The organism is Acinetobacter sp. TG2027, assembly GCF_000302435.1.
Classification (GTDB): domain Bacteria; phylum Pseudomonadota; class Gammaproteobacteria; order Pseudomonadales; family Moraxellaceae; genus Acinetobacter; species Acinetobacter pittii.
Genome location: NZ_AMJN01000031.1, coordinates 1 through 115,343, shown reverse-complemented (window position 1 = coordinate 115,343; position 115,343 = coordinate 1). Strand labels below are relative to the sequence as shown.

The following is a 115,343-nucleotide window of genomic DNA, read 5'->3' as shown; positions in this document are numbered from 1 at the left end:
CGTGAGCTTGAAGGCGTAAATGTGGCGCGCCAAGCACCGTTTATCAACTATGTTGAAAATGGTAAATATGCGAACCAAGACGGTTTATATTGGGAAGTGACTGTACCAAAAGGGCATTACTTTGCAATGGGGGATAACCGCGATCAAAGTGCAGACAGTCGTTTCTGGGGGTTCGTTCCTGAAGAAAACTTAACAGGACGAGCATTCTACGTGTGGATGCATAAAGAACCGGGTTTACACCTTCCTAACTTTAGCCGAAATGGAAAAATAGATTAAAAACAACCATTAGGAAAAAAAGAAATGCGTAAGGCACAACAGGGTACTTCGTATTTAGCAATTTTATTTGGGGTGGTTATATTTGCAGTTGCAGTAAAAGCTGTACTTGCAGTTTGGCCAGCATATTGGGATGATCGGCTGATTAATAATCAGATAGAAGAGCTTTTACAAGAAAGCTCTTCTGAGATCACACCACAAAAGTTTGTAGCACAAATGGATCAGCGACTCGAAATGAACAATATTCGTGATCTCCATTTTAAAGAGATCGCTCAAGTGTTTAATCAGTCAGGTCTAACGGTCAAAAAGAAATATGAAGTAAGAAAACCTTTCTTATTCAATATTGATTTAGTTTTAACATTTGAGAAGAGTTTTGATAAAACATCAGTTCAAACTAAGTGATCCTCGCTTACTGAGTCGAATCGGATATCAATTTAAGCAGCTTGAATTGTTACAGTTAGCTTTGACTCATCGTTCGGTGAGTCACAAATACAATTACGAGCGCTTAGAGTTTCTCGGCGATTCATTATTAGGCATGATAATCGCCAATTATCTATATCATGCCTATCCAAATGAAAATGAAGGTCGTCTCACGCGTATGCGTGCGACCTTAGTTCGCCAAGAAGCATTAGGTAAGATTGCAACCGATTTGCAACTTAGTCGGTGTTTAATATTAAGTACAGGCGAGTTGAAATCTGGTGGTCATCATCGTGAGTCAATATTAGCAGATACGGTAGAAGCGATTATTGGTGCAATTTATCTTGATAGCGGTGATCTCAACTTACTTAAAGATATTGTGCTAAAATGGTACATACCCTATTTAGATCATATAGAACCTACGGATCAACTCAAAGATCCGAAATCACGTTTACAAGAGTATCTACAAGCACGTAAAAAACCTCTCCCTGTTTACGAGGTTGTAGATATTCAGGGTGATGCACCTCATCAGCACTTTAAAGTGGAATGTGTGGTAGATGGTTTACCGAAGATTTATGGTGAGGGTTCAAGTCGTCGTTTTGCCGAGCAGGCAGCAGCGGCGGAAATTTTAAAGTTATTGGAGCAATAACCTGCATGTCGATGCATTCTGATCAAATCAATCCAGATTCAAATGAAAACCAAGATCCTAATAATCTGATTGATCAATTTTTTAGTTCCAAAGGCGTAACAATCCCTTCGGATTTTAAGAGCGGATTTGTGGCGATTGTGGGACGTCCAAATGTGGGTAAATCTACCCTCATGAACCATTTATTGGGTCAAAAGCTCTCTATTACTTCGCGTAAACCTCAAACAACACGTCATAAAATTATTGGTATTGATTCGCGCGAAAAGATGCAGGCGGTATATGTAGATACCCCAGGTATGCATAAAAAAGAAGTGCGTGCTATTAATAAAATGATGAACCGTGCTGCTCATTCTGCATTACGTGACGTTAACTTGGTTTTATTCGTTATTGATGCTTATAAGTGGACTCAAAACGACGATTTAGTGCTTGAAAAACTCAAGAACGCTGAAATGCCGGTTATTTTAGTCATTAATAAGGCTGACACTTTTGAAGATAAAAGAGAGATTCTACCTCTCATTCAAGAACGTGCCAAACTTATGAATTTTGCTGAGATTGTTCCTGTTTCTGCTTTGCGTGGTGCAAACTTAGAACACTTGAGTGAAACGATTGAGAAATACCTTCCTTATCAACCACCATTGTATTCATTTGATCAGATTACTGACCGCTCTGAACGCTTCTTGGCAAGTGAAATTATTCGCGAAAAAATCATGCGTCAGTTGGGTGAAGAGCTTCCTTATGATTTAACAGTACAAATTGAATCTTTCAAAACAGAAGAAGCAACTGTTAATGAAAAAACTGGTCGTTTAAAACCAGCTTGTACCTATATCGATGCAACGATTTTTGTAGACCGCGCTGGTCAAAAAGCCATTGTGATTGGTGAAAAAGGTGCCAAGCTTAAAACGATTGGTATGGATGCTCGTAAAGACATGGAAAAAATGTTTGAGCAAAAAATTATGCTCACACTTTGGGTGAAAGTGAAGGGTGGCTGGTCTGATGATGAGCGTGCTCTCAAAAGCTTAGGATACAGTGATATCTAAAGGATAAGGATGCTGGTATGAAAACAATTACATCATTAATCGCTATAGTTGGATGTACATTGATGTTACAAGGTTGTGTATATAAGCTTGTAACCGTACCAGTAGGTATCGCCTATAAAACTACTAAAGGGGTAGTTAAAGGTACAGCAGCTGTTGTAGGTGCTGTTATTCCTGACGGTGATGATGAGGATGATAAAAAAGAAAAAGAATCTGAGGAATAGATTCTTTTTATGATGCGCAATGAAGTCCTCCATGGATATATGATTCATCACCGTAAGTACCGTGAAAAAAGTCATATTGTGCATCTTTTTACTCAGGAATATGGGCGAGTTGATGGTATTTTAAGACAGACTCCGCCCCCTCAATATCAACCTATTCGACTGCAAGCCACAGGTAAAAGTGAACTCAAAAATTTTACTAAGCTGGAAATATTAAATCAGCCTGTTTTCTTTTTTGGTGATGCTTTTTTTGCCGGATTTTATTTAAATGAAATTGTTCTTAGACTTTGCCCATTAGAAGAGGCAATGCCACAAACTTTTGAGCAATATCAATTAACTTTACTTCAATTGCAGCAATTATCTTCCCACGAAAATCCTGATCTTTTTCTGAGACAGATTTTGCGCCAGTTCGAACATGTTTTACTTCCTGAGCTGGGTTACGCGATTGATTTCTCAATTGATACTCAACAACAGCCAATACAGGCCCACCAGTTTTATCAATTTCAGGTGACTGAAGGTTTTGCACCCGTTGTTCAGGCAAGCCGTTCTTCATTGTCAGGTAAAGCGATTTTATCTATGTTGGATTATGAGCAAGGTCAGGATTTTTCTCACGAACAATTGCAATTATTAGGTAAACTATACCGTCAAATGATTACATCGCTTTTAGGAGATCGTCCCCTAAAAAGTCGACAATTGTGGATTCAAAATACTAAAACTCAATCGTAATTAGGATTTATTTATGGCTGCATTGCTTGGTGTAAACATAGACCATGTTGCTACTTTGAGACAGGCGCGCGGTACTACTTATCCAGACCCTGTGGAAGCTGCTCTTATTTGTGAACAAGCTGGTGCAGAGGGGATTACTTTGCATTTGCGTGAAGATCGTCGCCATATTCAAGATGACGATGTACGTCGCATGCGTCCATTATTAAAAACGCGTATGAACCTAGAGTTAGCTGTTACTGATGAAATGGTCGAGTTTGCGAAAGAAATTCAGCCGCAGCACGTATGTTTTGTTCCAGAAAGACGCCAAGAAGTAACAACTGAAGGTGGTTTGGATGTAGTGGGTAACTTTGAAAAAGTTAAAGCTGCAACTCAAACTTTAGCGGCCATTGGTTGCGACGTATCATTATTTATTGATGCTGATTTAGCCCAAATTGATGCAGCAGTTGCGTGTGGCGCACCTACGATTGAGTTGCACACGGGTGCATATGCAGATGCGGAAACGGAGCAAGATCAACAAGCCGAGTTAGAGCGCATTATCAAAGGTGTTGAGTATGCAGCTTCAAAAGGTTTGGTTGTAAATGCAGGTCATGGCCTTAACCTTAAAAATATTGCGCCAATTGCAGCTATTCCACAAATTCATGAATTAAACATTGGTCATTCAATTATTGCTGAAAGTGTTTTTGTAGGTCTGGTTCAAGCTGTTAAAGATATGAAAACAGCGATTCAGGCAGCAGGATAGTTGGTTATGTCGAGTATCAATTACGATGAATTAATGCAACCTGTGGTGGCCTTTTTAGGTTGTCAAACACCAAAAGCATGGTTGGATGAAGCAATCAATAATTTAGATATCTTGATGCAAGATCATGCTAATTGTGAAAAGAAAGCTGCTAGTACAGCAATGAACTTAATGTTCCGCTATAGCTTCTTTCCTGACTTACAAGTAAAACTTGCTCAACTTGTACGAGAAGAAATGCTTCACTACGAACAAGTGCTTGAGCTTATGGCTAAGCGTGGTCAAGAGTGGACTGGTTTAAGTGCCGGACGTTATGCAGGTGGGTTGCGTAAAGAAATTCGTACATATGAGCCTGAAGCTTTAATTGATGTGCTGGTGATTGGTGCATTCGTAGAGGCTCGTTCATGTGAGCGTTTTTATGCACTTGCACCGCGTGTAGATGATGAGTTAGGACGTTATTATCGATACTTGCTTAAGTCAGAGTCTCGTCATTTTGAAGACTATCTAGCTCTTGCGCTTGATGTGGCAACCACTGCAAAAATGAAAGATCCTAAAGAGGATATTCAACAGCGAATTGATCATATCCGTGAAGTTGAAAAGAATCTGATTTTAACACCAGATGATACTTTCCGTTTTCATAGTGGTATTCCTGCTTAGTCTTGGATGTCTCAAATAAAAAAGTTTACCTTTCACGGTAAACTTTTTTATTTGGTGAGTATTATCTCTTTGGCGGTAAGCATGCTCTGCTTTTAGTTTTTTAATACATATAATTATTTAATAAATATATTTTTTATAGATTTTAATTTCTCTTAAAATTTTTAAAAAAACTTTTATTTTTTAGGCTAATAATAAATATTGTGTAAATATAAAGGTTGATATGTTCATCATGAGTTCAACTGAAATAGTTGATCATTTCTAAGGATATAAGAATGTTAGCATTAGTTACAGGTGCATCGGCAGGTTTTGGTTATAGCATTTCAAAAAAGCTGATTGAGTTAGGATATAACGTTATTGGTTGCGGAAGACGAGCAGAAAAACTAGAAGAACTAAAACAAGAACTTGGTGAAAAATTCTACCCATTAGTATTTGACATGACGGATACGGCAGAAAATATAAATAAGGCATTGGTTGATTTACCAACTGAATTTCAAATCAATCAAATTGATTTATTGGTGAATAATGCTGGATTGGCATTAGGATTGGAACCCGCAGATAAAGCAGAATTAGATGATTGGTACACGATGATTGATACCAATGTTAAGGGGCTTGTTACGATTACCCGATTAATTTTGCCAAGTATGGTAAAGAAAAAATCAGGTTTGATTATTAATATGGGCTCTATTGCAGGTACATACCCATACCCAGGGGGCAATGTATATGGGGCAACCAAAGCTTTCGTGGAGCAATTTAGTCTAAATCTTCGTGCTGATTTGGCTGGTACTGGTGTGCGCGTAACTAACATTGAACCAGGCTTGTGTGGAGGTACTGAATTTTCTCTTGTGCGTTTTAAAGGTGATGAGGATAAAGTAAACAGTCTATATGATAAAAAGAATCCACTCTTGCCTGAAGATATTGCAAATACAGTAGCTTGGATTGCTTCACAACCTCCACACATTAATATTAATCGTATTGAAATGATGCCGACCACTCAATCTTTTAATCCTTTAAAAGTGGTTGAAGTGGAATAATAATTTGAGAAGAAAATATATTCTTTCGAGTTAGGTTAGAGCGTTAAACCTAATAAAGACTCTAATAAAAAAATTAAATCCTCTATCTGCTGATAGGGGATTTTTTATAATTATTGATAAATTTATGGCAAAAAAAAGCCCGCTTTAATGCTGCGGGCTTTTTAGTATTTGGCTCTCCCACCTGGGCTCGAACCAGGGACCTGCGGATTAACAGTCCGTCGCTCTACCGACTGAGCTATGGGAGAATCTGCATGCGATTATAAGGAGATTTTGAGAAGGGTCAAGTCTAAATTGTCATGTTTACTTCATTTTTGTGTCGTATGCTTTTTATTTGATCAGTTGAGTGATGAGTTAAGAAATTACTTGCACTTTAAAAAATCAATTGCTAGATTCAAAAAAGAACAAGCGTTTGGAGAAATCCAAACAGTGTGGATTTAAACCAACTTGCCAGCACTAAAATGGCTAAATCGGAGATAAGTATGAAAACGCTTACGATCGCTTCTATTTTTTCTAATTTTGATTTCTATCAACACAATTATCTCAATATCTTAAATCAATCAGAATCTTATTACACACTTGTAGAAGGTGCATGGATTAATGCTTATCCTTTCAAAAAGCAGGATTTATATTTAGGCGATTTATTGCAGCTTTGGTTTAGCGCTAAATGGAATGTGCATAATTCACTTAAGATTTTAAAAAGCTCGAAACTACTAAACTCTTCTGAATCTTTATATATTTTTCAATTAGAAGGGGAGTTATTGTTGGGTAAAAATAAAGTTTTAGCTTGGTCTGTAGAGCATCAAGAAATTATAGAACTCCAACTTAAAAATATTTGGGCGCCGTATGTGATTGCACAAACTTGTGAACGTCCAGATAATTCAGATGACTTAATAAAAAAGGCAGCGGTTTAAGGCTGCCTTTAATGATTATGGACGAATAATCATGCAGGTTGCTGTTGCATAGGCATACAGTTTACCTTCCTCATCAATAATCTTTCCTTCGGAAATACCTAAATTTTTACTTAAATTAATAACTTTGCCTGTTGCAATTAAAGCCTGATTTTGGGGAATAGGGCGGCACATTTTTACGTTAAGGTCGATTGTGCCGTAACCTACACCTGCAGGTAACATCGTATGTACTGCACAGCCAGTCACTGAATCTAGGACGGTGGCAGCAAAACCACCATGTACGCCACCGAGTGGATTTAAATGGTTATGATCTGCTTGGGCTTTAAAGGTAACAGATCCTTCTGAAATTTCAGTAGGTTGCATAGGTATTGTTTTACTAATGCTGGCAGGTGGAATATGGCCTTCAATCATTGCTTGTAAAAATTCAAGGCCAGTCATTTCCATCGGATTTTTCATTTTTTGGGTCCTTTAATTCTTTAAGTTCTAAAATGGAACTTGATATTAGCCTATTATTATGTCATCGATAAGTCAATTCTATAGTTAAAGATTGAACTGATAAGTTGAATTTTAAAAACTTGTCCATTTAATATAAAATTCCTTTATTATAAAAATTGAATTAAATGAGTTGCATAATGAATTAGATAGATAAGAAAGACTTCTTTTACACTATAAGAAATAACAGGAGCATAAGGACAATGCTTTTTAAAATTGCACTCGTAATGGTGGCTTTTGCAGCAAATTCTGTATTGTGTCGTTTGGCTTTGGCAGGCCAACATATTGACCCAATGACTTTTAGCCTCATACGAGTAGCAAGTGGTGCAGTTGTTTTATTAGGACTGTTTTTATATTCAAAATCGTCTCAAACCAAAGTCCAATGGAGTTTAAAAAACGCATTTTTTCTAGCGGTTTATATTTTGGCATTTTCGTATGCTTATCTTCAAATCGACGCTGGTATTGGTGCTTTGTTATTGTTTGGGGTTGTACAGCTGACTATGGTGCTTTACGGCTATTGGCAGGGTGAGCAGATTGGAATATACCGTGGTATAGGCTTATGCATTGCTTTGGCTGGAATCATTGTTTTGCTATTACCGGGTGCTCATACACCTGATTGGCAATATGCTCTAATTATGGTGATATCTGGTTTAGCATGGGCTGGATACAGCATTGCTGGTCGCAATATGACACAACCGATTGGTAGTACGTTGGCAAATTTTACGCTAGCTGTGCCAATGGTTTTGTTGGCGAATGTATTGGTTACCCAAGATAGATACATTGACGTGCAAGGATGGGTCTTAGCGATTTTGTCGGGTGGTGTCACTTCAAGCGGGGCTTATGTACTCTGGTATGCGATTTTGAAGCATATTGATAGAGTGACAGCGAGTACAGTACAGCTAAGTGTTCCATGTTTGGCAATTATAGGTGGAAGCCTATTTGTAAATGAGACTGTGACAGGGCGAGTGATTTTATCGAGTTTTATGGTTTTATTTGGAATTTTATTAGTTATTTATGTAAGACCTCAAAAGCCAAAAATGCATAAGTGAATTAAAAAAGGGTTCTCTCAAGAGAACCCTTTTTGTGCAAGATGCAGATTATTTCGCAGCTTTTTCAGCTTCAATTGAAGCGATAGCAGCGTCTACACCTTCAATTGAGTCAGCAGCTTTTTTGATACGAGCTAACGCATCAACGAGTACTTCGTCAGCTGTTGCATATGAAATACGCATAAAACCGCCTAAACCAAATGCGTCACCAGGAACAACTGCTACGCCAGTTTCTTCCAATAACCATTCAGAGAACTCTGTGCAAGATTTTAAGCCTTTTGCACGAATAAGAGGGCGAATGTTTGCATAGGCATAGAAAGCGCCATCAGCAGGTAAGCAAGAGATACCTTTAATATCATTTAAGCCATTTACAACTAAGTCATGACGGCGTTTAAACGCTTCAATCATAGGTTGTAAAACGTCTTGTGGACCATTCAATGCAGCTTCAGCAGCAACTTGCGAAATAGAAGTTGGGTTAGAAGTTGACTGTGATTGGATCTTTTTCATTGCACCAATGATTTTTGCTGGACCGGCTGCATAGCCAATACGCCAACCTGTCATTGCGTATGCTTTAGAAACACCGTTTAAAACGATTGTGCGGTCATATAAATCAGGAGCAACAGTTGCGATGTTGTAGAACTCATCTTCCCAACGAATCGGTTCATACATATCGTCAGATGCAACAAATACTTGTGGATGACGACGTAATACTTCAGCTAAAGCTTCTAATTCAGCTTTGCTATAAATCATACCTGTTGGGTTAGATGGGCTGTTTAATACAATTAAACGAGTGTTAGGTGTAATCGCAGCCTCTAATTGTTCAGGAGTGATTTTGAAGCGTTGGTCTTCGCCACATTTCACAATGACTGGAGTCCCTTCAGCAATAATGACCATATCTGGATAGCTTACCCAGAAAGGTGCTGGAATGATAACTTCATCGCCTTTGTTTAATAGAGCAAGTGCCAAGTTAAAGAAGCTTTGCTTACCACCACAAGAAACCAAAATCTGGTTCGCTTGATAATCAAGATTATTATCACGCTTAAACTTAGCAATAATTGCTTTTTTTAACCCAGGAGTACCATCTACAGCCGTATATTTGGTGAAACCATTATTAATCGCTTCAATTGCAGCATCTTTGATGTGTTGAGGGGTATCAAAATCTGGCTCGCCAGCACCTAAACCAATCACGTTCTTGCCAGCAGCTTTAAGTTCAGCAGCTTTGTTTGTTACAGCAAGTGTAGGGGACGGTTTGATAGCATTGACACGATCAGAAAGACGTACGTCCACGGCAATATTCCTCTTATGGGATTAAAAAATAAAAAGCATACTATCTTATCGCAAAAATTAAGCAATTTGCGGATACGGGTATTTTTAGATGTAAAAAAGTTTAATTTAAGAAGGTTCTTGTTGCTGTTTTACTCAATTGAAGCTTTTTTGAAAAGAAATGATAAAAATCATTTATAATAGGTCGCAATCGAAATTTCGAGAATGAATCATGACTGAGCAACAGCCAAAACAGAAAAAGGCTTTGGTGAAATTGCCATTCCCAATGCCGAATGAAAGCAATCAAGCAGATGATGCGGTACACAACCAAGTGCGTCCAAAACCAGAGCAATACGCGGATAGAACATGGATGCCTCCACGTGGTACGCGTCGTTCTATGGGAAAACGCTAATTTTGAAAAACAGGCAATATGCCTGTTTTTTATTGATTGAATAAAATTTCTTGATAATAACTTTTTTTCTTTTGGTACATGTGATGGTCTGCTCGTTTTAACATGTCCTCAATTTGTTCATTTGTTTGAGTGGTTGCATGTCCAATTGCAATACTTACTGGATGGCTTGAATAGTATTGATTGTCGATATTAAAAAGCTCCTGAATCGTTTGAAGCATAATTTGAACGTTCGCTTCATCTGCGCCTGGCATTAAGATCACGAATTCATCACCACCGATTCTGGATGCAGTATATGCTGTATTTGAAATAGCCTGACTTAAAATATTTCCAACACGGCGTAATAAACCATCTCCAATATCATGCCCAAACTGGTCATTTGTTTCTTTTAATCCATTCATATCTAAAAAAATTGAAGAAACTGGTCGAATAATACTTCGATTTAAACGATTAAGTTCCTCTGTAAAAAAAGCACGGTTATATAGTTTAGTAAGAACATCATGTTGCCCTAAATATTCAAGATAGTTTTCCGCTTTTTTCCGTGCAGTAATATCTGTCAGTGCAACTTGTACTAATCCCCAAGTCTCTTCATATCCCGGAAAAACGGTAAATTGAAGCAAGACATTTCTTATTTGGCCATCTAAAGCGTAGTTAACGGCTTCACGTTTATGATGGATATTACCTTGCCATAACTCGATGAGTTGTTCTCGAAAGGTTTCAACCATTTCTTCAGCAAAAATCTTGTGTGTATTTCTTAAAAGTGTCGACTTATCAGGAGCTTTAAATAAATCTATCGTGGCCTGATTAACATCTAAAATTAAAATATCCTCTACACACTGGCGGACAAACTCAGGATGAACATCTAGAAAAGTTCTAAAATCTTCAATTCCCAATAGCCTAAGCTGATCAATTCTATTCTTTATACGGCTGAAATCCTCGACCCACAACGAAGTAGGCGAGTAGATAAACATAGATTCAGCCAGTCGACGATTTTTTTCTTCCTGACGGAGTGCATTTTGATAGGGAGTAATATCTTCGGTAGTAATTAATACCCGCTCAAAAGTAGATTCAGAACCAGGTAAAATGGAACCTCTTAGCTGAACATCAATACGTTTGCCTGATAAAGTGTAATTCACAGTGGTGCTTGAAAAATGGGTTTTACCATTCCATAACGCTTCAAGCTCATAAATATGTGATTCGAACATTTCCTTTTTAAAAATGAGATTCAAATTTGAATATAGTTCTTCGTGTGTTGTTGCTTCAAAAAGTTCTAAAGTTTTTTGGTTAACACGAATAATTTTAATTTTATGAGCGCATTCGATAACTAAGTGTTTATTTTGATTTAAAAATTCATGGAGGTTTTCAATTCCTTGCTTTCTCCATAAATCAAATTGTTGTTTAACTTCACTGAAATCCTCAATCCACATCGGAATTGGGCTAAGGTCAAAAATCGAAGAATCTAAAGTTTCCATATGTTTCTTTAAGTATTCAGTTTGTCTTAAAGTATAATGAGAAAAATTAAGATTGGGGAGGATAAAGAGTTTAAATATATTAGAATAATTAAAAATAAAAGGATTAAATGTAAGTAAAAATAAAATAATGAGAAAGCAGAGATTATCTGCTTAACTCATAAATTTATAAGAAAACTTAACGGTTAATAGGGTGATCAATGTTTTTCTCACCACGCCATAACTTAATAAAATCTTGCTCATCAAAATCGTAAAGTTCCATCAGTGCAACAACAGCACTCACAAAAATCATGGCACCTTCAGAGTTTCCATGAAGATTGAAAATTTTACCGTTTAACTTCCCTAAAATATCACTAAGCTCATGATCACGGCCTCGTCCATAACGATCTCGTGGATACAACTCTTCATTTAAAACAATAAGAGCTATGGCTTTTTCAGCATCTGATAAATCAGTTTTATCTAAAGCTTCTTCAAATGATTCACTGCCATGATTAAAGTAAAAAATAACTTCATCATTAATGAAACTTTGTACCATCTTTTGAGTTAAAGTCGGAAATTGTGATACTGCATTATCTTCTACATAGGGTTTAAAAGATTCCGGAAAGATAACGTTATGATAAATCCCTTTAAAAAGAGGAGCGATTTCAGAAACTTTATAACCCGCAATGCCACAGCCTAATGCAGTAATGAAATATTTCATTTTAGGATGATTTTTTGTGTATACCTTAAAGTCTTCAACATAATGCTGAATTTGTGAAAGTGGCATTTGTTGAATGTGTTCATTTAAAGTTGGAATTGCAAAGCTTTGACCAGCCCAGCCACGACCTACACCTTCAACTGCTCCGAAGTGCTGACTTGCAACGCGCGCTGCACCACTACCGTGTTGTCCAGCAAGATTACTTCCAAATACAAAAACTGTATCTTCGGGAAGTTCGGTTACAATACTTTCATCATGATATTGATAGGTCATGGTTATACTTTTTGTTTAATGGATAGCTTCATGTTGCAACCGATTAGGGTATTGGTCAAGTGTTAAGATGCTTAATCTTTTACATTGAATTTCAAGCTCAATTTAGACTTTAAATTAAGATAAAAATCCCCATTAAAAGGGGAGACGTTAAATTCAATTTTTCATAAAGAGAGATAACTTTGAACGAAAATCAACCTTTTGATTTGGTCACTCATTATCAGCCAGCAGGTGATCAGCCACAGGCCATTGAAAAGCTGGTAAATGGTATCGAGCATGGTTTTCGTAATCAGTTATTGCTGGGTGTAACTGGCTCGGGTAAAACCTATACCATGGCGAATGTGATCGCTCAAACACAGCGACCTACAATTGTGATGGCTCATAACAAAACTTTGGCTGCCCAGCTTTATGGAGAGTTTAAAGCGTTCTTCCCTAATAATGCGGTTGAGTATTTCGTAAGTTACTATGATTACTATCAACCCGAGGCTTACGTTCCATCCTCAGATACTTTTATTGAAAAAGATGCTGCCATTAACGATCACATTGACCAGATGCGACTATCAGCAACACGTGCTTTATTAGAGCGTCGTGATGCAATTATTGTGGCCTCGGTTTCTGCAATTTATGGTTTGGGTGACCCAAATGCTTATATGCAAATGTTACTGCATGTGGTTGAGGGCGACCGTGTAAGTCGTGATGAAATTATCCGCCGTTTGGTTGAAATGCAATATACGCGTAATGAACTTGAGTTCTTACGTGGTACATATCGAATTCGCGGCGAAATTATTGATATTTTCCCTGCCGAATCTGATCAACATGCGATTCGTATTGAACTATTTGATGACGAGGTCGATTCGATCCGTTGGTTTGACCCGTTAACGGGTAAAATGGTCCGTAAAGTTCCACGTGTTACGATTTATCCAAAAAGCCACTATGTAACGCCGAAAGATCATCTAACTCGTGCTATTGATACAATTAAAGATGAGTTACAAGATCAACTTAAATTCTTCCGTGAACATGACAAATTGCTGGAAGCCCAGCGTATTGAGCAGCGTACCCGTTATGATTTAGAAATGATGCAACAGTTGGGCTATACCAATGGTATCGAAAACTATTCACGTCATTTATCGGGCCGTCCAGCTGGTGAAGCGCCTCCAACTTTATTTGATTATGTACCAGAAGATGCATTACTGATTATTGATGAGTCACACGTTACAGTTCCGCAAATTGGAGCGATGTATAAAGGTGACCGATCACGTAAAGAAAATTTAGTGAATTACGGGTTCCGTTTACCAAGCGCACTTGATAATCGACCAATGAAATTTGAAGAGTGGGAGCGCATTGTACCGACGACCATTTTTGTCAGTGCAACACCTGCTAAATATGAGCTAGAAAAGTCTGACCAAGTGGTTGAACAGGTGGTACGTCCAACAGGACTAATCGATCCTGAAATTGAAGTTCGTCCTGTATTAACTCAAGTTGATGATGTTCTTTCTGAGATCAATATTCGTAAGAACCTAAATGAACGTGTGTTAGTGACTACTTTAACAAAGCGTATGGCGGAAGATCTGACTTCTTATTTAAAAGAATATGGGGTTAAAGTCGCTTATTTACACTCGGATATTGATACGGTTGAACGTGTCAAAATTATTCATGAGTTACGTACAGGTGTATTCGACGTTCTAGTCGGTATTAACTTGTTGCGTGAAGGTCTCGACATGCCAGAAGTTTCTTTAGTTGCTATTTTAGATGCAGATAAAGAAGGTTTTTTACGTTCAGAACGCTCACTCATTCAGACAATTGGTCGTGCCGCGCGTAACGTGAAAGGTAAAGCAATTTTATATGCTGACCGAATTACTGATTCTATGCAAAAAGCAATAGATGAGACTGAACGCCGTAGAGCTAAACAAATCGAGTTCAACGAGTTGCATGGTATTACGCCACGTAGTGCTGTTCGTCAGGTCATCAAAGAAATTGATTCAGGCGAAGTGCTTTCAGACGACGAAATTGATGAGAAGGTGCTTGAACAAGCACAAGCTTTAAGTGCTGACGAAAGACATATTCTCTCTGATCCAAAATTGTTTAGTAAGCATATTACTAAGCTTGAAAAAGAGATGTTAAAAGCTTCGAAAGATTTACAGTTTGAACAGGCAGCTCGGATACGTGATGAAATCATTCGACTAAAAGCGCAAATGTTGCAATAAACGAATACATAACGCTACATAATGTGTTTAAAAAACAAGCTACTGTAGATATTTGAGTTCTTTTGTATTCACAACTAATCGTTGAGGGCAACAATGGCATTTCGAAATAATGTTCCGCAAGCCAGCTGGCGTTTGGCTAAAATTGCGTTGGGCGGTGTCGTTTTGGCTGGTTTGGCTGTTGGAACCTATGTCTATGCCCAGCCGAAACCTTTGCAAACTGTCTATAAAGTTGAACTGGACCGATATTTAGGTGTTTGGTATGAAGTCGCGCGTAAACCTGCATTTTTTCAAAAAAAGTGTGCTTATAATGTATCTGCAACCTACACCTTAAACGAAAATGGAAATGTAGTAGTAGATAATCGCTGCTACGATAATAGAAAACAATTACAGCAATCTATCGGGGAGGCCTTTGTGGTTAACCCGCCATATAACACCAAATTGAAGGTAAGTTTTTTACCGGAAGCTGTAAGATGGATTCCGGTAATCCGTGGGGATTACTGGATTTTAAAGCTAGATGAAGACTATCAGACTGTTTTGGTTGGGGAACCTTCACGTAAATACCTTTGGGTGTTATCAAGAGACCCTCATCCAGAGCAAGAAGTGGTAGATGAATATTTAAATTATGCAAAAACATTAGGTTTTGATATTCGAGATATTATTCGTACAGAGCATAAAGAATAGTGGTATATGTCTGTTTAAGAAAAAACCATGTTTTTACATGGTTTTTTCTTTTTTATAGTGGATAAATCAAGTATTGTAGTGAGTTGTTTTTACTAAAATCTAAGAGGTTTATGATGTTTAAGGGCGTGATCTTGTCTGTCATGGCATCATTCACTTTTGGTGTACTTTATTTTTATACTCAATTATTAAGCCAGCTAGATAGTGAGCAAACTTTTGGATGGCGGATTATTGCAACACTACCGTTCCTTACTTTATTTATGTGGTGGAGTGGTGATTTAGCTTATATCAAAAATATCTATCAACGTATTTTGGCTAAACCTTCTTTACTATTATTGTTAATCACAACCTCTATTTTAACCTCAGTACAACTTTGGCTGTTTTTGTGGGGGCCGATGCATGGGCGTGGATTGCAAGTCTCTTTGGGATATTTCCTATTACCGCTGGTTCTTGTCTTAGCTGGAAGTGTGTTGTATGGCGAAAAAATATCAAAATTTCAATGGGTAGCAATTATTCTTGCAGTTATTGGCGTTAGCCATGAAATATGGCGTTTAGGAAGTATTGCGTGGGAAACGGCATTGGTAGCAGTTGGATATTCTGCCTACTTTTTATTACGTAAAAAAATTAAAACAGATAATTTAGGGGGCTTTTGGTGGGATTTGGTCATTATTATGCCCATTGCAATTTATTTAACTCATACAGGTTTGCTGCCATACAGTAAATTTATAGACCAACCGAGTCTTTCTTTGATCATTATTGGGCTTGGAATTTTAAGTGCTATTGGTCTGGGAAGTTATATTCTGGCAAGTCGTTTTCTACCTTTAGTTGTGTTTGGACTCTTAGGATATTTGGAACCTGTATTACTTGCTTTAGCTTCTTTAGTTTTAGGGGAGAGCATTGGCCAGGAAGAATGGTTCACTTATATTCCGATTTGGTGTGCTGTTTTTGTACTCGTTTTAGAAGGAGCAATTCATCTTTATCAACAACGGCAAAAAGCCCAAAATCTGCAACTTAATATCACGAAATATCAAAAAAGATTAAAAAATGATGAACTCAAGTAGGTCGTCAGAACCTAAAAAGTAAGAAAAAGCAAAAATTTAGCTGCTTTAAACAATAAGATAATAAAAAATAATTATAGGTATTTTATGAATTTATGATGAATTTTAGGAAAATCTAGTCACTAACGTCAGCTTTTGATTCATTCTTGCCAATAATTCCATTACAATTACGGGGTTTTAAAAATCACGCCTAGATATAATTAATTAGAGGACGTATCTGTGAGCAAAGACACTATCATCGCCCTGCACGCTGAACACCAAGGCCGTTGGAAAAACCGTGAAGAAATCGCGGAACGTATGATTGCATTAATCGGTCAATTATACCGTGAAAAAAATATTGTCGTATCTGTTTACGGTCGCTCTTTAATTAACCGTTCTGTTATCCAAATTTTGAAAACTCACCGTCGTACACGTGTTGTAGACGTTGAGCTTTCTGTTGTAAATACTTTCCCAATTTTAGAAGCTTTAGCAAAAGTTGAAAATATTGGTTCTGCAGAAGTTGATATCGGTAAACTTGCTGTTGAATATAAAGAAAAAGGCGGTGATGTTGATGCTTTTGTTGCTCAATCAGTTGAGTCAATCAAAGGTAGCGCAACTTCTGAACAACCTAAAGATGTAGTTCTTTACGGTTTTGGTCGTATTGGTCGTATCTTGGCTCGTTTAATTATTAGCCAATCAGGTTTAGGTCGTGGTTTAAGCCTTAAAGCAATCGTTGTACGTAAGTCTTCTGACGGTGACTTAGCAAAACGTGCTTCTTTACTTCGTCGTGACTCTATTCACGGTACTTTCGCTGGTACAATTTCTGTTGATGAAGAAAACGAAGCAATCATTGCTAACGGTAACTTCATTAAAGTGATTTATGCGTCTAGCCCAAGTGAAGTTGACTATACTGAATACGGTATTGAAAACGCACTTTTAATCGACAACACTGGTAAATGGCGTGATGCTGAAGGTCTAAGCCAACACTTGAAATGCCCAGGCGTTGCACGTGTTGTATTGACTGCACCAAGTAAAGGCGAAATGAAAAACGTTGTATTTGGTGTAAACAACACAGATATCTTAGATGAAGACAAAATCATCTCTGCTGCAAGTTGTACAACAAATGCAATTACTCCAATTCTTAAAGTATTGGATGACAAATATAAAGTTCTTAACGGTCATGTTGAAACTGTTCACTCATTTACAAATGACCAGAACTTAATCGATAACTACCATAAAGCAGATCGTCGTGGCCGTGCTGCTACTTTGAACATGGTAATTACAGAGACTGGTGCAGCTAAAGCAGTTGCTAAAGCATTACCTGCATTGAAAGGTAAATTAACTGGTAACTCTGTACGTGTTCCTACACCAAACGTATCTCTTGCAATCTTGAACTTAACGCTTGATAAAGAAGTTGATCGTGAAGAAGTGAACGAATACATTCGTCAAATTTCGATTAACTCTAACCTTCAAGGTCAAATTGGTTATACCAACTCGACTGAAGTTGTATCGAGTGACTTTATCGGTTCTCGCACAGCAGGTGTATACGATGCTCAAGCAACGATTACTTCTGGTAACCGTTTAACTGCTTACGTTTGGTACGATAACGAAGTTGGTTATAGCTGTCAGGTATTACGTATTGCTGAACAAATGTGCGGCGTAAGCTACAAAAAAATCCCAGCAGAATTGAATGCTTAAGATCATTTAACGATCTATAAAATATTTTCACAAAAAGACCCAGTTTAGACTGGGTTTTTTTACAACCGTACAAAATATATGCTGACTATTTTTTGTAAATAAATGAGAATACAAATTAAGGAAAAAAAGAAAATAGTAAGGGATAGGAATTGTCGCAGTTTAAACGTTTGTTGGTCGTTTTTATATTCATCATTATTGCCAATTTATGTGGTGTACTCATTGCAATATGGGTATTTAAGCACTTTAATATTTATATTCCACTGAAAAATCAGGCAGTTGCTATTGATTTACAAGAGCCTCTACAGGTTAAGGTTAAAGTACAAGATGCTTTAAATGTGGATGTAAAGGGGCGCGTAAATGCCAGTATTCCAATTGATGAGAAACTGAATATTCCTTTAACACAAACATTAACTCCGCGTGTTTACTTCGATAATATGGTGCCGATTAGTACAACCATTCCAGTCAAAGAAACATTAAAAGTTGAGCAAAATCTACCAATTGATACCAAGGTTCAGGTGCGTGTTTTGGGGCGTGATATTACGTTGCCATTAAAAGGAACGATTCCATTAAAACTTGATGTGCCAATTGATATTAATGTCCCGCTTGAGCAAAAAGTTCATTTAAAATTTGATGCGCCAGTACGCACGGTATTAAAAGAAAATCTACATATTCCTTTAAAAGCAAGATTAGACACGAATATCCCAATCGAAGGGAATTTAAATGTACCTGTTAAAACTGCATTAAATGCTTCGGTTGATGTAAAAAATACTCTGCCTGTTAAGATTGCAAATGGTGAGTTAAAGATTCCTCTGTCCACTATGCGATTAAATCGAGTATTAGGTTCAGAAACATCACAAAAGATAGCTGATCAATAGGGTGGATGCTAATGTTTCGTTCACTCAAGAGTATGTTAATCAGTTTCTTTTTAATGATGATACTTGCCGCTATTATGTTTTGGGTGTATCTCAATATTCAAGCAAATTTAGTCGTTTCGGCTCATAATGCCGACATTAGTTTACCTGACTCTTTAGAAACAAAGATTCAAGTTGGTAATACTTTGCAGGTTCAGTCTATTGGTAAACTTGATACAACCTTAGATATAGACCGCCAATTAACTTTACCCTTAAAAGGGAAATATTTGGCAGATTTAAATTTCGCTGTAGAAACACCTATTACGGTAAGTGTCGATTATTCAACGACTCTAAAAATTGATCAGGTTATGCCTTTAGAAACCACCACAGACTTGGTTTATCAAAGTAAGTTTTTACCAAAATTTCCCCTTAAATTAGATATCCCTATTAAATTAGATGTGCCTTTTAATTTAAAACGTAGTTATACCGTTCCCGTTAAAATTGTTTTTGATGGTCCGGTTTATTTTGAATTCGATGAACCCGTAAATTTATCGGTGAAACATCAGTTTAAACCAAGCCTAAACGTAAATGATCCTATGGAAATGGGTAATGTCTCTTCATTTAATGCCATCATGTATAATTCTGTGCCAAAAACAAAAGCAAATCTTGATATGCAAATGACCTTACCTCTGCGTAATGTGCATCCTTGATAATTAAATAAATTGGCTAAATTTTATTTTTTATAAGGAACCTATTTGCAAAACTAAAAGCATCTGCTGGATTAAAGATAAAACAGATCGTTATAAATGGAATTGTTCCATTTTCTATTCGAGAATTTTATGAAAATATGGCAGAATAGGCGGTTTTAGAGTTTTTAGAGGATTGGCAGATGCGCTTTGTTGATGAAGCAGTCATTACCGTAGAGGCTGGCGACGGTGGCAATGGCGTAGCCAGTTTTCGCCGTGAAAAATTTGTACCATTTGGTGGCCCAGATGGTGGTGATGGCGGACGTGGTGGAAGTATCTATATTCAAGCTGATGACGATACAAGTACGCTAGTCGATTACCGTTACACACGTAAATTCCGTGCTGAGCGTGGAAAAAACGGTGCAGGTGCTAACTGTACTGGACGTGGTGGTGAAGATGTGGTTTTAAAAGTACCCGTTGGTACAACAATTGTTGATACAGATTCAGGCGATATTATTGGCGATTTGGTTGAAGACGGCCAAAGAATTCTGGTTGCTGGTGGTGGTGAAGGTGGTTTAGGTAACACTCACTTTAAATCATCAACTAACCGAGCACCGCGTAAATGTACGACTGGTACAAAAGGTGAGTTCCGCGAAATTCGTCTTGAATTAAAAGTATTGGCAGATGTTGGTTTGCTGGGTATGCCAAATGCCGGTAAATCTACTTTCATTCGTGCTGTAAGTGCTGCAAAACCAAAAGTGGCAGATTATCCATTTACAACCATGGTTCCAAACTTGGGTGTAGTCGATGCTGACCGTCATCGTTCATTTGTAATGGCCGATATTCCAGGATTAATCGAGGGTGCAGCAGAAGGTGCAGGTTTAGGAATCCGTTTCCTTAAACATTTGGCACGTACTCGTATTCTTTTACACATTATTGATGTACAACCAATTGATGGTTCAGATCCAGCACATAATGCAAAAGCGATTATGAATGAGTTGGCTAAGTTCTCACCAACTTTGGCGAAATTACCAGTTGTTCTAGTACTCAATAAACTTGATCAGATTGCTGAAGAAAGCCGTGAAGAGTGGTGTCAGCACATTCTAGATGAACTAGAGTGGACTGGGCCTGTCTTTAAGACATCGGGCTTATTAAGCGAAGGTACAAAAGAAGTTGTGTATTACTTGATGGATCAGATTGAACAACAACGTGAACGCGAAGTTGAAGATCCTGAATATGCAGCAGAAGTAAGAGCTTTCCGTGAACAACTAGAAGTTGAAACACGTGAACAAACCATTGCGGCAAAAGAAGCATATCGTGCAATGCGTCGAGCACAACGTCTCGAAAGCATGATGGACGATGATGACGATTTTGACGATGATGAAGACGACAATGATGTAGAAGTCATCTACGTTCGTGACTAGAAAACCGAGGGAAACATGATAGAAGTGGTCGATGGGCAACGTCAGCTCAGTGAGTGTAAACGAATCGTTGTTAAAATCGGATCATCTTTACTTACAGCTAATGGGCAAGGTTTAGATCTAGATGCTATTTCGCATTGGGCGAAACAAATTGCAGATCTACACAATGCCGGACACGAGATTATTTTAGTGTCATCAGGAGCTGTAGCAGAAGGTATGGTTCGTATGAAGCTTGCGAGTCGACCCACCGATCTACCCAGTCTACAAGCCTGTGCTGCAATTGGGCAGATGGGCTTAATTCATACTTGGTCTAGTGTGCTTGAAAACCACGGTATTCGTACTGCTCAGGTTTTATTGACTCATGATGATTTGGCAGATCGCCGTCGTTATCTGAACTCGTGTGATGCTTTGCAAAACTTGATTGATTGGCGTGTGATTCCTGTCATTAATGAAAATGACACGGTGTCTACCGATGAGATCCGTTTTGGTGATAATGATACTTTAGCTGCGATGGTTGCAGGTCAGGTTCATGCAGAATTGCTGATCATTTTAACCGATCAGCAAGGTATGTTTGACTCAGATCCGCGTCATAATCCTGATGCTAAATTACTCTCTACTGTTCGGGCTATGGATGATGATTTATTCGATATGGCCGGCGGTGGTGGTGTGCTTGGGCGAGGTGGGATGGTCACTAAAGTTCGTGCTGCGCGTTTAGCTGCTAAATCGGGCTGCCCAACCCTCATCGCGAGTGGCGAAAGTGATAATGTCTTATCACGTGCGATGGCAGGTGAGATGCTAGGCACTTTGTTTACTACAGATAAAGACCGCATGACTGCTCATCAACAGTGGCTCGCTGCTCATTTACAAACGGCAGGCCGTCTTGTGATTGATGATGGTGCTGTTGAAGCGATTAAATTGAAGCATCGCAGTTTACTCCCTGTTGGAGTTAAAAATGTTGAAGGACATTTTGATCGTGGTGATGTGGTTGAATGTGTCGATAAACAAGGTAAACGTATTGCGGTAGGTCGAGTGAACTTTAGCTCACGATCAGCCGAAATTATTAAAGGCTTAGCCTCAGATAAGGTTTATCAAGTACTTGGTGAAGCTCGTTCACTTGAAATGATTCATCGTGATCATATGGCAATTTATTAAGTTTTGCTCAAATAAAAAAGCTCGCTTTATGCGAGCTTTTTTTCTGGCGTTAAACGAGGTAAAACACGATCTTCACCTACCATATATGGATGTGTGGCAAGACTAAGCATGTCTAAGTCTTCCGAGCTATTACCATAAGCATAAATCTGGTGGTAATGCTGTAGCGTATATTGCTGATGTATCCTTAACTTCTTTTGTTCACTACTACAGTCTGGAGTAGAATAGTAACCCGTCATCCTGCCGTTTTTAATTTGAGTTTCGGTACAAATCAACTCGATATCTAGTAACTTGCAAAGTGGAGCAAGATAGACATCAATTGAAGCTGAAACTAATACGACTTGATCACCACGCAATTGATGATGTTGTAACTGAGTAAAAATTTCAGGCGAAAGCGCAGAGACTAACTCTTGTGCGTATTCTTCACCTAATTTTTGTAATTCAATTGCAGGAGTATTTTTAAACATGCTGCGGAATAACTTGGCACGCATAGCATGGGCAGGATAAAAGTTAAGATAGTAGGCTTGAATCCATGGCAGAATTTTCAAGCCTTGCTTAACAATGTGACGCTTAGATAAAGCATAAAAGATGAACCCTGTAAAACTATCTTTACTACACAAGGTTCCATCAAAATCGAACAGGGCGAGACTTTTTATAGTCTTATTCGTTTCGCTCGTTGCATACATGTTTCATATCGTCCGTTTACGCGGGTTGCATACCAATTGGTATTATAATCACGACTTAATTTAGGCCCAGAAATCACTACTTGAGGCATAACTGCATAGAGCGGTTCTTTGCCAGTTTTTGATTTATAAAGTTTAGTCAGCGCAATATAAGTTTGAGTACTTTCAAACTTTTTCTCTTTTTCTAATTTAAGATCATCACGAATTTGTCTTGGTGTAACCAATACATTATTTTTTGCAAATACCGTAATCAGCTCTTTTTCTGACTCGCTTTGAGCTGCGCGTGGATCGCCATCTTTTGTATAAAGAAGTAGATCGCCATCAAGGCTTATATCTGTATCAGTAAGTTCTTTTAGCATTTTTTGAAAAGCTGCATTACGGCTAGAGTACATACCAGAGTTATAATCCGCAAAACGATAAATGGCTTTATCGTAGTCTGCCGGATAAACCATTAAACGATGTATGCCGTAATATAAACCACCGTATTCAGTATATAGGTCATCGCGGAGCGCAGCAGTACTCATACTCGAACGCTTATTGGCTTTCGCATAATTAATATGAACTTGCATTGAGCCCAAAGTCGTAATAGGGTTCATTTTCTCGCCAATATCTTGACCAACCAATTTGGCTGCACCAGTTAAGGCACTCACATGATAGTGTTTAGCCATGAAGTCGAAAATTTCTCGGTAAAGTAAGTCGAGTTCTTTCTCGGTTTTAACTTTACGCATTTGACTCATATAGTTGTTATCAGGAGAGGGCTGAGTTCTTAGAACTTCTTCAAAGTAACCAGCAATTGTTCCACCAACGGTTTTGCCAAGCTTATCTTCAAATTTTTCATTTAAACGTGTACTAACTTCTTCAACTGCCTTTTGTCCTAACCCAGGCACTTGAGGGTTGGCAACAAAGTTAGATTCCTGATCCACTACAGCCACAATACTACAGACATTTTTCTTGGTTTTAGGAATATCCAAGTCTTCCATAATGTCATCAATATCTTTAGCCCATGACTCACGGTCATGCACGCGTGATGGAATTAGACGTTTAATCTGTTGGCTTTCTAGTTCAGGCTCATCATTGTTTGACCACCAAGCTTTATCACCACAAGCAGCTAAACTCATGCATATGGCAGCCATGCCGAATGATTTTAATAAAAAACGGGAAGACAACGGTTTGTTCATGGCGAGGAAAGCACCTGCATAAAAAGATGAGCCGATTAAGCGGATGAAGTATACTATGTTGATCATCAATTGTATGAATATATATGTATATTGGTCCCTATCAACTGTCAAATAATTTAATTGTTGCTCCTATGGCGGGAGTAACTGACCGTCCATTTAGAACACTCTGCAAGTATTTTGGCGCAGGCCATGCAGTCAGTGAAATGATGACTGCTGATAAAACTTTGCGGATGAGCAAAAAGAGCCTCTACCGTGCGAACTTTGATGGTGAACTCGCTCCAATCTCTGCTCAAATTGCAGGCTCTGATCCTGAGCAATTGGCAGAGGCTGCACGCTATCAAGTAGCAAATGGCGCACAAATTGTTGATATCAATATGGGATGTCCTGCCAAGAAAGTATGTAATAAGCTCGCTGGTTCAGCGTTATTGCAAGATGAGGACTTGGTAGCGCGAATACTTGATGCAGTTGTCGCTGCTGTTGATGTTCCCGTGACTTTGAAAACCCGTTTAGGCTTTTTAAATGGTCAGGAAAATATTTTAAGAGTAGCAAAAAGGGCAGAAGAAGCGGGGATTGCCGCGCTAGCTTTACATGGCCGTACTCGCGAAGACATGTATCTAAATACAGCACGTTATGATTTGATCAAACATGTTAAAGAATTAATCAATATTCCACTTATTGCGAACGGTGATATTGATAGTCCTGAAAAAGCAAAATATGTACTCGACTATACAGGGGCAGATGCAATTATGATTGGTCGAGCTGCTCAAGGTCGACCATGGATTTTTCGTGAAATTGCTCATTATTTAAAAACTGGTGAAAATTTGGCTGCACCTAATATTGAAGAGGTGAAGCAGGTGTTACTAGGACATTTATCAGAACTTTATCAATTTTATGGTGAATACTCTGGCTGCCGTATTGCCCGCAAACACATTGCTTGGTACACAAAAGGTTTACGCTCAAGTAACGAATTTCGCCAAAATATGTATAAAGTTGAAAGCACTGCTGAACAAGCATTAGTAGTCGAAAACTATTTTAATCAGTTATTGGCTGAAGGCAATTTGATGAGTGATGTGCAAGTTGAGCAGGTTAACTTACTAGAAACCCATTAAATAAAAAGCCAGTATATAATTACTGGCTTTTCAAGATTTACTCATCTTCTAACATTTCTACAACTAACTGGTTAACCAGATCAGCAGCATCTAGCTCTCGTATTTGCGAGACATTACTACCAGCCCAAAAAGCACCGAAGCCATAGTCTTTATTCTTGCTTGCAATGGCATTTAATTGCTTCGCTAAATCGTATGCATATGGATATTCGGGTTGAGCAGGGCGATTAGGTAAATCAATTTGTGTGTGCCAATGGTTGAGCAGGCCACGGGCTGGACGCCCAGAAAGACTGGCGCTGATTTGTGTCACAGGCTCATTAAATAAAGCCTTACGATACTCGGCAGATGCATTTGATGTATGGCATTGCACAAATGCTGTTCCGAGTTGAACCGCAGTAGCTCCTAAGCTCAACATATGTCGTGCCTGAGCTCCATTCATAATACCGCCTGCGGCTACCACAGGTGGTTTGCAATGCTTGACAATAAGGTGTACTAAATCGCTCGTTTTAATTGCTGCATCAAAGGTTTTATTAAAGATTCCACGATGTCCGCCTGCTTCAATCCCTTGAGCAATAATAATATCTATACCAGCCGCTTCAATGGCTTGTGCTTCAACTAAATTGGTAGCAGACACCATCGTAATAATTCCGGCATCTTTTAATGCTTGAATTTGATGGGGATGGGGAATGCCAAAATGAAAACTGACCGCTTTAGGTTTCGTTTCTAATACGACATTTAGAAAATCATCGTTATCAAGAAAACTTGGATAAATACAGTTTAAGTTTTGAGGAGGCTGTTCTCCGAACTTTTCAAATTGTGGACGTAAATATTCAATCCACTGAGCAGAAGTTTGGAGGTTAAGTTGTTCGGGTTGATGACAGAAAAAATTAACCTGAAATGATTTTTCTGTAAGTGTTTGGGTTTTTAAAATCTGTTCACGTGCACTTTGCGCCGTATTTGCACCTAGACCTAAGGACCCAAGACCACCCTGATTAGAAACTTCTGCTGCAAGTTCAGGTGTAGATACACCTGCCATAGGGGCAAGAAAAATTGGATGTTTAATTTCAAGTTGTTGTAATAGGTCCATTTTATTCACCTCATTTCTTTCTATTCACCATAGCGTGAAAACCGAACCAAGAGCAAATAATATTGGGCATTTAGTTTTTAAATATTTAGTTCTTAAACATTGATAAGTTCTGATTTTTTAAAGTGGAGTAACATGAAATAAAGAGCCGATCCAGCTTGAAAAGCCCATCGCTAAAATTCCCCACAAGGTAATGCGTAGACTCCCTTTAAGCTTGGAAGTACCTGCGAAATGACTTGATAGCGCTCCTAAAAAGGCTAATGAAATAATGCCAAATATTAAGACTGTTTTTTCGATCCATATATCTGGACTGAGTAAAATAGCCAGCATAGGAAACAATGCCCCAAATGAAAATGAGCCAGCTGAAGCTAATGCGGCTTGAATAGGATTTGCTGCGGTATTTTCATGAATACCAATTTCATCACGCGCGTGAGCCCCTAATGCATCATGATTTGTAAGTTCAGTAGCAACTTGTAGAGCTAAGTCAGGTGCTAAGCCTCTGGATATATAAATTTGAGTGAGCTCGTCCAGTTCACGCTGCGGATGCTTTTTGAGTTCTTGTTCTTCAAATTTTAAGTCGGCTTTTTCAATATCTTCTTGTGATTTTACTGAAATATATTCTCCTGCAGCCATAGAGGTTGCACCAGAAATTAAACCAGCAATACATGCAATAAGAAGTGTATGAGCAGAAGCCCCACTTGCAGCCATTCCCATGATTAGACTAGTAACAGAAATAATTCCATCATTTGCCCCTAAAACGGCCGCCCTTAACCAACCTGAGCGGTGAATAAAATGATGTTCTGGATGTTGAGAAAAGGACATGTTTTCCCCTATTTGTAGTTATAAATTTTTATCTTATCCTATAAGATTATTTACAATAATACGATTAAAAAATGTGTCATTATAGGAAAAACAAACAGATAAGAACTTTTTTAAAACATAATATTAAAGGAGATAAAATGAACAATTTAAAGAACTCATCTACTTATATAAACAGTATCATTTATGGGTTTAATTATAATACTTATTGATTAAATTTTAATTTGATTGCTACGCAAGCATTCTACCTATTTTACTCTAGAGGTCCCAATGAATAGCAAAACAATAAAATCTATAACTCGTTCCTTTATCGTTGTTAGTTCGATCTGTCCAGCTTTAGGCCTCTTAAGTATTGAGACTAGTTTTGCACAAGAGATTTTTAATCAAGAATATAAACCAGGTAATCCAATTTATGATAAATGGGATCAATTTTATAAAATTGAAAAGACTCAACCTGAAAATGCCGAGAAGTTATTATTAGAACTTGGAGAGATGACGCCACAAGATATTAAAGTTTGGAAAAGCTTAACTTATTTACAAATTCGACTAGGGAAACAAGATGCAGCTTTGCAAAGTCTAAGAAAAGCAGAGGCATTAGATCCAGCAGATGATAATTTAAAACTCCAAGAAGCCTACCTATTGAATTCTCAAAAAAATAACAAAGAGGCTTTGGTGGTTTTTAAGGAACTTACCCAATCTAAAGATGCTGATATTGCGAGTAAAGCGACACAGGCTGTAAAAAATCTGAGTGGAGGAGAGGTCAAAACTTATTTCCGTGATGTGTATTTTGCGCCTTCATATGAATCACGTTACGACGATGTAATTTTCCCACTTAAAGCTCGCTATGGTAAAAACCTCGATAATGGTCGAGCGCAGGTGTATGGCTTTTTAAATCTAAACCGCGATACTCAATCTCAAGGTGGTGTACGACCTGAAATTATTGATGAAAATGCAGTAACTCTAGGTGTAGGTGCTAATTATCAACCTTGGACTTCTATACCTGTGCGCATGTATTTAGAAGTAGGTGGAAGTTACGATCTGATTGATCGAAATAGAGATAAATTTCGTGAAAGTGTTGTCGGTGGGGTGACAGGTTATCAAGAATGGTATTCTCAAAATAATTGTGATCAGTCACTTTGTTTTAATGATTACTTCACTGATTTATATGGCAACGCAGCAACTTATTCTAGAGAAGATTATAATGTTATTGGCGATTTACGCTTACGTACGGGTTTGAATGTCTATAAGGGTGAAACAGGCACTGTACAAGCTTATATGAAATTGCATGGCTTAGCTGACAGTAAAGATGAATATTACAATAATTTATTTGAATATGGCCCAGGTATTTCATGGCAGCCTTTTAATTATCAACCAATAAAACTACGTGTTGAACGACTATATGGCAATTACTTTAAAGATGTGCCAGTAAATACGAAAGATCATTACAACAATACTCGAGTAGAGCTCGTTTTTTATAAGGATTTCTAAAGTGAATAAAATTTTTATATCTATTGTATTTGGAACCCGTCCTGAATTAATCAAACTTGCCCCTGTTATTTTATTGGCAAAACAAGACCCTCGCTTTCAAGTTGAAGTGATTTTTACTGGACAGCATGACGAACTAGTAAGAGATGCGATAGATTTCTTTGGGGTTGAAATTGACCACCGTCTTAAAATTATGAATGCTGGACAAAGTTTAAATCAGCTCTTAATTCATGGTTTGAGCCAAATCGAGAATGTATACACTGATGGGCAAAAACGAGATGCAATTGTTATCCAAGGTGATACAACAACTGTTTTAGCAGCTGGCTTAGTCGCGTTTTCAATGAAAGTCCCTGTTGCGCATGTTGAAGCTGGTTTACGTTCTTATGATTTAGATCATCCTTTTCCAGAGGAGGGAAATCGTCAGTTGGTTTCACGTATTACTAAATGGCATTTTGCCCCGACTGAACAATCAAAAAGAAATTTACTCAATGAACAAATTCCGTCAGAGCTCATTACGGTTACAGGCAATACAGTTGTTGATGCGGTGTATTTAGGGCGTAAATTAATTGCTGAAAAATCTGATTTGAAGAACCGGCTTGAACCTTATGGAATTCAATTAAAGCAAGATGACAAAGTAGTACTTATTACTGCCCACCGTCGTGAAAATTTTGGCGGTGGAATTCAAAATATTTGCAATGCGGTTGAGCACTTAGCTCAAGCACATCCTGATTTACATTTCATTTGGCCTGTACATTTAAACCCAGCCGTCCATGACGTAGTCCATGATAAGTTTAAAGACCATTCCCAAATTCATCTTGTTAAACCATTAGACTACCCAAGTCTATTGGCAGTGATAGACCGATCTACTTTTATTTTGACGGATTCGGGAGGCTTACAAGAAGAAAGTCCATCATTTAATAAGCCAGTTTTAATCTTGCGGGACACTACCGAGCGACCAGAAGTGGTTGAGGTGGGGGCAGGCGTTTTGGTGGGGACAAATCAAGAAAAAATTATTGAAGAAGCTGAAAAGTTACTCACTGACCAACAGCACTATGAAAAAATGGCGCATGTAGAAAACCCATTCGGCGATGGGCAAGCAGCTCAACGTATTCTCAATCAAATTGCTAAATCTTATGAATTGGCATAATCATGATTTAAGGATCTCGTCTCATTTATGGTTTTGTTGGCATGACCATAAGTGAGGCGGTACCATAAGCTCACAATATTAACGCACCAGCGGCTCATGTAATGAGGACCATCAAAAATATAAACAGTTTTACCTTCATATGCTTTTAGCTGAGAAATAATTTCCCAAGGATATGCGGCTCTAAATTGCCCATTCTTTTTCACTCTAAAAGCTTCTAATACTATAATTACTTTGTCTTTTCCAAGTTTATCTTCAAGCTGATCTAAAATATGTTTGGCCTGTTTAGGTGATCGAACGCCTACGCCAACACCATCTTGGAAAAAAACTCCCGTATGGTCAGGCAGCCAGCTTTTAACCCATAAATCATAATTTTCAGGCTCAGTTTCGCCACTATAAATACTCACCCAGACTGGTGAAGGAAGCTTCGATAACACATGACCTAAAGCACTGACTCGTAGCCAAGTTGGATCTGCTTCTACCGGAAAGTAATAACCTTTAAATGCTGTTTTTTGCTCTTTTATAATTTGGGCAGATTTTTCGCCTAACTCAATGACATTAGCCCGAGCTTTAGGTTCATTATATTCACCGGCTAAGCCCAATATGAGATTTTTTGCCCAAGGTTCTTGTTTAATCTTTTCTAAATTAATAGCTTTTTCCCATTGTGGAAAATTTGATTCTTTCCACCAAGATTTAGATTCAACAACAGACCATTGGGGAACAAATGTATCAACACCTAAATAGTGCCAATTTCCTTCTGGAGGAGTAGTGTTATTGTCAGGTTGCCAGAAAACACCTTCAATATGAGGGGCTTGACCTTGATGTTTGAAAAGCCCCGCATATACGATGACACTACATATAATTAAAATAATAAAAGCAGCTATTTTAATTGGTATCTGTTTTCTCATTATTTCGTCTTAACCAGTACCACAAGAAGATAATTATTATCATAATTGCAGAGATAATCACAACTAATAAGAAGAAAGAAGACTGTTGGACTAGAGGCGCCTTTTGATTTCCGACAATGAGTTTTTGTAAAACATAGATATTTCCATTTTCTGAAACCAGCATTTTCGTCACGTTGTTTGGAATTTTATGTTGTATTTTTTCCCAAAGGTGCATAAACGTTTGTGCGCCACCTTGTGAGTCGGTAATCACATCAAAGCGGTTATTGTTATAACTGACAATAAAACCATTTTGGGCAGCAGGTGCATAAATAATATCCTGATGCATTAGTACTTGTTGTTGATAAATATCTTTGTTAACGCGGACATTTACAGATTGTGGCGCGCTCGGTGAATAACGGACTAGGTTGAGAGGCATTGGTGCTTGGGTTAAAAGCATTTTTTTCGCAGTTTGACCTAACACAATCGCGATATTTAATGCACCAGATTGACCATCAACCGCAATTGTGGGGGTTGTTGCTAAAGTCATTGAAATTGCGGCTACACCATTTTTAAGTTTATGAGGTAGCTTTACAGTAGATTTGGCTGTATCAATCCAAAGTGAACCATGTGCGTTAGGTAAACATTGGGAATTGGCTATCACTGAATTTTCCAGCTTTAGACTAAAATTTGTCGTATTAGAAATAGCTTTTGCAAAAATATTGAACTGACGGTTTACTGGGTCTGAAGCAAGGTCGGCTGTTTTCATGCTTCCAGCAAGTCCTCCATCAATCCAAGCTGTAATATTGGAACCTTGTAATAAACCACTTTGAATACGAAGTGCGATTTGTCCTTGCAAGATATCGGTTGGTTGCCATACCGCAGGGAAATCAAGAAATAAGTTTTTTTCAGCGTGATTTAATCTGAAATCTTGAATACCTAAATCGGCGAGTGTATCGATTTTTTTAAATTGAGCCCATGTTGGATTAGATATTGTATTTGGAAAAACTGCGTTTCCTGTACTCAATTGTTGTACATAAGAAGAATTAATTAGTCCATTTACTGCGCTCGTTAAATCTTGTTGAGTATGATAAGTAATTGATAAGGTAGGCACACCTTCTACAGGTTTTGCAATTTGTACTAGTGCTCCGCCTTTTAGTGGTGCTGCTGAGCGAATAACTTCAATAATAAAGTTTGTTTCAGGATTTAAATTGGTTTGTCCTGAATCAACCCATTCAACAGGTGTTATGGAGGTCCATGAACTTGCTAATCTGGCGAGCATGGAGGCTTATATAATCTCTTTACGGTTGTATTTTAAAATACCAACAAATGGAGTAGGCCGTCTCGCTTGTGGGTTATATAAAGCATCTGGCAAATCTTTTAAGCGATATTCATTACGAATAGGTGTAAAGTCGAGCTGGGAATTACTTAAATAAGTTAGGTGATCAATATCTTCTGTACAGAATGTTTCTTTGGTTTGATTCAGCGTAGTCGGTTTCGCATATTGTTGAATAATAAAATCTAAACGGTGAAAACCACTCTGACTTGCTGGAATATCAAATTTGACTTGACCATCCCCACTTAGGGTAGTGTTATAAATGAGTTTATCATCATATTTTACAAGTAAAGTTGTATCGCTTTCAGTGGAATAATCACTTGAAAATTGAATGTTTTGCCACTGGGCACCTTTGCCAATATAGAAAAAATGAGGCTCGACTGTGTATTTAGTAGAAGTACTAATATCGTCCAGTTCCCATGTATAAGCATGAGCAGACATGGCGAGCATAAGACTGGTGCTAGCAAGGAGCACTTGAGCTGTTTTGTAAAGATCAAAATTCTTTTTCATTTATTTTTTCTCCTTGCTACGTTCCGTTTTGTACCATTGAAGGGAGTTGCCCTGTATTTTATTTTTAAGCATGTCATATGCGGCTTTAAAAACAATAAATAGAAATATTTGTGAGTAACTTACGTAAGATAGAACTGAATAAAAGTAGAGTTCTGGTTTAACTTTTTCGAGTGAAAGCGTAAACCACATTTGCGCCACATATAGGCAAAATGAAAGGCCCCACAGAGTCGTGAATGGGCCTGGAACTGAAATACCCGCAATATCAAGTATGCCAAGGGTTAAGGTGATATGACTCCAGAATAAAGCGGGTACAAAAAGTATGTAGCACATAATGTTGTTAAGAATTTCAATTCCGATAGGAAAAGGCGTTCTTAATGCGACGGGTAAATATTTACGAGTCACATAAAAATTACCTTGGGTCCAACGTGAACGCTGTTTAACAAACACACTCAGAGATGGAGGATCTTGCTGCCAACCAATTGCATAGGGCACCCATTTAATCCGTTTTTGACCAATGAAAATCCTAAAACTCATTTCTGTATCATCGACCAATGACTTTTCATCAAAACCGCCTAAGGTTTCTAAAGCATCACGCCAAATTACATAGTTAGTACCCATTAATGTCGATAGCTCAAAACGTTGCCAACGACCGCCTTGGAAAATCCATTGGAAAAAGATGAACTCAATGGCAATAAATCGGGTCAAAATACTATCTTGCCAATTACGTGTTCTTACTTTTCCATTAACGGCTACTAATTTTTTATCGGCAAGTAGGGTTTGAGCGAGTAGGCGAACACAATCGGGTTCCGGTGTACTGTCCGCATCATAGACAACAATCAATTCGCCTCTAGCATGGGGGAGGCCATTATTAAGCGTTCTAGATTTACCTTTACCCCCCATTCCTTTAGGAACATTAACAATCTTTATGCAAGGATAAATTTTTGCCAAATTTTCGGCGATTTCTAGGGTGTTATCCTTTGACCCATCATTAATGAGTAAAACTTCATATGCTTCGGCTGGGTAATCTTGTTGAGCAATTGCATGCAAAGTATCTTCAATCACAACACCTTCATTATAGGCAGGGATCAAGACACTCAAAACGGGCCATCTCTCTGGTATTGGAAGGTTTTGTAACTCTTTTTCTGCTGTTTTTGAATATTTCCAAGCTTGATAACTTAACCACGCCCAAAATGCTTGTGGAATCCAAATCCCTAAAAATCCAAATAAGAAGAGAATATCAATGGGAGCCATTTGATTTAACCCTCCTGATAATAGACGAGATGAGCAAGACTAATAAAATCAACCCGATTACAAGAGAGAACCATGAAATATAGCTGCCAAACGTACCAAGGAGGTCAGGGTAGGTACTCGTCAGAATTAGATCGAGTGGAACTACAACAGTACTTAAACCAATAAAAATGTACCCAAGAAAACTGGTTTTTACGTGCTCCGGTGTACTTGTGTAATTAATCTTATTAAACCTCCAAGATATTCCGAGTTGAGGATATCGAATATTTGTTGTGGGTAGATCAGCAGGAGGATTAATAATAATTTCATAGCCAGAAATATGACCGTTAAAACGTTTAGCCGAATAAAATAAATGCTGTTTTTGCTTAATTTCTCTAGAGGGTAACGGGAGCTGCGAAGAGTTAAATTGAATAATATAACTACCAGCGGTCTGTGAAATTAAATTTTCATCCCATCCCGTTGAGACAAAAGCAGCCATTGGGCGCAACCCAATTGCAGTCGAAAATGTGGCTTTAGCCGCAAAATATTGAGGTTGCTCTGATTTATAAAGTGCAATCGGAATCGCACCTTGGCTGACTGCTTCTTTGAGCAAGAAATAATGAGAAAAGCTAAAAACTTCATCCGGCAATATAATGCCGGGTTTGATCCCTTTATGAATAAGTCGTTGAAAGCTATCCGAGCTGATTTGGTCAATTGTAAAGATAGGCCACCATGTATCCTGATATGGAAAAAACATTGAAAGATCATCGGTACTCTGAACTTCTGTTTTTGTTTGTTCCGTTTTAATCTCACAATGATAATATTGCCGATAGAACTGCTGTAAAGTGGCATCAGGATACTGACTAGATGCAATAATAATTCCACAAATATTAAGAAGATTAGACATTAAGTAATCTCCTCTTCAGGTGGAATCTGAATAACTTTATATTCGACTTCAAGCCGCAAAGTCATAATTTCTTTTAGCTTTTTAATAAATTCAGGTTCTTCATCCATTTTTTGCTTGCGAATTACAATGCTGTATATAGTTTCAAGATCATCATCAGCAAACTGGAAAACGATTTCTTGTGGATGATGTTGGCTCAAAATCTTAATCATTTCATTTTGAGTGGTTTTCCATACATCATCGCCTAACATTTCTTTAATTAAGCTTCGGTTGAGAATTCTAATCTCAAAGACTTCATAGTCTTGTATGTGGTGATGATCAAGAAGTTTAAAGAAACTACGTTGAAAATACTTAAGTGCGCTAAGCGGGAAAATATCACGACGATAATTTCGATCATAACTTTGTATATCACGATATTTTTGAACGTTAATTTCGATATTATGGCGAACAGCACTCAGAAAAAGAGGAATGAGGGGAATAATAAAAAGTAAAAGAAGCTGACGTTCAATATGCGTCTGAGCCCCTAAGTCGAGTAGAAAATATACTGCAACACCGATAAAAGCGAGTAAGCCCACAATTAAGGATGCACCAACTTGTAAAAAAGCTCCAGAAATTAAAAGAATGAGAATAAAAATCCAGCTTCCTCTAAAACTTACAGGCAACCACTCATACGCCACCATGCCCATAAATAGATGAGCTGCGATAATCCATAAGACGAGTGTTCTTCCAGGGTTCTTTTGTTGCATGTGAGCTATAGCTACCTTATTGTAATGTTAATTTTTTTATACTTTTATTACTAAATGTGAGACATTGCGAAGTTGTTGTTGTTTATGGCCTTTTTAAGTATCTATTATGTTTATTTGTAGAACAAAGTCTCACTATAGTCAAATACTGTTATTATTTTTTAATTAAAAATAAACACTTAAGACGTAATTCTTATTTAAATACTCTTGAAAGTTTCAATTGCTTTAAGACGAGTTTCCTTTAAATCTACAATTGGTTTTGGATAATTTAATTGAATATTCGTTTTAGTCGAGTAGGGCTCATGAATGGCTTTATTGTCTAGATGAGCTAATTCTTCAACCCATTGACGAATATAATCTCCATTTGGATCAAATTTCATTGATTGAGCAATAGGGTTAAAAATTCTAAAGTAAGGTACAGCATCAGTTCCGGTAGAAGCGCACCATTGCCAGCCACCATTATTTGCTGCTAAATCCCCATCGATTAAATGCTCCATAAACCATTGTTCACCTACTCGCCAATCGATGAGTAAGTTTTTACATAAAAACATAGCGGTAATCATACGAACACGATTATGCATCCATCCCGTTTTTAAAAGTTGACGCATTCCAGCATCAATAATCGGTATACCTGTCTGGCCCGTTTGCCATGCAATTAGGTGCTCTGGATTGTGATTCCACTTAATTTTCTGAGTGACTTTTTTAAACGGAATATGTTTAGAAACATGGGGGAAATCAAATAAAATATGTTGATAAAATTCTCGCCAAATAAGTTCATCTAACCAAGTCTGCTGGCCTTCATTTGTCAAATGAAAGTTGCCATGTTCAGCCCTAAAAAGAGCTTGCAGGCACTGGCGGATAGACAAAATCCCAATGTTTAAATAGGGAGAAAGTTGGCTAGTTCCTCTTACATTGGGAAAGTCACGTTCTAATTTATAATCAGATAAATGATCTTTAATAAATATGTCGAGCTGCTCTAGAGCAAAATTTTCTCCAGCTGGCCATAAGTCTTGTTGCTCTTTAGAAACAGAAGGATCAAAAAAAGCTTCAATATCTTCTAGAGTTAAGCTGTTTATTTTTGAAAAAGACGCTGGATAGCTACTTTGCTTTTCAGGAATTGGATAGCATTGAGGTAAACCACTGAGATCCAATTTTGAATAACATGCTTTTTTGAATGCACCGAAAACCTGATAGGGCTGCTGTGACTGATTGCGAATAGAGCATAAAGGAAAAATCGTACGGTCATGGAATAAAAAGAGCTCTTTACCTTGTTGATTTAAAAAATCTTGTACAGTTTTATCTCTTTTTAATTCATTAACGCCGAACTCTATATTTGAATAGACATTTTCAATATTAAGTTGAGTGCTAAGTTCACCAATATAATCAGCGATATCTTTCCAGTAAGGAATGACTTGGATAATAAGGGGAATATTAAGTTGTTCTAGTTCTTTTTTGAGTTGTTGAAGTTGACGTAAATAGAAATTAATTTTTATAGGCGCATCGTGATGCATTTTCCATTGTTCAGGCGATAAAATAACTAACCCAATACAAGGCCCTTGTTGAGAGGCATGCCATAAAGCAGCATGGTCTCGAACTCTCAAATCTTGACGAAACCAAATTAGCTGATTTACGTTTGACATGAAAATTGGCCCTTATAGAGTGAGGTGAGTTAAAAGATTATTATCAAAATATTATATAAAAATAAATACATAAAAAAAGCAAAGCCGAAGCTTTGCCCTTATCATCTTTAAAGATGAATTAGTGGTGATGACCACCAGCACCGTGTACGTGACCGTGATCTAATTCTTCTTGAGAAGCATCACGGATTTCTACGATTTCAACTTCAAAAGTTAAATCTTGACCAGCAAGTGGGAAGTTAGCATCAACAACAACGTTGTCGCCTTCAACCGCTTTAACAGTAACGATCTGTACGCCGTCATCTGTTTGAGCTTGGAATTGCATACCAGGTTGAATGTTCTCAACACCTTGGAACATTTGAGCTGGAACTTCTTGTACTAGGTCTGGGTTGTATTCGCCATAACCTTCAGCAGCTGGAACGTTAACAGTGAATTTTTCACCAACAGTTTTACCTGTTAATGCATTTTCTAAACCAGGAATGATATTGCCTGCACCGTGCAAATAGGCAAGTGGTTCACCTTGAGATTGATCAAGTGTTTCACCCTCAGCGTTTGTTAATTTGTAGTGGAATGAAACCACGTGGTTATTTGCAATAGCAGTCATGTTTTTGATCCATTCAATCAATTGAAGCGTACATCATAAAGTGAAAAATAAATTTTGTAGACTACAAAATCTTAATCTTTGGCACTTTTTCTGATGCGTTTTTATATAAATAGGGACGAACTTAAAAAATTCAACTTAATACAGCTTAATTTTTGGACGTACACGTCTTGTAAGTAAATCTTTCATTGTGAGTAGTCCAGCCTGAGTATATCCGTGAATCGTTGCTTGATGTAAACGATATAAAGACACATACATTGTTTTTGCAATATAGCCTTGCACGCTGACATCACCAAGTAATTCTCCAACGGCTTTATGACGACTTAAAGACACGAGAGAACCTTTGTCGTTAAATGTAAACATCGGCTGTGATCGGCCATTAAGTCGAGCAGCCATAGCATCGACTAAGAAGCTGGCCTGTTGGCTTGCAACTTGAGCACGGGGGCCAAGTGGAGGATGTCTTGCATCAAGTTGGCAATGAGCGCAGTCACCAAACGCAAATACATTTGGATCAGAATAAGTTTGCAACGTTGCATAGACCATCAGGCGGTTAATGTTATCGCGTTTAAAATCGGTAAAACTTTCTAATACCTTTGGTGCTTTTACGCCTGCGGCCCAAACGGTAATATCACTTTTAAGTTGGTTGCCATTGCTAAAGTAGATGCAATGCTCATCAATTTTTTCAACGCGGTGTTGAGTTAAAATTTCAACACCCATTTTTTTGAGTTGCCCAGCACTGTGTTCAGCGGTTTTATCGCTTAGAGCAGGTAAAATACGCTCAGAAGCTTCAATTAGTGTAATTTTGACTTGGTTTGGATGAATCTTCTTTAAACCATATCGATAAAAGTTTTTAGTTGTCTCAATTAACTCAGCTGCCAGCTCCACACCCGTTGCTCCCGCACCAACAATTCCAATATTTAAAGTTCGCTGATTGGGTTGATTCTGAGCTTCAATATAAAGATGTAATAAATCTTGCTGGAAAATATCGGCTTGCTTTCTGCTATCAAGGAAATGGCAGTTTTCACGCACTCCAGTGGTATTAAAGTCATTTGATACTGAACCAAGCGCTAAAATAAGTGTGTCATAACTTAGCTCTTGCGGATGATTCTGTTGATCCTTAGACACTTGAGGGGGCATTAGTTCAATTAATTTTTTATCTTTATTAACCCCAACTAATGTTCCGAGCACAAATTCGTAATGATGTTTTTCTGAGTGCGCAAAATAGTTAGTTTGTTCTTCGTGGGGATTTAAAGAGCCAGCAGCAATTTCATGAAGCAATGGTTTCCAAATATGGGTAAGGTTTTGGTCAACCAATGTAATCTTTGCTTTACGATTTTTCCCAAAAGTTTCACCGAGTTGTGTTGCCAGTTCTAAGCCGCCAGCACCACCACCAACAATTACAATATGATGTAAATTTTGGGTCATTTTTTCACCTAATTATTTTTCTATAAAAAAAGATGGCTAAATTATGCCATCTTTTATTTATAAAATTTATTGTGCGTCTGTGCACAATTTGATGTTTTTAGTGCGAATCTACTGGGTAGAGTTTTGCAGCACTATGTTCACTTGATGAAAAAATAGAGAAGAGGCTAGAAAACCACATTGCGATTTTTTGGAAAATATTGGCTTCTTCAATATGTACGTTATCTTCGATTTGAAGACTACGGATCAGTTGATTATTTTGATAAATCGATACTGTTGCCAAACTTACGACTTTCATTAATGGCGCAGTTAATTGTTTTTCATTGAGCTCAATGTTTACATGTGTTTGAGTCGTTTCAAGTGGAGCAATCACCTTGAGCTGTTGGTTACTATCAAGTACTTGAACGCGTTGAGTTGCATTATCAAAAGTATTTAGGTCAATTGGTGTTGGGTCTGCATATAAAGATGTCGTTACAATTGTTGGTTGCTTTGTTTCAACCTTAAACATTTTTAAAGTCGACTTTACAACAGGTAGTTCAGCAATTAATTTCTGCTCAGGAATAATCACTTCATCACGTGTATAGGCATACGCAAGATTCATTAATTTATCTGCAATCTCAGCGCGTTTTACAGCACTCTGCGTACCTAAAACGATTACTAATAAACGTCTTTGAGTTAAGTCAGATGAAAAAGAAGGACGTGAAGCTGTAAGTGCCAAGTTATAACCCGCTGCTTTTGTATATCCCGTTTTTAGACCGTCAACAGATGGGTCATATTTGAGCGCAAGGTTTGTCGCATGATGGAAGCGTTGGTTATAGCTAAAGCTTGGCATTTTTGAATAATGTAAATATTCAGGGGTTTGTTTAATTAATGCCTGACTTAATAAGCTAAGGTCGTGTGCTGTAGTGAAATGGTCAGGCATCGTAATTCCGGCAGGATTACTAAAATGAGTATCTTTCATACCCAAAGCTTGAGCTTCCTGATTCATACGTTGCACGAAACGCGGAACATCACCAGAGATTTTTTCAGCTAAAGTCACGGCTGCATCATTAGCAGACATCACGATTAGACCTGCCAATAACTGATCAACTGAAATTTGTTCACCAGCTTTAAGATACATTTGTGATTCATCCCACTGCACAACACTAACCACTGGAGTTGCAGTAATGATTTCTTCTTTTTTCAGTTTTCCAGCTTTAATCTCTTTTAGAGCAATGTATGCAACCATCATTTTGGTTAAAGATGCTGGTGCGCGTTGAACATGGCTATTATGCTCAGCAATGATTTGACCCGATTGAGTATCTACAATAGTCCATGCAGCAGCTTCAACACTTTCAGGTGCAATATTGAGTAATGCAGCATTGGTTACGGTAGTACAAAAAATACTAAAGAGGGTAAAAAGAGATAGAAAAAATTTCACGGATGACCTTAACTTCACTGGCAAATACGGGACACAGATGCACAGCATGCTATGCCTTTTTTTCGTGGAAGGCTAGTGGGAATTGTTGCCAAAAAATACATCTACGCAAGACGATACAAAAAAGTGATAATCTAATGTGAAGCCGTTCTTATTTTTAAATTGAAGAATTTATGTTGCATTATCAAATTGAGTTCGATGATTACAAACAGCACCTTGTTCACGTGACAATTCGTTTTTTAGCCAACCCGAATCAGGAACTTTGGCTACCAACGTGGATTCCGGGTAGTTATCTAATTCGAGAGTTCTCAAAACATATTGAATCTGTTAAAGCTTATGATGAAGCTGGACGTCTGCTGGACATTAAAAAAACGAGCAAGAATCGCTGGCGTTTATTTAATACAGATCATGAATTAATGACGATTGAATATGATGTATATGCATATGATTTGTCTGTCCGTGGTGCGTATGTAGACCAGACTCGTCTATATATTAATCCTGCGTGTGTATGTTTGGCTTTAGAAGGGCAGGAGCAGTCCGCTTGTGAAGTCGAAGTTTTCTTGCCGGATGAATTAAAGCATTTTCAGTTAGCAACAGGCTTAGCTTCAAAAAGCTTAGTCAAAGGTCGATTTACTTTAAAAGCAGATCATTACGATCAACTGATTGATAGTCCATTTGAATTGGCTGATCAAACACGCTTTAGTTTTGAGACGAACGGCATTGGACATGAGTTTGTAATTTCTGGTTCGCATAATACCAATATTGATCGCCTAAAAGCCGATATTGAAAGGATTTGTGCAGCTGAAATAAATATGTTCGGTTCAGCACCATTTAAAAACTATACCTTTATGACCATGGCAACAGGTAATAGTTATGGCGGATTAGAGCATTGCAATAGCACAAGCTTGATTACACCGCGTGATGATTTGCCAAAATCGAATGAACCAACTGAACCTTCTAAAGATTATCAACGCTTTTTAGGCTTATGTAGTCATGAATATTTTCATTCATGGTTAGTCAAGTTTATCCGTCCAGAAAACTTTGCAAACTATAATTTGCATCAAGAAGGCTACACGTCTTTATTGTGGATATTTGAAGGCTTTACTTCATATTACGATGACCTGATTTTATTACGTAGCGGTGTAATTTCTCAGAAATCTTATTTGGATCTACTTAAAGCACAAATTGACCGTTACTTGCAAAACCCAGGTCGTTTTATTCAAACAGTTGCAGAGTCAAGTTTTGACGCGTGGATTAAATTTTATCGCCAAGATGAAAACTCGAATAACGCGGGCACTAGTTACTACAATAAAGGTTCGTTAGTTGCGTTATGTCTAGATTTGGGTTTACGTCTACGTGGTTCTAGTCTTGATGCTTTAATGCGTCGGTTATATGAAAACACTCAAAATGGTATGCAAGTAAACGAAAGAACCATTTTTGATTTATGTAAGGAACTGACGGGTGATAACTGGATTGAACAAATTAATCATTTGATTAATACCACTGATGAGTTACCACTTGATCAATTGTTCCCTGAGTTTGGCTTAAGTTATAGAGTTAAAACTGACAAATCTTTGCCACTGGGTTTGAAACTTGTTGATAAGCCAGAAGGTGTACTCGTGCAAAGTGCTCGCCGTGATAGCGCAGCAGCTAAAGCGGGTATTTCTGCCAATGATGTAATTATTGCAATTGATGGTTTAAAAGCGACCACTAAACTTGTTGAGAAATATGCAAAGCAGGGCGGTACTTATACTGTCTTTGCTTTCCGCCGTGATGAGTTACTATCTTTTGAAGTTGAATGTTCTACATCTGATTTAACTGAGGTTGAACTTGTTATTGAAGATCAGGCTAAAACTGAAAAATGGTTAAAAGCTTAAATAACAGTTAAATAGTTTATAAAAAACCGATGTTTTGTACATCGGTTTTTTATTTTTAAGTGCTACTAAACGATGAGATTCGTTTTATCTTTGAGTTTGTTTTGAATGAAAAGTATAATAATTGTCAGAACTCTGAAAGATATCTCATTTAATTTAAGACTGTTCTATACCTAGAAGGTGGATAAAGTTATATGTATTACCTTAAGTTAGGTATAAGAATATTATTGATAGATTTGAATTATGTATTATTTCACTACGAAATGTCGTTATCACTGGATATTTCGTTGACTGGAAGGCAATGAGAGCCGATACTCTCAGGGTTTTATTTAAGCATATCGGTTCGTAGGCACTGGGCCACAAGCTCGGTCCTCAACACTCAATCAAACGGAAGGGGCTATATATGGCTGGTGAAAAGTCAACTATTATTTACACACTGACTGATGAGGCGCCATTATTGGCGACCTATTCGCTACTGCCGATCATTGAGACCTTTACCAAGCCAGCTGGCATCGAGATTATTAAAAGTGACATCTCTGTAGCTGCACGTGTGCTCGCAGAATTCGCTGATTACCTAAGTGAAGAGCAAAAGGTATCCGACAACCTTGCAGAGCTAGGTCGTCTTACACAAGATCCAGATACAAACATTATCAAACTACCGAACATTAGTGCGTCTGTTGCGCAATTAACTGCATGTATTAAAGAGCTTCAATCAAAAGGTTACGCAATTCCTGATTATCCGGAAAATCCAACGACTGAAGAAGAAAAATCAATCAAAGCTCGTTATGGTAAGTGCCTTGGTTCAGCAGTAAACCCTGTACTTCGTGAAGGTAACTCTGACCGCCGTGCTCCAGCAGCAGTTAAAAACTATGCAAAAAAACACCCTCATTCAATGAGCGAGTGGAAACAGTGGTCACAAACTCACGTTTCACATATGGAAGAAGGTGACTTCTACCATGGTGAAAAATCAATGACACTTGATCGCGCACGTAATGTGAAAATGGAACTTATCACGAATAGTGGTAAGAGCATTGTTCTTAAGCCAAAAGTTGCGCTTCAAGAAGGTGAAATCATTGATTCAATGTTCATGAGCAAGAAAGCACTTTGTGATTTCTATGAAAAAGAACTTGATGATTGTAAAGAAGCGGGAATTTTATTCTCTTTACACGTAAAAGCGACAATGATGAAAGTTTCACACCCGATCGTTTTCGGTCACTGTGTGAAAATTTACTATAAAGAAGCTTTCGAAAAACACGGTAAGTTATTTGACGAGTTAGGCATTAATGTAAATAACGGTATGGCTGGGTTATACGAGAAAATCGAAACTCTTCCAACTTCATTACGTGAAGAAATCATTGAAGACTTACATGCTTGTCAAGAACACCGTCCTGCACTTGCAATGGTTGACTCGGCAAAAGGCATCACAAACTTCCACTCTCCAAACGACATCATCGTAGATGCTTCTATGCCAGCAATGATCCGTGCTGGTGGTAAAATGTGGGGTGCTGATGGTAAGCAATACGATGCTAAAGCAGTAATGCCAGAATCAACATTTGCCCGTATTTACCAAGAAATGATCAACTTCTGTAAGTGGCATGGTAACTTCGATCCGAAGACTATGGGTACAGTACCAAACGTTGGTTTGATGGCTCAAAAAGCTGAAGAATACGGTTCTCACGACAAGACTTTTGAGATTTCAGAAGCTGGTATTGCAAACATTACCGATCTTGACACTGGTGAAGTGTTATTGACTCAAAATGTTGAAGAAGGCGATATCTGGCGTATGTGTCAGGTTAAAGATGCTCCGATTCGTGACTGGGTTAAACTTGCAGTAACTCGTGCACGTAACTCAGGCATGCCTGCAATCTTCTGGCTTGACCCGTACCGTCCACACGAAAACGAATTGATCAAGAAAGTACAAAAGTACTTAAAAGATCATGATACGACTGGTCTTGATATCCAAATCATGTCTCAAGTACGTGCAATGCGTTACACACTTGAGCGCGTCGTACGTGGCCTAGACACGATTTCTGTGACTGGTAACATCTTACGTGACTACTTAACTGACTTGTTCCCAATTATGGAACTTGGTACTTCTGCAAAAATGTTGTCTATCGTTCCGCTAATGGCGGGTGGTGGTATGTACGAAACTGGTGCAGGTGGTTCAGCACCAAAACACGTACAACAACTTGTTGAAGAAAACCACTTACGTTGGGATTCACTTGGTGAGTTCCTTGCGCTTGCAGTATCTTTAGAAGAAATGGGCATTAAAGAAAATAATGCTCGTGCTAAGTTACTTGCGAAGACACTTGATGAAGCGACTGGTAAATTGCTTGACAATGACAAGTCTCCATCACGTCGTACTGGTGAAATCGATAACCGTGGCAGCCACTTCTACTTGTCACTTTACTGGGCTGAAGCGCTTGCTGCTCAGAACGAAGATGCTGAGTTGAAAGCTAAATTTGCTCCTCTTGCTAAAGCTTTAGCTGAAAATGAAGAGAAGATTGTTGCTGAACTTGCTCAAGTACAAGGTAAACCAGCGGACATCGGCGGTTACTACGCTATCGACCCAACTAAAGTAAATGCTGTAATGCGTCCAAGTGCTACATTTAATGCAGCTCTTGCAACAGTTGAGGCTTAATTACTAACTCGTTAGTAATTAGCTTAAGAGCCGGTGCATATGCACCGGTTTTTTATTGCCTAAAATAAAAGACATTAAAAAAGCCCACTGATGTGAGCTTTTAAAAGATTAAATCTTATCGACCATTGCGGCCACGACCACGTGGTGCTTTGGTATTTGGACGAGTTGTACCATTGGTCTTACGACGTGGTTTCTCGCTTTCATCCATTTGCCAGATACGTTTTGTACCAGACTTTTTCGCAGAACCATCTTTGTTCTTGCGAACCATTGGTTTGCCACCCGTACCACCTGGCTTTTTCACGTATGAACGCGAGCGATAAGGCTGTTCAGCTGGTACATCTTTAAAGTCAGGGTAGAGTAATGGTTCAATTTCTTTTACATCACCCGGTCTTAAACCAAGTTGAACTAAGTCAATTGAGCCAATTTTAGTACGAATTAAACGTAAAGTTGGAAAACCTACCGCAGAAGTCATACGACGAACTTGGCGGTTACGGCCTTCACAAATTGAAATCTCAATCCAAGATGTCGGAATATTTGCACGGTAACGTACGGGTGGATTGCGTTCCCATAACCATTCAGGTTCACTGACTTTAATGGCTTTAGCAGGAAGCGTCATACCATCATTCAGTTCTACACCTTTACGAAGTTGCTCAAGCGCTTCTTCGGTTACATCGCCATCAACTTGAACTAAATACGTTTTGTATTTTTTATTTGCAGGGTTGGTAATGAACTGATTCAGACCACCATGATCGGTTAAAAAAACTAAACCCTCAGAGTCCATATCAAGACGGCCTGCCAAGCGCAAAGTCGGGTCATCAACAAAGTCAGAGACGGTCATGTGCGCTTCGTCTTTACGAAACTGGGAGAGAACGTCATAAGGCTTGTTGAGAATCACAATTTTCATAAAAAATGGCTTCTTCTTTCAAATAACTAGAGAAAACATTGAGCTATATTTAAGTGCGAAATTTGCTTATTTCCCACATAAATCTCAAAAAGAATTAAATTCGATTAAGCTATTATGCGTTAATAAAAGTTGAAAGTATTGTTTATCGATAATTATTTTTAGTTAATTAAGTATTATAAAAGGGAGAATCTACACAATGGGTTATCAGAAGATCGTGGTTCCTGCCGACGGCGACAAAATCAAAGTAAATGCAGACCTGTCACTGAACGTACCAAATCATCCAATTATTCCTTTCATTGAAGGCGACGGTATTGGTGTGGATATTACACCAACCATGAAAGCAGTCGTAGATGCTGCGATTTTAAAAGCTTACGGTGGCAAACGCTCAATCGAATGGATGGAAGTGTATTGCGGCGAAAAAGCCAATAAAATTTATGGCAACTATATGCCCGAAGAAACTTTCGAAGCACTTCGCGAGTTCGTTGTATCAATCAAAGGTCCTTTAACCACACCAGTAGGTGGAGGCATTCGTTCACTCAACGTTGCTTTGCGCCAAGAATTAGATCTATATGTTTGCGTACGACCAGTACGCTGGTTTGAAGGTGTTCCTTCACCAGTTCAACACCCAGAATTAACTGACATGGTGATTTTCCGTGAGAACTCGGAAGATATCTATGCAGGTATTGAATGGAAAGCTGATTCTGAAGAGGCAAAAAAAGTCATTAAGTTCCTTCAAGAAGAAATGGGTGTCACAAAAATCCGTTTCCCTGAAGGATGTGGTATTGGAATTAAACCTGTATCGAAAGAAGGAACACAGCGTTTAGTCCGTAAAGCCATTCAGTTCGCAATTGAAAATGACAAGCCTTCTGTGACGTTGGTTCACAAGGGCAATATCATGAAATACACCGAAGGCGCATTTAAAGAGTGGGGTTATGAATTGGCTCTAGATCGTTTCGGTGGAGAACTGATTGATGGTGGTCCATGGGTTAAAATTAAAAACCCTAGAACGGGTAAAGACATCATTATCAAAGATGTCATTGCAGACGCATTTTTACAGCAGATTCTCATGCGTCCAGCCGATTACTCTGTGATTGCCACGCTAAATTTAAACGGTGATTATATTTCTGATGCTTTGGCAGCAGAAGTCGGAGGTATTGGTATTGCACCGGGTGCAAATATTGGTGGTGCTATTGCAGTATATGAAGCAACTCATGGCACAGCACCTAAATATGCAGGTCAGGATAAAGTAAACCCTGGTTCTATTATTCTTTCTGCGGAAATGATGCTGCGTGATATGGGGTGGACAGAGGCAGCTGATTTGATCATTAAAGGAATTTCTGGAGCGATTGCTGCCAAAACCGTAACTTACGATTTTGAGCGCCTAATGCCGGGTGCAACCTTGTTACGTTGTTCTGAATTTGGTGATGCAATTATCAAACATATGGGAGAGTAATCTTCTATTAAAAAGCCCTCGGTTGAGGGCTTTTTTTATTGCATAAATTCGGGATGTTTCGGAGTTTTAATAAAGCCAGTTTTCTTTTGATAACTCTGGTCTAGGGCTTGAATAACAAGAACGAAAGTAACTAGAAATAAAGGAAAGAGCAGAGTTTTCACGATTTGGTTTCTCCGAAAGTTGAGGTGAAAGAAGGGCGAAGGGGAATTAAAAGGCAAACCGCAAAGAGAAGAACGGTTCCACCCAAAAGAAAGAGATGTGCATAAGACCAATGCAAATGATGCAAAGTACTAATGACAACACCACCCAAAAGTTGAGTACTGGCAAAGCCAATGGTGGCAAGGCTCCAAAGCTTTTGATAACGGTGCTCATAAATCTGTAGCAGACTATAAGAACTAATAAATACGGTTGCGGGAGTCAGTAAGCCTGTCAGAAGCGAAGATAAGGCCAGTAAAGATGCGGTATGTGAAAGGAACGGCAAAACAACGGCTAAGCTGTAAATGGTATATAACCATTTAATGGCCTGTAGATATCCGATTAGTCTGCTTAAGCAATAAGCGACAAGTGCACCAATGCAGCTTCCCACTCCATAGAGAACCCAAAATAAATTTCTTTGCTGTAACGGAAAATGCAGAGTTCCGGATAAATAATCCATCCAAAACAAAGAGTGTGGAATATATGCAAAGGCACTACACATATAGGCAATAATAATGACAAGGCCTAAACGTGATTTTTGTAAGGCTTGTATAGTGGTCGATTGCGGCTTAATAATCTGGGCAGTATTACGACTTAATAATCGATAAAGAGTTAAGCTTCCTAATAGAGAAAGACCCGCGAAAATATTCCAAACATAATGTACGGGCATATTTTTAAGTAGAGGAATAATAATAGTGGCGGATAAAACGCCGACACCAATCCCGCTAAATCCTAAGAAATTAACTTTTAATCTTTGCGTGTTGGGAGTGTATTTCATTGCAAAGCTAGGCGCCAAAATCATAAGTAAGCCGCCAGCAATACCTGAAATCGTACGCCAGACAATGAACCACACTAAAGGCATATCCATGAATGAACAGCCTAGTAGGCTGAGGCTGCCAGCTATAGCCGGCAAGACAATCATGGGTGGGATGTACTTTTCTTTAATACTTAAGAGCGCTAATAAGGCACCAATGAGATATCCCAATAAATTTGCGCTCCCTAAGTAACTGGCAAAATCGTGAGTCCATTGGTATTGCTCGATCATGATGGGCATAAGCGCAGTATAGGAAAATCTAAAAACACCAATTCCCAAACAAGTTGCCAAAAAGACAATTAAGCTCATTCGATAAAACGTAGACATGAGAGGACGCTCAATTTTTTTATTATTAAAAGCGAGTTTTTAAATCTTTAAAAATGATTTAATATGATGGTGATTATCTTATTTTGAGATAGTGGTATGTTGCTTAAGTCTCTAGAGTTTTTTTTAGCTGTTGCAGAGAGTGGAAGTTTTTCCTTGGCTGCACAAAAAATGTATACGGTTCAATCGAATATCACGAGCCATGTGAAAAAGCTTGAAGAAGAGTTAGGGGTTATTTTATTCAATCGTAATAACCCAGTGACCTTAACGAATGCCGGACAACAGCTGCATAGTTATGCTGTTCAAATGATTGCTCTACATAATAAAGCGAAAAAAATCTTTCAAGAGGGTGATATTGACCCGAACGAAACCATTCGTTTGGGCAGTATGGAAACGACAGCAGCAATACGTCTACCTCAATTACTCAATCAATGTATGCAGCAATATCCGAATTTGCCGATTGAGCTGCAAACTCACCCGACACGATATTTGTTAAGCGCTGTGCAGCAAGGAGAGGTCGATTGTGCTTTTGTTGCTTCTAAATATTTAATTCCAGAGTTGTATAGTTTACCTGTTTGGCAAGAACAATTGGTTTTAGTTTGTCCGAAACAGCAAACTCACTTTCCAGATGTTGCCAAGCTTGCAAAGACCCGATTTATTGCGTTTCGACAAGGTTGTTCTTATCGTCATGCAATCGAGTTATTTTTAAATGATCACAGTGTTCCACCTTCACAAATTATGGAAATGGGCAGCCTGGACGGGATTGTAAGCTGTGTGGAATTAGGCGTTGGTTTTGCTTTATTGCCAAAGTCATATCTAAACAAAGTAGCCGAGAAAGTGTCATTAAGTTGTTTTGAACTTAATACTGAATCCGCTCATTTTACTACCTACTTGGTTGCCCAGTCGCCTGAAACATGGGGAACCAATTTAAAGCAGTTTATTCATTTTATTGAGCAACAATTTGAATTAAAGGTTGCTTAGGTTGTGATTGATTTTCATACGTAAATATCCAACTTAATTTATAAATTAAAAGTGATATATATGTATGAAAAAGTCATTTTATATTCTCACAGAGGTTTGTAATCATCTTGATGCTATAAAATTGTGGAAAAGGGTAGTTTATATAGGCTGGCTATGGTCAAATATGCCCCCTTGAAAGATGACACAAGCAATAATTTGGAGTTTGGGAATGAATATACCCTTAATCATCAATATTGTGGTTTTTGTCGGGTTAATATTTTTACTCGCCCAAACACGTAAAACGGACTGGAGCTTATCGAAAAAGGTTCTGGTTGGCTTAGTTCTAGGTGTGGTGTTTGGTTTAGGACTACATTTGATTTATGGCGGTGGCCATCCGATTCTTGCTGAATCTATTAGCTGGTTTAATATCGTTGGAAACGGCTATGTAAAACTTTTACAAATGGTCGTGATGCCTTTGGTATTTGTGTCTATTTTGGGAGCGGTGGCAAAATTACACCAAGCATCTTCTTTAGGCAAAATCAGTTTTTATACGATCGGTACTTTACTCTTTACAACGCTGATTGCTGCACTGGTAGGGGTATTTGTTACCAACCTGTTTGGCTTAACTGCAAAAGGTTTGGTGCAAGGTGCTGCTGAAACTGCACGCTTAACTGCGATTAATACAGACTATGTAGGCAAAGTTACCGATTTAAGTGTGCCGCAGTTTATTCTTTCCTTTATTCCAAGTAACCCATTTGCTGAATTAACTGGCGCAAACCCAACTTCAATTATTAGTGTGGTTATTTTCGCCGTCTTTTTAGGTATAGCAGCGCTTAACCTAATGAAGGATGACGCAGAAAAAGGTCAACGTATTCTGACTGCGATTCAGACGTTGCAGTCATGGGTAATGAAGCTTGTGCGCTTAGTGATGACTCTTACACCATATGGCGTATTTGCGCTTATGACAAAAGTCGTGGCAAGTTCAAACGTTGCAGATATCTTAAATCTAGGCGGTTTCTTGGTTGCATCTTATTTAGGCTTGGCGATTATGTTTGTCGTACATGCCATTATTTTGACTATGACGGGTGTTTCTCCTCTTAAATTCTTTAGGAAAGTTGCTCCAGTTTTAACGTTCGCATTCACTAGCCGTTCAAGTGCAGCAAGTATTCCACTGAGCATTGAAACACAAACTCGTCGTTTGGGTGTGCCTGAATCTATTGCAAGTTTCTCTGCTTCTTTTGGTGCCACCATTGGTCAAAATGGCTGTGCGGGTTTGTATCCTGCAATGTTGGCAGTGATGGTTGCACCAACTATGGGTATTAACACCTTAGACCCAATGTGGATTGCATCGTTAGTCGGTATTGTGACCTTAAGTTCAATTGGGGTTGCAGGAGTAGGTGGTGGTGCGACTTTCGCTGCGTTGATTGTGCTTCCTGCAATGGGTTTACCTGTAACATTGGTTGCGCTTCTTATTTCAATCGAACCTCTCATTGATATGGGACGTACTGCGTTAAACGTAAATGGTTCAATGACTGCTGGCGTAGTTACGAGCCAATTGATGGGCCAGACTGATAAAGAAATACTAAACAGTGAAGATGAAATTGAGTTAACTCAACATCATTAAGAATGAGTATTAAACGGCTCTCCACTCTGGATGAGCCGTTTTTTATAGGCATAAATTGCCACTGTGATGTTAATTTTAAAAAAACTGTATCTGTTTTTCTTTTAAATAATTTTCGAAAATAGGCCTATTACAAAAGAGAGCACTATCATGAAAATGTATCAAGTTGATGCTTTTACAAAACAGTTATTTCGTGGAAATCCGGCCGCTGTCGTTGTTGAAAAAGAGTGGTTAGATGTAGATTTAATGCAGAAGATAGCACTTGAGAATAATTTGTCTGAAACTGCTTTTGTAAAAATTATAGACTCTGAAAACTATGAAATCCGTTGGTTCACTCCAACAGTTGAAGTTGATTTCTGTGGGCATGCAACACTTGCCAGTGCTTTTGTATTATTTAAAGATTTTACCGAGAAAAAGACAATTAATTTCCATGTACGAAACTTAGGTCTTTTTGTGGTTCACCAAGATGAAGACAGTAAAATCAGAATGAATTTTCCAATTCGTAAAGCTCATCAAATTGAAGATTATCCAGCTATTTTACGTCAAGCATTAACAAAGCCTTTTAAAGCGGTTTATCAAAATGTTCAAGCCTACATTGTTGAATATGAATCAGTGCAGGACGTGTTAGATGAGCAGCCTGACATGAACTTACTTAAAGCCTTAGGTAAACGGACTGCGATTACTACTGCAGGGATGGATGTTGCAATCACCTCAAAAGCCGATCAACAATATGATTGTGTATCGCGTTATTTTGCACCTGTCGCGGGCATTGAAGAAGATCCGGTTACGGGTTCAATTCATACGGCAATAGCGCCATTATGGGCAGAGAAACTCGCTAAAAATAATATTATTGCTTATCAGGCTTCTAGCCGTGGAGGCGTTTTATATTGCAATGTCCTGAATCAGGAACGTATTGAAGTTTCAGGGTATGGGAAGCTTTATATGCAAGCTGAAATTTTTCCTTAAAATATAAGGCCGTTTAAATAAACGGCTTTTTTTTCAAAACTTTACTATGAAAGTTAGTTCAAATTTCCTACTATAGTCCCACAACTATTGATTTTTTATTATTCAAATTAATTGGTATTTATATGTTTATGCAGTTTAAACAACTGACACTCTCCCTATGTATTCTTGGTTTAAGTGCTGCGTCTTGGGCACAAACTACACTAGTAAAAAGTAAGCAAAATATTGAGGAATATAAATTAGATAATGGTTTTCGGATTGTGCTTGCACCGAATGACAAAGAAAATAAAATCTTTATTAATACCATTTATTTAACAGGCTCATTAAATGACCCGCAAGGTAAAAGTGGCTTAGCTCATTTGCTTGAGCACTTGGCTTTTAAGGGGACACAAAATGTTAAAGGGGAAGAATTCCAGCGTCGTTTAGATCAATATACATTGATGACAAACGCCAGCACTGATTATTATTCAACAAAATATACTAATATCGTTCGTCCAGAAAAAACTGCGCTTGATCAGGTACTGTATCTTGAATCTGAGCGTATGGATAAATTAGTTCTTCAAGAAAAGTTTGTTCCTTCCGAGATTGAAATTGTAAAGCGTGAACGTGAAGTCCGTATGGATCAGCCTTTTGCTGTGCTGATGGATCAAATGTGGAAGTCAGCTTATGGTAACCAATATTTAGGTCGTTTACCGATTGGTGATTTGCCTGAGCTTAAATCTATTAAGATGCCTGAATTGAACCAGTTTTATCGTAGCTGGTATGCACCCAATAATGCGGTTATGGTGATTTCAGGTAAATTTGATAAGACTGATGTCTTAAAAACAATAGATCAATATTTTAGTCCAATTGCGGCAAGAGCGGTTCCTAAAACTGTACAGATTCCTGTGCTTGACTCTACAAAAATAAAAAATCGTCAATTCATGGTGAAAAAGGGCAGTGATCTGGCTAAATTCCATATCTATATGAATGGTAAAAATACCAAAATTCAGCCGACACTCGCTTTAGCTCCTTTGTTATATACCATGCAACCAAGTGGTCACCTATACCAAAATATGGTGGAAACAGGTATTACCACAAATGTTGAAGCTAGTACTTGGTTAGACCAAGATTTTAATGTGGTGTTTCTAGGCGCTATTTATTCACCAAGTAATGACCCTAAAAAAGTTGAAAGTTCTTTGTTAGCAGGCATTGAAAAAGGGAAGCCGTTTACTGAAGTTGAATTAAATCGTGTTAAAAGTTTAATGAAAACTCAAGGTGATCTAATCACAAAAGATGCGGTAGCACTTGGGTCACGTTTAAGTGATTACACCATCGCTGGCGGGCAATGGGATCAATATTTTAAAGATTTAGATTCTGTAGAAAAAGTTAAGCTAGATGATGTGAATCAAACTTTAAAACAGTTCCTTGTGGCTGATCATCGTATTGATGGCGATATTTTGCCAACACCTGAAGACCAGAAAAAAGCGCAACAGCAAAATTCAAAAGAGACACCTAAAACTCTAGATCAGGTCGAAGCAAAGGCCGAACCTTTAAAAGATCCGAAGGTATATCAACAAGAAGTTGCTGAGTTTTTAAAAACTTCAAAGCAATATGTTGAAAGTAATGAGAAAAAGATTATCCGTGGAAAACTAAAAAATGGAATGAAGTATGCTTTATTCCCAGTTGAAACACGCGATGATCGTACTTATGCAACAATTACGATGGACTTCGGAACAGAAAAATCTTTATTTAATAAAGGTACGGTAGTTGATCTAACCTCATACTTATTGCTTCGTGGTTCTGATAAATACAGTTTGCAAGATATTGCCGATAAATCAATTGATGCAGGCGGTGCGGCTTATGCAAGTGCTGACGGCAATGGCATGACCATTAATATTCAGTCTAAATCAGAAAAATTTGATGAGTTTTTCAAGTTTGTTCTTGATGTGATGAAGAATCCAAAATTTGAACAATCTCAGTTTGATTTAATTAAATCGCAAAGCTTATCAAGCCTAGATCGTCCTTATACCGAGCCAGATGTGGTAGCGGGCTTAACACTTTCACGTTTACTTGAAGAATATCAACCAGGTGATTTGCGTTATCACTTTGAACCTGAACTAGCAAAACAGCAGTTGAAAAACGCAACTCAAGAACAGGTGAAAGAGTTATATGAGCGTTTCTTTGCAATGAACCATGCTCAAATTGCCATTACAGGCGAATTTGATGCGAAAAAGATGCAAAAATTACTGAATCAGGAATTTGGTCATTGGAACGGTAAACAGCCATATCAAAAAATCTTGATTGATCACGTTGATTTTCCAGCACAGCAAGTTCATGTTTTATCTGAGCAACGTGAATTTGGTAGTTACCAGAGTGTGCTTTCAATTCCAGTTGGTAAAAACCATCCAGATGCATCTGCTCTCATTTTAATGAACTATATTTTAGGGGAATCTCAAATTTCATCACGTTTGGCTCAAGAGCTTCGTGAGAAAAATGCCCTAGTGTATGGTTTTGGAACTGGATTGCAACTTGATCGTGACACGAATGTAGGGGCTTTGAGTATTAGTGCAAATTATACTTCGGGCCGCTCAGCACAAGTGTCTGCATCAATACATAAAGTGTTAAATGACTTGGTTAAAAATGGGGTAACTGAGCAAGAGCTTGAAGCTGCTAAAGCAGATATCATGAAGAAACGAGTTACGGCTTTAGAAGATGAACGTAATATTCATGGCATGTTAAATCTACAGCTTGAAACAAACAAAACATTGCAAGACCGAATTCGTCATGATCAAGAGTTAACTAAACTAACTGTTGCTGACGTTAATAGAGTGATTAAGAAGTATATTAAACCTGAACATTTGGTCGAAGTGATGGCTGATCAATATGGTCAGGCCGCAAAGAAATAAAATCTTACCGCAAATAAAAAGCCACTGAATTGTGGCTTTTTATTTGGATCTTTAAATTATATTAATGATCATGTTTGTGTGCATGAAAATCTTCATTTTTACGGAAACGTAAATAATTTTCGAATTGTTCACAATATTCATCGAAGTTATCTTCAAGCATCATCTGAAACTGCTGAAGAAGGTAAGACATGACCTGATCTTTCGCATCACGCATTTCATTACCATCTTTAAAGTTATTTGCTGCTACCCATGTATTGAAGCGGGCAGTAGCAAATAACATTGCAGCACTCACTTGACCACGTAGCTCAGCCGGATCAACTTTTTTATCTTTTGGCGGGCGACAAAAATCATTAGCTTGTTTAATGAATTCATCCGCACGCTCAAAGAAAACCGCATTTAACGCTTCTTCTTCAGTAATATCTGTTGCATTAATCTTTTGAGACATGACTTATTCCCGCAAAAATAGAGCTGCTTATTATAGGCAAACGCTTGCGGAAACAAAACCTTTGACTTAGTCTGTAAATAGCCTAAGTATTGGTAGGAGAGACTAATATGCAAGATGCAATTGCTATACAAAGTTTAAAAACAGATATTGCTTTATTACGCCAGCATGTTTTCCCACCTCAATATTTAGAGCATGTCGAAGGATTGCCGATTTATTATGGCTTGCAAGAAGAAGTCGAAAATTATTACCAACAATGGCAGGGCTTAATTGAAAGGGCACAAGAGCTTTTTCAGCCATTTATGGAAGATGAATTACCAGATGCCATTCATTTACCAAGTCATTTAAATTTACCGCTATTCTTTTTTCACGTAGACCGAATTCGGATCAATAAAACACGCGCAAAAGAATCTAAAACTTTTCGCGGTGTTGCGAGTCTTATTGAAAAATGCGGGCAGTTTGAAACAGACCAGATATTTACGATGCAAGAATGGTTGCAAAGTGATGATACCGCGGCTTTGGTTGCTCACCGTGAATTCATCGATTTAAGAACCTATGTGTTTCAACATGGGCAAAGCGAATATACACGTTCACGGTTTTATACCAATGGGATTGTGCTAGGGGTTGAGCCACATTTTAAACTGGTCGATGCTCGTGATAAGCCAAGAAAGCAACGCAGCGATAGCTATAGTGATCCGTTAGCAGATAACGGCGTATGGAAAGTATTTGGTAAATACCGATAAAAAGTCGCTGCTTGTTTACAGCGACTTTTTATAAATTACCAGAAAGTTTCAACCTCACTAAAAGCCTGTAAAGCTTTTGCTGAGCGCTTTTGTAATTGTGGCTGTTTGGCTTTGACCCAGCCTAGAGCAAACCAGAAAGACGGATCTTGTTCAACCACATTGTTAAAAATACCTTCTGCAATAAACAAATCGTTATATTGACCTAGGGTATTTTGCACAGGTTGTAGCTGTTTTAAATATTGCTGTACTTTTTTATTTGGATAAAGACTCGAAATAAACTCAACACAATAACGTAACTGTTTAGCTTGCTTTCTTATTTTGTGCTGTTCATTCACTTCAAGCTCAGAGAAGTGTTCAGCATTATTAATCACTTTATGATGTAACTTATCTAAACTCTTTTTAATGTGTTTTTTTAATCCACCTGTTTTGCTGTCTGAATCTTCCTCTGAATAAGCAAATGCTAATAAATCGAGTAATAGCTTAATCGTGTCCGCAGAGGTAAAGATTGTTGAGAGTTCTTTTGAGGGCTGGGCTGAAACTGGTAGTAAAAGTTCAGGTGAACCGTGTTGTTGAATAATAGGTAACACTTCGGTGCGAATCGCATCTTCATCACGAGTGTCTCCAAGTTTACGGAAAAGCTCAGCAATTTGTTCTTCCCAAACAGGATTTAGCTCGCTTGACCAACCTGCAAAATGCTTAAAGGCACTACGTAAACGACGTAAGCTTACACGTGCCTGATGGATATGCTCAGCTTCAGCAACCCCATCGGCAATGACAGCCATATTTGGTAAGAATTGCCCTAAACAGTTTTCGACAATCTTTTTTAGAGCCTGTTCAGCAGTAATATCTTTATTTAATGTCAAAGTTTTAGCATGAACAGCAGGTGAGGCAGCTTGCCCTAGTGCTAATAAGTTGCCACGTTCGGCTTTACTTCTTACATCAAGCCAAAGTGAATAACGATTAATCCATTGCTGCGCAAATTGAATAAGCGTTTTCACTGCACCCTGCTTGAGTTCAAATTCGACTTCGCAAATTACACTTTGTACATCCGCTGTTTTTGCGACACCATCATCTAAGCAAACTTCAATCGCTGTATTATCTGCTTCAAACACATGGTAGGTGCGCTGTACATCAGTCTCAAACTGCAAACTTAGTTTTTCAGCTTGCGTTCCTAAGGCCGCATGAAGTAAATCAGTTACCACTTTATTATCTTGATATAACTCAAGGTTTAAGTCAGGTTCTTGATCACAAACGCCTAAATGAGTTTCTTCTTCAACACGGTGGAGATGGCTTTGACCTGCGGCTTTAAATGTTTGTACCCATTGATCATCTTCTTTACGTAAACGTAAGGCCATGCCATTTTTTGCAAGTAATCGATCAGGAGTGTCGTAATACTTTGCCTGTAAGTGAATGTTGTTTGCTTTGTGTTTTTTTAAGTATTGCTGGACAGTTTTTTTCTTCGATTCAGGTAACTGAAACTTTAGTTCGACTTCGACCATAATATATCTCCCTGAATCAGGTATTTAGACTATCTTGAATAAGTATAATAGCTTAGCTCTAAAAATAATGGTTTTGATAGAGAAAGTTACAATCAAACATATGACGCTACACTTTTATTTAGGTGTACAATCAGGTGACGTTTTGATCAAATAAAAATCAGGAAGATGATCGTGAATGCACCAGTAAACTTTAGCCATGAAGCTCAACCAGAGTTTGAATTGCCGATTAAAAACTATCAGGAATTTTATCGTTTTTATTTAACTGAACACCGTAACATCATGAGCAGACGTTTGCATGTGGTGGGCAGTAGCATTGGTCTATACTTTTTTTCAAAAGCAGTCCGTAAGAAACAAGCCAAATATGTACTCTATGGTTTGGTAGCGGGTTATGCAAATGCTTGGGTTGGACATTTTGTGTTTGAAAAAAATAAGCCTGCCAGTTTTAAACAGCCTTTCTATAGCTTTATTTCTGATTGGCGAATGTTGTCTGACGTTGCGACTGGTCGATTAAGTTTGATTGACCGTAAGCATGACAAAATACCAAGTTAATTTTACTTTCTATTCTAAATATACCGATTGGTATTGGTAAGCCTATATCAATCGGTACTTATGATGTCCTATAAATCCGTTATACTAGCGAAGTTTTTTAAAGCGAGAGTAGAGTATGCGCGGTTTATACCTCATTACCAACGATGACCCAATCCAACTATTATTAGAAAAACTAGATGCCGCACTCGCAACTCGTCAGGTCGCAATTTTACAGTACCGCCGTAAGAAAATAGACAAAGCAGACCAACCCGCAGAAGTCGAACAAATCAAATTATTGTGTGAAAAATATCAGGTTCCTTTTGTCATTAATGATGACTTAAAACTTGCCGCTCAGTTTGGTTTAGGTGTGCATTTAGGTCAAAATGATGGTGAAATTACCGATGCAAAATCGCAATTACCAGAAGGCGTCATTATTGGTCGTACTTGCCTGAACTCATTAGAACTTGCGCAAAAAGCAATTACAGATGGCGCGACTTATATTGCATTTGGTGCAGTCTATGCGACCTCTACAAAACCTGAAGCAGGTAATGTGGGGATCGAAGTGATTAAGCAAGCAGCAGCCCAATATGATTTACCAATTTGTGCGATTGGTGGTTTAACTGTTGAAAACTCAAAACCTGTGATTGAGGCTGGGGCTGACCTCTGTGCAGTCATTAGTGATATATTAGGCCGATCAACTGCTGAAATTCCTGCCCGTGTACAGGAGTGGGCACAATTATTTTCTTAAGCTTTCAAAATTATTTTTTAGATATTTAAGACGAGCATTTCCATGAGTTTATCTCCAAAGCAAGAACAGTTATTTAAACAAGCCAGCAAACACATTCCAGGTGGTGTGAACTCTCCGGTACGTGCCTTTAATGGCGTTGGAGGAACACCGGTTTTCATTGAGAAAGCAAAAGGTGCTTATTTATGGGATGTGGATGGTAAGCGTTATGTTGACTATGTTGGTTCTTGGGGACCAATGATTTTAGGTCATGCTCATCCAGAGATTATTAAGGCTGTACAAACAGCAGCAGAAGATGGCTTAAGTTTTGGTGCACCAACCGTACACGAAACAACACTGGCAGATATTATCTGTGAAATCATGCCATCCATTGAATTGGTGCGTATGACTAACTCGGGTACAGAAGCGACCATGACCGCTATTCGTTTAGCGCGTGGTTATACTGGCCGTGACAAAATCGTGAAGTTTGAAGGTTGTTACCACGGCCACTCAGACTCACTTTTAGTAAAAGCAGGTTCGGGCTTACTTACTTTAGGTGAGGGTGAACCGACTTCGAAAGGTGTTCCTGTTGATTTTGCTAAACACACTTTAACACTACCTTACAACGATATTGCAGCATTAAAAGAATGTTTTGCTAAGTTCGGCCATGAAATTGCGGGTGTTATTATTGAACCAGTCGCGGGCAACATGAATATGGTGAAACCAATTGACGGTTTCTTACAAGCCATTCGTGATATTTGTGATGAATATAAATCTGTATTCATTATTGATGAAGTGATGACAGGCTTCCGTGTTGCTTTAGGCGGTGCGCAATCGGTTTATAACGTTAAACCTGATTTAACGACTTTAGGTAAAATTATCGGTGCAGGTCTGCCTGTTGGTGCATTTGGTGGTAAGCGTGAAATCATGGAATGTATCGCACCTTTGGGTGGTGTATACCAAGCAGGTACATTATCTGGTAACCCACTTGCTATGCGTGCTGGTATTGAGATGTTTAAACATTTACGCCAACCTGACTTTTACAGCAAATTATCTGCTCAACTTGAAAAGTTACTTGCAGGCTTACAAGCTGCAGCTGATGAAGCGGGTATTCCATTTAAGACTCAGCAAGCTGGCGCAATGTTCGGTCTTTACTTTACTGACCAAGAAGACATTACAAGCTTTGACTCAATGTTGGCATGTGATATTGAAGCTTTCAAAAAGTTCTTCCATGGCATGTTAAAGCGTGGGGTAAACTTGGCACCTTCAGCATTTGAAGCAGGCTTTATTTCATCTGCACATTCTGATGAAGATATTGAATTTACGATTCAGGCTGCAAAAGAAACATTCGCTGAAATGAAGTAAGCAAAAAAGCCCGTGTTAAACGGGCTTTTTAATTTGAGCTATTTTTATATTTGTAGAGAACAATGTTTTATCCCTTACCTCGAAAAATCCAATTAGCTGCAAGTACTTCAAATTGGTCAATTGAGTCAGCGCAAAGTATTTTGCTCATGGTTGGGCTCAATGAGCTTAAACTACGACCAGATTGGTCTGAGCAACCATTGGCGAATCATTTGGAATTGTTGATTAAGCGCGCTCAATCACTCGAAATTCCAATTATTTTTATTGAGACATCTCAGCTTCAACAAACCATGTTGGAGCTTGGTCAGCGTTTGTCATCAAATACTAAAGCCCAAGTTATGATGGCAGGTGATTTGTCGCCTCTGTTTAAACAAGTCATGCAGCTTGTTTTATCGATTACGAATCAGGTCAGTGTTGTAAATGATGCGATCTTGGCGGCTAATCTAGAGCAGCATATCCAATGGGTTGAAAAGATCAGTTTTGACCATATAAAACATTTAAATACGCAGAGCTTAATGCGGTTATGGTCTTTAAGTACGCCGTCCTCTTATATCTTGTCAGATAAAGGAATTTTATTGGCAATTGCTGAGCAGGTGGGGCGACATCCTATGGAGATCCATCCTGAAATTGATTTAAGAAACTACGGACTAGATCAGTCTGCTGTGAATTCTTTGGTCGATCTATGGCGTGCAAATGGTGCGAGCTTAAGTGCTGAAGAGATAATGCAAGCACCGACATTGCAACATATTATGCAGTTATTGAAGCCTTGACTGACGATAGACCTCAAGTGATCCATAATATTTGCAAATTCTGCTGTTAATTTACCCGAACGGCATTGTAATTCGGACGTAAGCTTTTTATTATTGCCCGCTTGTTTTTCATCTTACCTTGGGAATACAACTTTGAGTGATTTTCTAAGTGAACATCTGATCTATCGTGATGATGATTTTATGGTGATTCATAAACCTTCGGACATCTTGAGTGTTCCTGGTAAGGGTGATTTACATGATAGCGTTTTGACAAGGTTGGTTGCGATTGAACCTAAAACTTTGCTCATTCATCGTCTAGACCGAGATACTTCAGGTATTTTAGTATTTGGTTTATCGAAGCGCGGTCAAAGTGCAATTGCACGTCAATTTCAAGATCGTCAGACTTCAAAAATATATGAAGCGCTTGTCGCAGGTCATTTAGAGGGTGAGGGGACTGTAGATATTCCTGTCATCTATGACCCAAGCCGACCACCTTTACATATTGTCGACGCTTCTCACAACAAGCCTGCTTTAACACATTGGCAGGCAATAGAACATTTTCAGATTCAGGGACAGCCTGTAACTCGTGTGAAATTAACACCAATTACGGGCCGATCTCATCAACTCCGTGTACACATGCAATATCTTGGGCATCCAATTGTAGGTGACACGCTGTATGCAACACCGGAGCAGCAACTTGTTCCGCGTTTATGTTTGCATGCCAAACAGTTAAGTTTTAATCATCCTGTCACAGCAGAAACATTAACTTTTGACTGTCCTGTACCGTTTTAATGTAAAAATTTTAATGCGTGATTTTTTGTAGCAAAGCGATTTAATTGGTTTTTGCTTCAAAATTTTGCTTTAAAGACTACATAAAAAGATGCAAAAATAAGCTAATTTGCATCGTACAATATGTAGTGCGAACTTGAGAGAAAGGTGGAAAAATTGCAGCAGTATGCTATTGGTCAACGTTGGCTATCAGACACAGAAACTGAGCTCGGTTTAGGTGTTCTTATTGATGTAGATGAAAGATCTGTCAGCATTTTATTCCCCAAAAGTGATGAGACACGTGTCTATGCGCGTAACAATGCTCCACTATCTCGTATCATCTTCAATACGAATGATGAAGTTCAAGATCAAGAAGGCCAGAAGTGGATCGTTGAGTCTGTTGAAGATCGTCATGGCGTTTTGCGTTACAACGTTGTTCGTACTTTAGAAAATGGCGAGCAAGAGCGTAAAGCACTCAATGAAACACGTATTGGTGCGCAAATTCAATTATCTAAACCTTTAGACCGTTTGCTTGCAAGTCAAGTTGACTATAAAGAGTGGTATGACCTGCGTATTGAAGCGATGTTGATGCAAGCACAAATGCAGACCAGTCCTCTACGTGGGATGGTCGGTGCACGTGTTGGCCTGATTCCTCATCAGCTTTATATCGCACATGAAGTTGGTAAACGTTTTGCTCCTCGTGTTTTACTTGCCGATGAAGTTGGTTTAGGTAAAACAATTGAAGCTGGTTTAATTATCCACCAACAGCTTAAAACTGGTCGTTCAGAACGTATTCTGATTTTAGTCCCTGATTCTCTTCAGTATCAGTGGATGATTGAAATGCGTCGCCGTTTTAACTTGCAATTCTCTCTGTTTGATTTAACGCGTACCGCATCTATTAAAGAACATGATCCAGAGCTTAACCCATTCTTGACTGAGCAATGCATTATTGCCAGCGTTGATTTAATGGTTGACCATGATGATTTGCGTGAGCAAGCCATAGAAGCTGGTTTTGATTTGCTTGTAGTTGATGAAGCACATCATTTGATGTGGAGCGAAGAAGAAGGCGGTAATGATCGCTACGATTTAATTGAAGAGCTCGCTGAAAATACAGCAGGGGTACTATTACTCACTGCAACACCTGAACAATTAGGTGTAGAAAGTCATTTCGCTCGCTTACGTTTACTTGATCCACAGCGTTTTAGTAGTTTAGAGCGCTTCTTAGATGAAGAGACTCAATATCAGCAAACTGCAAAAATTGCTGAAGTGCTTATGTCGGATCAAGCTTTAACCCCAGAGCATTTATCTGCTTTAGAAGGTTTATTGGGTCACAGTATTGAAGACCAGCCTGATCAACGCTTTAGAGCAATTCACGAATTATTAGATCGTCACGGTACTGGACGTATTTTATTCCGTAATACACGTGAAGCCATTCAGGGCTTCCCAGGTCGTGATTGTCAGCCAGCACCATTACCAGCACCAGAAGATTGGTCAAAAGATGGCAAGCTGCGTGAGCAGATGTGGCCTGAAGAAGCACAGATTGATGGTTCATGGATGCAAAATGATCCGCGTGTGCCATGGTTAATGGAAATTTTACGCAAAGATCTTAAGCATAAAAAAGTACTTTTAATTGCGCGTAGCGGACCAGTAGTTGAATCTTTAGAAAATGTGTTGCGTTTGCATGCAGGTATTCGTACGGCAATGTTCCATGAAGGCATGAGCTTACTTGAGCGTGACCAAGCTGCTGCTTATTTTGCTGAAGAAAGCTATGGCGCTCAGATTCTATTGTGTTCGGAAATTGGTTCGGAAGGCCGTAATTTCCAATTCGCTAGTGATCTAATTTTATTTGATCTACCAGCTAACCCAGATGTTTTAGAGCAACGTATTGGACGTCTAGACCGTATTGGTCAAGAAAACCGTATCCAAATTCATGTACCATACCTTATGGGAACAGCTCAAGAGCGTATGTTCCGTTGGTATAACGAAGCACTGAATATTTTCAGCAATATTTCTCCGACAGCGCAAACGCTGCAAGAGAATTTTATTGTTGAATTAAAAGATTGTTTACTTGCAGACCAAGGTCAAACATTTGAAGATTTGCTTGAAGAGGTGAATGTTCAACGTCAAGCCTTAGAAGCTGAACTTCAAGCTGGCCGAGACCGTTTACTTGAATATAATTCATGTCGTCCAATTGTGGCACAAGAAATTGTTCAGGCCCTTGAAGACTATGATGACAATACTACGCTACCAATGTTTGTGAAGCGTTTCATGTCATCAACCAATATCGACTTTGATGAGCAAAGTAATGGTACGGTGATTATTAAACCGACTGACCAAATGCAAGTGCAAGGTTTGGCATTAGACGAAGAAGGTATGACAGCAACTTTCTATCGCGATCAAGCTCAGCTTCGTGAAGATGCTCAATATTTAACTTTAGAGCATCCATTCATTGAAAGTGTTATGGAAATGATCCGTACGCAATCATTTGGTAGTACCAATGTTGCTGTACTCAAATCTAACGCTTTAAAGCAGGGTTCAGTATTAATTGAAGTCTGGTTTAAAGTGGATGTTGTTGCACCGAAGTCACTGAACTTGCCATCAAGTTTACCGAAACAGCTCATTCGCGTGTTGTTAAGTGAAAATGGTCAGGATTTATCTGAAAAGATTGATCCAACAATTTTAAAACCTTATTTGCACCATTTAGATGGCAATAGCTGCCGCCAAGTAGTTAAAGCTCGCCGTGATATCATTGAGCAGCGTTATAAACAAGCGTTAGAGATTGCGAAAGTTGATTTACCGCAGCTTAAGCAACAAGCAAAAGAACATTATGGCAATAAATGGCAATATGAAATTGACCGTTTAACTTATCTCAAACAGTTCAACCCAAGTATTCGTCAAGACGAAATTGAACGTTTACAAAAACTGCAAAAAGAAGGCTTGAGCTTACTTGATGGTTTAACTGTTACACCAGAAGCAATTCAAGTGTTAGTTGTAGTTAAGCCTTAACTTACTCAAAATAAAAAAAGCGCCTAGAGGGCGCTTTTTTTATACATCGATTTTGAATTAGATGAGACCAGCGTCTTTTAATTCTAGCTTTAAATACGCATAAAAAATTGGAGCTGCGATTAAACCGCCTAAGCCAAAAATTGACTCAAATACTAGCATTGCTAATAAAATCTCCCATGCATTTGCATTGATTTTATGCCCAATAATTTTAGCATTAATAAAATATTCAAGTTTATGAACCAGAACGAGATAAAGTAATGCTGCTCCTGCTAGCCCTAGGGAAATGGTAAGAGCTGCAATAAACGTTAAAGTATTTGAAAGTAGATTCCCTAAAATTGGAATGAGACCAAACATAAAGGTCAAAATAGTTAAAGTTTTGGCAAAAGGAAGGTGAACTCCCCAAAGCGGCAATAAAATAAAGGCGAATAAAATAAATAGCAGTGTGTTAATTGCTGAAATTTTTATTTGTGCGAAAACAACATTTTTAAATGAAATTGATAGTTTTTGAATACGTTGGATAAGCAGTGACTTAAAAACAGGCTGAGGCGTACGGCGATGAAAACCATGTATCGCCACCAAAATACCAATAATTAATCCCATGACCATAGTCACGAAGTTATGCAAAATATCGGAACTGGTATTTTTTAGTGTGGTGACGTTATCTTTCATAAAAGCAAAGATTTCGTCTTTTAGATCTGTCACGCTATCGGGAATATAGCCTGGAAGATATTTTGTGATCTCTGCCTGCAAATGAAGTAGGGTTTGGTCAACTTTGCCATTAATGCTATGTAAACCTACACCTTTTAGATCGTATACAACGAAACTAATTAGACTAGTAATGAAAAAACCAATAAGCGAAATGGTAACAATACTAAGTAAAATACTAATAAAAATACGGGCTCTTTGGCCATCAATATAACGTTCTACAACTGAACTTAAGCTAATAATAATTTCATAAATGAGAAAGCCTGCAAAAAAACTTGCTAATAAATGTAAGGGGATAACCGAAAGCAAAAAGATGCCCATAAGAATGTAGCTTGCAATCAGACTTTGACGATTATTCAAATTTTGCATGTGGATCCCTGAGATCGTTGGGAATATAGGAGAAAGAGCAAACGGAATGATTATTTATACTCTGGCAAGCTATTCGCTTCAATCAGTGAATTATATTTTTATTGGAAAATAGGGGAGTTAGATGTAAAAATGGCCTGTTTATCAACAAGCCATTTATTAGATCATTTTAGCGAATTTTTGCTTCATCTAGATGACGTGCACCTTCTAAAATCATCCGAATCATAATCATGGTTTGTTCAGCAACTTCTGCACGTTGATTGATCGGTAAATCAATCACTTTGGCACCCATATGAAACACAAGTTGGGTAATTGCTTTTGCAACAAGGTCTGGGTGATACAGGTGATTGTTATTTAAACGCTCAAGACGGATTAAATCTTCTTGCAACTCTTGCTGAAAAAAGTTGAGTTGACGGTCTACGGCAGCTTTATAAGAAGCTGAACCTGTAAAACTTTCACGGAGCAGTAAACTTAAATTGCCTTCGTCGGCATCAAGCTGTTGAAGAAAAATATCGACCGAACTACGAATAATACTTTCTTGCAAGGAAGCGCGTAGGCGAGCCTGACGGATAATTTTACGTAAAACGATACCTGCGCGGTCAATTAGAGAAATAGCTAATTCATCAATATCTTTAAAATGTCGATAGAAACTATTTGGCGCAATTCCTGCTTCTCGAGCTACTTCACGTAAACTCAATGAAGCAATACTTTTTTGCGGACCAATAAGGTTTAAAGCGGCCTGAAAAAGTTCTTCTTTAGTAATTGTCGCTTTTCTTCCAACAGAACGCGTAGCTGTTTTAATTTCAATGACATCTTGTTGTTGAGGTGTGTCATTCAGGTTCTGAGAAAGTGAAGATTGGGTCATGCTGTTCAATATATTTGTAAACTCTCAGGATTATAGCCTTAGAAGCTGAACTTGTGAAATTGTAATTAAAAGTACGGGTGTATATACAAATATATATACATGTGTATAATAATTAAAAAAGAGCGACAGAGCCTTCAGTTATGCAAGCAATCGAAAAGAGAAATTCTCTATTCAATTCATTGACACAAGCCATCTTTGATAAAGAAATGGCTAATTTCTGGCTACAAAAAGTTAATCCTTTATGGTCTGTAAAACATGGCCTTGTTCAAATTGTAAAAAAAGAATTTGTCGCTCACGACATGGTGAGCCTGACTCTAAAATGTAACCGCTTAGTGAAAATGGGCGTTGCAGGCCAGCATCATCCTGTAATTGTAGAAATTGCTGGTCGTCGCTATGAACGTACTTATAGTTTGACGCAAATAGATGCGCAGCACTTACGTTTAACCGTAAAAAAAGTTGCTGATGGTATCGTGAGTAACTGGTTTATTTCTGAAAGCAAAATCGGTGATGTTTTTGAGCTTGGTCAACCTTATGGTGACATGCAACAAAACATCAAAACACCGAATTTAATTATGTTGGCTGCGGGTAGTGGTATTACCCCAATGTTGAGCTTGATTACTGCGATTAAACAAAGCCAGCAGTTAGATAAAGTTCAGGTGCAACTTTTATATTGGGTGAAACAACGTTCAGATGCAGCTTTTGTTGAATACTTTGAAAAAGTTGCGCAGCAATATCCGAACTTTAATTATCAGGTTTTCTATACACAAGAAACCCCAAATGATGAACGTTTAAATACAGAGCATTTAGCATTAGTTGATGATGTAGAAAACAGCACAATTTATGCGTGTGGTCCTTCTGGTTTTGTAGCGTCTGTTGAGCAGTTATTTGAAAACGCTCCAGCCGTTTTAACAGAAGCATTTAGCTTAACAAATGAAAGCTCTGCCGATGATATTGGTTATGTGAATGTCACATTAACCCAGTCTAATAAGGTGATTGCAATTCCTAAAGGCCAGTCAATTCTGGTTAGCCTTGAACATGAAGGCCTTAAACCAACTCATGGTTGCCGTATGGGAATTTGTAATAAATGTGTTTGTAATAAATCACAAGGTTCAACACGTAATTTACTTAACGGTAGCGAAAACACTGAACCAAGCCAATTACTTAAAATTTGTGTGAACTCAGCACAATCCGATCTAGTTATTGATCTTTAAGAGAGAACTCTTATGAATATGCCAGTGAAAGTCGAATATTTTAAAAATCCTAAAAATCGAGATTTGACTCCAGCAGAACTTGATGCATTTGCAAAAGAGCTCGATCAGATCAAGCAAGAAGTATTGGATGATTTGGGCGAGAAAGACGCTAAATATATCCGCCGTGTTTATGCTGCGATTCGTTACAGTAGCTTTTTAGGCCGAGCATGTTTGTTTGCAGGTTGGTTCCCACCAGCGTGGATTTTAGGAACAGGCCTATTAGGCTTCTCTAAAATTATGGAAAACATGGAACTCGGTCATAACGTGATGCACGGTCAATATGACTGGATGAATGATCCTAAATTTAATGGTCAAACTTACGAGTGGGATACTGTCGGTACTTCTGATAACTGGCGCCAAACTCATAACTATAAACATCATACCTATACCAACATTAAAGGTATTGATGATGACATTGGTTACGGTTTACTTCGTTTATTCCCAGAGCAACGCTGGAAGCCGGGTTTCTTACTTCAACCTGTTTATAGCATCCCATTCTGTTTATTGTTCCAATGGGGCGTAGCTATTCAGAATCTTGAAATTGGACGTGTCCTTTATAAACGTAAGAGTATGGCAAAGTTCTTGGAAGAGTTAAAACCTGTTAATAAAAAGATTGGAAAACAACTTTTTAAAGATTATGTTTTCTTCCCTTTAATTGCAGGTCCGGCAGCTTTACCTGTATTCACTGGTAATTTGGTTGCAAATGGTCTTCGTAATATCTGGACATTTACGATTATTTTTTGTGGTCACTTCACAAAAGATGCGGAAGTATTTCCAAAGTCTGTTTTACAAGAAGAAAGCCGTGGTCACTGGTATATGCGCCAGATTCGTGGTTCTTCTAACTTGAAAGGTTCAGAAGCATTACATATTTTAAGCGGACATTTGAGCCATCAGATTGAGCACCATTTATTTCCAGATATTCCAGCGCGTCGTTATCGCCAAATGGCTCCAAAAGTTGAAGCTGTATGTAAAAAATATGGTCTAAATTATAACAACGCAAGTCTGGCTAAACAGTTTGGACAGGTGGTAGGCCGTATCTTTAAATATGCTTTACCTTTTAAAAAATAAGTCAAAAAAAGCCCTGATGAGTTCAGGGCTTTTTTTAGAGAAACAAATTATTTAAACTGAATTGAACCGTTTGCATTTACAGTAATTTTAGACTCACCAGCTGCCATATCTTGAGCTGGTGCAGCTTCGGCCATAGCAAATTTAGCCATGCTGGCACGCATTACAGGTTGTGGGAAATAGTTATTTGTGTTCAGGTTTAGAGTGACCAAAGTATATTGGTTTTTATTCCAAGCTTGGGTCAACATTTGAGCACGTTGTTGGAAGTTTTTAGATGCTTCTACCATTAACTCATTTTCAACTTTTTTACGTTGTTCATCAGAAACCGTAAAATTAATCGATTGAGTTTGGAAGTTTTGCTGTAATTCGTTTACTAACTGGCTAGCAGCTTTAAAGTCTTTACTTTCAAGACGGATTTCAGCGCGGCCACGCCATTCTTTTAACTTATTGCTATCGTTATCGTAAATTGGATAAGTGCTTTGAGCACCAGTTTCCACTTTTACTTGTGGATATTTACGAGAAACATTAAGTGCCTGATTCATCAGCTGATTGATTTGGTTTGAAAGCTCGGCTGGTTGTTTGTTACTTTTTTCAATATATAAAGTTGCATGCATTTCATCATTAGAAACTTGGCGAGAAGCTTCCGCTTGTACATTTACAATATTGTAGTTCAAAGCATTGTCATCCTGAGCAAAAACTAAAGGGCTAAGGAGAGAACCTAAAAGAAGGGTGGATACGGCTAAAGTACGCATAAATTTTTCCTTTAAAAATTAATATAAATTTAATTTTTTTCATTAGGAAATGTTAAACATAACTTTTGCAGATTTTGTGGCGTATTTGTAATATTCAGATCAGGTTTTTTTAAATTTTGGTAAATATAAAGTCTTTAAAAATTAAAAGCTTAAAATTAAAGTGTTTCAATGTAACTTAAAAAATCAAAGTAATATAAAAAAAGAATATTTTCTTTAGGTTGTCACATAGTATGATGATAATTCATCATAACTATTGGGATGATACATTTTTTCAATAAGATTAGATGAGTAAAGTACATAAAAGACGTTTTTTTTCTTGTAAAATTAGGTATCATCGCGCTCCTAGTTACAAGATATAAAATAAGTGTCTTTACTAGTTCTATAAAGCACCGAGTCAAAGGACCAATCGTCACCAGACTTATTTCTTTCTACCCCTATCAGAGATGGTAATCCGATATGAGCGTTACTTCCGTTAACCCTGCCACTAATGCTACTAACGAATATTATTTGACTCGCCAAAGTCAAATGGAATCAAATGTTCGTAGCTATCCACGTAAATTACCGTTAGCGATAGCGAAAGCACAAGGATGCTGGGTTACTGATGTTGAAGGTACACAGTACCTTGATTGTTTAGCTGGGGCAGGTACATTGGCTTTAGGTCATAATCATCCTGCGGTGATTCAAAGTATTCAAGATACATTGGCAAGTGGTTTGCCATTGCATACTTTAGACTTAACCACACCTTTAAAAGATGCATTCACTGAAGCATTGTTAGCATATTTACCTGGTGGTAAAGAAGAATATTGCTTGCAGTTCTGTGGTCCTGCTGGTGCAGACGCAACTGAAGCAGCAATTAAACTTGCTAAGACTTACACTGGCCGTAGTTCAGTGATCAGTTTCTCAGGCGGTTATCATGGTATGACCCATGGTGCGCTTGCTATGACTGGTAACTTAAGTGCAAAAAATGCAGTTAACGGTTTAATGCCGGGCGTACAATTCATGCCATATCCGCATGAATACCGCTGCCCACTTGGTTTAGGTGGTGAAGCTGGTGTTGACGCTTTAACTTACTACTTTGAAAACTTTATTGAAGATGTAGAAAGCGGTGTAACAAAACCGGCTGCTGTGATTCTTGAAGCGATTCAAGGTGAAGGCGGCGTAGTTACAGCTCCAGTAAAATGGTTGCAAAAAATCCGTGAAGTGACTGAAAAGCACAACATCGTTTTAATTTTAGACGAAGTTCAAGCTGGCTTTGCACGTTCAGGCAAAATGTTTGCATTTGAACATGCAGGTATTGAACCTGATGTTGTTGTAATGTCTAAAGCAGTAGGTGGTGGTTTACCACTTGCAGTATTAGGTATTAAACGTAAATTTGATGCTTGGCAGCCTGCTGGTCACACGGGTACTTTCCGTGGTAACCAACTTGCTATGGGTACTGGTCTTGTCGTATTAAAAACGATTAGCGAACAAAATCTTGCTCAAAATGCGCAAGAGCGTGGTGACTTCTTACAAGCTGAATTTAAAAAATTAGCTCAAGAATTCCCATGTATCGGTAACGTACGTGGTCGCGGTTTAATGATCGGTGTTGAGATCGTTGACGAGCGTAAACCAGCTGATCGTATTGGTTCGCATCCTGCTGACTCACAATTAGCTGCTGCAATTCAAACTGCTTGTTTCAACAATAAATTATTGCTTGAAAAAGGTGGTCGTAACGGTACAGTAATTCGTTTACTTTGCCCGCTTATCATCACTCAAGACGAGTGTGTTGAAGTAGTTGCTCGCTTTAAGAAAGCAATTGCAGAAGCATTGGTTGCAGTACGAGGCGCATAAGTATGGTGGATTTTGCAGAACATCGTAAAGCGTTACTCTGCAATGATGCACAATCCATTGCTGACTATGAGTCAGCAATGGGCGAAGCGGTAAAAGCCGTTTCAGCATGGTTGCAAAATGAAAAGATGTACACTGGTGGTAGCATTAAAGAATTGCGTTCAGCAATTTCTTTCCAACCTTCAAAAGAAGGTATGGGTGTACAAGAATCTCTTCAACGTATGATTGAGCTTTTCTTGAATAAAAGCTTGAAAGTACATCATCCACATTCATTAGCACATTTACACTGCCCAACCATGGTGATGAGCCAGATTGCGGAAGTGTTAATCAATGCAACTAACCAATCTATGGACTCATGGGATCAAAGCCCGGCAGGTTCATTAATGGAAGTTCAGCTCATTGATTGGTTGCGTCAAAAAGTAGGTTATGGTTCTGGTCAGGCAGGTGTTTTCACTTCTGGCGGTACTCAATCTAACTTGATGGGTGTGTTACTTGCTCGTGACTGGTGCATCTCGAAAAACTGGAAAGACGAAAATGGTAATCCATGGTCTGTACAGCGTGATGGTATTCCTGCCGATGCAATGAAAAACGTCAAAGTCATCTGTTCTGAAAATGCGCATTTCTCTGTGCAAAAGAACATGGCAATGATGGGTATGGGCTTCCAGTCAGTTGTAACTGTTCCTGTGAATGAAAATGCACAGATGGATGTAGATGCTCTCGAAAAAACGATGGCGCATCTTCAGTCTGAAGGTAAAGTTGTTGCTTGTGTCGTTGCGACAGCAGGTACGACTGATGCCGGTGCAATTGACCCATTGAAGAAAATCCGTGAAATTACCAATAAATATGGTTCATGGATGCATATCGATGCGGCATGGGGCGGTGCATTAATTCTGTCAAATGACTATCGTGCAATGCTTGATGGTATTGAGTTGTCTGACTCGATTACCCTCGACTTCCATAAGCATTATTTCCAAAGCATTAGCTGTGGCGCGTTCTTGTTGAAAGATGAAGCGAACTATCGTTTCATGCACTACGAAGCTGAATACTTGAACTCTGCTTATGACGAAGAGCACGGTGTACCAAACCTTGTGTCTAAATCATTACAAACGACTCGTCGTTTTGATGCATTGAAATTGTGGATGACAATTGAATCACTAGGTGAAGACCTTTATGGTTCAATGATTGACCATGGTGTAAAACTTACTCGTGAAGTTGCAGATTACATCAAGGCAACTGATGGTTTAGAACTTTTAGTTGAGCCTCAGTTTGCTTCGGTATTATTCCGTGTTGTTCCACAAGGCTACCCAGCTGAGTTTATCGATAGCTTGAACCAAAACGTAGCGGACGAATTGTTTGCACGTGGTGAGGCAAATATCGGTGTAACAAAAGTTGGTAATGTACAGTCATTGAAAATGACAACATTAAGCCCTGTTGTGACATTCGAAAACGTTAAAAACCTTTTAGGTCAAGTATTGGCTGAAGCTGACCGCATTAAAGATGCAATTGCTTCTGGTAACTATGTACCACCAATTGACTAATTGAGTTGATAACAAAAAAAGCTCGGTTTATTACCGGGCTTTTTTATGGCAGATTGTTTTTATTTGGATTGTGTATGAAGAAAAGAATACATGCACAAATCATGCATATTTTCAAAAAACAAAAATAATTATGCATGATTTATGGGGAGCAAATTTCTTATTGTATTGGTATGTCCCCAATATTTTTGGTCACATTGATATATCAATATCGTACTTACTTTAAATAATCCCGCGTTAACTGAAAAAAGTAAGTGGCTGTAATTACAATTAAGACAAGGAAGAAGAAATGCAACAAGCGAATATGCTCAATGAATTTAAACTCATTATTGGCGGTCAACTTTGTTCAGGTGAACAAGGTGAGCTAGAAATTATTAACCCCTCTACAGGTTTAACTGCTGCACGTTGTGCAAAAGCTTCGGTTGCGCAGGTAAATCAGGCAATGAGTGCAGCTAAACAAGCATCTAAAGCTTGGCAACAAGTTTCACACGAAGAGCGTAAGTCAATCTTGAACAAGATTGCAGATGGCATCCAAAAGCACGCTGAAATGCTTGCAGAGTTGGTTGTGCTTGAACAGGGTAAGCCACTCGCACTTGCTCAAATGGAAGTGCAGGGCGCAATTGGCTGGACTCGCTATGCGGCTGCGATGGATTTACCTGTAGAAATAATTGAAGACAGTGAAACCAAGCGTATTGAGCGCCATCGCCAACCATTGGGTGTAGTGGCTTCAATTACTCCTTGGAACTGGCCATTGATGATTGCGGTTTGGCATATCATGCCTGCATTGCGTGCAGGTAACGTTGTCATTAGTAAACCTTCTGAATACACCCCACTATCGACTTTACGTTTATGTGAAATCATTCAGCAAGAAGTTCCTGCTGGCGTAATTTCAATTGTGGTTGGTGCTGGTGAGATTGGTGAAGCATTATCTTCTCATCCAGATGTACAAAAAGTTGTGTTTACGGGATCAACTCGAACAGGCCAGCACATTATGGCTGGTGCAGCTCAGCAGCTAAAACACTTAACTTTAGAGTTGGGTGGTAATGATGCGGGTATTGTATTGCCAGATGCAAATATCGATGAAATTGCAGCTAAGATTTTTAATACGGCGTTCTTGAATGCTGGTCAAACATGTGCAGCCTTAAAGCGTCTATACGTGCATGAAAGCCAATATCAGGCTTTATCTCAAAAGTTAGCTGATATTGCCAACGCTCAAGTTGTGGGTGACGGAATGGCATCTTCTACAACATTTGGCCCAGTACAAAACCAAATGCAATATAACAAAGTGAAAGCTCTTATTGCCGAAGCCATTGAACAGGGGGCAAAAGCACTTTCAGGGCAACAGCAGGTACCAGAGCAGGGCTACTTTATTGCACCAACTATTTTGACTGAAGTTTCTGATTCTTGCCGTGTGGTGCAAGAAGAGCAATTTGGACCAGTGTTGCCTGTTTTAAAATATACTGATATCAACGATGCAATTGCTCGTGCCAATGATAGTAAGTTTGGTTTAGGTGGCTCAATTTGGTCTTCTGATATTAAAGCAGCACAGACTTACGCTAGTCAGCTTCAATGCGGTACTGTTTGGATTAATACCCATGCAGAAGTCCTGCCTCATGCGCCTTTTGGTGGCTGGAAAATGTCTGGTCTAGGTGCTGAATTTGGTCTGGAAGGCTTGCTTGAAAATACGATTGGGCAAACAGTTCATATTAGTAAAGTCTAAATATTAATTCTAAGGCGGATGATAAATCCGCCTTTTTATTTTAAATTATCTTATTAAATACTAACCTGTTTAAGTCGTGTGATGGTAACCGTGACCTTTAGATTTGATTAAAAAATGATTCTGTTCTTTAATTTTTTTTAGAACAATGTAAGACTTTATGTGGCCAATAAAATTATAAGAAAGCAATCTTTCGGTTACAAATTGAGAAAGCTGTTCTAAGTTTTCAGCAACGACTTTTAAAATAAAATCCGCATCGCCACTAATTGAAAATGCATCTTGAATGTTATCTTCTGCTTCAATTAACTCTTGAAAAGCCTGCTGAGATTTTGCCTCATGTGTTCTTAAATTAATGTGAATCATCGCTGTAACTTCCAGTCCTAGCGCTTGTTGCTGGATGCGGGCCGTGTAACCTAAAATTATGCCTTTTTGCTCAAGTAGCTGTCTTCTTCTAGAACATTGAGAAGCAGATAAACCAATTAAATCTCCAATTTCCTGATTGGTGAGTCGTCCATTCTTTTGTAGTGCCTGAATGATTTGCCAGTCGAACTTATCCATTGCATAAAATCCTTTTATGATACACAAATCATGTATTTTTATTAAAATGCGTTTTCATTATGCACGAAATCTAAAAGATAGATGAAATATTATTTTTCTATGGAATAAAAATTGGTCTCAAAGGATATAGAGCAATGTTCATAGAAATCGGTGACTTTTTAAATCTTCGTTTAAAACAAATGGGTATCCAACATCTTTTTGGAGTACCTGGTGATTTTAACCTCTCATATCTAGAACAAGTTGAAGCAGACCCACAACTCGAATTTATTGGAAATTGTAATGAATTAAATGCTGCCTATGCAGCAGACGGTTATGCACGAATTAACGGTTTTTCTGCCTTGGCAACCACTTATGGTGTAGGTGACTTAAGTGCCATTAATGGTATTGCAGGTGCCTATGCAGAAAATGTACCTCTTATTCATATCTCAGGTATTCCGCCTTTACATGCGGTTCAAAAGGGCACACTAATACACCACACGCTTGTCGATGGTAACTACGACAATATTATGAACTGTATGAAAGAGTTCACCGTTGCCCAAACACGTTTAACTCCAGCAAATGCAGCTTTTGAAATTGACCGTGTATTACGTCAGTGTTTCCTGGAACGCCGTCCTGTGCACATTCAACTACCTGGTGATATTACTCACGTTAAGATTGAAGTATCTGAGCGTCCGCTCGACCTAAGCTATCCAGCTGTTGAACCTGAATTATTGCAGAGTGTGGTAAGTAAACTCTGTGACATTATTGAGAATGCTCAAAGCCCAGCACTTCTTATTGATAATGAAGCTTCAGTTTTTGGTGTAACGTCACTTTTAAATGATTTGTCTCAAAAATGCTCAATTCCATTTGCAGGCATGAATACTGCAAAAAATATTATGGATGAAGGTTCACCTCGTTACATTGGAACTTATGTGGGGGGGGCAAGCCAACCGCATGTGAAAAATATCATTGAACAATCTGACTGTTTAATTGGTGTTGGTGCACGCTTTACCGATGTAGGCTCAGCTGTATTTACTCATCAAATTGAGACCAAGAACTACATCGAAATTAAATCTTATGGCCTAAATATTTTTGGTCAGGATTTTCCGGGTATTGAAATTGGACAATTACTTGTCGAGTTAAATAAAAAAGTTGCTCCACGTAAATCAACAACACCTCTTCTTGAAAAACAACCTCAGAAAGTAATTGAAGCTCCAGCTCAACAAAAGTTAAGCCAAGATGTGCTTTGGAACTACATTTCAGGGTTTTTAAAAGAAGATGATGTGATTATTGGTGAAGTAGGAACATCAAACTCTGCTTTGTCAGGTATCAAACTTCCTGCCACAGCTAAATATATTGCTCAGCCGCTTTGGGGTTCTATTGGTTACACCTTACCGGCTTTGCTTGGTAGTTTGTTGGCTGCTCCTGAGCGTCGTCAAATTTTATTTATTGGTGATGGTTCATTCCAGCTTACGGTACAAGAGCTTTCTACAATTATCCGTCACAGTTTAAAACCAATCATTTTCTTGCTGAACAATGGCGGCTACACCATTGAGCGCCTAATTATGGGTGAAAACGCGGCCTATAACGACGTGCAAAACTGGAAATACACTGAAATTCCGGCGGTATTTAATGGTAAAAAAGGCCATACAACTTATGTTGTTGAAACCGCTGGACAGCTTAAGAGTGTTTTAGACAACGTTCAGCAAAATGATCAGTTAACTTTCATTGAATTAAAACTACCAGCAATGGATGCGCCGGTAAGTTTGAAAAAATTTGCTTCTGTGATTGCTCGTTTTGACTACGGTGATCGCGGTTACGAAATTTTAAAGGAGCGTTCCCAACCGATTAAATGTAAGGATGCAATCTCTTTTTAAATAGAAGACAGGACAAGCCTTCTCAAAAATTAAATGGACTCATATTAAAGCTACTTATTTCCGAAGGTCGGGTTCTGGCCTTCGGATATGGTGCTGAATAAAGGTGTACAGGAAGTGACACCAACATTGGAGATAATGTTATGGATGCAAACAATAAGCACGAGTTAAAACAAGGCTTATCCAATCGGCATATTCAACTCATCGCACTCGGAGGGGCGATTGGTACAGGATTATTCTTAGGTCTTTCACAAACAATTAAATTGGCTGGTCCTTCAATTTTATTAGGATATGCAATTGCAGGAATTATTGCCTTTTTAATTATGCGCCATTTAGGTGAAATGGTTGTTGAAGAGCCGGTCAGTGGTTCTTTTAGTTATTTTGCGAACAAATATTGGGGCAAAATGGCGGGTTTTATGTCTGGCTGGAACTATTGGGTATTATATGTACTCGTCAGTATGGCTGAATTGAGTGCGATTGGGACATTTATACAGTTTTGGTGGCCTGAAATTCCGACATGGCTGACTGCTTTATTTTTCTTTATTTTAATTAACGGCATTAACTTGGTAAATGTTCGCTTTTTTGGGGAATCCGAGTTCTTATTTTCCTGCATTAAAATTGTTGCCATTTTAAGCATGATTGGTTTCGGTGCTTATCTTTTACTTTCAGGCTCAGCAGGTCCGCAAGCGGGTGTTGCAAATTTATGGCAACACGGTGGTTTCTTCCCGCACGGGATTCACGGTTTTGTCATGGCTTTAGCTGTCATTATGTTTGCATTTGGCGGATTGGAATTAATTGGTATTGCTGCAGCTGAAACGAAGAAACCTGAAACGACTATTCCTAAAGCAGTAAATCAGATTGTGTACCGTATTTTAATTTTTTATATCGGTGCAATCGGTATTCTTTTATGTCTTTATCCATGGAACATGGTGGCAGAAGGCGGCAGTCCATTTGTTATGATTTTCCAGTCACTCAATAGTAACGGTGTTGCGAACGTTCTGAACTTTGTGGTCTTGATTGCTGCTATTTCAGTTTATAACAGCTGTATCTATTGTAATAGCCGTATGTTGCATGGTTTGGCAGAGCAGGGTAATGCTCCTGCAATTTTGAAAAAAGTAAACAGTCGCGGTATTCCGGTTCCAGCAGCAGTTGTTTCTGCATCTATTACAGCAATATGTGTGGTCGTGAATTATCTGATTCCTGGTCAAGCTTTTCAGCTCTTCATGATGCTAGTTGTGGCTGCACTTGTTATTAACTGGCTCATGATTTCAGTGACGCATTTGAAGTTTACTAAAGCAATGAAATTGCAAAGACGCCAAACTAAGTTCCAAAGCATTATGAGTCCTTGGAGTAATTATTTAACCATTAGCTTTGTATGCTTTATTCTTATTATTATGGCGATGACTCCAGATATGAGATTGGCAGTTATTTTAGGACCAATCTGGCTTGCTTTTTTAGCTGTGATGTACTTCTTAAAATATCGTAAAAAAATGGTTGTTCTGTCAGAAGTACAATCGAATTGATCCTTTAAATTGACAATGATATTGCGGTTATCAGCCTTAGGGTCGGTAACCCTTTATCTTTTGTCATATTATTTTCATGTTACAAAGAAATTGTTTTTTTCTAGAAATTTTTAATAATAATTTTAATGACAGAAAATATTTAAATAATAAAATTAATAAATCAGTAAATTACCGTTTTTTAATATATTTATAATACCTTTTGTTTTTATATTTTATAAAAAATAAAAATTTAATATTTTTAGTTAATGTCATAATATAGATTGATAGAGAGGGTTAAATAATCTCTGTATTTAAAATAACTAATTGATAGTACATAAAAAATATTAATGTGACAGTTAACAATATCGAAATCATTAAAGCGTCATCATACTGTAACTTAATTGTCATATTTTCTATTCACAATGCAGCTATCGAAGAGCGTACAAGCACTCAACAAAAAGTGACGTACAACCTATTGCATTAATGAGAGAGAACAGAATGCGCTTAAATCCACGTCAAATCGCAATTGCGTTAGCAGTAACTGGGGCAGCTGTAACAACGACTGCAAATGCAGCTCGTGATACGATTCAAATTGCTGGTTCTTCAACTGTATTACCGTTTGCCAGCGTTGTAGCTGAAGAGTTTGGTAATACTTTCCCTCAATTTAAAACTCCTGTAGTTGGTTCTGGCGGTTCTTCTGCTGGTTTGAAACAATTCTGTCAAGGTGTTGGCGATAACACGATCGACGTTGCTAACTCTTCTCGTAAAATTAAAAGCACTGAAATCGAAGCTTGTAACAAAGCTGGTGTAAAACAAATTCAAGAAATCAAAATCGGTTACGACGGTATTGTATTCGCGTCTAACTCAAACAAAGCAGCTTATAAATTAAAACCTTACCACGTGTTTGCTGCTTTAGCTGCACAGTTACCTTCAAAAGGTAAATTGGTTCCAAACCCATATACAAACTGGAATCAAATTGATAAAACACTTCCAAATGAACCGATTACTCTTGTAATCCCTGCATCTAACCACGGTACTCGTGAAGTTTTCCAAGAGAAAATGGTTGAAGCTGGTTGTGAAGCATATGAATACTTCAAGAGCTTAGATAAAGATGCTCAGAAGAAAGCATGTTCTACTTTCCGTAAAGATGGCCGTGTAATTGAAATCGCTGGTGACTATACAGAAACATTAGCGCGCTTAAAGACTTCTCCAAGTGCAGTAGGCGTGTTTGGTTTAAGTTTCTATGACATGAACCGTGACAAGTTACGTGTAGCAACAGTAAACAACGTTGTTCCATCTGAGAAGACAGTATTGAATGGTACATACCCTGTATCTCGCCCATTGTACTTCTACGTGAAAGGCGAACACTTAAAATCAGTTAAAGGCTTACCGCAATATGTAGAATATTTCGTAAGCAAGAAAGCAACTGGTAAAGGTTCTAAAGCTGAACGTGATGGTTTAATCGCGATGTCTGATGCTGAACGTGCAAAAGTTTTGGCTGACTTTAAAGCAGGTAAAACTGTTAAATAAGTTAGTTTGAATGAAGGCTGGTGATCTTAAGAGTTCATCAGCCTTTTTGTCTAACTTGTTTTTCCAAATTATGACAATTGAGAAAACAGTGGAGAGTACATGAATCTGCTACTTATCGGTGTGTTGTTAGCCCTCGTGGCAATTGCATATCAACTTGGGCTGAGAAAGAGCCGTAACATAGCAGGTAAGGGAAGCAACTCGGCGACGTTACATTCTCGTCCTGGTTATTATGGCGCACTGGTTGGTCTTTGGTGCGGTATCCCTGCTTTTTTAATTTTGATCATTTGGAACTTAGTTGAACCAAGTATTTTAAATCATATTATTTTTAATAATATTCCGGCGTCTGTAAGTGCTTCTCTTGATGAAGCGGGTAGAAGTGTATTGGTTGATCGTGTTCAATCAATTGCTTCAGGTTTTGGGGTGAGCGATAAACCGGCAGCCTACGAATTAGCTGCTGCTCAACAGTTTGCAAAATTTCAAACCATTGGCTCTTTTGCCAAATTTGCTGTTGTAATTTGTGCTGCTTTATTGGGGTTGGTTTGGGCAAAGAAAAAAATCAGCCAACAATATCGTGCTCGTAACCAAGTTGAACGTGCCATTAATGTTGGTTTGATTTTATGTTCTGGTGTTGCGATTTTGACAACCATCGGTATCGTAATGTCGATGTTTGGCGAAGCAATGCACTTCTTCCGTTTTGTTAGTCCAATGGACTTTTTCTTTGGTACAGAATGGAATCCGGGCTTTAGTACTTCTGGTAATGCTGAAGGCAGTTATGGTTTATTACCCTTGCTATGGGGTACGCTCATGGTCAGTGGTATCGCTCTACTCGTTGCTGTACCAGTTGGGTTAATGATCGCAATTTATTTAGCTGAATATGCTTCACCATGGTTCCGCTCATGGGCAAAACCGACAATTGAAGTCTTAGCTGGTATTCCAACAATTGTTTATGGTGTATTTGCCATGATGATTATTGGACCATTCTTTAAAGCAGCGGGTGCATATGTTGGTTTAGAGATTAATGCGACGAGTGCTTTAACTGCTGGCTTTGTAATGGGAATTATGATTATCCCGTTTGTGTCATCTTTGTCAGATGACATTATTACTCAAGTCCCGCGTGCACTACGTGACGGTTCTTTAGGACTTGGTGCGACTAAGTCTGAAACAATTCGTCAAGTCGTATTACCGGCAGCTTTACCGGGTATTACAGGCGCTTTCTTATTGGCAGTCTCTCGCGCTGTTGGGGAAACCATGATTGTGGTTTTAGCAGCAGGGAATAGTCCACTTTTACACGCAAATCCATTTGAAGCTGTTTCGACAGTGACAGTAACTATTGTAAAACAGTTGACTGGAGATACAGACTTCTCAAGTCCACAAGCATTGGTTGCATTCGCGCTAGGTTTAACACTATTTGTTATTACCTTGGGATTAAATATTGTAGCACTGTACATTGTGCGTAAATACCGTGAGCAATACGAATGAGTACATCAAATACATCGTCTCCTATGGATCAGAACGTATTTGATCCGAAAACTGCTGCCGAAACACGTGAACGACGTAAACAGGTTATTGAAAAATCTTTGGCTAAACGTCATCGCAAAGAAAAAGCTTTCCGTTTTGCGGGTTTCTCGGCAGTCATTATTGGTCTTGCATTCGTTGCTCTCTTGTTCGGTAGTATTTTGGCAAAAGGTTTACCTGCTTTTTGGCAAACCAGTATGAATGTTCCAATTTACTTTGACCCTAAAGTGATTGATGCAGGGCCAGTACCTGTACGTACTCAAGGTGAAACACCTGCACATTACCAAGAACGTTATGTTGATTGGCAAACTAAAATGGGTATGGTCGATTGGGATGGCATTATTGTAAATGGAATGATTGCTAAAGATCCTGCACTTGCATCACAACGTGACTACCTAAGCAGCTTGTATGCAAGCTCGGAAGCTTATCGTCTTCGTGATATGGTTTTTGCAGATCCATCACTCATTGGTAAAAAAGAAAACATTACCTTCTTAGGTGATGCGAACGTCGATGTTTGGTTAAAAGGTAATATTGATCGTTCATTACCAGATGATCAGCAACAACTCGATCCAGAAGTGCGTAAGCTCGCAGATGAATTAAAGGCGAAAGGTGTTCTTGAAAGTACATTTAACTTGAACTTATTTAAGAATCCTGACTCACGTAGTTCTCCAGCAATTAGTGGTCTTGCAGGTGCATTCATGGGTTCATTATTCATGATGCTGATTGTGATCATCATTGCGATCCCAATTGGTGTTGCCAGCGCAATCTATCTCGAAGAGTTTGCTCCAAAAAATGTTCTTACCGACATAATTGAAGTTAACATCAATAACCTTGCTGCTGTTCCTTCAATTGTATTTGGTCTACTTGGTGCTGCGATTTTCATTGGCTGGATGCATTTGCCTTTATCAGCTCCGTTGGTGGGTGGTTTGGTTTTAAGCTTAATGACACTGCCAACAGTGATTATTACCACGCGTGCTTCATTAAAAGCAGTGCCACCTTCTATTCGACAAGCGGCACTTGGTTTGGGAGCTTCTAAGTTCCAAACGATTTTCCATCACGTTTTACCGTTGGCATTACCAGGCATTATGACAGGTGCAATTATTGGTGTTGCACATGCGCTTGGTGAAACCGCACCTTTACTTTTAATTGGAATGAGTGCATTCGTTGCAAGTATTCCAGCAACTCCATTTGATCAAGCAACTGCTTTACCTGTACAGGTTTATTTATGGCAGGGTAATGAGTTGCGTAACTTCTTCGAAGGCCGTACTGCTGCTGCGATTATCGTACTACTTGCATTAATGATTGGTTTAAACAGTCTTGCAATTTGGTTACGTAAAAAGTTCGAAGTGCGTTGGTAATAGAGGATAAATCATGAATACTATTGATATTACGAATTCCTTAGAAAAGGATAAGTTAGTGAATACTGAACAATCTCAATTTACAGATAAATCGCTGAATCATGGCACCTCGTATGTTTCTCATTTTGAACCACATACTTCAAAAAAGCAGAACTCAAACGAAATCAAAATTAGTGCACAAGATGCCCATGTTTACTATGGTGATTTTGAAGCTATCAAAGGTATTGACCTAGATATTTACCAAAATGAAGTGATCGCATTTATTGGTCCTTCAGGTTGTGGTAAATCAACGTTTCTTCGTACGTTAAACCGTATGAACGATACGATTGATGGTTGCCGCGTAACAGGTAAAATTACCCTCGATAACCACAATATTTATGACCCAAATCTAGACGTTGTATTATTGCGTGCTCAGGTTGGTATGGTGTTCCAAAAGCCAAACCCATTCCCTAAATCTATTTTTGACAACGTGGCTTATGGGCCTAAACTTCACGGTTTAGCGCGTGATAAATATGACCTTGAAGAAATTGTTGAAAATAGCTTACGTAAAGCTGGTTTGTGGGATGAGGTTAAAGACCGTTTGAACCAGCCAGGTACAGGTTTATCAGGTGGTCAGCAACAACGTTTATGTATTGCACGTACCATTGCTGTTAGTCCTGAAGTGATTTTAATGGATGAGCCGTGTTCTGCACTCGATCCAATTGCAACAGCAAAAGTAGAAGAACTTATTTCTGAATTGTCGAATCAATACACAATTGTGATTGTGACTCACTCAATGCAACAAGCGGCACGTGTTTCTGATCGTACTGCTTATTTCCATTTAGGTGATTTAATTGAAGTCAACTCAACTGAAAAAGTCTTTACTCAACCTGACCATCAGTTAACGGAAGCGTATATTACTGGTCGCTTCGGTTGATTAATAAACAATAAAAGAAAAAGAGCCATGTGCTCTTTTTTTTATTTTATAAATGAAAATGACTCTATTTTGCAAAATCGCTATTGAATTTTAATCAAAAGGACCACATCTTAAGGCTATAAAGATAAACTTATGAGCTTAGAATTTTATGTTATTCCATTTGCCTAAACTCCCTGCGGAAATACGTGTCAGCCATTTAAATGCACGTGTCAATGAACAGAGAAAAAAAATTGCGCAAACTACGGCAAGCCGTTTAGAACTTTTACAATTAGCTCAACAACTTGCTAAAGAAGCTAAAATTCGCCGTAAAAATAATCAGAAAATTTTTGTTTTAGATTTCAAAGGTGATATTCAAGCTTCGGCAGTTGAAAACTTGCGTGAAGAAATTACCCTGATTTTAGCAACTGCTAAAGCTGGACGTGACCGTATTGTAGTTCGTCTTGAAAGCCCAGGTGGTATGGTGCATGGTTATGGTCTAGCAGCAGCTCAGTTGGTGCGTTTACGCGATGCAGGTTTTCATTTAACAATTTGTGTTGATAAAGTCGCTGCAAGTGGTGGCTATATGATGGCATGTATTGCAAATGAAATTATTGCAGCACCGTTTGCTATTGTGGGTTCAATTGGCGTGGTTGCTCAAGTTCCAAACTTTAATCGTCTTTTAAAAGAACACAATGTGGATTTTGAGCTTTACACAGCAGGGCAGTATAAGCGTACAGTCACCATGTTTGGTGAAAATACGCCTGAAGGTAAAGCGAAGTTCGAAGAAGAACTGCAACAAACTCATGTCTTATTTAAGCACTTTGTAGAAAAATATCGCCCACAGCTTAATGTCGATAAAGTGGCGACAGGTGAACATTGGTATGGTGAAGATGCTCTAGATCTGAACCTTGTTGATAAATTACAAACATCTGATGAGTATTTATTAGCTTTATTGCCACAACATGATGTGTATGTCATTAATACACGTAAGAAAGCGACTTTAGGTGAAAAGCTGGGTTTACAAGCAGCGCAAATGGCAGATAGTTTGATACCTACTGTAATCAGCAAAGTCATGGAAAGCCTTGCAAAAGCGAACACGACGCTTGTACAGGTACGTGATCCAAAACTATAAGTTTATCTAATTCAAATGTTATAAAAGACCAGCTTAAATGCTGGTTTTTTTATAAAGTTAATATTCAAAAATGTCTTATTAAATAGGTTTAGATTTTTAATGGAAAGTAAAAAATAAATGTTGATAAATATAATTTTTGAATTGTGATAAACACATGGTTTTGATATTTTAAACAGCAATAAAATAGCTTTTAAATGAAATATTTAAAAAGTTAGACATTTAAAAATATAACTGAAATTTAGGACAGGAAATAATGACAAGAATAATTGTAGCATCCAAAGAGGGTTTGGACGTTCTGCAAGATGGTCAGCTCAATAAGGTAGTGTTAAGTAAACCTTCTATTATTCAAATTGGCGTAAGTCAAAAAGATATAGCATCGGTGGAAAAACAAGGTGGAAGTCTAGTCGTCCATTTAAAAAATGGAGAGACTATTGTCTTAGAAAATTTCTTTAATGAAGCAACGAATACAACAGAACATTCACTTGTTCTTCCGACTGAACATGGAAAATTTGTTGAAGCACAATTTGATGCTCAGGGCAAGGTAATCGACTATACAGGTTTAAACCATGTCACAGATTTAGCCTATACCAGCACGAGCCAACCAGCCTCAACAATGGCGGTTGATGATTCGCCAACTTTTTCGATGGGTAACGTGCTAAAAGCAGGTTTAGCGGTTTTAGCCGCTGAAGGTTTATATCTTTGGGCTTTTGATAATGATGACAAAGATGATTCTTCAGGACCTGTAGATATCTTAGCTCCTGCTGCACCGACTGCTACTGTTGCGGATGATACCGTTACGGTTACTGGTAAAGCAGAAGCAAATGCAAAAATTTATATTAAAGATGCTGCTGGTAATACGGTCGCAACGGGAGTTGCAGATGCAAGTGGAAATTTTACAATTAAACTCGATAAGCCTTTAGCAAATGGAAATAAATTAAATGTTTTAGCTGAGGATGCTGCTGGTAATATTTCTAAACCAGGTGTTGTGACTGGTAGTAAAGACACAATTGCTCCAGATGCTCCCCAAACTCAGCTGAGTGATGATGGCTCATTGGTAACTGGTAAAACTGAAGCAAATGCAAAAATCACTGTTTATGATGCTAGTGGTAATGTACTAGGCACTGTAACTGCGAATAAAGATGGTATTTTTTCTTTAAAACTTACTCCTCCATTGACGAGTGACGCGGGTGGAAAAGTTATAGCTGAAGATGCAGCGGGTAATAAATCTGAACCAACTAAAATTATTGCCGGAAAGGATACTTTCGCTCCAGATGTTCCTTTAGTTGAAGTCAATAAAGAAGGTACCACGGTTGAAGGACAAACTGAGCCTAATGCAAAAGTTCAGATAAAAGATGCTGATGGTAAAGTGATTGGTACGGGTACCGCAAATGCTCAAGGCGAATTTCAGATTACGCTTTCTCCAGCATTAAAAGAGTCACAAAAGGCAACAGTTGTTGTTGAAGATGCAGCAGGTAATACCTCTAAACCTTTAGAAGTTTCTCCAAGTTATGACTCTATTGCACCTGATAAACCTGTTGCTCAAATTAATGCTGATGGCACAACCGTAACAGGTACAACCGAAGCAAATGCAAAAGTTGAAATTAAAGATACGACAGGTAAGGTCATTGGTACGGGAACGGCAGATGCAAATGGAAAATTTACAATTACGATTTCGCCTGCTTTAACTGATAACAAACATGCTTCAGTTTCGGCTATTGATAGTGCAGGAAATAAATCTGAGGTTCTTGATATTATTGGTACTAAGGACACAACACCCCCTGCAAAACCTGTTTTAAACAGTGTGGATGATGATGTTGGTGCTCTAAAAGGTGCGATTACTGCTGGTTCAGAAACTGACGATGCAAGACCAAAGCTCACAGGTTCAGGTGAGGCAAATGCAACTTTAACCATTTATGATAATGGTGTTGCTATTGGGATTGTAAATGTAAGTAGTAGTCGATCATGGAGCTTTACGCTTGATAAAGACTTAGCAATTGGTAAACATACGATTACTTTAACTCAAACAGATGCAGCAGGCCTTACAAGTGAAGTGAGTTCACCATTTACGTTTTATGTGGTCGCTCCAAAGGTTACAAGTTTAAGTGAGGTAGCTGTTGATACTGCTCATACAGAAACTGTATCTGTTGCTGATAGTGTTGGGTTAAATACATTAAAGTTAGTACAAAGCACAACAAATGAAACGGATAGCCAGCAGCAGAAATCTGTGCCAATAGATGATTTGTTAAAAAGCTCTACGTCTAGTGAACCAGACCCAATTGAAACTCTTTTGTCTTCAGCGGCATTAAAGCCTACTCAGGTAAATGACCAGAGTGATATAACTACGAACGCTAGTAATATCACTGCCAATCTTGAGCATGTTTTACCTGATACGACTTCTTCGGTTTTACAAAGCCTTTTAGAACAAACCTATCCTGTTGTCTAAAGTGATCTTAAAAAAGCGCTCATTGAGCGCTTTTTTATTTATGAGTTATTTGTTTTAGATGGAAGCATCAGTGCAAGAAGTCCATAGAAAATTGCCCCAATAGTTGCTAACAGCATATCTTTATGGGCATCCCACATATCGCCTTGTTGCCCATTATAATTTTCGGCTTCTTCGGGAGATAATCCAATAGCAATTGCCCATTCAATAAGTTCATATAAAACACTTGATGCCATTACAAATTGAACTACTAATAAAAAAAGACTGAATGGCTTTACTGATGGTAACCACACTTGAAACACGCGATAAGTAAGAGGGTAGAGAAAAATACCATAGGCAAGATGAACCAAACGATCATACATATTACGGGACCAACCCATGTATTGATCTAAATTAAAATTGAATACCTGTTGTATCCAATCATTGTATGGAACGTATGAATAAAGGTAATGTGCGCCAACAATATGGATGAGCAAAAACAGCAGATAGAAAGTAAAACTTAAAAAATCGAGTCCAATCTTCTTAAAAAATAACAAAGAGCAAAATCAACATAAACACTGTGCCAGCTTGATGAAGTAAATAGGCTTCAAATTCAAGAGGCTGAATAGCTGAAATGACAATCGCAATCAAAAGCAAGCCAAGAGCAATATAGTGTTTAAGTTTGAATTGTTTTTCGATCATTTTATGAAGTCTTTATTGTGATTTATATGAGTGTAATAAAAAAGCGAAGCCTAAGCTCCGCTTTTTGTAAACTTTTTAATTAGATTTTGCTAATTAAATCGTTAATTTGTTTCGCTTGTTCGGCTGCATTACCTGTGTAAGTTGCAGGTGTAAGTTCAGCTAAACGCGCACGTTCTTCGCTTGGTACTTGAGCGAGTTCATCACCATTTACGAAATTAACCATCATGTCACGAGTCATTGCTTGACCACGAGTTAATGCTTTTAATTTTTCGTATGGTTTTTCAATGTTGTAGCGACGCATTACAGTTTGAATTGGTTCAGCTAAAACTTCTTGAGCTTGGTCTAAATCTTCATTTAAACGGTTTGCATTTAACTCAAGTTTACCAACACCTTTTAAGCACGCATCGAAAGCAATTAAGCTTTGTGCAAAACCAACACCCATATTACGTAATACAGTTGAGTCAGTTAAATCACGCTGCCAGCGTGAAATTGGTAATTTTTCACCTAAGTGAGCCAATACTGCATTTGCAATACCTAAGTTACCTTCAGAGTTTTCAAAGTCAATTGGGTTAACTTTGTGTGGCATTGTTGATGAACCAACTTCGCCTTCTTTCAATTTTTGTTTGAAATAACCTAAAGAGATGTAACCCCATACGTCGCGGTTAAAGTCGATTAAAATCGTATTGAAACGACGTAACGCATCAAACAACTCTGCCATGTAGTCATGTGGTTCGATTTGAGTTGTATAAGGGTTGAATGTTAAACCTAAAGATTCAACAAAAGCTTGTGCGTGAGCAGCCCAATCAACATCTGGATAAGCAGAAAGGTGAGCATTGTAGTTACCTACAGCACCATTGATTTTGCCAAGTAACTCAACGTTTTCAAATTGTTTGATTTGACGAGCTAAACGGTATGCCACGTTCGCCATTTCTTTACCCAAAGTTGTTGGGCTAGCAGTTTGACCGTGTGTACGAGACAACATTGGTTGTTCAGCGTGAGTCGTTGCCAAAGCAGAGATCGCATTAAGGATTTGCTTCATGCTTGATACTAAAACTTCACGACCATTTTTAAGCATAAGCGCGTGAGACAAGTTGTTGATGTCTTCAGAAGTACATGCAAAGTGAATGAATTCACCCGCATTTTGTAATTCAGCGATACCAGCAATTTTCTCTTTTAAGAAATACTCAACTGCTTTAACGTCATGGTTAGTCGTACGTTCAATCTCTTTAATACGATTTGCATCTTCTTCAGAGAAGTTGCTAACAATTGCATCTAAAGCTGCATTTGTTTCGTTTGAAAAAGGTGCAACTTCAACAATTTCCGGACGGTTAGAAAGTGCTTGTAACCAACGCACTTCTACAGTGACACGAGCATGGATTAAACCAAACTCAGAAAGAAAAGGGCGTAGCGCATCACATTTGCTGGCATAACGTCCATCTAATGGTGATAGTGCGGTTAAAGCGTTCATAACGATTCCTTAATGTTGGAATAAACATAAAACTAAAAAAATCTCGTTTATAGTCTTAAATGACTTGGTACTGTAAACGAGCAAGTGCTTGAATATCCTGTAGCAATTTACGTTTGCTAAAAATCATGTTCCACGAACTACCGCCGAGTTGTCGCCATAAATGGGCCATTTGCAAGCCAGTAAACAGACAAGCACGGATGCGGTTAGTATGATTGGTATCTTTAAATGCTTCTGCATTACCACGAACTAAAATGCGTGGGTTAATCTGGCCAGCCGTATCAACATAAGTTTGCGCCAAATTGGCTAAAATGCTTGGGTGTAAGTAGTTATTATCAAAAAAAGACAGCTGTTTTAAAATTTTCTGCTGAGCTTTTTCAATGATTGCGACATATTCAGGATTGCTATAAACCTTTTTTTCTAGCTGTAAGAGCGACATCGCATAGGACATTGGCAATTTGGCCGTGCCCATTTTTGGAAGGCGAGACTTAGGCATGTTTGAAAAAGGTTGAGTAATACAATTTTCGAGTGTTTTAAGCCCTAAAGAAATATCTGCCAACTGATTAAAAAAATCTAAGGTTTGAACACCATTGTTGGCTGTAGGGCGTATATTTAAACTTGCTTTGATTAATAGTTCAAAATAGAAGTTACCACTTTCACCAATACTTTGCTGACCCGTCATGGCTGTCATATGGGTGAGCTGAGTGGCCTGAAATACCCCAGCCAAGGCAAGGGCACGGTTTTGGCGAACATTCAAGGCTTGTGATTGTTGAAATGGTAACTCCACCATGCCATTCATTCCCTTAAATAAAATTTGGTGTAGGGGCATTTGTATGGTGAATGACACCCCCGCCTAAGCAAACTTCATCTGAATAAAATACAACGCTTTGACCCGGTGTAACAGCACGCTGAGGTTCATCGAACTCAACGCGAACACCGTGTTCAGTGTTTTCATCAATAAAAATTGTACATGCCTGATCAGGTTGGCGATAACGCGTTTTAGCTGTACAGCGTAATCCTTCAACTGGAATATTTTGTTCACCAGCTACCCAGTCAATTGACTCACTCCACAGTTGAGTACTTTGCATGAGTGGATGTTCATGTCCCTGACCAACAACGAGGCGATTATTGGCCAGATCTTTATGTAGTACGAACCATGCACCTTCAGCTGCACCTTTCAAACCACCTAGACCAATTCCGCCACGTTGACCGAGCGTATAGTACATCAGACCGTGATGTTCACCAACTTCTTTACCTGTATCAAGTACAATTTTCCCAGGCTGAGCGGGTAAATATTGTTTAAGGAAGTCATTAAAACGACGTTCCCCAATAAAACAGATTCCTGTTGAGTCCTTTTTCTTGGCTGTAGCAAGATCAAGTTCTTCAGCAATTCTGCGAACTTCAGGTTTTTCGATTTCGCCTACTGGAAATAATGTTTTATTAATTTCTCTACCATGAACAGCGTGCAAGAAATAGGTTTGGTCTTTATTGTTATCTACACCACGTAATAATGGTGCGTATGCTTCGCCTTTAGAGTTATATGCGGTTTCACCACGGCGTGCATAATGACCAGTCGCAATAAAGTCTGCACCTAAAGTCATAGCATGATCTAAAAATGCGCGGAATTTAATTTCTTTATTACATAAAATATCTGGATTTGGCGTACGACCAGCCGCATATTCAGCTAGGAAAAGTTCAAACACTCGATCCCAATATTCCATCGCAAAGTTTGCTGTATGCAGCTTAATACCGATTTTATCAGCTACTGCTTGGGCATCAGCTAAGTCTTCCATTGCCGTACAGTATTCCGTGCCGTCGTCTTCCTCCCAGTTCTTCATGAAAAGACCTTCAACTTGATAACCCTGTTGAAGTAAAAGTGCTGCAGAAACAGAAGAGTCTACACCACCAGACATACCGACGATGACACGTTGTTGCATAGGACTAGGCATCCAAATGAGAGGTTAATGAGGGAGAGAAGGGGTGCTCATAAATAAGCGATAAAGGATAATGGTGACCTTTCATGGCATCTTCAACTGCTTTAAGTACGAGTGGACTACGGGCACGAGCAGATTCTTTGAGCTCATCTGATGTCATCCACACAGCAGCGATAATACCTGTGTCGAGTTGAGGATCACTTTCAACCTGAGTTACATGTGCTAGAAAACAGAAACGGTAATAAGTGCGGTCGGGAAACATTGGCGGGGTATAAGTATAAATACCGAGCAAGGCATCAATTTCAACATGATGGCCTGTTTCTTCAAGTGTTTCTCGAATGGCAGCTTCTGTTAATGACTCACCACATTCCACATGACCAGCAGGTTGGTTAAATACTGTGTGTACAAAACCTTCGCTATGCTCTTCTACAAACAGATAGCGTCCGTCTTTTTCTACGACTGTAGCAACAGTGACATGAGGAGTCCACGCGGCCATAAAAAAGCACCATGATTTAAAAGACGTATAATACGAAATTTAGGGGTTTTTGGCTACGGTGATCTGCTAAACGATATGAGCAATACGACAAAACCATATCGTTTAAAAATCAGAATTTTTATTACTTACGATCAAGATAGATAATTAATCTTGATTTGCTTGTGCAGCTTTATGATTATTTTGCACTTTTACATAATGTCTTGCTGAATAAGGAAGAAACGCCAGTTCTTTTTCAGTCAATGGTCGCACTTGTTGTACAGGGCTTCCTACATAAAGATAACCACTCTTTAAGACTTTGCGAGGCGGAACTAAACTTCCTGCACCAATCATCACATCATCTTCAATAATTACGTCATCTAGAATAACGGTGTTGATTCCGACTAAAACACGGTTGCCAATGGTACAGCCATGCAAAGTCACATGGTGTCCAACCGTTACATCTTCACCAATAATCAGAGGTGAGCCATTCGGTTTGGCATCATTTTTATGGCTTACATGCAACATACAATGGTCTTGAACGTTACTGTTTTTGCCAATTTGAATACTATTTACGTCACCACGGATGACTGCAAAAGGCCACACAGAAACATTTTCAGCTAAGCTAACGTCACCAACCACAACAGCCATATCATCGATATAACAGGTTGTATCTACTTGAGGGTGGTGTTCAAGATAAGGACGAATGTTCTTTGCCATAAGAAGTATCAAAATAAAATTTAGTCGAATTATAAAATAAAAAAGCACTCAGGCTAAATAGCATGAGTGCTTAATTCAACTATTCTAAAATTAGAATAAGTTGCTGAAGAATTGTTTGATATGGTCGATTAAACGAGCAAAGAAACCTGCTTCTTCAACTGGCTTTAATGCAACTAACGGTTTTTCAGCAATTACTTTGCCGTCTAGGCTAGCAACAAGTTTACCGACAACTTGACCTTTTTGAAGTGGTGCATTTAAGTTAGGTTGAACGACTAACTGAGTTTTAATGCCATCAGCTTTACCTTTAGGCATAGTTACACTAAAGTTTTCAGCTAAACCAACTTGAACTTCATCTTCTTTACCAAACCAAACTTTTGCTTTTGCAAGAACTTGATTTGCTGGTTGAACATTTGCAGTTTCAAAGTTTGCAAAGCCCCATGCCAGTAACGTACGCGTTTGGTCTGCACGTTCAGACATGCTTGGAGTACCAAAAATCACTGAAATTAAACGCATTGGACCGCGTTTACTTGAAGTAGTTAAACAGTAACCCGCTTCATCTGTATGACCTGTTTTTAAACCATCTACACTTGGGTCAGTGTAAAGCAAGGCATTACGGTTACCTTGTTTAATACCATTAAAAGTAAATTCTTTTTCAGAGTAAATTGGGTAGTATTTTGAACTGTCTTTAATAATATGTTGTGCTAACACAGCCATATCTTTTGCAGTTGAATAGTGGCCTTCAGCTGGCATACCGGTCGAGTTAATAAACTGGGTATTTACCATGCCGATACGTTTTGCTTCCTGATTCATCATATGAGCAAACGTGCCTTCATTTCCTGCAATATGTTCAGCCATTGCTTTTGATGCATCATTACCTGACTGGATAATAATACCGCGGAGCATTTCTAGAACAGTCGCTGTACCGTTTAAAGGAACATACATACATGATTCAGAACTACTGCCTTTACACCATGCAGACTCGTTCATACGAACCTGCTCATTTTCAGTCAGTTCACCTTTTAATAATTTTTGTTCAATGATGTAACTGGTCATCATTTTTGTCATAGACGCAGGTGCAAGCTTTTCGTTTTCATTTTTAGAAGCGAGAATTTGTCCTGTCTCATAATCCATTAATACATAAGACTTATTATTTAATTCTGGCGGAGCTGATAAGACAGTTGCTGCATAAGAAAAACTTGGTAAGAGGAGTAGTGCAGCAATAGCGCTTTTTCGAGTCATTCTAGGTAATTCCAATATCTTGTATGAAGCAGAAGAGCCTAGCATTTTAGGATAAAGCAAAGCCGACTTCTACGGGAGAAGTCGGCTTTTTCAAACAGTATTGTAACTCAAGAGTTTTTTACTAATTTAATTTTGCGATTGATATGCTTTCACGTCTTGGCAAACTAATGTGTTTTGTTCATCACCAGCAGCTTTCGCATCGCTACGTGCTTCTTTTAAGTATTTCTTGAAAGCTTTGTCTTTACTACGTTTTTCTAATGCAGAAACAGCATCGGTTTCATTTGGTAGGTAGTCTTTAACTAAACGTTCATAGCCTTGAGCAAAATCAGCGTCTTTTTTACCAATCAAACTTGGACAAATTTCAGAAAGCACTTGAATTGCAGCTAATTCTTCAGGAGTCGTGCCTTGTTGTGGAGTGACTTCAACAACATTTTCATTTTCGGTTTTCTTTTCAGTTGTTTTCTTCTTATCAGCAGCAAAACCAGCTGTTGCCATGCTCATAAGTAAAACCAAAGAGAGCGATTGAACTAAGCTTTTCTTCATAAACATCGATAACCCAAAATAAAATTTCTAAATATGCCGTTAGCTTAACCAATTTAGAATTTAAAAAAATGGAAAAAATGTATTGTTATGTTGGTTTTCTGCTTAATGGCAAACAGAAAACCCAAAATGAATAAGTCTCTATATCACAAAAGAGTAAGATCTATTCTTTATAATTAACGATCTCTTCACAGAGCTCATGTTGTTCATGATGGTCCATTTGTTTTGCCGCAAGACGTGCTTCATTTAATAAAGTTTTAAATTCAGCATCGTTTTGTAGAGCCGCTAAGCTCATTGATTTATTTGAATAACCACTTAAATACATTGCAATAATCTTTTGAGCATTTGACTCAAGTTTTTTATTTGTTCCAACAAAAGCTGGGCAGATTTCCTGCAAAACTTGCGTTGCGGCAATGTCATCTTTAATTAAGCTATCAGCCTCTTGTGTTGAGATATCGTCATCTGCAAAAACCGCTTGCGTACACAATGTGATACTGATCCCCAATACCTGAAAAAAAGGAGCGAAAGTTTTCATTTTTTCACAATTTTATAATGCTATGGAGGCATAAATATATATAATTCAACAAATAATTCAATTGTGAAAACCTTTAGGTTTATTTGTAGAGAAAGATTTTAGTGAATATTTTAATTGCGAATGATGACGGTGTTTTTGCGCCAGGTATACAGGCTTTAGCTGAAGCATTAAGACCACTTGGACGCGTGGTTGTGGTTGCACCAGAAAGTGAAAGAAGTGGTTTCTCAAGTGCATTAACATTGGATCGACCATTACGCCCCATTCAAATTGCCGAAGATGTTTGGGCAGTGAATGGTACGCCAGCAGATTGCGTTTATTTATCCATGAACGGTTTGTTTGATTTTGAGTTTGACTTGGTGGTGAGCGGAATCAATAGTGGTGCAAACTTGGGAGATGACGTCTTATATTCGGGAACAGTAGGGGCCGCATTTGAAGGTCGTTTAATGAAACAACCTGCAATCGCTGTGTCTTTAGCTGGACCTGATGTACGTGCTTATAATGATAAAGAAGATTATGCTCAGGCTGCTAAATGGGTACATGATTTTATTGCAAGCGGATTACCAGCTTTGCCTCCGCGACATATCTTTAATATCAATATTCCTGACGTACCGCAGTTAAAAGGGGCGCAGATTACATATCAAGGTCGCCGTGCTCAATCTAAGCCTATTACCAGTCATGTCGATCCACGCGGACGTCAAGTTTACTGGATTGGACTAGCAGGTGAGGCGGTTACAGATCCGCAACGTGTTTCTAGCCAGATTCAATCTGATTTCTTTGCCGTTGCAAACGGTTATGTAAGTGTTACTCCTATTCAAATGGATGCAACAAATTACGCTGTTTTAGAAGATTTACAGATCAGTTTGAGTCAATAATTTGCCTCGAATGTTATAACTTTGTGAATAAAGAAAAAGAGGAACGTGTTTCCTCTTACTTTTTTGGTACTCTTAGCCGAAATGATTTGTAGCATTTAGTGAGGGAGATCAATGCATTTAATTGGGCAACAAAGCAGAGTGCATATCCAAAAAGACAAAATAATGAAAATTATGTTGTTGTCTGTGGCTGTAGGTTTTACCGTTGCTATGGCAGGGTGTGCTTCTAAACCACAAATTAATAATAGTTCTCGCTATGCAATGGCTCCTAACTATTACACAGTTCGTTCAGGTGATACTTTAAGTGGTATCGCAATGCGTTATGGCCTCGACTATATCAGTATTGCCGAAATGAATGATATTGCTCCGCCATATCGTATTTATGTTAATCAGTCTTTGCGTTTGAAGAAAGGTTCTTCACCAAGAACAGTATCTACGCAAGTCATGGCACAACCTGAGCAAATCAAACGTCAAACCATTGCTCTACCAACCACACAACCTGTTACACCAGTAACTCAGCCTACAACGACCGCACCGTCAACGAATACGACAGTGACTTCGGTTGCACCAAATTCTAGTTTGCGCTGGATAAAACCGAATAATGGGCCAGTGATTCAAGGGTTTAATTTGGCAAATAATGTCAAAGGAATCCGTTATGGTGGAAATCAGGGTGACCCTATTTATGCCGCAGCAGATGGTCAAGTTGTCTACGCAGCTGATGGCTTAAAAGAATACGGCAATCTGGTTTTAATTAAGCATATTGACGGCTATATCAGTGCCTATGCCCACAATAGCAAGATGTTGGTGAAAAGCGGTGACAATGTAACTGCTGGACAAAAAATTGCCGAGATGGGCTCTACTGGGGCTTCTCAGGTCATGCTTGAGTTCCAGATCCGTTTGGATGGAAAACCAATTAATCCTATAAATCTTTTACCAAAATAGCTAATGCATAAAACTTAGGTTTCCTCGTATAATATAATTGGTTGCTTTCATTACAACAATAAGCATTTTTTTATAAATTTAGAATTAGATTTGAGGAAACCTATGTTAGATCAGCTTCGTGCGATGGGTGTTTTTGCTTGTGTGGTTGAAAAAAGTTCATTTAGTGGTGCGGCACGTGAATTAGGAATTACAACAAGTGCGGTGAGCCAGCAGATTCGATCCCTTGAGCATGAAATGGATGTAATTCTATTACATCGCTCCACGCGTAAACTCAGTTTGACAGAAGCCGGACAGGCTTTTTTTTCAAGCTGTCAAGAAATGTTGGCGGCTGCTGAAAGGGGGAAAATCAGAATTAATGAGTTGAGGGATGACTTAATTGGGGATTTGCGTATCGCAACTACTCCTGATTTAGCAGTTCAGCACCTCATTCCTGCGTTATCTCACTGGATGTCAGCTCATCGCGGTTTATCTGTGCATTTTGAAGTTGGCCATCGTTATATCGACTTAATTGAAGAGCGAATTGATATTGCAGTGCGCATGAGTTCTACGCCAGTAGAAGAAAGTAGCTCTGTCATTCCTATGGCTTTTGTCGATCAGATTTTAGTAGCTTCGCCAAGTTATCTGAATCAATCTAGTCCAATTGTGCATCCTAATGATTTAAGAGATCATGAATTATTATCAATTAATGTCATGAATGACGCGCACCATTTCCATTTTCAACATGTAAAAACGGGTGAAACACTTAATGTTGAAATGCAAAGCCGTTTGCAGAGCAATAATTTACAAGTTGCAAAAGCGTTATGTCAGCAAGGACATGGGATTGCAAGAATTTTATATTTAGATGCTCAAAAAGAGTTAAAAAATGGTTCTTTGATTGAACTCATACCAGATTGGAAATTACCAACTTTTACTTTGTATGCAGAAGTTGCCAAGCATGACCAACAGCCAATGAAAATTCAGCGCTGTGTTGAAGCACTTAAACAATATTTTAGTCAGTTAGCAGGAGGACGAGCGATCCAAATCGTTCGCTAATTTTGCGCCTCTAAAAGTAAAAAGGGCCTGTATTTGACAGGCCCTTTTTTATTACTTCTGTTTTAGGGTTGCAACTTCTTCTACACTTTCTTGCGGCAGATCTTCTGCCGTAAGCTCTTCATGCTTCTTAATTTTTTTCTTATTTTTCTTTTTCTTCTTTGGCTCCTCTTCAATTTCTGCGCCATCTTCAATGGCTTGCCAATATTCGAGTTGCTCCATTACAGCAGCATAAATAGAGTGTTTACTGTACTTACCTTTTTTGTCGAGTGTACCGACAGGGCGGGCCATTAAAATCTCAAGCGCTTGATCAATCGTATCAATCGCATGAATATGGAATTGACCACTTTGTACCGCATCAATTACATCTTGGCGTAACATCAAGTGCTGCATGTTTTGACGTGGAATAATGACACCTTGTTTACCAGTTAAACCTTGTAATTTACACGCATCATAGAAGCCTTCAATTTTTGCATTTACACCACCAATTGGTTGAACTTGGCCTAACTGGTTCATAGAACCCGTAATTGCCCAAGATTGATCAATTGGTATTTGGCTAATTGCTGAAATTAATGCAGAAAGCTCGGCAACTGTTGCACTGTCGCCGTCTACTTGTCCATAACTTTGTTCAAAGGCTAGAGCAGCAGAGAAATGTAAAATCTGTTCACGACCAAAGTGAGCTTTCAAGAAGCTAGACATGAGCAACACGCCTTTGGCATGCAGTGAACCACCAAGTTCTACACTACGCTCAATATCAAGAATATCACCGCCACCTTGATAGACTGATGCAGTCAAACGTGAAGGTAAACCAAACTCAACATCTGCATAGTGAATGACAGAGAGGGCATTGATTTGACCTAAACGATGACCAGAAGTCTCGATTAACTGAGTTCCACGCGATAAATCTTGCCAGTAAAGTTCTCTTAAATAGCCTAAGCGATACTGTCTGTGTTGTAGTGCCAAGTTAATGTGCTGGTCAGTTACAAGCTTTTCATTGGCTTTAAATGCATGGTGATGTGCTTCCCGAATCAGGTCGCCCAAAGTTGAAGCATGTAACGACAGTGAGCTTTGGTCTTCTGCCTGACGACTTGAGTCGGTAAGTAAAGCTGCTAAAGCACTGCGGTCAAACGGAAGTAATTTATCCGCTTGTACATAATCAGCAATTAGCTGCATGTAGGCTTGTTCATTTTCATCATTACGTTGCAGAGTATCGGTAAAATCTGCACGAATTTTAAATACACTGCCAAGCTCTGGTTCTACTTCTAAAATCTCATAATAAATTTCAGGTTCTGCCATAAGAACCACTTTAATATCAAGCGGAACAGCAGCAGGTTCAATCGAGATAGAGCCTGTTAACGTCAGCATATGTTCAAGAGAAGAAAGCTTGAGCTGACCTGATTTCAAGGCGCGCTTTAAACCTTGCCATGCATAAGGCTGTTCGAGTAATTGCTCGGCCTCAAGCATTAAAAAGCCACCATTCGCTTGATGAAGGGCGCCTGGACGAATGAGAGTGAAATCTGTGGTAATTGTGCCGTTGTGAGTAAGTTGTTCAACATGACCAAGCAAGTTGTAGTGCGTTGGGAAATCTTCAAAAATAACCGGTGCACCACTGTTTGGTTTGTTTGAGACAATTACATTGGCCTGATAACGTGCAGGCACACGATTGAACATTGCCGGAGCAAAGTCATCTTCTTCTTGCTCTAAAATGAGTTCAACATTATCAATTACATCTTGAGCATATTGTTTTAAATAATCTTCAAGGCCTTTGACTTGACCATATTTATTTAAAATCAAATCCATGCGTGGCTTAACCACTTGGGTCGCGATGTCTCGATTTAACACAGAGACTTTGTCACGTGCGTCATCTTCTAAATCACCTAAATGCAAACCAAGACGCTCGAGCTTTTTATCCATGTAGCGAACATTCGCTGCAATTTCAGCACGTTGCTTAGTATTTAAAGCATCAATTTCTGTTTGAGTCAGTTCTTGCACCTGATCATCTTTTACTTGTACAGGTACAAAGCCATGCTTTTCATTGCGGGAGATGAGTTTTAAGTCGAGCTCTTCGCCTTCTTTGGTTAACTCGACAAGCGCTTGTTGCTGCTCATCTCCAGTTTCCTCACGGATACGCTCAATACGGTTATGATAGGTCTCGGCACTAAAACGGCGTTCAAGCTGTTTTAAAATAATTTGCCAAGTTTGATGAAGGGCATGTTGAAACTTGGTTCCTTGTCCAGCAGGGAAGCGTAGAGCAAGTGGTTGGCGTGCTTGTTTAAAATTATAGACATATACCCAGTCATCTGGAGTAGGCATTGTTTTCGCATGTTGTTGGAGTAAACGCTTAATCATGGTGCGTTTACCCAAGCCTGCTGTCCCTACTGCAAAAATGTTATAGCCAGAGTAGGGTAAAGAAATCCCTGCTTCTACCGATGCTTTGGCACGGTCTTGCCCTAAAAAGTTATTAAGCGGTTTTATACGTTTTGTAGAAGCTGGAATTTTTTCAAAATCGGGAATATGTGTTAATTGTTCGGGTTTTAAGGCTGTTTTATCCAAAGTCATTTTTATATCAGGTTGCTCAAAAGCTGAAGGAAATGCATTTATTGTGACGTTTGTGGTGTTTGTTTTAGCGAGTGATAAAGTTGAGATGGTCACTTGATCAAGTTTTTGTGTCACTGTTGATATCCAGCAAAAGAAAACGAAGGTTGAAGCTTAAAGGTATACAGGTTTAGCATAAAATATCAAGCAAACTTGCCGTTTTTATCGCCAAAACAAAATTGATTGCATAAAGAATCTTGAAAGGAATTGTAAGAAGGGTTTGAATAGGCACATTTATAATTTATGGAAAATAAAAAACGAATGAGTGCTGAATCAAAAGGGTGGAAAAGTTCCTTTATGGCCTTCTTGGATCGCCGAGCAATTATTATGTTGTTTTTAGGCTTTTCATCAGGAATTCCCATATTTCTAATTTTTTCAACCTTATCATTTTGGTTGACTGAAGCTGGAATTAACAGAAGTACTATCACCATGTTCTCTTGGGCAGCTTTGGCTTATTCGTTCAAGTTTATTTGGGCACCTTTGATAGATAAATTACCACTTCCTTATTTAACAAGAAAAATGGGGTTAAGACGTAGTTGGCTATTAGTTGCACAAATTTTGGTTATCTGTGCAATTTGCTTAATGGCATTTACAAATCCCTTACCGAATACTTCTGATTTTGGCTCATTTTCAAATCTGACCATTATGGCAGCAGCTGCTATTTTCCTTGGCTTCTCTTCAGCTACTCAAGATATTATTGTTGATGCTTATCGTATTGAATTAACTGAAGATCCTAATGTGCAAACTGTTTTAGCTTCAACGTATAATGCTGGATATCGTACTGCTACAATCATTACACAATTAGGTGCGTTATTATTTGCAGCTTCACTGGGTACAGCTGTTGGTAATTATATATATGAAGCTTGGCGAACTACATATTTATTAATGGCAGGCCTCATGGGTATAGGAATAATTACAACATTATTTATTCATGAGCCTGAAGTTAAACGTATTCAACATCACTATCAAGCTAAAGACTATTTTCAGTTATTCTCGGTTTTTGTTATTTCAACCATCGTTTTTGGGATTAGCTTTTACCAAATTGGTTTAATTTTTGATTCGTTTTCTATCGAAGATGCTTTTTTAAACTTTCTACTTTTAGTCATTAAATTCTTAATTAGTATATCAATTGCGGTTATTGTAATTTTTGGGTTAATTAAGTTTGGTCTAATTAATAAGAAAATTGTTGTAGAAACATGGTTGTCACCTTTACTAGATTTTTTTAAGCGATATGGATTAAAAGTTGCTTTAGCAATTTTATTGCTAATAGGTTTTTATCGTATTTCAGATGTCGTTGCTGGTGTAATGGCTAATTTATTCTATTTAGACTTAAATTTTGATAAAGAGGAAATTGCTTGGTTTAATAAGTTTTTTGCAATCTTCTTTGTCATATTGGGTGGTTTTCTCGGAGGAATGTTAGCGCAACGCTATAATGTAATGAAAATGATGTTGTTAGGAGCAATTTTAGCAAGCACTACCAACTTGATTTTTGTTGGATTAGTTAAATCTGGCGCTACTATGCAAAATGTTCAAGTTCATATAGGGGATCACACTTATACTACAAGCCCTGATGAAGTGGGAAATTGGTCACTAAAATTCCCGAGTAATACATTGACGTCAGCTCAGAATGAAGTCTCAATTAATTCTCAGCCTGTAGGCTATGCTGAACCTTTAAAGATAAACCTTCCATTAAAAGTATTTAACTCAAAATCACAACCAGATATTTATGTTCAAGCAATTGGTGGAGATAATCTTTTATATAAAGATGAGCTGAAAAAAGATGTAATTCTTCATGGTAGTTTATTGAATCTACCTAAAAATGGTGAGCTAAAATCCGTTAGTATTTTATTGAATTCACAAAATAAAATAGAAGGTAAGATTAAAGGTAGTGATTGGAATGTTATTATTCCTGGAAATGATCTTGCTAAACTTAATTCAATACAAGTAGAAGCAAATTATGAAGCCAATAAGCAAATACATACTTTAACTTTAAACCATTCTTATCAAAAGCAGCTAGAAGAGAATCAACCTCGTTATCGTATGAATTTATCCGATATTCCAGCGATTCCGATTGATAAAAATATGGATATCGAATTGAAAGGAAAAGTAGTTGTTCCTTATAGCAAAGTTTGGTTAGTAATGGGCATCATATTTGATAACTTAGCCTCCGGATTAGCTGGGGCAGTTTTTATTGCATTTCTTTCTAGTTTAACTAGTGTGTCATTTACTGCCATGCAATATGCTATTTTTAGCTCGCTAATGCTGTTGTTACCAAAAACGATTGGTGGTTACTCAGGTACAATAGTGAATCATATCGGTTATTCAGGCTTTTTTACGGCTACATTTTTGATGGGATTACCAATTTTATTACTCGTGATTTGGGTGGGTAAGTTGTTGGCTAATCAATCATCAAAATGAAAGTTTCCTAGGAGATAAATATATGCGAATGCTTCATACAATGTTGCGAGTAGGCAATTTAGAACAATCTTTAAAGTTCTATACCGAAGTATTAGGGATGAAGTTACTTCGTAAGCGTGATTATGAAGAAGGGCGCTTTACACTAGCATTTGTTGGCTATGGCGATGAAGAAACCAATACCGTGCTTGAGCTTACTCATAACTGGGATACATCAAGTTATGATTTAGGCAATGCCTATGGTCACATTGCCATTGGTGTTGATGATGCCTACAAAGCGTGTGAAGAAATTAAAGCACGTGGTGGCAAAGTTGTTCGCGAAGCGGGTCCAATGAAAGGTGGTGTTACCGTTATCGCATTTGTTGAAGATCCAGACGGCTATAAAGTCGAATTGATTCAACAAGATGCTAATGCAAAAAATAACTAAAAATTGACTGTGATGCTTTAAGAATTAGTTCTTAAAAGCCTAGCTTTATTTTTTTAGCCCAGTATGATGAACGCTTGACCAAATGGTCAATTTATCAACTGGGTTTTTTATTTATCTAGAATAATCATAGGATATGGCTATGCTGAAGTTATTGGCGCTTGATCGATTTACAGTTTTGTTAGTTGGAATGGTACTACTAGCAACATTTTTTCCAGTCAGTGGTCAAGCAGCTCAATATTTCAATACACTGACCACAGTCGCGATTGCAATCTTATTCTTTTTGCATGGCGCGAAACTATCACGTGAGGCTGTAATTGAAGGTATTTTGCATTGGAAAATGCATTTACTGGTCTTCGCATTTACTTTCTTTATTTTCCCTGTGATTGGTCTGTTGGCTAAGCCAATTTTATTACCTCTGTTAGGTCAACAGCTGTACTGGGGTTTTTTATTTATGTGCTTTTTACCCTCTACAGTTCAATCCTCTATTGCATTTACGTCGGTTGCAAAAGGGAACGTGGCGGGAGCGGTGTGCAGTGCATCTTTTTCAAACTTGATTGGTATGTTTATTACACCAGTATTGGTGAGCTTCTTTATTCTAGGCCAAAGCCAACATGGATTTGACCCGACGACTTCAATTATACAAATTACATTATTACTGTTAGTGCCATTTATTTTAGGTCAATTATTACGTCCTTATATTTTCCCTTATATGGCAAAAATTCCGAGTATTGTTAAAGCATTCGATCAAGGCTCGATTTTGATGGTGGTGTATGGCGCATTTAGTGGAGCAGTAGTTGCAGGACTTTGGCATCAAGTAAGTTGGAAAACTTTACTCATTCTAACAATTGCGTGTTCAGTACTTTTAACAATTATTATGCTATTAGCACTTTACCTACCGCGTGCTTTAGGTTTTAACCGAGCAGATCAAATTACAGTTTTCTTTTGTGGCTCCAAAAAGACCTTGGCGAGTGGTGTTCCGATGGCGCAAATCTTATTTATTGGCCAACCTTTAGGCATGATCGTGTTACCTATTATGATTTTTCACCAAATACAGTTAATGGTGTGTGGGGTGATCGCAAATTACTTGGCTAAATCCCAAGATTAATTCGCAAAAGAAAATTATTTGACGTATAATGTTGCCCACTTGTTGTGCTTAGCTCTAACCCTAGAGGTTTCGGTGGGCCAAAAGAATGGTCTGTTGTGGTGTTGATCTGCTCATTTTGAGCCTGTCCTCAACTTAAGTTGAGAGTGATCAATTGCGATGACAGCTTAAGCCTTTCTTCCAATTAGGAGTAATCGACGATGCGCGCCGATATTCACCCAAAATATGAAAAATTAGTTGCAACTTGTTCTTGCGGTAACGTAATCGAAACTCGTTCTGCTTTAGGTAAAGAAACTATCTACCTTGACGTATGTTCAGCTTGCCACCCATTCTATACTGGTAAGCAAAAGAATGTAGACACTGGTGGTCGTATCGACAAATTCAAACAACGTTTTGCTGGTATGTCTCGCTCTATCAAGCGTTAATACTGCAACACGAAACAAAAAACGGGCTTTATGCCCGTTTTTTGTTTTTGACTACAAGACCATTATTGGTCTTGTACGTCTGTTAATCGATCGAGTTTTTTCTGGAAATAGCGACCTTGCAAGAAACGCGTTTCCACATTCCATGCGTTAGCAAATAAGTTCATGTCATCTAGATCACTCAGTAAAATCCCTACAGGTTTTACAGTTAAATAGTTCAAAACCTTTTCTTGTAAGCGTGCTAAACCATCATCTGAGTTTAATAGCTCAGTTTTCTTCGATTGCAGTTTTAAATATTGAACGTCTAGTTGTTGCAATATTGATTCGCTATACATAGAAGAGCTGAAATCCCGAATCGAAATTTCTGCGCCGTGTTGACGCAGGCGAGCTATGTGTTGCTGGGCAATTGCAAGATGAGGCTGAATTGCTTGTTCTGAAAATTGTAAAACCAGTGGGCTTTCAAGCTTACTACCAATAATGGTGAGTAATTTCGAAATGAGTTCAGGGAAAGATTTATCTTTGAGCAAGATATCAATATTCAGGTTAATAATCAGTTTGGCTTTAGGGTATTGAGTAATAAAGTTATGTAGTTGCTTACATGCCTCAACCAAAATCCAGCGATCTAATTGAATAGAAAGTTCACCGTCTTCTCTTAATTCAGCCAAGTCATTTATGTCATACCATTGTTCATCGCTAATAAAACCACTAGTCACCTCATAGTTATGGGTTTCTTGATCGTGTTTATCGTAAATCTGCTGATATTTTAAATGTATTTCACTTCGAGCTAGCTGCTGCTTTAATTGCTGCAATAACGAAGATTGCAAAGGAGCATCGACTTGCTCAAGGCTTAGATCAAGCGATATAGAGGATTTGACAGGCTCAGGAGCGATAATATCGACGGTTGGTGCCAACTCAATCTGCGCCTTAGGTAACTCTTGCTGACTTGTTTGAGCAAGTAAGCTTGTAAAGCTATCTTCATTTAAAGGTTCAGTAATTTGGGCATAGCTCAGCTTAAATTGGATCGAGTAGTTAAGCTCATTGATCTTTAATAAATGCTCTTTTTGCAAACTTTGCAGACTAGTCAGTTGGGAGTTAAGGACTGTGCTGTTTTCAGCTTGTAAAACGCCAATATATGCGCCAAGTTCAATATTAAAAATCGGCATTTGCGCGTGTTCTTTTAAGAAACTGTGCAGCTGATTAAAATATTGTGCAGGAGTTTGCCAATCTTGTTGAAATACTCGCTCTGGGCACTGATTTAATTTAAATAAAATTAATGCGTTGGCTTGAGCAGGGTAGGTCGATAGTTGTCGATTAATTTGTTGCCAAGGTGCTTGCACACCATAACTCTTTTCTGAAAAAAGTGTATTTGCAGGTGTTGCTAAATCCAGTTGATAGTCAATGGTTAGCTGTACGGCATCTTCTTCCTGACTAGGAATAAACTCTAGTTTTAGAGCATTGTTACCTGCAATTGCTGCATGTTGACTCTGAATTTCAAAACGTGCCTGATCAAATTGGCCTAATGAAATTTTCTTAAATCTTTGTTTAAAAACATTTAAATCATCAGGTTGTAAAACATCTAAGATTGGCAGGCCAATAATCTCGTCTTCTTGTTTAAAGCCAAAAAGATTGAGGTATTCTGTGTTTGCCTTAACATGCATCCCTTCTTGAAAAAGGGCAACTGCTTTATGGCTATTGTTGACCAATGTTTGTGTATGGGAGTGAATTGTTTCTAACTCATTTGTCAGGCGTTGTTCCGTCTGCAATAAGTGGCTATATGACAAGGTTCGAATAAGAGTGATATAAAAATAATCTAATGGTTCTAATGGAACTACATCATAGATACCTTTTTGAATATAAGCCTGATATTGCTGAGGCTGACAATCTTCAGGTTGTAATAATAAAACAGGTAAATTTGGCTGTTCAGATGCTTGAATGAGGGAGAGAGTTTGTTCAATTTTTAGGTCATAAGCACGACCAAAAATAATAGCATCCCACGGCGTATTTAACTGTTTTTCAAAACTTTTTAAATCATCAAGTAATAATGCCTGAACTTGATAATCATTCCCCAATAATAAATTTAAAATCTGGTTATAACGTAGCTGGTTGTCATCAATAATGAGTAAACGTGTTTCAGTACGTTTTAACTTTTTAGATAATAAAGAGTTTCTCACTTTAGTGCTTCCCATAAATCTTGAGTGCTAGAGTTATTACCCTTTTTCATCATGAACTGATCAAGCAGACCTTGTTGCTGCTCATTCAAAAGCTCGAAATGAAATTGAATAAAACTTTGCGTAATGAGTTGTGCTTTGAGTAGATACACTTTGATTTCTTCTGTCCCCAATCGTAAATGAATTGTTTGTTGCTCTCTAAAAATTTGAGAGCCCGGTAAAATAAGCGTATTTTGTATTTCTTCTAGATTTTGTGTTTGTAGTAATAGTGCGGGATGATAATTGCGAGTATGACGCTCAGCTTGAATATGCACTGAACAAGGGAACATGGCTTGCGACAAAATCTCTAAACCTAACTCTAGGGATTTTTCTGTCGACTGTTTAATCCAGCGAATCACACCGCCACGCCATTGTCCATGCAAAGTTTCTTTAACTAAAATGTATTCACCAGTTCTTAAGTTCTTTGGTGCTTCGCCAGACCATTTAATACGATATCCATTGACACTAATATCGAGAACGGTGGTTTGATAAATGGTTTTACTCTCACGACTCAAGCGTTGATAAGAGCTTGTTTGTTGTTCTTTTTTCTCTAAGTTGGATAAAACCTTAGATTCGCTTTGTAAATTATAGTTATGGTTAAGCTGTAGCGTTTCTTCAAAGTTTTTTGCTTTTGATAGATAGAAATGGGCAGTGCTTAAACCAAAACAAATTTGGAGCTCTGCATTATACTCATAACGTTCATGGCGACGTTGAGCCGTGGTTCCTAAAATCGTTTGAACATGAAATTTTAAAGCTGGGCTTAAATAAAACTTTTCATTCTTAGAAATATATTGAGCATTTTTATGCATGGTTGCAGTGACATGCTCAAGTAAAGCTTGCGTACCTATGAAGATGCTTGGGTTAAAGTTAGAGCTACGCTTTGTATTATAAACAGGCGGATGATCTTTATTTGGGTCGACCACATATTTTGTTAACGCGGTATCTTTCGGCAAAATATGAATCATTCTTGCCCAGTCAAAACTACATTGAAATAATGCTTGAATTTCTGACTGACGAATCTGGTTCGTATTTAAAATATCCAGCAAAATCAACTGAGCATAAGCTTGTGTAATATTCGCTAACGGGTGGTGGATACCCTGAATATGATTGATATTGATGAGATGATATTTGTGCTGAACTGCGGTTTCATAGAGCTGATGCGCTATTAACCATTGACCTTTAAGAGGCTCGCTATAAAGCATATGCTGCTGATAGAGGAGGCTCGTTAATTGTTGTAGCGCATGAAACGTCGATAAAGTACGCGCCGTTTGCAGATTCTTTTTTTGCTTGTAGGCAAAGATTGAAAACTTTTGATGCTGTAGTTGCTCATGACTATTTTGCGCAATATTTAAATAAATACTGGCGAAATAGCAGCGGAGCAACATCGCTAATTCAATAATGTGCTCATTACGATCTGTACTAATCACGCCTTGGTTAAAGAAGTTTTTCTCTAGGCTGGCGAGTACATTGTTAATGGTCGGATGAAGCGTTTGTATGAGATCGAAACGTAAGGTTTCACTACATTTTAATTCATTGAGCTCTAAAATGGCTGTGAATAATGCTTTTGACGTATCACCGAGTTGCATAATAGAAAGGGTAGTGACCCATTCATTAAGATCTTTAATATTGGCTTCACAAAAGCTTAACCGTTCACGAGTGAGTTCGGTTTGATTGTGAAAAATGTCCGACAGCGCATTATTCATCATCACTTATTATATAACTCAAAAAGTTGTAGCCCCAAAAAGCGGTGTTTTATTCTTTTCGCCCGCAATTTCCCTGACGAGTTTAGGAACCAAATACCCCGGTAGGTTCGCTAACACGTCACGATAGATATCATCTATCTCGGATGATTCTAAATCAAAATGTTGTGCACCTTTTACTTTATCTAAAACATGTAAGTAATAAGGCATAACGCGAGCTTCAAATAAACGATAACTTAAATCAATTAACGTCTGTGCAGAGTCATTGACACCCTTCAGCAATACTGCCTGATTTAGTACAGTAATGTGATGGTCGGATAACTGCAACAATTTTGAACAAGTAAAGTCATCGAGTTCAGAAGCATGGTTTGAGTGTACCACCAGAACTATACGCAGCCTACTGTTTTTTAATAAAGAAATCAGCTCTTCGTCGATCCGGTTAGGAATAACAATTGGCACTCGTGAGTGAATTCTCAGAATCTGGATTTGTTTGAGAGATGATAGGCGTTCTAACCAAAGTGCTAATTTACGGTTAGAAAGAGTAAGCGGGTCACCACCACTCAAAATGATCTCGTTAATGTTCGAATTTGCTTCAATATAGTTTTTAATATTTAGCCAATCTTCATTTTTTGGCAAATTTTCTTGATAGGGGAAATGACGACGGAAGCAATAACGGCAATGTACGGCGCAAGCACCAGTCAAGGTTAATAAAAAACGCGATTTATATTTATGCAATACACCCGGTAATTGATTTGCTGCTTCTTCGCCTAATGGGTCAGTCACAAACTCAGGATGTTCTTCAAGCTCTAGATGATGAGGTAATACTTGTAGCAAAAGCGGGTCAAGCGGGTTTTTAGCGTTCATTTTTCCGACGAACGCACGAGGAACACGCAATTTAAACTTTTCAGAAGCCAGAATCGCACCCGATAATAGCTGTTCTGAGGATAACTCGAGTAGGCTTAGCAATTCCGAAGGATCAGTAATAAGGTCACTCAGTTGAGATTGCCAGTTTTGCTCTTGGTATAAATAGTTTATCATTTGACACGATTAAGATAATGCAACAACGCATTATATCGCATAGTTGACTTGTTAAGTTTGGAGTGTGCCTTTCATGGCCTATTATTCTACAAATGATTTCAAAGCAGGCCTTAAGGTTATGCTTGATGGTAACCCATGTTCAATCATGGAAAACGAATATGTAAAACCAGGTAAAGGTCAAGCGTTCAACCGTGTAAAATTACGTAACCTTAAAACCGGTAAAGTATTAGAAAAAACTTTCAAATCAGGTGACTCTTTAGAAGCAGCTGACATCGTTGAAGTTGAAATGGAATACCTATACAACGATGGTGAAATGTGGAACTTCATGGATCCTGTATCTTTTGAGCAAATCGCGGCAGACAAAATTGCTATGGGCGATGCTGCTAAATGGTTAAAAGACGATTCAAATGAAAAATGTACAATTATGTTGTTCAACGGCGTACCTTTAACAGTAAGCCCACCGAACTTCGTTGTATTGAAAATCGTTGAAACTGATCCGGGCGTACGTGGTGATACATCTGGCGGTGGCGGTAAACCAGCTAAGCTTGAAACAGGTGCGGTTGTTCGTGTTCCGTTATTTGTTCAGCAAGAAGAAAGCGTTCGTGTAGATACTCGTACTGGCGATTATTTAGAGCGTGCATAATAGTTAAAAAATACACTATTATCGAAGGGATGATGTAAATCATCCCTTTTTTTATGCGAAAGTATAAGAGGAAAAAAGAAAAAGGAGGAGTAGAGTCACAGGGATTAAGAGAAACAGTACATAACAATATAAAAATGCTGTAGTTATTTATTGAGAGGTTAAGAATGGACACAATGCAAGCGAAATCTACGCTTCCCTCCAAGCTGGTCTGGAGCCTAGTGGCAATAATAGGTGCAATTTCTTTTGGGATGCTGGCACTCAGTCGTGGTGAACATGTCAATGCGGTTTGGCTTGTACTTGCTGCAGCATGTGTATATAGCATCGCATATCGATTTTATAGTCTATTTATTGCAACTAAAGTATTTGAATTAAACCCAAGACGTTTAACCCCAGCACATCGCTTGGCCGATGGTCTGGATTATGTTCCCACCAATAAATATGTGCTTTTCGGTCACCACTTTGCTGCAATTGCAGGAGCGGGGCCATTAGTCGGACCAATTTTGGCTGCGCAAATGGGCTTTTTACCAGGAACGATCTGGTTATTGGTCGGTGTGGTTTTGGCGGGTGCAGTACAAGACTTTTTAGTTTTATTTATTTCAACACGTCGAGATGGTCGCTCACTTGGTGAAATGGCAAAACAAGAACTCGGTTCTTTTGCAGGTATTGTGGTCATGCTTGGTGCGCTAGGGGTAATGATTATTATCCTTGCTGTACTGGCATTAGTTGTGGTGAAAGCACTTGCCCATAGTCCATGGGGTGTTTTCAGTATTGCAGCGACGATTCCAATTGCATTGTTTATGGGCGTTTACATGCGTTTTATTCGCCCAGGACGTATTGCCGAAGTTTCTATTATCGGCTTCGTTTTAATGATGCTTGCGATTGTTTATGGTGGACAGGTTGCAGCAGATCCTTACTGGGGTGAATTTTTCACTTTAACAGGAACACAGCTGACATGGTGCTTAATCATTTATGGATTTATCGCATCAGTTTTACCAGTTTGGTTATTGTTAGCACCACGTGATTATCTATCAACATTCCTTAAAATTGGTGTCATTCTTGGCTTGGCCGTTGGTATTGTGATTGCATTACCTGAATTGAAAATGCCGGCAGTGACTCATTTTATTGACGGTACTGGTCCAGTATTCTCTGGTAGCTTATTTCCATTCCTATTTATTACTATTGCCTGTGGTGCCATTTCTGGTTTCCATGCGCTTGTATCAAGTGGTACGACACCAAAACTTGTTGATAACGAAGCTGACATTCGTGTGATTGGTTATGGCGGCATGCTCATGGAATCTTTCGTCGGTATTATGGCGATGATCTGTGCAACTGTCTTAGACCCGGGTGTGTACTTTGCAATTAATGCGCCTGCGGCTGTACTCGGTACAACGGTAGAATCTGCGGCAGAAGCCGTGCGTAATTTAGGCTTTGTCGTTACGCCTGAAATGCTAACCGTATTGGCTCAGGAAGTGGGTGAAAGCTCGATTCTTTCACGTACAGGTGGTGCGCCTACCTTTGCGATTGGTATGGCACATATCATTTCTGAAATTTTTAACAGCCGTTCAATGATGGCATTCTGGTACCACTTTGCGATTTTATTCGAAGCATTATTCATTTTAACTGCTGTCGATGCGGGTACTCGTGCTTGTCGTTTCATGGTACAAGACACTGTGGGTATTGTTATTCCTGCGGTTAAATCTTCAAGCTCATTCTTTGGTAACTTGCTAGGTACTGCTGTTGCGGTAGGTGGATGGGGCTTCTTCGTCTATCAAGGTGTGATTGATCCGTTAGGTGGTGTCAATTCACTCTGGCCTTTATTTGGTGTGGGTAACCAGATGTTGGCTTCAATGGCACTCATTTTAGGTACAGTTATTCTGTTTAAAATGAAAAAAGAAAAATATGTATGGGTAACGATTTTCCCAACAATTTTCTTGTTCATTACCTGTATGACTGCAGGCTGGCAAAAGATTTTCCACGAAAATCCAAAGATTGGTTTCTTGGCACAAGCGAATAGATTTTCAGATGCGATTGCGCGTGGTGAAATTCTTAAACCAGCAAAAACACTTGAAGAAATGCAGACGATTGTGATGTCAAATCAAATCAACGCTGCACTTTGTGGCTTCTTTATGATCGTTGCGATTGTGATGGTAATTGCTGCAATTGGTATTGTGCGCCGTGCGTTAGCAAGCCCGACACCAACTGCTCATGAAGCACCAGCTGTATATGCTGATCCGAAAGTGGTCACCCCACGAGGAGAGTAATGATGAATTTTAAATTTGCAAAAAATGGAACTGTCATTATTGCGAAAATCATCAAAATGACAGTGCTCTCGCAAAAAGAGCTATTACTTTCTCCAAAGAATTGGTCGCGCATTGCAACCTTGTGGCAGCGTTTGCAGCAAAGCTTCCGACTGATGGTTGGGGTTCCAGACTATCAAACTTATCTGGAGCACATGAAAGCCCATCATCCTGATTTAACTCCAATGGATGCGACGACTTTCTACCGTCATTGTGTTGATTCGAGATATCCATCGGCAGGTGGTAATTTAAAGAAATGCCCTTGTTAAGTTGAGATTAATAGTCAGCTAAAGAAACGGTATGTGGTTAAACCATGTACCGTTTTTCTTTTTTGGAAAATGAAAAAGAGTTTGCTTAAAGTCTGCTCATTTGTATTTTTTTCGATGGCAAATCACTTGTTTTGCTTTTGAAAAATGAATATTATGCTTTCCATTCTAGGTGTATAGCTCAGTTGGTTAGAGCGCTACGTTGACATCGTAGAGGTCTCCAGTTCGAGTCTGGATATACCTACCAAGATTTAAAGTCATATAAACTCGAATAGCTTTATATGACTTAAAAAGCCCTAAATTATAATGGTTTAGGGCTTTTTTATTGTTTTTATAAATTAATTTCAGTTTCTATATTCGCCTAAAAGAGCAATTTCATTTCCTAAAAGGCTGAAGCAGTTTGGAGCTTTTTTAATACCGAATGTTTTAGATAACGATAAATTCTTTATTAATAATTAAAATTAGCGAAGTACCTCCTATTTGAGGTACTTCTAGGATCTATATTTATGCAAAAAAAACTTCCAATACCAGATAACTTACCAAATCATTTAACGGACATTTTTTATCATATCAATATAAATTTGCCTAAAGGTGATTTAAAAGAAACTGTAGAGCTGGATAAAGCAATAAATCAAGTTAACGCAAGTGATGTATATGCTTTACAGGATTATCCTCTGCATAATTTATCTGAATATGCGGGTTGGGCTCTTAACTCAGAAACAACTCAATCTGCAAGTAAAGATAGCCCTTTATTAATTACTCATTGGTACTATTGGGGGCAACAGCTTTATAGATCTATTAATCCGTATAAATTAGATCTAAAAACTCCAAGTTTGTTAGAAATTCCTGCCTATACAAAATTACCAGAGTCTTTAGATTCAGTGATTGCTGAACAAGATGAGAGATTAGATCTCTCTGATACCGATGCTAAAAAAATTACTGGTTCTATTCCTGCCATGCATGGTGTTATCCCAAAGGGCAGTATATTTAAACAAGGCGATGTGATTCTAAAAAAAGATGAGAAACTGACACCTGAAAAATTAATTGTTTTAAGACGAGCGGGAATCAAAGAATTATCTATATATATAAACCCCAAAATTCTCATTATAAGTATGCATTCTTTTGATAAAGAAGAAATGAGTGAGGAAAGTCTGTATGTTAAAGATGTCTTGAAAACATGGGGCTACGAGCAGGTAGAAATCAAATCACTCAAACCTGAACGTTTTGATGCTGCATTTAATAATCTTAAAAAAGATAATGACCTAGCTTTAGATGACTCATTAACGACGAGCAGGGACGATTATATAAAGTTCTTTGAAGAACAAACCTCAAACTTTGATGTCATTCTTTGCTGCACATATCAAAATAATCGTTCTTCTTTATTCCAGCTTGAAAAACTTCCAATCTTTGATCAAAGCAGCATGTCATCGGCCTTGAATACACGTTGTATACCAGCTAATGAAATTAAAATTCTTAAAAGCCAAGATAGGACTCCACCTAGCCGTGAGACTGTGCAGATATATGATGAAAGCGGTAATCATAAAGGTATGCGTGTAGTCGTTACAGAAGACAAAGCGACTATTATTAATTTACCGGGTGACATTCAAGATATTGCGATTCTGATGCATGCTTTTGTGAAATATATTTTGAATAAGCACATCTCAGACTTTTTTGATCATGCTTACTTTAAAGGTAAAACTGACATAGAAATTGTTCCTAATGTGACAAATAGAAAGTTGTTATGGGGGTGTTATAAGGCTCAAGAAAATGGGGAATATGTATTAGAAATTATTGAGCAACAACAGTCATATCAGATAGAGCCATTTGTTAAAGCGAATTGTATTGTGATAGTACCTTTTCAAGAGCAGACAATTGCAAAAGGCACTGATTTATATTTTATGAAAATAGGTTAAGTCTAATTTCTATTTATAATTTAATTGAGCGGTGTAACCTTTAAACTTGTTAAAAGGTTACAACCTATAAAGTTATAGCTGCCAAAACCCCACCTTTATAAACCCCACTTTAACAATCACTTATCCATTATTTATCCTTACTTTTTAATGATCTAATTTAAAACAAATGTCATTTTGTGTGCTTGACTGCTAAAGGGCAGAGCACTATCCTTTGCCTGCTGGCCACATTGCCAGCCGGCTTTGACAGGCTGAATATTATCTCCCGCATCAGAGTTATTTCTTCTGAGGAATAGTCTTGTGTGGTAGCTACTCGTCCCTTTCCCGTAGCGGTAGGATGATCTGACCCCATAAAGTTGGACAGTTAGTTAAGCAG

99 protein-coding genes, 2 tRNA genes and 2 pseudogenes (1 of these 103 running past the window's edge) are annotated in these 115,343 nt (G+C 38.3%); 63 read left to right on the top strand and 40 right to left on the bottom strand.

The annotated features are described in order from the left end of the window. The 9 genes from lepB to B806_RS0106780 all read left to right on the top strand — a co-directional run. Window positions 1-276 carry the 3' end of a signal peptidase I gene (gene lepB, locus B806_RS0106820; protein WP_017386240.1) on the top strand. The gene continues 552 nt to the left of window position 1, outside the view, so only the last 276 of its 828 coding nucleotides appear in the window; the start codon falls outside the window, past its left edge; the stop codon is at window positions 274-276. A 24-nt stretch (window positions 277-300) separates the two neighbouring features. After that, on the top strand, window positions 301-675 hold the full coding sequence (locus B806_RS0106815; protein ID WP_017386241.1) for a DUF4845 domain-containing protein: 375 nt from the start codon (window positions 301-303) through the stop codon (window positions 673-675). Next, entirely contained in the window at window positions 647-1,339 is a 693-nt protein-coding gene (rnc, locus tag B806_RS0106810) for a ribonuclease III (protein WP_005067830.1), read from the top strand. The genes B806_RS0106815 and rnc overlap by 29 nt, the downstream gene beginning before the upstream one ends. An 11-nt stretch (window positions 1,340-1,350) precedes the next feature. Then, on the top strand, window positions 1,351-2,373 hold the full coding sequence (era, locus tag B806_RS0106805) for a GTPase Era (protein WP_079381034.1): 1,023 nt from the start codon (window positions 1,351-1,353) through the stop codon (window positions 2,371-2,373). Between the two features lie 17 nt (window positions 2,374-2,390). Further along, window positions 2,391-2,594, top strand: coding sequence for an NF038104 family lipoprotein (locus B806_RS0106800; protein ID WP_005067833.1), 204 nt, complete (start codon window positions 2,391-2,393; stop codon window positions 2,592-2,594). A 9-nt stretch (window positions 2,595-2,603) separates the two neighbouring features. After that, on the top strand, window positions 2,604-3,317 hold the full coding sequence (locus B806_RS0106795) for a DNA repair protein RecO C-terminal domain-containing protein (protein ID WP_017386243.1): 714 nt from the start codon (window positions 2,604-2,606) through the stop codon (window positions 3,315-3,317). Between the two features lie 13 nt (window positions 3,318-3,330). Beyond that, on the top strand, window positions 3,331-4,056 hold the full coding sequence (pdxJ, locus tag B806_RS0106790; RefSeq protein ID WP_017386244.1) for a pyridoxine 5'-phosphate synthase: 726 nt from the start codon (window positions 3,331-3,333) through the stop codon (window positions 4,054-4,056). Window positions 4,057-4,062: 6 nt separating this feature from the next. Continuing rightward, window positions 4,063-4,707, top strand: coding sequence for a tRNA-(ms[2]io[6]A)-hydroxylase (locus B806_RS0106785; RefSeq protein ID WP_014207364.1), 645 nt, complete (start codon window positions 4,063-4,065; stop codon window positions 4,705-4,707). A gap of 272 nt (window positions 4,708-4,979) precedes the next feature. Beyond that, complete coding sequence (locus tag B806_RS0106780; protein WP_017386245.1) at window positions 4,980-5,738, top strand: SDR family oxidoreductase; 759 nt, start codon at window positions 4,980-4,982, stop codon at window positions 5,736-5,738. A gap of 169 nt (window positions 5,739-5,907) precedes the next feature. On the opposite strand, the gene B806_RS0106775 is transcribed toward B806_RS0106780, so the two are convergent. Continuing rightward, window positions 5,908-5,983, bottom strand: a tRNA-Asn gene (locus B806_RS0106775). A 46-nt stretch (window positions 5,984-6,029) separates the two neighbouring features. Here B806_RS0106775 and B806_RS19330 point away from each other — a divergent pair. Then, window positions 6,030-6,176 (top strand): hypothetical protein, encoded by a 147-nt coding sequence (locus B806_RS19330; protein WP_079381033.1) that lies wholly within the window; start codon window positions 6,030-6,032, stop codon window positions 6,174-6,176. Window positions 6,177-6,217: 41 nt separating this feature from the next. Next, entirely contained in the window at window positions 6,218-6,649 is a 432-nt protein-coding gene (locus B806_RS0106770) for a hypothetical protein (RefSeq protein ID WP_017386246.1), read from the top strand. 15 nt (window positions 6,650-6,664) lie between these two features. Here the strand turns inward: B806_RS0106770 and B806_RS0106765 are convergent, their stop codons facing one another. Beyond that, a complete protein-coding gene (locus B806_RS0106765; RefSeq protein ID WP_002119022.1) occupies window positions 6,665-7,102 on the bottom strand; it encodes a PaaI family thioesterase in 438 nt (145 codons plus the stop codon). A gap of 239 nt (window positions 7,103-7,341) precedes the next feature. Between B806_RS0106765 and B806_RS0106760 the strand changes: the two genes are divergently transcribed. Next, window positions 7,342-8,187 carry a DMT family transporter gene (locus B806_RS0106760; RefSeq protein WP_017386247.1) on the top strand — a complete coding sequence of 282 codons (846 nt, stop codon included), beginning with the start codon at window positions 7,342-7,344 and terminating at the stop codon, window positions 8,185-8,187. Between the two features lie 48 nt (window positions 8,188-8,235). On the opposite strand, the gene B806_RS0106755 is transcribed toward B806_RS0106760, so the two are convergent. Beyond that, window positions 8,236-9,471: a pyridoxal phosphate-dependent aminotransferase gene (locus tag B806_RS0106755; RefSeq protein ID WP_017386248.1), complete on the bottom strand. Its 1,236-nt coding sequence runs from the start codon at window positions 9,469-9,471 to the stop codon at window positions 8,236-8,238. A 208-nt stretch (window positions 9,472-9,679) separates the two neighbouring features. On the opposite strand from B806_RS0106755, the gene B806_RS0106750 reads away from it, so the two are divergent. Then, window positions 9,680-9,859: a hypothetical protein gene (locus B806_RS0106750; RefSeq protein WP_002118942.1), complete on the top strand. Its 180-nt coding sequence runs from the start codon at window positions 9,680-9,682 to the stop codon at window positions 9,857-9,859. Window positions 9,860-9,888: 29 nt separating this feature from the next. Here the strand turns inward: B806_RS0106750 and B806_RS0106745 are convergent, their stop codons facing one another. Together B806_RS0106745 and B806_RS0106740 are read right to left on the bottom strand one after the other, a co-directional pair. Beyond that, complete coding sequence (locus B806_RS0106745; protein WP_017386249.1) at window positions 9,889-11,328, bottom strand: sensor domain-containing diguanylate cyclase; 1,440 nt, start codon at window positions 11,326-11,328, stop codon at window positions 9,889-9,891. 175 nt (window positions 11,329-11,503) lie between these two features. Beyond that, window positions 11,504-12,295, bottom strand: a complete 792-nt coding sequence (locus B806_RS0106740) for a hypothetical protein (RefSeq protein ID WP_017386250.1) — start codon at window positions 12,293-12,295, stop codon at window positions 11,504-11,506. A gap of 179 nt (window positions 12,296-12,474) precedes the next feature. Between B806_RS0106740 and uvrB the strand changes: the two genes are divergently transcribed. The 8 genes from uvrB (at window position 12,475) to proB (ending at window position 22,019) form a co-directional block, all read left to right on the top strand. Beyond that, window positions 12,475-14,496, top strand: coding sequence for an excinuclease ABC subunit UvrB (uvrB, locus tag B806_RS0106735; RefSeq protein WP_002118463.1), 2,022 nt, complete (start codon window positions 12,475-12,477; stop codon window positions 14,494-14,496). Window positions 14,497-14,589: 93 nt separating this feature from the next. Next, window positions 14,590-15,177, top strand: a complete 588-nt coding sequence (locus tag B806_RS0106730) for a lipocalin family protein (protein ID WP_017402788.1) — start codon at window positions 14,590-14,592, stop codon at window positions 15,175-15,177. 110 nt (window positions 15,178-15,287) lie between these two features. Continuing rightward, window positions 15,288-16,235, top strand: coding sequence for an EamA family transporter RarD (rarD, locus tag B806_RS0106725; protein ID WP_079380990.1), 948 nt, complete (start codon window positions 15,288-15,290; stop codon window positions 16,233-16,235). A 216-nt stretch (window positions 16,236-16,451) separates the two neighbouring features. Continuing rightward, the gene (locus B806_RS0106720) at window positions 16,452-17,909 is read left to right on the top strand and encodes a glyceraldehyde-3-phosphate dehydrogenase (RefSeq protein WP_002118702.1); all 1,458 of its coding nucleotides are present in this window, start codon (window positions 16,452-16,454) and stop codon (window positions 17,907-17,909) included. 149 nt (window positions 17,910-18,058) lie between these two features. Further along, window positions 18,059-18,784 (top strand): hypothetical protein, encoded by a 726-nt coding sequence (locus tag B806_RS0106715; protein WP_017386253.1) that lies wholly within the window; start codon window positions 18,059-18,061, stop codon window positions 18,782-18,784. An 11-nt stretch (window positions 18,785-18,795) separates the two neighbouring features. Continuing rightward, window positions 18,796-19,470 carry a hypothetical protein gene (locus tag B806_RS0106710; protein ID WP_005073191.1) on the top strand — a complete coding sequence of 225 codons (675 nt, stop codon included), beginning with the start codon at window positions 18,796-18,798 and terminating at the stop codon, window positions 19,468-19,470. A gap of 179 nt (window positions 19,471-19,649) precedes the next feature. Beyond that, window positions 19,650-20,870 carry an Obg family GTPase CgtA gene (gene cgtA, locus B806_RS0106705; RefSeq protein ID WP_002118576.1) on the top strand — a complete coding sequence of 407 codons (1,221 nt, stop codon included), beginning with the start codon at window positions 19,650-19,652 and terminating at the stop codon, window positions 20,868-20,870. A 15-nt stretch (window positions 20,871-20,885) separates the two neighbouring features. Continuing rightward, window positions 20,886-22,019, top strand: a complete 1,134-nt coding sequence (gene proB, locus B806_RS0106700) for a glutamate 5-kinase (protein WP_002118789.1) — start codon at window positions 20,886-20,888, stop codon at window positions 22,017-22,019. Between the two features lie 26 nt (window positions 22,020-22,045). Here proB and B806_RS0106695 read toward each other — a convergent pair whose 3' ends face one another. Further along, window positions 22,046-22,702, bottom strand: coding sequence for an HAD-IB family hydrolase (locus tag B806_RS0106695; protein ID WP_017386255.1), 657 nt, complete (start codon window positions 22,700-22,702; stop codon window positions 22,046-22,048). Next, window positions 22,669-23,877: a DUF1615 domain-containing protein gene (locus tag B806_RS0106690; RefSeq protein WP_025466676.1), complete on the bottom strand. Its 1,209-nt coding sequence runs from the start codon at window positions 23,875-23,877 to the stop codon at window positions 22,669-22,671. Before B806_RS0106690 ends, B806_RS0106695 begins: the two co-directional genes overlap by 34 nt. Before the next feature lie 83 nt (window positions 23,878-23,960). Here B806_RS0106690 and dusB point away from each other — a divergent pair, with 83 nt between their 5' ends. Continuing rightward, complete coding sequence (gene dusB, locus B806_RS0106685) at window positions 23,961-24,986, top strand: tRNA dihydrouridine synthase DusB (RefSeq protein WP_017386257.1); 1,026 nt, start codon at window positions 23,961-23,963, stop codon at window positions 24,984-24,986. A 37-nt stretch (window positions 24,987-25,023) separates the two neighbouring features. Here dusB and B806_RS0106680 read toward each other — a convergent pair whose 3' ends face one another. Both B806_RS0106680 and B806_RS0106675 read right to left on the bottom strand, forming a co-directional pair. Beyond that, window positions 25,024-26,070: a nitronate monooxygenase gene (locus B806_RS0106680; protein WP_017386258.1), complete on the bottom strand. Its 1,047-nt coding sequence runs from the start codon at window positions 26,068-26,070 to the stop codon at window positions 25,024-25,026. A gap of 117 nt (window positions 26,071-26,187) precedes the next feature. Next, window positions 26,188-26,889, bottom strand: coding sequence for a VIT family protein (locus tag B806_RS0106675; protein ID WP_002118524.1), 702 nt, complete (start codon window positions 26,887-26,889; stop codon window positions 26,188-26,190). A gap of 267 nt (window positions 26,890-27,156) precedes the next feature. Between B806_RS0106675 and B806_RS0106670 the strand changes: the two genes are divergently transcribed. After that, window positions 27,157-28,374 carry a hypothetical protein gene (locus tag B806_RS0106670; RefSeq protein ID WP_017386259.1) on the top strand — a complete coding sequence of 406 codons (1,218 nt, stop codon included), beginning with the start codon at window positions 27,157-27,159 and terminating at the stop codon, window positions 28,372-28,374. 1 nt (window position 28,375) lies between these two features. After that, entirely contained in the window at window positions 28,376-29,518 is a 1,143-nt protein-coding gene (gene wecB / locus B806_RS0106665) for a UDP-N-acetylglucosamine 2-epimerase (non-hydrolyzing) (RefSeq protein WP_017402786.1), read from the top strand. Here wecB and B806_RS0106660 read toward each other — a convergent pair. The 9 genes and pseudogenes from B806_RS0106660 to B806_RS0106620 all read right to left on the bottom strand — a co-directional run bounded on the left by B806_RS0106660 (window position 29,503) and on the right by B806_RS0106620 (window position 40,199). Further along, complete coding sequence (locus B806_RS0106660; RefSeq protein ID WP_017386261.1) at window positions 29,503-30,423, bottom strand: hypothetical protein; 921 nt, start codon at window positions 30,421-30,423, stop codon at window positions 29,503-29,505. The genes wecB and B806_RS0106660 overlap by 16 nt on opposite strands. Beyond that, window positions 30,401-32,245: pseudogene (locus B806_RS0106655) on the bottom strand (hypothetical protein). Before B806_RS0106655 ends, B806_RS0106660 begins: the two are co-directional and overlap by 23 nt. Beyond that, the gene (locus B806_RS0106650; RefSeq protein WP_002118919.1) at window positions 32,246-33,496 is read right to left on the bottom strand and encodes a glycosyltransferase; all 1,251 of its coding nucleotides are present in this window, start codon (window positions 33,494-33,496) and stop codon (window positions 32,246-32,248) included. Then, window positions 33,483-34,379 (bottom strand): hypothetical protein, encoded by an 897-nt coding sequence (locus B806_RS0106645; RefSeq protein ID WP_017386263.1) that lies wholly within the window; start codon window positions 34,377-34,379, stop codon window positions 33,483-33,485. The genes B806_RS0106650 and B806_RS0106645 overlap by 14 nt, the downstream gene beginning before the upstream one ends. Continuing rightward, the gene (locus B806_RS0106640; RefSeq protein ID WP_017386264.1) at window positions 34,379-35,122 is read right to left on the bottom strand and encodes a hypothetical protein; all 744 of its coding nucleotides are present in this window, start codon (window positions 35,120-35,122) and stop codon (window positions 34,379-34,381) included. Before B806_RS0106640 ends, B806_RS0106645 begins: the two co-directional genes overlap by 1 nt. A 194-nt stretch (window positions 35,123-35,316) precedes the next feature. Beyond that, complete coding sequence (locus B806_RS0106635; protein WP_017386265.1) at window positions 35,317-36,759, bottom strand: deoxyribodipyrimidine photo-lyase; 1,443 nt, start codon at window positions 36,757-36,759, stop codon at window positions 35,317-35,319. Window positions 36,760-36,877: 118 nt separating this feature from the next. After that, window positions 36,878-37,360 (bottom strand): peptidylprolyl isomerase, encoded by a 483-nt coding sequence (locus tag B806_RS0106630; protein WP_002118581.1) that lies wholly within the window; start codon window positions 37,358-37,360, stop codon window positions 36,878-36,880. A 135-nt stretch (window positions 37,361-37,495) separates the two neighbouring features. Next, entirely contained in the window at window positions 37,496-38,782 is a 1,287-nt protein-coding gene (locus tag B806_RS0106625) for an NAD(P)/FAD-dependent oxidoreductase (protein ID WP_017386266.1), read from the bottom strand. Window positions 38,783-38,879: 97 nt separating this feature from the next. Next, the gene (locus B806_RS0106620; RefSeq protein ID WP_017386267.1) at window positions 38,880-40,199 is read right to left on the bottom strand and encodes a D-alanyl-D-alanine carboxypeptidase PBP6B; all 1,320 of its coding nucleotides are present in this window, start codon (window positions 40,197-40,199) and stop codon (window positions 38,880-38,882) included. Between the two features lie 170 nt (window positions 40,200-40,369). Between B806_RS0106620 and B806_RS0106615 the strand changes: the two genes are divergently transcribed. Beyond that, window positions 40,370-42,073, top strand: a complete 1,704-nt coding sequence (locus B806_RS0106615; protein ID WP_017402785.1) for a PDZ domain-containing protein — start codon at window positions 40,370-40,372, stop codon at window positions 42,071-42,073. A 400-nt stretch (window positions 42,074-42,473) separates the two neighbouring features. After that, the gene (locus B806_RS0106610; protein ID WP_002118624.1) at window positions 42,474-44,711 is read left to right on the top strand and encodes an NADP-dependent isocitrate dehydrogenase; all 2,238 of its coding nucleotides are present in this window, start codon (window positions 42,474-42,476) and stop codon (window positions 44,709-44,711) included. A gap of 115 nt (window positions 44,712-44,826) precedes the next feature. Here B806_RS0106610 and B806_RS0106605 read toward each other — a convergent pair whose 3' ends face one another. After that, window positions 44,827-45,615, bottom strand: a complete 789-nt coding sequence (locus B806_RS0106605) for an rRNA large subunit pseudouridine synthase E (protein WP_005067912.1) — start codon at window positions 45,613-45,615, stop codon at window positions 44,827-44,829. A 196-nt stretch (window positions 45,616-45,811) separates the two neighbouring features. Between B806_RS0106605 and icd the strand changes: the two genes are divergently transcribed. After that, window positions 45,812-47,068, top strand: coding sequence for an NADP-dependent isocitrate dehydrogenase (gene icd, locus B806_RS0106600; RefSeq protein ID WP_005067916.1), 1,257 nt, complete (start codon window positions 45,812-45,814; stop codon window positions 47,066-47,068). A gap of 35 nt (window positions 47,069-47,103) precedes the next feature. Here the strand turns inward: icd and B806_RS19325 are convergent, their stop codons facing one another. Both B806_RS19325 and B806_RS0106595 read right to left on the bottom strand, forming a co-directional pair. Continuing rightward, window positions 47,104-47,229 (bottom strand): hypothetical protein, encoded by a 126-nt coding sequence (locus tag B806_RS19325; protein WP_014207334.1) that lies wholly within the window; start codon window positions 47,227-47,229, stop codon window positions 47,104-47,106. Next, window positions 47,226-48,404 carry a YbfB/YjiJ family MFS transporter gene (locus tag B806_RS0106595; RefSeq protein WP_017402784.1) on the bottom strand — a complete coding sequence of 393 codons (1,179 nt, stop codon included), beginning with the start codon at window positions 48,402-48,404 and terminating at the stop codon, window positions 47,226-47,228. Before B806_RS0106595 ends, B806_RS19325 begins: the two co-directional genes overlap by 4 nt. 96 nt (window positions 48,405-48,500) lie before the next feature. On the opposite strand from B806_RS0106595, the gene B806_RS0106590 reads away from it, so the two are divergent. The 4 genes from B806_RS0106590 to B806_RS0106575 all read left to right on the top strand — a co-directional run bounded on the left by B806_RS0106590 (window position 48,501) and on the right by B806_RS0106575 (window position 54,833). Next, window positions 48,501-49,382, top strand: a complete 882-nt coding sequence (locus tag B806_RS0106590) for a LysR family transcriptional regulator (protein WP_017387287.1) — start codon at window positions 48,501-48,503, stop codon at window positions 49,380-49,382. 208 nt (window positions 49,383-49,590) lie between these two features. Next, entirely contained in the window at window positions 49,591-50,985 is a 1,395-nt protein-coding gene (locus B806_RS0106585) for an L-cystine transporter (RefSeq protein ID WP_017387286.1), read from the top strand. Window positions 50,986-51,132: 147 nt separating this feature from the next. Continuing rightward, window positions 51,133-51,948, top strand: a complete 816-nt coding sequence (locus tag B806_RS0106580) for a PhzF family phenazine biosynthesis protein (RefSeq protein WP_017387285.1) — start codon at window positions 51,133-51,135, stop codon at window positions 51,946-51,948. 122 nt (window positions 51,949-52,070) lie between these two features. Beyond that, window positions 52,071-54,833 (top strand): pitrilysin family protein, encoded by a 2,763-nt coding sequence (locus B806_RS0106575; RefSeq protein ID WP_017387284.1) that lies wholly within the window; start codon window positions 52,071-52,073, stop codon window positions 54,831-54,833. A 61-nt stretch (window positions 54,834-54,894) separates the two neighbouring features. On the opposite strand, the gene B806_RS0106570 is transcribed toward B806_RS0106575, so the two are convergent. Further along, a complete protein-coding gene (locus B806_RS0106570) occupies window positions 54,895-55,278 on the bottom strand; it encodes a DUF3144 domain-containing protein (RefSeq protein ID WP_002118682.1) in 384 nt (127 codons plus the stop codon). 107 nt (window positions 55,279-55,385) lie between these two features. On the opposite strand from B806_RS0106570, the gene B806_RS0106565 reads away from it, so the two are divergent. Next, window positions 55,386-56,018 (top strand): hypothetical protein, encoded by a 633-nt coding sequence (locus tag B806_RS0106565; RefSeq protein WP_017387283.1) that lies wholly within the window; start codon window positions 55,386-55,388, stop codon window positions 56,016-56,018. 35 nt (window positions 56,019-56,053) lie between these two features. Here B806_RS0106565 and B806_RS20040 read toward each other — a convergent pair whose 3' ends face one another. Next, on the bottom strand, window positions 56,054-57,517 hold the full coding sequence (locus B806_RS20040; RefSeq protein WP_017387282.1) for a CYTH and CHAD domain-containing protein: 1,464 nt from the start codon (window positions 57,515-57,517) through the stop codon (window positions 56,054-56,056). Window positions 57,518-57,682: 165 nt separating this feature from the next. Here B806_RS20040 and B806_RS0106555 point away from each other — a divergent pair, with 165 nt between their 5' ends. From B806_RS0106555 to rapA, 6 genes are all read left to right on the top strand, one after another. Further along, window positions 57,683-58,066 carry a DUF962 domain-containing protein gene (locus B806_RS0106555; RefSeq protein ID WP_017387281.1) on the top strand — a complete coding sequence of 128 codons (384 nt, stop codon included), beginning with the start codon at window positions 57,683-57,685 and terminating at the stop codon, window positions 58,064-58,066. Between the two features lie 115 nt (window positions 58,067-58,181). Beyond that, window positions 58,182-58,793, top strand: coding sequence for a thiamine phosphate synthase (gene thiE / locus B806_RS0106550; RefSeq protein WP_017387280.1), 612 nt, complete (start codon window positions 58,182-58,184; stop codon window positions 58,791-58,793). Between the two features lie 42 nt (window positions 58,794-58,835). Further along, window positions 58,836-60,134: a glutamate-1-semialdehyde 2,1-aminomutase gene (gene hemL / locus B806_RS0106545; protein WP_016146072.1), complete on the top strand. Its 1,299-nt coding sequence runs from the start codon at window positions 58,836-58,838 to the stop codon at window positions 60,132-60,134. A gap of 62 nt (window positions 60,135-60,196) precedes the next feature. Next, window positions 60,197-60,901, top strand: a complete 705-nt coding sequence (locus B806_RS0106540) for a phosphopantetheine-binding protein (RefSeq protein ID WP_017387279.1) — start codon at window positions 60,197-60,199, stop codon at window positions 60,899-60,901. Between the two features lie 132 nt (window positions 60,902-61,033). After that, on the top strand, window positions 61,034-61,672 hold the full coding sequence (locus tag B806_RS0106535; RefSeq protein ID WP_005307342.1) for an RluA family pseudouridine synthase: 639 nt from the start codon (window positions 61,034-61,036) through the stop codon (window positions 61,670-61,672). A 144-nt stretch (window positions 61,673-61,816) separates the two neighbouring features. Continuing rightward, window positions 61,817-64,654, top strand: coding sequence for an RNA polymerase-associated protein RapA (rapA, locus tag B806_RS0106530; protein WP_017402783.1), 2,838 nt, complete (start codon window positions 61,817-61,819; stop codon window positions 64,652-64,654). Between the two features lie 57 nt (window positions 64,655-64,711). Here the strand turns inward: rapA and B806_RS0106525 are convergent, their stop codons facing one another. Together B806_RS0106525 and fabR are read right to left on the bottom strand one after the other, a co-directional pair. Further along, a complete protein-coding gene (locus tag B806_RS0106525) occupies window positions 64,712-65,728 on the bottom strand; it encodes an AI-2E family transporter (protein WP_017387278.1) in 1,017 nt (338 codons plus the stop codon). 166 nt (window positions 65,729-65,894) lie between these two features. Then, entirely contained in the window at window positions 65,895-66,590 is a 696-nt protein-coding gene (gene fabR / locus B806_RS0106520) for an HTH-type transcriptional repressor FabR (protein ID WP_002118668.1), read from the bottom strand. 140 nt (window positions 66,591-66,730) lie between these two features. Between fabR and B806_RS0106515 the strand changes: the two genes are divergently transcribed. After that, window positions 66,731-67,801: a ferredoxin reductase gene (locus B806_RS0106515; RefSeq protein ID WP_017387277.1), complete on the top strand. Its 1,071-nt coding sequence runs from the start codon at window positions 66,731-66,733 to the stop codon at window positions 67,799-67,801. A gap of 12 nt (window positions 67,802-67,813) precedes the next feature. Continuing rightward, entirely contained in the window at window positions 67,814-68,908 is a 1,095-nt protein-coding gene (locus B806_RS0106510; protein ID WP_002118415.1) for an acyl-CoA desaturase, read from the top strand. A 47-nt stretch (window positions 68,909-68,955) separates the two neighbouring features. Here B806_RS0106510 and B806_RS0106505 read toward each other — a convergent pair whose 3' ends face one another. Further along, the gene (locus B806_RS0106505) at window positions 68,956-69,657 is read right to left on the bottom strand and encodes an SIMPL domain-containing protein (RefSeq protein WP_005803821.1); all 702 of its coding nucleotides are present in this window, start codon (window positions 69,655-69,657) and stop codon (window positions 68,956-68,958) included. Window positions 69,658-70,113: 456 nt separating this feature from the next. Here B806_RS0106505 and B806_RS0106500 point away from each other — a divergent pair, with 456 nt between their 5' ends. The 3 genes from B806_RS0106500 (at window position 70,114) to B806_RS0106490 (ending at window position 74,739) form a co-directional block, all read left to right on the top strand. Continuing rightward, window positions 70,114-71,487, top strand: coding sequence for a diaminobutyrate--2-oxoglutarate transaminase (locus tag B806_RS0106500; RefSeq protein ID WP_002118718.1), 1,374 nt, complete (start codon window positions 70,114-70,116; stop codon window positions 71,485-71,487). A 2-nt stretch (window positions 71,488-71,489) separates the two neighbouring features. Continuing rightward, entirely contained in the window at window positions 71,490-73,022 is a 1,533-nt protein-coding gene (locus tag B806_RS0106495; protein WP_017399290.1) for an aspartate aminotransferase family protein, read from the top strand. A gap of 286 nt (window positions 73,023-73,308) precedes the next feature. After that, window positions 73,309-74,739 (top strand): aldehyde dehydrogenase family protein, encoded by a 1,431-nt coding sequence (locus tag B806_RS0106490; RefSeq protein WP_017387275.1) that lies wholly within the window; start codon window positions 73,309-73,311, stop codon window positions 74,737-74,739. 69 nt (window positions 74,740-74,808) lie between these two features. Here the strand turns inward: B806_RS0106490 and B806_RS0106485 are convergent, their stop codons facing one another. Further along, the gene (locus tag B806_RS0106485; protein ID WP_017387274.1) at window positions 74,809-75,294 is read right to left on the bottom strand and encodes an Lrp/AsnC family transcriptional regulator; all 486 of its coding nucleotides are present in this window, start codon (window positions 75,292-75,294) and stop codon (window positions 74,809-74,811) included. A gap of 134 nt (window positions 75,295-75,428) precedes the next feature. On the opposite strand from B806_RS0106485, the gene B806_RS0106480 reads away from it, so the two are divergent. The 8 genes from B806_RS0106480 to blp2 all read left to right on the top strand — a co-directional run bounded on the left by B806_RS0106480 (window position 75,429) and on the right by blp2 (window position 87,522). Further along, a complete protein-coding gene (locus B806_RS0106480) occupies window positions 75,429-77,150 on the top strand; it encodes a thiamine pyrophosphate-binding protein (RefSeq protein ID WP_017387273.1) in 1,722 nt (573 codons plus the stop codon). 140 nt (window positions 77,151-77,290) lie between these two features. Further along, window positions 77,291-78,670: an amino acid permease gene (locus tag B806_RS0106475; RefSeq protein ID WP_017387272.1), complete on the top strand. Its 1,380-nt coding sequence runs from the start codon at window positions 77,291-77,293 to the stop codon at window positions 78,668-78,670. A 477-nt stretch (window positions 78,671-79,147) separates the two neighbouring features. After that, window positions 79,148-80,179, top strand: coding sequence for a substrate-binding domain-containing protein (locus B806_RS0106470; protein WP_005073265.1), 1,032 nt, complete (start codon window positions 79,148-79,150; stop codon window positions 80,177-80,179). Between the two features lie 99 nt (window positions 80,180-80,278). Further along, complete coding sequence (gene pstC / locus B806_RS0106465; RefSeq protein ID WP_002119004.1) at window positions 80,279-81,658, top strand: phosphate ABC transporter permease subunit PstC; 1,380 nt, start codon at window positions 80,279-80,281, stop codon at window positions 81,656-81,658. Then, window positions 81,655-83,052, top strand: coding sequence for a phosphate ABC transporter permease PstA (pstA, locus tag B806_RS0106460; RefSeq protein ID WP_005073268.1), 1,398 nt, complete (start codon window positions 81,655-81,657; stop codon window positions 83,050-83,052). The genes pstC and pstA overlap by 4 nt, the downstream gene beginning before the upstream one ends. 13 nt (window positions 83,053-83,065) lie before the next feature. Continuing rightward, on the top strand, window positions 83,066-83,968 hold the full coding sequence (gene pstB, locus B806_RS0106455; protein ID WP_005067963.1) for a phosphate ABC transporter ATP-binding protein PstB: 903 nt from the start codon (window positions 83,066-83,068) through the stop codon (window positions 83,966-83,968). 148 nt (window positions 83,969-84,116) lie between these two features. Next, a complete protein-coding gene (gene sohB / locus B806_RS0106450) occupies window positions 84,117-85,079 on the top strand; it encodes a protease SohB (protein WP_017387271.1) in 963 nt (320 codons plus the stop codon). A gap of 253 nt (window positions 85,080-85,332) precedes the next feature. Beyond that, entirely contained in the window at window positions 85,333-87,522 is a 2,190-nt protein-coding gene (gene blp2 / locus B806_RS0106445) for an Ig-like repeat protein Blp2 (protein ID WP_017387270.1), read from the top strand. Window positions 87,523-87,560: 38 nt separating this feature from the next. Here the strand turns inward: blp2 and B806_RS0106440 are convergent. The 9 genes and pseudogenes from B806_RS0106440 to B806_RS0106400 form a co-directional block, all read right to left on the bottom strand. After that, window positions 87,561-88,200, bottom strand: a pseudogene (locus B806_RS0106440) (DUF2238 domain-containing protein). A gap of 79 nt (window positions 88,201-88,279) precedes the next feature. Next, a complete protein-coding gene (gene purB, locus B806_RS0106435) occupies window positions 88,280-89,668 on the bottom strand; it encodes an adenylosuccinate lyase (protein ID WP_017387268.1) in 1,389 nt (462 codons plus the stop codon). 55 nt (window positions 89,669-89,723) lie between these two features. Next, complete coding sequence (gene hflD / locus B806_RS0106430; protein WP_016140362.1) at window positions 89,724-90,455, bottom strand: high frequency lysogenization protein HflD; 732 nt, start codon at window positions 90,453-90,455, stop codon at window positions 89,724-89,726. Window positions 90,456-90,468: 13 nt separating this feature from the next. Next, window positions 90,469-91,602, bottom strand: a complete 1,134-nt coding sequence (mnmA, locus tag B806_RS0106425; RefSeq protein WP_005073282.1) for a tRNA 2-thiouridine(34) synthase MnmA — start codon at window positions 91,600-91,602, stop codon at window positions 90,469-90,471. A gap of 4 nt (window positions 91,603-91,606) precedes the next feature. Beyond that, on the bottom strand, window positions 91,607-92,095 hold the full coding sequence (locus B806_RS0106420; RefSeq protein ID WP_017402782.1) for an NUDIX hydrolase: 489 nt from the start codon (window positions 92,093-92,095) through the stop codon (window positions 91,607-91,609). 144 nt (window positions 92,096-92,239) lie between these two features. Next, on the bottom strand, window positions 92,240-92,791 hold the full coding sequence (locus B806_RS0106415) for a gamma carbonic anhydrase family protein (protein ID WP_017402781.1): 552 nt from the start codon (window positions 92,789-92,791) through the stop codon (window positions 92,240-92,242). A 90-nt stretch (window positions 92,792-92,881) separates the two neighbouring features. Beyond that, on the bottom strand, window positions 92,882-94,030 hold the full coding sequence (dacC, locus tag B806_RS0106410; RefSeq protein ID WP_002118558.1) for a D-alanyl-D-alanine carboxypeptidase PBP5/6: 1,149 nt from the start codon (window positions 94,028-94,030) through the stop codon (window positions 92,882-92,884). A 126-nt stretch (window positions 94,031-94,156) separates the two neighbouring features. Next, window positions 94,157-94,579, bottom strand: a complete 423-nt coding sequence (locus B806_RS0106405; RefSeq protein WP_002118406.1) for a hypothetical protein — start codon at window positions 94,577-94,579, stop codon at window positions 94,157-94,159. A 154-nt stretch (window positions 94,580-94,733) separates the two neighbouring features. Next, window positions 94,734-95,105: a hypothetical protein gene (locus B806_RS0106400; protein ID WP_017402780.1), complete on the bottom strand. Its 372-nt coding sequence runs from the start codon at window positions 95,103-95,105 to the stop codon at window positions 94,734-94,736. A gap of 101 nt (window positions 95,106-95,206) precedes the next feature. On the opposite strand from B806_RS0106400, the gene surE reads away from it, so the two are divergent. From surE to B806_RS0106385, 3 genes are all read left to right on the top strand, one after another. Beyond that, window positions 95,207-95,977: a 5'/3'-nucleotidase SurE gene (surE, locus tag B806_RS0106395; RefSeq protein WP_017387263.1), complete on the top strand. Its 771-nt coding sequence runs from the start codon at window positions 95,207-95,209 to the stop codon at window positions 95,975-95,977. A gap of 111 nt (window positions 95,978-96,088) precedes the next feature. Further along, the gene (locus B806_RS0106390; RefSeq protein ID WP_002119027.1) at window positions 96,089-96,916 is read left to right on the top strand and encodes a peptidoglycan DD-metalloendopeptidase family protein; all 828 of its coding nucleotides are present in this window, start codon (window positions 96,089-96,091) and stop codon (window positions 96,914-96,916) included. Between the two features lie 102 nt (window positions 96,917-97,018). Further along, complete coding sequence (locus tag B806_RS0106385) at window positions 97,019-97,948, top strand: LysR family transcriptional regulator (RefSeq protein WP_017402779.1); 930 nt, start codon at window positions 97,019-97,021, stop codon at window positions 97,946-97,948. A 51-nt stretch (window positions 97,949-97,999) separates the two neighbouring features. On the opposite strand, the gene B806_RS0106380 is transcribed toward B806_RS0106385, so the two are convergent. Continuing rightward, the gene (locus tag B806_RS0106380; RefSeq protein WP_005067989.1) at window positions 98,000-100,618 is read right to left on the bottom strand and encodes an ATP-binding protein; all 2,619 of its coding nucleotides are present in this window, start codon (window positions 100,616-100,618) and stop codon (window positions 98,000-98,002) included. A gap of 165 nt (window positions 100,619-100,783) precedes the next feature. Between B806_RS0106380 and B806_RS0106375 the strand changes: the two genes are divergently transcribed. The 4 genes from B806_RS0106375 to rpmE all read left to right on the top strand — a co-directional run bounded on the left by B806_RS0106375 (window position 100,784) and on the right by rpmE (window position 104,909). Further along, complete coding sequence (locus B806_RS0106375; RefSeq protein ID WP_017402778.1) at window positions 100,784-102,958, top strand: MFS transporter; 2,175 nt, start codon at window positions 100,784-100,786, stop codon at window positions 102,956-102,958. A gap of 22 nt (window positions 102,959-102,980) precedes the next feature. Then, window positions 102,981-103,382 (top strand): lactoylglutathione lyase, encoded by a 402-nt coding sequence (gene gloA, locus B806_RS0106370; RefSeq protein WP_017402777.1) that lies wholly within the window; start codon window positions 102,981-102,983, stop codon window positions 103,380-103,382. Between the two features lie 133 nt (window positions 103,383-103,515). Beyond that, window positions 103,516-104,487, top strand: a complete 972-nt coding sequence (locus B806_RS0106365; RefSeq protein WP_079380987.1) for a bile acid:sodium symporter family protein — start codon at window positions 103,516-103,518, stop codon at window positions 104,485-104,487. A 197-nt stretch (window positions 104,488-104,684) separates the two neighbouring features. Next, window positions 104,685-104,909 (top strand): 50S ribosomal protein L31, encoded by a 225-nt coding sequence (gene rpmE / locus B806_RS0106360; RefSeq protein WP_001200845.1) that lies wholly within the window; start codon window positions 104,685-104,687, stop codon window positions 104,907-104,909. A gap of 62 nt (window positions 104,910-104,971) precedes the next feature. Here rpmE and B806_RS0106355 read toward each other — a convergent pair whose 3' ends face one another. From B806_RS0106355 to epmB, 3 genes are read right to left on the bottom strand one after another with little or no spacing between them, the layout of a single operon-like run. Continuing rightward, entirely contained in the window at window positions 104,972-107,077 is a 2,106-nt protein-coding gene (locus B806_RS0106355) for an EAL domain-containing protein (protein WP_079380991.1), read from the bottom strand. Beyond that, a complete protein-coding gene (locus B806_RS0106350; RefSeq protein WP_025466675.1) occupies window positions 107,074-108,819 on the bottom strand; it encodes a hypothetical protein in 1,746 nt (581 codons plus the stop codon). Before B806_RS0106350 ends, B806_RS0106355 begins: the two co-directional genes overlap by 4 nt. 15 nt (window positions 108,820-108,834) lie before the next feature. After that, window positions 108,835-109,851 carry an EF-P beta-lysylation protein EpmB gene (gene epmB, locus B806_RS0106345; RefSeq protein ID WP_017402773.1) on the bottom strand — a complete coding sequence of 339 codons (1,017 nt, stop codon included), beginning with the start codon at window positions 109,849-109,851 and terminating at the stop codon, window positions 108,835-108,837. 73 nt (window positions 109,852-109,924) lie between these two features. On the opposite strand from epmB, the gene efp reads away from it, so the two are divergent. From efp to B806_RS0106320, 5 genes are all read left to right on the top strand, one after another. Further along, window positions 109,925-110,494 carry an elongation factor P gene (efp, locus tag B806_RS0106340; protein WP_002118666.1) on the top strand — a complete coding sequence of 190 codons (570 nt, stop codon included), beginning with the start codon at window positions 109,925-109,927 and terminating at the stop codon, window positions 110,492-110,494. Window positions 110,495-110,658: 164 nt separating this feature from the next. Next, window positions 110,659-112,755 carry a carbon starvation CstA family protein gene (locus B806_RS0106335; protein WP_017399304.1) on the top strand — a complete coding sequence of 699 codons (2,097 nt, stop codon included), beginning with the start codon at window positions 110,659-110,661 and terminating at the stop codon, window positions 112,753-112,755. Then, the gene (locus tag B806_RS0106330; RefSeq protein ID WP_000980869.1) at window positions 112,755-113,060 is read left to right on the top strand and encodes a YbdD/YjiX family protein; all 306 of its coding nucleotides are present in this window, start codon (window positions 112,755-112,757) and stop codon (window positions 113,058-113,060) included. The genes B806_RS0106335 and B806_RS0106330 overlap by 1 nt, the downstream gene beginning before the upstream one ends. A 167-nt stretch (window positions 113,061-113,227) precedes the next feature. Next, window positions 113,228-113,304 (top strand) — tRNA-Val (locus tag B806_RS0106325). Between the two features lie 259 nt (window positions 113,305-113,563). Then, window positions 113,564-114,970 carry a MoeA protein gene (locus B806_RS0106320; protein ID WP_017402772.1) on the top strand — a complete coding sequence of 469 codons (1,407 nt, stop codon included), beginning with the start codon at window positions 113,564-113,566 and terminating at the stop codon, window positions 114,968-114,970. Window positions 114,971-115,343: the final 373 nt, after the last annotated feature.

Coding starts and splice junctions, on each gene's coding strand:
- B806_RS0106570 (WP_002118682.1), bottom strand. CDS start 55,278: ATGTCTCAAAAGATTAATGCAACAGATATTACTGAAGAAGAAGCGTTA.
- B806_RS0106510 (WP_002118415.1), top strand. CDS start 67,814: ATGAATATGCCAGTGAAAGTCGAATATTTTAAAAATCCTAAAAATCGA.
- dusB (WP_017386257.1), top strand. CDS start 23,961: ATGTATATTGGTCCCTATCAACTGTCAAATAATTTAATTGTTGCTCCT.
- B806_RS0106650 (WP_002118919.1), bottom strand. CDS start 33,496: ATGGCTCCCATTGATATTCTCTTCTTATTTGGATTTTTAGGGATTTGG.
- B806_RS0106760 (WP_017386247.1), top strand. CDS start 7,342: ATGCTTTTTAAAATTGCACTCGTAATGGTGGCTTTTGCAGCAAATTCT.
- B806_RS0106615 (WP_017402785.1), top strand. CDS start 40,370: ATGTTGCATTATCAAATTGAGTTCGATGATTACAAACAGCACCTTGTT.
- B806_RS0106350 (WP_025466675.1), bottom strand. CDS start 108,819: ATGATGAATAATGCGCTGTCGGACATTTTTCACAATCAAACCGAACTC.
- pstA (WP_005073268.1), top strand. CDS start 81,655: ATGAGTACATCAAATACATCGTCTCCTATGGATCAGAACGTATTTGAT.
- B806_RS0106470 (WP_005073265.1), top strand. CDS start 79,148: ATGCGCTTAAATCCACGTCAAATCGCAATTGCGTTAGCAGTAACTGGG.
- rarD (WP_079380990.1), top strand. CDS start 15,288: ATGATGTTTAAGGGCGTGATCTTGTCTGTCATGGCATCATTCACTTTT.
- B806_RS0106515 (WP_017387277.1), top strand. CDS start 66,731: ATGCAAGCAATCGAAAAGAGAAATTCTCTATTCAATTCATTGACACAA.
- B806_RS0106630 (WP_002118581.1), bottom strand. CDS start 37,360: ATGACTGCTATTGCAAATAACCACGTGGTTTCATTCCACTACAAATTA.
- B806_RS0106595 (WP_017402784.1), bottom strand. CDS start 48,404: ATGTCTACGTTTTATCGAATGAGCTTAATTGTCTTTTTGGCAACTTGT.
- B806_RS0106575 (WP_017387284.1), top strand. CDS start 52,071: ATGTTTATGCAGTTTAAACAACTGACACTCTCCCTATGTATTCTTGGT.
- B806_RS0106415 (WP_017402781.1), bottom strand. CDS start 92,791: ATGGCAAAGAACATTCGTCCTTATCTTGAACACCACCCTCAAGTAGAT.
- B806_RS0106420 (WP_017402782.1), bottom strand. CDS start 92,095: ATGGCCGCGTGGACTCCTCATGTCACTGTTGCTACAGTCGTAGAAAAA.
- dacC (WP_002118558.1), bottom strand. CDS start 94,030: ATGACTCGAAAAAGCGCTATTGCTGCACTACTCCTCTTACCAAGTTTT.
- B806_RS0106475 (WP_017387272.1), top strand. CDS start 77,291: ATGGATGCAAACAATAAGCACGAGTTAAAACAAGGCTTATCCAATCGG.
- B806_RS0106730 (WP_017402788.1), top strand. CDS start 14,590: ATGGCATTTCGAAATAATGTTCCGCAAGCCAGCTGGCGTTTGGCTAAA.
- mnmA (WP_005073282.1), bottom strand. CDS start 91,602: ATGCAACAACGTGTCATCGTCGGTATGTCTGGTGGTGTAGACTCTTCT.
- blp2 (WP_017387270.1), top strand. CDS start 85,333: ATGACAAGAATAATTGTAGCATCCAAAGAGGGTTTGGACGTTCTGCAA.
- era (WP_079381034.1), top strand. CDS start 1,351: ATGCATTCTGATCAAATCAATCCAGATTCAAATGAAAACCAAGATCCT.
- pstB (WP_005067963.1), top strand. CDS start 83,066: ATGAATACTATTGATATTACGAATTCCTTAGAAAAGGATAAGTTAGTG.
- B806_RS0106695 (WP_017386255.1), bottom strand. CDS start 22,702: ATGTATGCAACGAGCGAAACGAATAAGACTATAAAAAGTCTCGCCCTG.
- B806_RS0106750 (WP_002118942.1), top strand. CDS start 9,680: ATGACTGAGCAACAGCCAAAACAGAAAAAGGCTTTGGTGAAATTGCCA.
- B806_RS0106675 (WP_002118524.1), bottom strand. CDS start 26,889: ATGTCCTTTTCTCAACATCCAGAACATCATTTTATTCACCGCTCAGGT.
- B806_RS0106565 (WP_017387283.1), top strand. CDS start 55,386: ATGCAAGATGCAATTGCTATACAAAGTTTAAAAACAGATATTGCTTTA.
- B806_RS0106745 (WP_017386249.1), bottom strand. CDS start 11,328: ATGGAAACTTTAGATTCTTCGATTTTTGACCTTAGCCCAATTCCGATG.
- fabR (WP_002118668.1), bottom strand. CDS start 66,590: ATGACCCAATCTTCACTTTCTCAGAACCTGAATGACACACCTCAACAA.
- B806_RS0106385 (WP_017402779.1), top strand. CDS start 97,019: ATGTTAGATCAGCTTCGTGCGATGGGTGTTTTTGCTTGTGTGGTTGAA.
- B806_RS0106625 (WP_017386266.1), bottom strand. CDS start 38,782: ATGACCCAAAATTTACATCATATTGTAATTGTTGGTGGTGGTGCTGGC.
- B806_RS0106785 (WP_014207364.1), top strand. CDS start 4,063: ATGTCGAGTATCAATTACGATGAATTAATGCAACCTGTGGTGGCCTTT.
- proB (WP_002118789.1), top strand. CDS start 20,886: ATGATAGAAGTGGTCGATGGGCAACGTCAGCTCAGTGAGTGTAAACGA.
- gloA (WP_017402777.1), top strand. CDS start 102,981: ATGCGAATGCTTCATACAATGTTGCGAGTAGGCAATTTAGAACAATCT.
- B806_RS0106795 (WP_017386243.1), top strand. CDS start 2,604: ATGATGCGCAATGAAGTCCTCCATGGATATATGATTCATCACCGTAAG.
- B806_RS0106400 (WP_017402780.1), bottom strand. CDS start 95,105: ATGAAAACTTTCGCTCCTTTTTTTCAGGTATTGGGGATCAGTATCACA.
- B806_RS0106365 (WP_079380987.1), top strand. CDS start 103,516: ATGGCTATGCTGAAGTTATTGGCGCTTGATCGATTTACAGTTTTGTTA.
- B806_RS0106640 (WP_017386264.1), bottom strand. CDS start 35,122: ATGCAACAAAAGAACCCTGGAAGAACACTCGTCTTATGGATTATCGCA.
- thiE (WP_017387280.1), top strand. CDS start 58,182: ATGCGCGGTTTATACCTCATTACCAACGATGACCCAATCCAACTATTA.
- B806_RS0106480 (WP_017387273.1), top strand. CDS start 75,429: ATGTTCATAGAAATCGGTGACTTTTTAAATCTTCGTTTAAAACAAATG.
- B806_RS0106635 (WP_017386265.1), bottom strand. CDS start 36,759: ATGTCAAACGTAAATCAGCTAATTTGGTTTCGTCAAGATTTGAGAGTT.
- icd (WP_005067916.1), top strand. CDS start 45,812: ATGGGTTATCAGAAGATCGTGGTTCCTGCCGACGGCGACAAAATCAAA.
- B806_RS0106580 (WP_017387285.1), top strand. CDS start 51,133: ATGAAAATGTATCAAGTTGATGCTTTTACAAAACAGTTATTTCGTGGA.
- sohB (WP_017387271.1), top strand. CDS start 84,117: ATGTTATTCCATTTGCCTAAACTCCCTGCGGAAATACGTGTCAGCCAT.
- B806_RS0106765 (WP_002119022.1), bottom strand. CDS start 7,102: ATGAAAAATCCGATGGAAATGACTGGCCTTGAATTTTTACAAGCAATG.
- B806_RS0106610 (WP_002118624.1), top strand. CDS start 42,474: ATGGCTGGTGAAAAGTCAACTATTATTTACACACTGACTGATGAGGCG.
- B806_RS0106710 (WP_005073191.1), top strand. CDS start 18,796: ATGTTTCGTTCACTCAAGAGTATGTTAATCAGTTTCTTTTTAATGATG.
- B806_RS0106495 (WP_017399290.1), top strand. CDS start 71,490: ATGGTGGATTTTGCAGAACATCGTAAAGCGTTACTCTGCAATGATGCA.
- B806_RS0106585 (WP_017387286.1), top strand. CDS start 49,591: ATGAATATACCCTTAATCATCAATATTGTGGTTTTTGTCGGGTTAATA.
- hemL (WP_016146072.1), top strand. CDS start 58,836: ATGAGTTTATCTCCAAAGCAAGAACAGTTATTTAAACAAGCCAGCAAA.
- efp (WP_002118666.1), top strand. CDS start 109,925: ATGGCCTATTATTCTACAAATGATTTCAAAGCAGGCCTTAAGGTTATG.
- B806_RS0106500 (WP_002118718.1), top strand. CDS start 70,114: ATGAGCGTTACTTCCGTTAACCCTGCCACTAATGCTACTAACGAATAT.
- epmB (WP_017402773.1), bottom strand. CDS start 109,851: ATGATAAACTATTTATACCAAGAGCAAAACTGGCAATCTCAACTGAGT.
- B806_RS0106320 (WP_017402772.1), top strand. CDS start 113,564: ATGCAAAAAAAACTTCCAATACCAGATAACTTACCAAATCATTTAACG.
- pstC (WP_002119004.1), top strand. CDS start 80,279: ATGAATCTGCTACTTATCGGTGTGTTGTTAGCCCTCGTGGCAATTGCA.
- B806_RS0106740 (WP_017386250.1), bottom strand. CDS start 12,295: ATGACCTATCAATATCATGATGAAAGTATTGTAACCGAACTTCCCGAA.
- B806_RS0106375 (WP_017402778.1), top strand. CDS start 100,784: ATGGAAAATAAAAAACGAATGAGTGCTGAATCAAAAGGGTGGAAAAGT.
- B806_RS0106405 (WP_002118406.1), bottom strand. CDS start 94,579: ATGTTTATGAAGAAAAGCTTAGTTCAATCGCTCTCTTTGGTTTTACTT.
- B806_RS20040 (WP_017387282.1), bottom strand. CDS start 57,517: ATGGTCGAAGTCGAACTAAAGTTTCAGTTACCTGAATCGAAGAAAAAA.
- B806_RS0106390 (WP_002119027.1), top strand. CDS start 96,089: ATGCATTTAATTGGGCAACAAAGCAGAGTGCATATCCAAAAAGACAAA.
- B806_RS0106660 (WP_017386261.1), bottom strand. CDS start 30,423: ATGAGAAAACAGATACCAATTAAAATAGCTGCTTTTATTATTTTAATT.
- B806_RS0106330 (WP_000980869.1), top strand. CDS start 112,755: ATGATGAATTTTAAATTTGCAAAAAATGGAACTGTCATTATTGCGAAA.
- B806_RS0106590 (WP_017387287.1), top strand. CDS start 48,501: ATGTTGCTTAAGTCTCTAGAGTTTTTTTTAGCTGTTGCAGAGAGTGGA.
- B806_RS0106800 (WP_005067833.1), top strand. CDS start 2,391: ATGAAAACAATTACATCATTAATCGCTATAGTTGGATGTACATTGATG.
- B806_RS0106690 (WP_025466676.1), bottom strand. CDS start 23,877: ATGAACAAACCGTTGTCTTCCCGTTTTTTATTAAAATCATTCGGCATG.
- B806_RS0106490 (WP_017387275.1), top strand. CDS start 73,309: ATGCAACAAGCGAATATGCTCAATGAATTTAAACTCATTATTGGCGGT.
- B806_RS0106780 (WP_017386245.1), top strand. CDS start 4,980: ATGTTAGCATTAGTTACAGGTGCATCGGCAGGTTTTGGTTATAGCATT.
- pdxJ (WP_017386244.1), top strand. CDS start 3,331: ATGGCTGCATTGCTTGGTGTAAACATAGACCATGTTGCTACTTTGAGA.
- B806_RS0106525 (WP_017387278.1), bottom strand. CDS start 65,728: ATGCAAAATTTGAATAATCGTCAAAGTCTGATTGCAAGCTACATTCTT.
- B806_RS0106335 (WP_017399304.1), top strand. CDS start 110,659: ATGGACACAATGCAAGCGAAATCTACGCTTCCCTCCAAGCTGGTCTGG.
- B806_RS0106680 (WP_017386258.1), bottom strand. CDS start 26,070: ATGGACCTATTACAACAACTTGAAATTAAACATCCAATTTTTCTTGCC.
- B806_RS0106540 (WP_017387279.1), top strand. CDS start 60,197: ATGTTTTATCCCTTACCTCGAAAAATCCAATTAGCTGCAAGTACTTCA.
- B806_RS0106505 (WP_005803821.1), bottom strand. CDS start 69,657: ATGCGTACTTTAGCCGTATCCACCCTTCTTTTAGGTTCTCTCCTTAGC.
- B806_RS0106770 (WP_017386246.1), top strand. CDS start 6,218: ATGAAAACGCTTACGATCGCTTCTATTTTTTCTAATTTTGATTTCTAT.
- purB (WP_017387268.1), bottom strand. CDS start 89,668: ATGAACGCTTTAACCGCACTATCACCATTAGATGGACGTTATGCCAGC.
- B806_RS0106485 (WP_017387274.1), bottom strand. CDS start 75,294: ATGGATAAGTTCGACTGGCAAATCATTCAGGCACTACAAAAGAATGGA.
- hflD (WP_016140362.1), bottom strand. CDS start 90,455: ATGGTGGAGTTACCATTTCAACAATCACAAGCCTTGAATGTTCGCCAA.
- B806_RS0106815 (WP_017386241.1), top strand. CDS start 301: ATGCGTAAGGCACAACAGGGTACTTCGTATTTAGCAATTTTATTTGGG.
- B806_RS0106670 (WP_017386259.1), top strand. CDS start 27,157: ATGAATAGCAAAACAATAAAATCTATAACTCGTTCCTTTATCGTTGTT.
- B806_RS0106605 (WP_005067912.1), bottom strand. CDS start 45,615: ATGAAAATTGTGATTCTCAACAAGCCTTATGACGTTCTCTCCCAGTTT.
- cgtA (WP_002118576.1), top strand. CDS start 19,650: ATGCGCTTTGTTGATGAAGCAGTCATTACCGTAGAGGCTGGCGACGGT.
- B806_RS0106645 (WP_017386263.1), bottom strand. CDS start 34,379: ATGTCTAATCTTCTTAATATTTGTGGAATTATTATTGCATCTAGTCAG.
- B806_RS0106555 (WP_017387281.1), top strand. CDS start 57,683: ATGATCGTGAATGCACCAGTAAACTTTAGCCATGAAGCTCAACCAGAG.
- rpmE (WP_001200845.1), top strand. CDS start 104,685: ATGCGCGCCGATATTCACCCAAAATATGAAAAATTAGTTGCAACTTGT.